This window comes from Stenotrophomonas sp. YJH_SMC_64 (genome assembly GCF_059371375.1).
Map to the genome: position 1 here is coordinate 54359 of NZ_JCAFUN010000013.1, position 115343 is coordinate 169701.

94 protein-coding genes, 3 tRNA genes and 1 pseudogene (2 of these 98 running past the window's edge) are annotated in these 115343 nt (G+C 66.0%); 33 read left to right on the forward strand and 65 right to left on the reverse strand.

Annotated features, from left to right (window positions below; translation table 11 throughout):
* Window positions 1–916: the 3' portion of a PepSY-associated TM helix domain-containing protein gene (locus AC5P9L_RS15040; RefSeq protein WP_005414066.1), read on the forward strand. It extends 644 nt beyond the left edge of the window; the window shows 916 of its 1560 coding nt (coding positions 645–1560); its start codon lies off the left edge, out of view; it ends in the stop codon at window positions 914–916.
* Between the two features lie 129 nt (window positions 917–1045).
* Here the strand turns inward: AC5P9L_RS15040 and AC5P9L_RS15045 are convergent, their stop codons facing one another.
* The gene (locus tag AC5P9L_RS15045) at window positions 1046–1438 is read right to left on the reverse strand and encodes a VOC family protein (protein ID WP_005410442.1); all 393 of its coding nucleotides are present in this window, start codon (window positions 1436–1438) and stop codon (window positions 1046–1048) included.
* A 90-nt stretch (window positions 1439–1528) separates the two neighbouring features.
* On the reverse strand, window positions 1529–2719 hold the full coding sequence (locus tag AC5P9L_RS15050) for a glycoside hydrolase family 18 protein (RefSeq protein WP_005410443.1): 1191 nt from the start codon (window positions 2717–2719) through the stop codon (window positions 1529–1531).
* A 216-nt stretch (window positions 2720–2935) separates the two neighbouring features.
* Between AC5P9L_RS15050 and AC5P9L_RS15055 the strand changes: the two genes are divergently transcribed.
* Window positions 2936–3922, forward strand: a complete 987-nt coding sequence (locus tag AC5P9L_RS15055) for a tetratricopeptide repeat protein (RefSeq protein ID WP_231098213.1) — start codon at window positions 2936–2938, stop codon at window positions 3920–3922.
* Between the two features lie 127 nt (window positions 3923–4049).
* Here AC5P9L_RS15055 and pnp read toward each other — a convergent pair whose 3' ends face one another.
* The 27 genes from pnp to AC5P9L_RS15190 all read right to left on the reverse strand — a co-directional run bounded on the left by pnp (window position 4050) and on the right by AC5P9L_RS15190 (window position 31994).
* Entirely contained in the window at window positions 4050–6158 is a 2109-nt protein-coding gene (gene pnp / locus AC5P9L_RS15060; RefSeq protein ID WP_005410444.1) for a polyribonucleotide nucleotidyltransferase, read from the reverse strand.
* A gap of 151 nt (window positions 6159–6309) precedes the next feature.
* Window positions 6310–6570: a 30S ribosomal protein S15 gene (gene rpsO, locus AC5P9L_RS15065; protein ID WP_005410445.1), complete on the reverse strand. Its 261-nt coding sequence runs from the start codon at window positions 6568–6570 to the stop codon at window positions 6310–6312.
* A 172-nt stretch (window positions 6571–6742) separates the two neighbouring features.
* On the reverse strand, window positions 6743–7651 hold the full coding sequence (gene truB, locus AC5P9L_RS15070; protein WP_005410446.1) for a tRNA pseudouridine(55) synthase TruB: 909 nt from the start codon (window positions 7649–7651) through the stop codon (window positions 6743–6745).
* Window positions 7652–7758: 107 nt separating this feature from the next.
* On the reverse strand, window positions 7759–8142 hold the full coding sequence (gene rbfA / locus AC5P9L_RS15075; protein ID WP_005410447.1) for a 30S ribosome-binding factor RbfA: 384 nt from the start codon (window positions 8140–8142) through the stop codon (window positions 7759–7761).
* A gap of 132 nt (window positions 8143–8274) precedes the next feature.
* On the reverse strand, window positions 8275–10920 hold the full coding sequence (infB, locus tag AC5P9L_RS15080) for a translation initiation factor IF-2 (RefSeq protein WP_012480878.1): 2646 nt from the start codon (window positions 10918–10920) through the stop codon (window positions 8275–8277).
* A 92-nt stretch (window positions 10921–11012) separates the two neighbouring features.
* Entirely contained in the window at window positions 11013–12524 is a 1512-nt protein-coding gene (gene nusA, locus AC5P9L_RS15085) for a transcription termination factor NusA (protein WP_005410449.1), read from the reverse strand.
* Between the two features lie 4 nt (window positions 12525–12528).
* Window positions 12529–13119: a ribosome maturation factor RimP gene (gene rimP, locus AC5P9L_RS15090; RefSeq protein WP_262101878.1), complete on the reverse strand. Its 591-nt coding sequence runs from the start codon at window positions 13117–13119 to the stop codon at window positions 12529–12531.
* 366 nt (window positions 13120–13485) lie between these two features.
* Window positions 13486–13562, reverse strand: a tRNA-Met gene (locus AC5P9L_RS15095).
* Window positions 13563–13644: 82 nt separating this feature from the next.
* Window positions 13645–13721: transfer RNA gene (locus AC5P9L_RS15100), tRNA-Met, on the reverse strand.
* A 129-nt stretch (window positions 13722–13850) separates the two neighbouring features.
* A complete protein-coding gene (gene nuoN, locus AC5P9L_RS15105) occupies window positions 13851–15311 on the reverse strand; it encodes an NADH-quinone oxidoreductase subunit NuoN (RefSeq protein ID WP_005410451.1) in 1461 nt (486 codons plus the stop codon).
* Window positions 15312–15326: 15 nt separating this feature from the next.
* Complete coding sequence (locus AC5P9L_RS15110; RefSeq protein ID WP_262101877.1) at window positions 15327–16835, reverse strand: NADH-quinone oxidoreductase subunit M; 1509 nt, start codon at window positions 16833–16835, stop codon at window positions 15327–15329.
* A 23-nt stretch (window positions 16836–16858) separates the two neighbouring features.
* Window positions 16859–19018, reverse strand: coding sequence for an NADH-quinone oxidoreductase subunit L (nuoL, locus tag AC5P9L_RS15115; RefSeq protein ID WP_005414069.1), 2160 nt, complete (start codon window positions 19016–19018; stop codon window positions 16859–16861).
* A 7-nt stretch (window positions 19019–19025) separates the two neighbouring features.
* Window positions 19026–19331 carry an NADH-quinone oxidoreductase subunit NuoK gene (nuoK, locus tag AC5P9L_RS15120; RefSeq protein ID WP_005410454.1) on the reverse strand — a complete coding sequence of 102 codons (306 nt, stop codon included), beginning with the start codon at window positions 19329–19331 and terminating at the stop codon, window positions 19026–19028.
* A complete protein-coding gene (locus AC5P9L_RS15125; protein WP_010486441.1) occupies window positions 19328–19984 on the reverse strand; it encodes an NADH-quinone oxidoreductase subunit J in 657 nt (218 codons plus the stop codon). The genes nuoK and AC5P9L_RS15125 overlap by 4 nt, the downstream gene beginning before the upstream one ends.
* Window positions 19985–19993: 9 nt before the next feature.
* Entirely contained in the window at window positions 19994–20482 is a 489-nt protein-coding gene (gene nuoI, locus AC5P9L_RS15130; protein WP_279915531.1) for an NADH-quinone oxidoreductase subunit NuoI, read from the reverse strand.
* Between the two features lie 4 nt (window positions 20483–20486).
* Window positions 20487–21581: an NADH-quinone oxidoreductase subunit NuoH gene (gene nuoH, locus AC5P9L_RS15135; protein WP_005410457.1), complete on the reverse strand. Its 1095-nt coding sequence runs from the start codon at window positions 21579–21581 to the stop codon at window positions 20487–20489.
* Window positions 21578–23812 carry an NADH-quinone oxidoreductase subunit NuoG gene (nuoG, locus tag AC5P9L_RS15140; RefSeq protein WP_262101876.1) on the reverse strand — a complete coding sequence of 745 codons (2235 nt, stop codon included), beginning with the start codon at window positions 23810–23812 and terminating at the stop codon, window positions 21578–21580. The genes nuoH and nuoG overlap by 4 nt, the downstream gene beginning before the upstream one ends.
* Complete coding sequence (nuoF, locus tag AC5P9L_RS15145) at window positions 23809–25149, reverse strand: NADH-quinone oxidoreductase subunit NuoF (RefSeq protein WP_010486436.1); 1341 nt, start codon at window positions 25147–25149, stop codon at window positions 23809–23811. The genes nuoG and nuoF overlap by 4 nt, the downstream gene beginning before the upstream one ends.
* Before the next feature lie 4 nt (window positions 25150–25153).
* Entirely contained in the window at window positions 25154–25681 is a 528-nt protein-coding gene (nuoE, locus tag AC5P9L_RS15150; protein ID WP_005410460.1) for an NADH-quinone oxidoreductase subunit NuoE, read from the reverse strand.
* A 97-nt stretch (window positions 25682–25778) separates the two neighbouring features.
* Window positions 25779–27086: an NADH-quinone oxidoreductase subunit D gene (locus AC5P9L_RS15155; protein ID WP_014037950.1), complete on the reverse strand. Its 1308-nt coding sequence runs from the start codon at window positions 27084–27086 to the stop codon at window positions 25779–25781.
* Window positions 27083–27832: an NADH-quinone oxidoreductase subunit C gene (locus tag AC5P9L_RS15160; protein ID WP_005410462.1), complete on the reverse strand. Its 750-nt coding sequence runs from the start codon at window positions 27830–27832 to the stop codon at window positions 27083–27085. The genes AC5P9L_RS15155 and AC5P9L_RS15160 overlap by 4 nt, the downstream gene beginning before the upstream one ends.
* A gap of 33 nt (window positions 27833–27865) precedes the next feature.
* Complete coding sequence (locus tag AC5P9L_RS15165) at window positions 27866–28420, reverse strand: NuoB/complex I 20 kDa subunit family protein (protein ID WP_005410463.1); 555 nt, start codon at window positions 28418–28420, stop codon at window positions 27866–27868.
* Complete coding sequence (locus tag AC5P9L_RS15170; RefSeq protein WP_005414075.1) at window positions 28411–28767, reverse strand: NADH-quinone oxidoreductase subunit A; 357 nt, start codon at window positions 28765–28767, stop codon at window positions 28411–28413. Before AC5P9L_RS15170 ends, AC5P9L_RS15165 begins: the two co-directional genes overlap by 10 nt.
* A gap of 111 nt (window positions 28768–28878) precedes the next feature.
* Window positions 28879–28963 (reverse strand) — tRNA-Leu (locus AC5P9L_RS15175).
* A gap of 51 nt (window positions 28964–29014) precedes the next feature.
* Window positions 29015–29452, reverse strand: coding sequence for a preprotein translocase subunit SecG (secG, locus tag AC5P9L_RS15180; RefSeq protein WP_049459174.1), 438 nt, complete (start codon window positions 29450–29452; stop codon window positions 29015–29017).
* 31 nt (window positions 29453–29483) lie between these two features.
* Window positions 29484–30239, reverse strand: a complete 756-nt coding sequence (tpiA, locus tag AC5P9L_RS15185; protein ID WP_495230650.1) for a triose-phosphate isomerase — start codon at window positions 30237–30239, stop codon at window positions 29484–29486.
* A gap of 777 nt (window positions 30240–31016) precedes the next feature.
* Window positions 31017–31994 (reverse strand): isopenicillin N synthase family dioxygenase, encoded by a 978-nt coding sequence (locus tag AC5P9L_RS15190; protein WP_005410467.1) that lies wholly within the window; start codon window positions 31992–31994, stop codon window positions 31017–31019.
* Between the two features lie 153 nt (window positions 31995–32147).
* On the opposite strand from AC5P9L_RS15190, the gene AC5P9L_RS15195 reads away from it, so the two are divergent.
* From AC5P9L_RS15195 to galE, 4 genes are all read left to right on the forward strand, one after another.
* Window positions 32148–34028, forward strand: a complete 1881-nt coding sequence (locus AC5P9L_RS15195) for a DUF3413 domain-containing protein (RefSeq protein ID WP_111189607.1) — start codon at window positions 32148–32150, stop codon at window positions 34026–34028.
* 18 nt (window positions 34029–34046) lie between these two features.
* Window positions 34047–35192, forward strand: coding sequence for a glycosyltransferase family 4 protein (locus AC5P9L_RS15200; RefSeq protein WP_076739728.1), 1146 nt, complete (start codon window positions 34047–34049; stop codon window positions 35190–35192).
* Complete coding sequence (locus AC5P9L_RS15205) at window positions 35185–36042, forward strand: polysaccharide deacetylase family protein (protein WP_005410470.1); 858 nt, start codon at window positions 35185–35187, stop codon at window positions 36040–36042. The genes AC5P9L_RS15200 and AC5P9L_RS15205 overlap by 8 nt, the downstream gene beginning before the upstream one ends.
* 67 nt (window positions 36043–36109) lie before the next feature.
* Entirely contained in the window at window positions 36110–37150 is a 1041-nt protein-coding gene (gene galE / locus AC5P9L_RS15210) for a UDP-glucose 4-epimerase GalE (protein WP_099479367.1), read from the forward strand.
* Between the two features lie 168 nt (window positions 37151–37318).
* Here the strand turns inward: galE and glmM are convergent, their stop codons facing one another.
* From glmM to trpB, 5 genes are all read right to left on the reverse strand, one after another.
* Window positions 37319–38680 carry a phosphoglucosamine mutase gene (glmM, locus tag AC5P9L_RS15215; RefSeq protein WP_005414080.1) on the reverse strand — a complete coding sequence of 454 codons (1362 nt, stop codon included), beginning with the start codon at window positions 38678–38680 and terminating at the stop codon, window positions 37319–37321.
* Complete coding sequence (gene accD / locus AC5P9L_RS15220; protein ID WP_005410473.1) at window positions 38680–39555, reverse strand: acetyl-CoA carboxylase, carboxyltransferase subunit beta; 876 nt, start codon at window positions 39553–39555, stop codon at window positions 38680–38682. Before accD ends, glmM begins: the two co-directional genes overlap by 1 nt.
* A gap of 395 nt (window positions 39556–39950) precedes the next feature.
* Complete coding sequence (gene trpA, locus AC5P9L_RS15225) at window positions 39951–40760, reverse strand: tryptophan synthase subunit alpha (RefSeq protein WP_024958316.1); 810 nt, start codon at window positions 40758–40760, stop codon at window positions 39951–39953.
* 1 nt (window position 40761) lies between these two features.
* Window positions 40762–41442, reverse strand: a complete 681-nt coding sequence (locus AC5P9L_RS15230) for a hypothetical protein (RefSeq protein ID WP_062606181.1) — start codon at window positions 41440–41442, stop codon at window positions 40762–40764.
* The gene (gene trpB, locus AC5P9L_RS15235; protein WP_005410476.1) at window positions 41439–42656 is read right to left on the reverse strand and encodes a tryptophan synthase subunit beta; all 1218 of its coding nucleotides are present in this window, start codon (window positions 42654–42656) and stop codon (window positions 41439–41441) included. Before trpB ends, AC5P9L_RS15230 begins: the two co-directional genes overlap by 4 nt.
* 96 nt (window positions 42657–42752) lie before the next feature.
* On the opposite strand from trpB, the gene AC5P9L_RS15240 reads away from it, so the two are divergent.
* On the forward strand, window positions 42753–43640 hold the full coding sequence (locus tag AC5P9L_RS15240; protein WP_114618695.1) for a LysR family transcriptional regulator: 888 nt from the start codon (window positions 42753–42755) through the stop codon (window positions 43638–43640).
* A 47-nt stretch (window positions 43641–43687) separates the two neighbouring features.
* Here AC5P9L_RS15240 and AC5P9L_RS15245 read toward each other — a convergent pair.
* From AC5P9L_RS15245 to prmB, 10 genes and pseudogenes are all read right to left on the reverse strand, one after another.
* Window positions 43688–43897, reverse strand: a pseudogene (locus tag AC5P9L_RS15245) (peptidoglycan-binding protein); the annotation flags it as partial.
* 4 nt (window positions 43898–43901) lie between these two features.
* The gene (locus tag AC5P9L_RS15250; protein WP_262101875.1) at window positions 43902–44567 is read right to left on the reverse strand and encodes a hypothetical protein; all 666 of its coding nucleotides are present in this window, start codon (window positions 44565–44567) and stop codon (window positions 43902–43904) included.
* A 279-nt stretch (window positions 44568–44846) separates the two neighbouring features.
* Entirely contained in the window at window positions 44847–45503 is a 657-nt protein-coding gene (locus AC5P9L_RS15255; protein WP_005410480.1) for a phosphoribosylanthranilate isomerase, read from the reverse strand.
* Entirely contained in the window at window positions 45500–46270 is a 771-nt protein-coding gene (truA, locus tag AC5P9L_RS15260; protein WP_012480891.1) for a tRNA pseudouridine(38-40) synthase TruA, read from the reverse strand. The genes AC5P9L_RS15255 and truA overlap by 4 nt, the downstream gene beginning before the upstream one ends.
* Window positions 46271–46302: 32 nt before the next feature.
* On the reverse strand, window positions 46303–46665 hold the full coding sequence (locus tag AC5P9L_RS15265; RefSeq protein WP_005410482.1) for a VOC family protein: 363 nt from the start codon (window positions 46663–46665) through the stop codon (window positions 46303–46305).
* Window positions 46666–46691: 26 nt separating this feature from the next.
* Entirely contained in the window at window positions 46692–48752 is a 2061-nt protein-coding gene (locus AC5P9L_RS15270) for a FimV/HubP family polar landmark protein (RefSeq protein WP_262101874.1), read from the reverse strand.
* Between the two features lie 150 nt (window positions 48753–48902).
* On the reverse strand, window positions 48903–49931 hold the full coding sequence (locus AC5P9L_RS15275) for an aspartate-semialdehyde dehydrogenase (protein ID WP_005410484.1): 1029 nt from the start codon (window positions 49929–49931) through the stop codon (window positions 48903–48905).
* Window positions 49932–50024: 93 nt separating this feature from the next.
* Entirely contained in the window at window positions 50025–51062 is a 1038-nt protein-coding gene (locus AC5P9L_RS15280) for a 2-hydroxyacid dehydrogenase (protein ID WP_032966934.1), read from the reverse strand.
* Window positions 51055–52158, reverse strand: coding sequence for a chorismate synthase (gene aroC / locus AC5P9L_RS15285; protein WP_133050378.1), 1104 nt, complete (start codon window positions 52156–52158; stop codon window positions 51055–51057). Before aroC ends, AC5P9L_RS15280 begins: the two co-directional genes overlap by 8 nt.
* Window positions 52155–53084 (reverse strand): 50S ribosomal protein L3 N(5)-glutamine methyltransferase, encoded by a 930-nt coding sequence (gene prmB / locus AC5P9L_RS15290; protein ID WP_010483043.1) that lies wholly within the window; start codon window positions 53082–53084, stop codon window positions 52155–52157. Before prmB ends, aroC begins: the two co-directional genes overlap by 4 nt.
* Before the next feature lie 123 nt (window positions 53085–53207).
* Between prmB and AC5P9L_RS15295 the strand changes: the two genes are divergently transcribed.
* Both AC5P9L_RS15295 and asd read left to right on the forward strand, forming a co-directional pair.
* A complete protein-coding gene (locus AC5P9L_RS15295) occupies window positions 53208–53858 on the forward strand; it encodes an SCO family protein (RefSeq protein WP_171968565.1) in 651 nt (216 codons plus the stop codon).
* Complete coding sequence (gene asd, locus AC5P9L_RS15300; RefSeq protein ID WP_005410489.1) at window positions 53855–54697, forward strand: archaetidylserine decarboxylase; 843 nt, start codon at window positions 53855–53857, stop codon at window positions 54695–54697. The genes AC5P9L_RS15295 and asd overlap by 4 nt, the downstream gene beginning before the upstream one ends.
* A gap of 91 nt (window positions 54698–54788) precedes the next feature.
* Here asd and AC5P9L_RS15305 read toward each other — a convergent pair whose 3' ends face one another.
* Window positions 54789–55136: a ribonuclease E inhibitor RraB gene (locus tag AC5P9L_RS15305; RefSeq protein ID WP_005410490.1), complete on the reverse strand. Its 348-nt coding sequence runs from the start codon at window positions 55134–55136 to the stop codon at window positions 54789–54791.
* Between the two features lie 20 nt (window positions 55137–55156).
* Window positions 55157–56761: a transglycosylase SLT domain-containing protein gene (locus AC5P9L_RS15310; RefSeq protein WP_164171010.1), complete on the reverse strand. Its 1605-nt coding sequence runs from the start codon at window positions 56759–56761 to the stop codon at window positions 55157–55159.
* A 122-nt stretch (window positions 56762–56883) separates the two neighbouring features.
* Here AC5P9L_RS15310 and AC5P9L_RS15315 point away from each other — a divergent pair, with 122 nt between their 5' ends.
* Window positions 56884–58389 (forward strand): helicase HerA-like domain-containing protein, encoded by a 1506-nt coding sequence (locus tag AC5P9L_RS15315; protein ID WP_279915533.1) that lies wholly within the window; start codon window positions 56884–56886, stop codon window positions 58387–58389.
* Between the two features lie 79 nt (window positions 58390–58468).
* Window positions 58469–58975, forward strand: coding sequence for a transcription elongation factor GreB (gene greB / locus AC5P9L_RS15320; protein ID WP_279915534.1), 507 nt, complete (start codon window positions 58469–58471; stop codon window positions 58973–58975).
* Window positions 58976–59132: 157 nt separating this feature from the next.
* Here the strand turns inward: greB and AC5P9L_RS15325 are convergent, their stop codons facing one another.
* A complete protein-coding gene (locus tag AC5P9L_RS15325; RefSeq protein WP_279915535.1) occupies window positions 59133–59969 on the reverse strand; it encodes a DUF3025 domain-containing protein in 837 nt (278 codons plus the stop codon).
* Window positions 59966–61327: a 30S ribosomal protein S12 methylthiotransferase RimO gene (gene rimO / locus AC5P9L_RS15330; RefSeq protein WP_049436796.1), complete on the reverse strand. Its 1362-nt coding sequence runs from the start codon at window positions 61325–61327 to the stop codon at window positions 59966–59968. Before rimO ends, AC5P9L_RS15325 begins: the two co-directional genes overlap by 4 nt.
* A gap of 204 nt (window positions 61328–61531) precedes the next feature.
* Between rimO and AC5P9L_RS15335 the strand changes: the two genes are divergently transcribed.
* The 3 genes from AC5P9L_RS15335 to AC5P9L_RS15345 are packed head-to-tail and all read left to right on the forward strand — an operon-like array spanning window position 61532 to window position 62805.
* Window positions 61532–62203 (forward strand): dienelactone hydrolase family protein, encoded by a 672-nt coding sequence (locus AC5P9L_RS15335; RefSeq protein ID WP_279915538.1) that lies wholly within the window; start codon window positions 61532–61534, stop codon window positions 62201–62203.
* Window positions 62200–62622 carry an HIT domain-containing protein gene (locus AC5P9L_RS15340; RefSeq protein ID WP_005410497.1) on the forward strand — a complete coding sequence of 141 codons (423 nt, stop codon included), beginning with the start codon at window positions 62200–62202 and terminating at the stop codon, window positions 62620–62622. Before AC5P9L_RS15335 ends, AC5P9L_RS15340 begins: the two co-directional genes overlap by 4 nt.
* Window positions 62623–62637: 15 nt before the next feature.
* The gene (locus AC5P9L_RS15345) at window positions 62638–62805 is read left to right on the forward strand and encodes a LiaI-LiaF-like domain-containing protein (RefSeq protein ID WP_005410498.1); all 168 of its coding nucleotides are present in this window, start codon (window positions 62638–62640) and stop codon (window positions 62803–62805) included.
* 106 nt (window positions 62806–62911) lie between these two features.
* Here the strand turns inward: AC5P9L_RS15345 and dcd are convergent, their stop codons facing one another.
* The gene (gene dcd / locus AC5P9L_RS15350) at window positions 62912–63484 is read right to left on the reverse strand and encodes a dCTP deaminase (protein WP_005410499.1); all 573 of its coding nucleotides are present in this window, start codon (window positions 63482–63484) and stop codon (window positions 62912–62914) included.
* Between the two features lie 78 nt (window positions 63485–63562).
* On the reverse strand, window positions 63563–64417 hold the full coding sequence (gene apbC / locus AC5P9L_RS15355; protein ID WP_005414099.1) for an iron-sulfur cluster carrier protein ApbC: 855 nt from the start codon (window positions 64415–64417) through the stop codon (window positions 63563–63565).
* A 213-nt stretch (window positions 64418–64630) separates the two neighbouring features.
* On the opposite strand from apbC, the gene AC5P9L_RS15360 reads away from it, so the two are divergent.
* The 5 genes from AC5P9L_RS15360 (at window position 64631) to AC5P9L_RS15380 (ending at window position 78648) form a co-directional block, all read left to right on the forward strand.
* Window positions 64631–67438 carry a TonB-dependent receptor plug domain-containing protein gene (locus AC5P9L_RS15360; RefSeq protein ID WP_049451980.1) on the forward strand — a complete coding sequence of 936 codons (2808 nt, stop codon included), beginning with the start codon at window positions 64631–64633 and terminating at the stop codon, window positions 67436–67438.
* 361 nt (window positions 67439–67799) lie between these two features.
* Window positions 67800–70622 carry a TonB-dependent receptor domain-containing protein gene (locus AC5P9L_RS15365; RefSeq protein WP_005410502.1) on the forward strand — a complete coding sequence of 941 codons (2823 nt, stop codon included), beginning with the start codon at window positions 67800–67802 and terminating at the stop codon, window positions 70620–70622.
* Window positions 70623–71024: 402 nt separating this feature from the next.
* Window positions 71025–74111, forward strand: a complete 3087-nt coding sequence (locus AC5P9L_RS15370) for a TonB-dependent receptor (RefSeq protein ID WP_005414103.1) — start codon at window positions 71025–71027, stop codon at window positions 74109–74111.
* Between the two features lie 202 nt (window positions 74112–74313).
* Window positions 74314–76416, forward strand: coding sequence for a M13 family metallopeptidase (locus AC5P9L_RS15375; RefSeq protein ID WP_005414104.1), 2103 nt, complete (start codon window positions 74314–74316; stop codon window positions 76414–76416).
* Window positions 76417–76638: 222 nt separating this feature from the next.
* Window positions 76639–78648, forward strand: a complete 2010-nt coding sequence (locus AC5P9L_RS15380; RefSeq protein ID WP_495230654.1) for a M13 family metallopeptidase — start codon at window positions 76639–76641, stop codon at window positions 78646–78648.
* Window positions 78649–78778: 130 nt separating this feature from the next.
* On the opposite strand, the gene AC5P9L_RS15385 is transcribed toward AC5P9L_RS15380, so the two are convergent.
* Window positions 78779–81802, reverse strand: a complete 3024-nt coding sequence (locus tag AC5P9L_RS15385) for a TonB-dependent receptor (protein ID WP_005410506.1) — start codon at window positions 81800–81802, stop codon at window positions 78779–78781.
* A gap of 316 nt (window positions 81803–82118) precedes the next feature.
* On the opposite strand from AC5P9L_RS15385, the gene AC5P9L_RS15390 reads away from it, so the two are divergent.
* Both AC5P9L_RS15390 and AC5P9L_RS15395 read left to right on the forward strand, forming a co-directional pair.
* Complete coding sequence (locus AC5P9L_RS15390) at window positions 82119–82613, forward strand: VOC family protein (RefSeq protein ID WP_323162990.1); 495 nt, start codon at window positions 82119–82121, stop codon at window positions 82611–82613.
* 76 nt (window positions 82614–82689) lie between these two features.
* Complete coding sequence (locus tag AC5P9L_RS15395) at window positions 82690–84273, forward strand: phytoene desaturase family protein (protein ID WP_043034752.1); 1584 nt, start codon at window positions 82690–82692, stop codon at window positions 84271–84273.
* Between the two features lie 49 nt (window positions 84274–84322).
* Here AC5P9L_RS15395 and AC5P9L_RS15400 read toward each other — a convergent pair whose 3' ends face one another.
* From AC5P9L_RS15400 to AC5P9L_RS15430, 7 genes are all read right to left on the reverse strand, one after another.
* Window positions 84323–84997, reverse strand: coding sequence for a rhomboid family intramembrane serine protease (locus AC5P9L_RS15400; RefSeq protein ID WP_005410509.1), 675 nt, complete (start codon window positions 84995–84997; stop codon window positions 84323–84325).
* A 93-nt stretch (window positions 84998–85090) separates the two neighbouring features.
* Window positions 85091–85429, reverse strand: coding sequence for an MGMT family protein (locus tag AC5P9L_RS15405; protein ID WP_224119427.1), 339 nt, complete (start codon window positions 85427–85429; stop codon window positions 85091–85093).
* Entirely contained in the window at window positions 85426–86346 is a 921-nt protein-coding gene (locus AC5P9L_RS15410) for a DMT family transporter (protein ID WP_099527667.1), read from the reverse strand. Before AC5P9L_RS15410 ends, AC5P9L_RS15405 begins: the two co-directional genes overlap by 4 nt.
* A gap of 118 nt (window positions 86347–86464) precedes the next feature.
* The gene (gorA, locus tag AC5P9L_RS15415) at window positions 86465–87823 is read right to left on the reverse strand and encodes a glutathione-disulfide reductase (RefSeq protein WP_005410512.1); all 1359 of its coding nucleotides are present in this window, start codon (window positions 87821–87823) and stop codon (window positions 86465–86467) included.
* Window positions 87820–89070, reverse strand: coding sequence for an NAD(P)/FAD-dependent oxidoreductase (locus tag AC5P9L_RS15420; protein ID WP_279915739.1), 1251 nt, complete (start codon window positions 89068–89070; stop codon window positions 87820–87822). The genes gorA and AC5P9L_RS15420 overlap by 4 nt, the downstream gene beginning before the upstream one ends.
* Before the next feature lie 3 nt (window positions 89071–89073).
* Window positions 89074–90318, reverse strand: coding sequence for a DUF418 domain-containing protein (locus AC5P9L_RS15425; RefSeq protein ID WP_005410514.1), 1245 nt, complete (start codon window positions 90316–90318; stop codon window positions 89074–89076).
* A gap of 99 nt (window positions 90319–90417) precedes the next feature.
* Window positions 90418–90900 (reverse strand): FKBP-type peptidyl-prolyl cis-trans isomerase, encoded by a 483-nt coding sequence (locus AC5P9L_RS15430; protein ID WP_012480915.1) that lies wholly within the window; start codon window positions 90898–90900, stop codon window positions 90418–90420.
* Window positions 90901–90973: 73 nt separating this feature from the next.
* Between AC5P9L_RS15430 and AC5P9L_RS15435 the strand changes: the two genes are divergently transcribed.
* Together AC5P9L_RS15435 and AC5P9L_RS15440 are read left to right on the forward strand one after the other, a co-directional pair.
* Window positions 90974–91552, forward strand: coding sequence for a C40 family peptidase (locus AC5P9L_RS15435; RefSeq protein WP_012480916.1), 579 nt, complete (start codon window positions 90974–90976; stop codon window positions 91550–91552).
* Window positions 91553–91683: 131 nt separating this feature from the next.
* Window positions 91684–92457, forward strand: a complete 774-nt coding sequence (locus tag AC5P9L_RS15440) for a C40 family peptidase (RefSeq protein WP_005410517.1) — start codon at window positions 91684–91686, stop codon at window positions 92455–92457.
* Window positions 92458–92672: 215 nt separating this feature from the next.
* Here the strand turns inward: AC5P9L_RS15440 and AC5P9L_RS15445 are convergent, their stop codons facing one another.
* Complete coding sequence (locus tag AC5P9L_RS15445) at window positions 92673–94007, reverse strand: dicarboxylate/amino acid:cation symporter (protein WP_005410518.1); 1335 nt, start codon at window positions 94005–94007, stop codon at window positions 92673–92675.
* 153 nt (window positions 94008–94160) lie between these two features.
* Here AC5P9L_RS15445 and AC5P9L_RS15450 point away from each other — a divergent pair, with 153 nt between their 5' ends.
* The 5 genes from AC5P9L_RS15450 to AC5P9L_RS15470 all read left to right on the forward strand — a co-directional run bounded on the left by AC5P9L_RS15450 (window position 94161) and on the right by AC5P9L_RS15470 (window position 99401).
* Entirely contained in the window at window positions 94161–95867 is a 1707-nt protein-coding gene (locus AC5P9L_RS15450) for an alkaline phosphatase (RefSeq protein ID WP_062606158.1), read from the forward strand.
* Window positions 95864–96409 carry a WG repeat-containing protein gene (locus AC5P9L_RS15455; RefSeq protein ID WP_062606151.1) on the forward strand — a complete coding sequence of 182 codons (546 nt, stop codon included), beginning with the start codon at window positions 95864–95866 and terminating at the stop codon, window positions 96407–96409. Before AC5P9L_RS15450 ends, AC5P9L_RS15455 begins: the two co-directional genes overlap by 4 nt.
* A 540-nt stretch (window positions 96410–96949) precedes the next feature.
* Complete coding sequence (tilS, locus tag AC5P9L_RS15460) at window positions 96950–98236, forward strand: tRNA lysidine(34) synthetase TilS (RefSeq protein ID WP_172711823.1); 1287 nt, start codon at window positions 96950–96952, stop codon at window positions 98234–98236.
* 36 nt (window positions 98237–98272) lie between these two features.
* A complete protein-coding gene (locus tag AC5P9L_RS15465; protein WP_005410522.1) occupies window positions 98273–98533 on the forward strand; it encodes an exodeoxyribonuclease VII small subunit in 261 nt (86 codons plus the stop codon).
* A complete protein-coding gene (locus tag AC5P9L_RS15470; protein WP_005410523.1) occupies window positions 98523–99401 on the forward strand; it encodes a polyprenyl synthetase family protein in 879 nt (292 codons plus the stop codon). Before AC5P9L_RS15465 ends, AC5P9L_RS15470 begins: the two co-directional genes overlap by 11 nt.
* A gap of 81 nt (window positions 99402–99482) precedes the next feature.
* Here AC5P9L_RS15470 and AC5P9L_RS15475 read toward each other — a convergent pair whose 3' ends face one another.
* Both AC5P9L_RS15475 and pmbA read right to left on the reverse strand, forming a co-directional pair.
* Window positions 99483–99857, reverse strand: a complete 375-nt coding sequence (locus AC5P9L_RS15475) for a DUF4870 domain-containing protein (RefSeq protein WP_005410524.1) — start codon at window positions 99855–99857, stop codon at window positions 99483–99485.
* Window positions 99858–99944: 87 nt separating this feature from the next.
* Window positions 99945–101312: a metalloprotease PmbA gene (gene pmbA, locus AC5P9L_RS15480; RefSeq protein WP_227415684.1), complete on the reverse strand. Its 1368-nt coding sequence runs from the start codon at window positions 101310–101312 to the stop codon at window positions 99945–99947.
* A gap of 68 nt (window positions 101313–101380) precedes the next feature.
* Between pmbA and yjgA the strand changes: the two genes are divergently transcribed.
* Complete coding sequence (gene yjgA, locus AC5P9L_RS15485) at window positions 101381–101968, forward strand: ribosome biogenesis factor YjgA (protein WP_005410526.1); 588 nt, start codon at window positions 101381–101383, stop codon at window positions 101966–101968.
* A gap of 41 nt (window positions 101969–102009) precedes the next feature.
* Here the strand turns inward: yjgA and tldD are convergent, their stop codons facing one another.
* From tldD to AC5P9L_RS15505, 4 genes are read right to left on the reverse strand one after another with little or no spacing between them, the layout of a single operon-like run.
* On the reverse strand, window positions 102010–103455 hold the full coding sequence (tldD, locus tag AC5P9L_RS15490) for a metalloprotease TldD (RefSeq protein WP_279915934.1): 1446 nt from the start codon (window positions 103453–103455) through the stop codon (window positions 102010–102012).
* 60 nt (window positions 103456–103515) lie between these two features.
* A complete protein-coding gene (locus AC5P9L_RS15495; RefSeq protein ID WP_012480924.1) occupies window positions 103516–107370 on the reverse strand; it encodes a YhdP family protein in 3855 nt (1284 codons plus the stop codon).
* Between the two features lie 30 nt (window positions 107371–107400).
* Entirely contained in the window at window positions 107401–108888 is a 1488-nt protein-coding gene (gene rng / locus AC5P9L_RS15500; RefSeq protein WP_005410529.1) for a ribonuclease G, read from the reverse strand.
* Window positions 108881–109489, reverse strand: coding sequence for a Maf family nucleotide pyrophosphatase (locus AC5P9L_RS15505; protein WP_032966937.1), 609 nt, complete (start codon window positions 109487–109489; stop codon window positions 108881–108883). The genes rng and AC5P9L_RS15505 overlap by 8 nt, the downstream gene beginning before the upstream one ends.
* Before the next feature lie 131 nt (window positions 109490–109620).
* Between AC5P9L_RS15505 and AC5P9L_RS15510 the strand changes: the two genes are divergently transcribed.
* The 4 genes from AC5P9L_RS15510 to AC5P9L_RS15525 form a co-directional block, all read left to right on the forward strand.
* Window positions 109621–110358: an SIMPL domain-containing protein gene (locus AC5P9L_RS15510; RefSeq protein ID WP_005410531.1), complete on the forward strand. Its 738-nt coding sequence runs from the start codon at window positions 109621–109623 to the stop codon at window positions 110356–110358.
* A 213-nt stretch (window positions 110359–110571) separates the two neighbouring features.
* Entirely contained in the window at window positions 110572–111222 is a 651-nt protein-coding gene (locus AC5P9L_RS15515; RefSeq protein WP_241889362.1) for an energy transducer TonB, read from the forward strand.
* Window positions 111223–111418: 196 nt separating this feature from the next.
* Complete coding sequence (locus AC5P9L_RS15520) at window positions 111419–114253, forward strand: TonB-dependent receptor (protein WP_043034741.1); 2835 nt, start codon at window positions 111419–111421, stop codon at window positions 114251–114253.
* A 130-nt stretch (window positions 114254–114383) separates the two neighbouring features.
* Window positions 114384–115343: the 5' portion of a basic amino acid/polyamine antiporter gene (locus AC5P9L_RS15525; protein WP_088436169.1), read on the forward strand. 462 nt of this gene lie beyond the right edge of the window; only the first 960 of its 1422 coding nucleotides appear in the window; the start codon lies at window positions 114384–114386; its stop codon lies beyond the right edge, outside the window.

The following is a 115343-nucleotide window of genomic DNA, read 5'->3' on the forward strand; positions in this document are numbered from 1 at the left end:
GCTCAACCCGTTGATCTACGACGGCAAGGCGCTGCAGGCGGTGCCGACGGCGATGGACACCGCGCCCGTGCGCGATGCCAGTGGCATTCCGGCACCGCCGGGCAGCCTGCGCGTGCTGCATGCGCGCGCGCTTGAAGTCGCCCGCGCACAGGGCGTGGCCAACTTCGAACCGGCCTACCTGAAGCTGGCCAATGCCGGCGATGCCAATGCCACCATCGAGATCACCGGCGAATCCACCGGCACGCTCGGCCCGCTTGGCGCGGTGGCGCTGGACGTGGCCACCGGCGACGTTCTGGCCTCGCAGCTGCCGGGCCAGCGCGACGCCAACCACGCCACGCTCAGCGCCGCCTACGCGCTGCACTTCGGCGAATTCGGCAACGGCGTGGTGGTCTGGCTGTACTTCCTGCTCGGCCTTGGCGGTGCGTTCCTGTTCTATTCGGGCAACCTGCTGTGGATCGAGTCGCGGCGCAAGCGTCGCCAGCCGCAGCAGCCGCGCGCCGGGGTGAACATGGCGCGGGCCACGGTCGGCGTGTGCATCGGCCTGTGCGTGGCGATCTCGGTCGCGTTCGTCACCGCGCTGGTGCTGGAGCGGCTGGCGCCGACAGCGGTCGATCGCGGCATCCGCTGGGCCTGCTTCGGCAGTTGGGCGGCCTGTGCGCTGTGGGCCGCGCTGCGACGCCCGGCGCAGGCCGCACGCGAGTTGCTGTGGGCGGCGGCGATCAGTACCGCGCTGGTACCGGTGCTGCACGGCGCACTCAATGGTGACTGGCTGTGGCGCGCCGCCGCGCGTGGCCACTGGCCGCTGTTCTGGGTCGACGCCATCGCGCTGGCCATGGCCTTCGGCTTTGCCCGCCTGGCAGTGGCCAGCCAGCGCCGCGCCCGCAACGGCGATCCCAACAGCGTCTGGGCCAACTGAACCTTCGCCCGGCATGCCCCGGCGCTACCTGCCATTGCGCGCAACGCCCCCTGTAGCGTCGAGCTTGCTCGACAGCTGTTGATTTCGCGCCAAGCACCGTCGAGCAAGCTCGACGCTACCCGAGCAGGATCATGCCTCGCCGGGGTAACGACTCACTTCGATCAGGTTGCCATCCGGGTCGCGGAAATACACCGATTCGATCGGCCCCAGCGCACCGGTGCGCGCAACCGGCCCCTCCTCCACTGCAACGGACTGCGCCTGCAGGTGGGACAGCACATCGACTGTCGCCATGCGCGTGACCAGGCACAGGTCGGCACTGCCCGGCGTGGGCCGCAGCGCATGCGGCTGCAGCGGGGCACTGGCCGCATGCAGATTGATCTTCTGCTGGCCGAACTGCAACGCGGTACGACCCGCGCCGAAGCGCACGACCTGCATGCCGAGCACGCGCTGGTAGAAATCACAGCTGCGGTCGATGTCGGCGACGGTGAGGACCAGGTGGTCCAGGCGTTCAAGATGGATCATGCCCGCAGCGTAACGCTGCGGGCGTGGCCATGCTGTGCGGGGTTGGGCCAATGGCGTTGCGGCATTGCGCCGGGCATCGCCTGATGCAGCTCAATCGCCGATGCGCGCCTTCTGCCACGGGCCCAGCATGGCGTTGAGCAGGCTGGCCTGTTCGTCGTCGCCGGTCAGCTCCCACATGAACACCCCGGCCAGGCCCTGCTCGCGGGCGAACTGCGCACGCAGGCCGATCGAGCGCGGGTCTTCATAGCTGATGAAGATCTTCTGCCCGGCGTTGTACAGCCACGGGCTCTGCGCCTGCGGCTGCCAGTGTTTCGTCCAACCCGGCTGATCGAGATAGCGCGCCTTGATCACCCGCCAGTCGCCGGCATCGGCCGGCGCACTGTAGGACTGGTACAGACCATCCGCTGCATCGCCGGTGACCTTGAAGCCGCGCCCGTAGAACGGTACGCCCAGCACCAGCTTCTCGGCCGGCACGCCGTGCTCGCGGTAGTACTGCACCGCGCCGGCCACGTTGTTCCAGCGCCGCAGCTCCGGGGCCAGCGGATCGGCCGGCACTTCATGCAGCGGCGCATTGAAGGTCGACACCGCCGAGAAACCGGTGCCCATGTCGTAGCTCATCAGGTTGATGAAATCGAACACCTTGGCCAACGCCGGCAGGTCGTAGCTCGCTGCTGGATCGTAGGGGCCATCGGTCTGCAGGCGACCGGCGGCCAGCGCGGCGGTCAGCAGCATCGGCTGTCGCTCCTTGCGCCCGTGCGCGTCGAGTGCCACGCGGAACGCCTGCGCGAGCCGGGTCAGGTTGGCGCGATCCTGCGGGCGGTGCGCCAGCTCCTTCGGTCCGCCACTGACCGGGAACTCCCAGTCGATGTCCACGCCATCGAAGCTGCCGGCATGGCGGTCGAAGAACAGCGCCATGCACGAGTCGACCAACCGCTTGCGGCTGGCCTCGGTCAGCGCTGCATCGGAGAATCCACCTGCGCCCCATCCGCCAATTGAGATCAGCGTGCGCAGATGCGGGTGCGCCTTCTTCAGCTCGGCCAGCGCAGCAAAATTCTTCGGCGCTTCGGCGCCGACCGTGCAGCGGCCGTCCTCGATGGTGGAGAACGCGTAGAACAGGTGGGTGAGGCGCTCGGCCGGAATGCTCGACACCGGGTAGCGCGCGGCCGAGCCGCCGGGGTAGTAGGCACCGAAGATCGGCGGCTGTGCGGGCGCGGCATGCAAGGCAATGGGCAGGGCGCCGGCAATCAGCACGGCAAGGACGGCCACGGTCTGGCGGAACATGGGATCTCCCGGTTCGAAGGCGCAGCCACGTTAGCAAACGGATGGGGCTGTGGGACGGTTGTCGCGGCATGTCGTCCAGTGGACAGGCACGCCGCATCCCTTGACGACATCGGGGCAGACATGCGATTGCCGTCATGCACTGCAGCAGGACACACACCGACGCCGGTCTCCCATGCATCGGCTAAGGTAGCCGCGGACCTCCAACCGTGCATGGACATGAGCACCGACCACAACGACATTGACGACGGCGACCTGCTGGACGACGAAATCCTCGACGAACACCAGGCACTGGAGGCACGCGCCTACGCCGTCTTCCGCGAGGGCGACCTGCAGCAGGCAGTGGCGCTGTTCGGCGAGCTGATCGCACTCGCTCCCGAAGTGCCGTATCTGCATTACATGCGCGGATTGGCGCACAAATACCTGCGCGACTGGGCTGCCTCGCTGCAGGACAACCGGCAATCAGAACAGCTGCGCGGCGAGTTCGATGAAGCCACCGCGTGGAATGCCGGTATCGCCGCCACCGGCGCCGGTGACTGGGCCGAAGCGCGCCACCAATGGGCCCGCTGTGGCATCACCCTGCCCGAGGGCGAAGGTCCGATCGAGGGCAACTTCGGCGTGGCCTGTGTGCGCTTGGCACCGTGGTCCGATGCCGAAGTGGTGTATATGAGCCGCATTGATCCGGTGCGTGCACGCATCGACAACGTACCGCTGCCCGAAAGCGGCTTCCGCTTCGGCGACATCGTGCTGCACGACGGCGCATCAACCGGCCATCGCACCTACGGCGAGCGCCAGGTGCCGGTGTTCAACGCGATGCAGCGCCTGCAGGCATCGGACATGACGACCTTCACCGTGTTCGTGCAGTGTGATTCGGCCGATGACATCGCTGCCCTGGAGGCCATCACGCTGCCAGGCATCGGCATGGTCGAGGACTGGACGGCCACCGTGCGCCGGCTGTGCCGCCGCTGCAGCTACGGCACGCCGCACCAGCATGGTGATGAGGCGCTAGATGAAGACCAATGGAGACGCGAACGTGACCTCGGCGTGGCCGCACAGGGCCGGGCTGCGGTGGAAAAGCTCATGGCGGTGTGGGTCGCTGCAGCCCCCAGCCGGGTGCTGGAGGCCATCGAACAGCGCGAGCACCCGATGAGCGCCCCGGAGCCAGGCCAGGTCTGGTGGCTGGGGGAGGACGAAGAAGGCGCGTAAGTGCAAGGACCAACGGTCCTCATCCACAGGATTCCAGGCAAAGAAAAAGCGGGCCGAAGCCCGCTTTTTCATTTGCGAAAGCGTGAGGACCAACGGTCCTCACCCACCGCACAATCAGCAATACCGATTACTCGGCGCTGGCGGCGTCGCCTTCTTCCACGGCCTTCATCGACAGGCGGATACGGCCCTGCTTGTCGACTTCCAGCACCTTGACCTTGACCACATCGCCTTCCTTCAGCACGTCGCCGACCTTCTCGACGCGATCGCTGGAGATCTGCGACACGTGGACCAGACCGTCCTTGCCCGGCAGGATGGTGACGAACGCACCGAAGTCCATGATCTTGGCGACCTTGCCTTCATAGATGCGGCCCGGTTCGACGTCCGAGGTGATCTGCTCGATGCGGGCCTTGGCGGCCTGCGCAGCGATGGCGTTGACCGAAGCGATGACGATGGTGCCGTCGTCCTGGATGTCGATCTGGGTGCCGGTTTCCTTGGTGATGGCCTGGATGGTCGAACCACCCTTGCCGATCACTTCGCGGATCTTGTCCGGGTGGATCTTGATGGTCAGCAGGCGCGGCGCGTAGTCCGACAGCTCTTCACGCGGAGCGGTCAGGCCGTGGGCCATTTCGCCCAGGATGTGCAGACGGCCAGCCTTGGCCTGCTGCAGGGCCTGCTTCATGATCTCTTCGGTGATGCCTTCGATCTTGATGTCCATCTGCAGGGCGGAAATGCCCTCAGCGGTACCGGCGACCTTGAAGTCCATGTCGCCCAGGTGATCTTCGTCACCCAGGATGTCGGACAGGACGACGAAGCGCTCGCCTTCCTTGACCAGGCCCATGGCGATACCGGCCACCGGAGCCTTCACCGGCACGCCGGCGTCCATCAGGGCCAGCGACGAGCCGCAGACCGAGGCCATCGACGAGGAACCGTTCGACTCGGTGATTTCCGAGACGACGCGGATGGTGTACGGGAAGGCTTCCAGCGACGGCATGACAGCCAGCACGCCGCGCTTGGCCAGGCGACCGTGGCCGATTTCGCGGCGCTTCGGGCCCATCATGCGGCCGCACTCACCCACCGAGAACGGGGGGAAGTTGTAGTGGAACAGGAAGTTTTCCTTGTACTCACCGGCAACGGCGTCGATGACCTGGCCGTCACGGGCGGTGCCCAGGGTGATGGTCACGATGGCCTGGGTTTCGCCACGGGTGAACAGCGAGGAACCGTGGGTACGCGGCAGCACGCCGGTCTTCACGGCGATCGGGCGGACGGTGTCCAGCGCACGGCCGTCGATACGGACCTTGGTGTCCAGCACCGAGTCACGCATGGTGCGGTATTCCAGCTCGCCGAATTCCTTCGACAGCTCGGCCGGGTTCCAGCCTTCAGCGGCCACGCGGCCAGCCAGGGTTTCGAACACGTCCTTCTTGATTGCCGAGATGGCGTCGCGGCGCTGCAGCTTGTCACGCACCTGGAAGGCTTCGCCCAGGCGCGGGCCGATGGCTTCCTTCAGGGCGGAGATCAGCGCGTCGTTCTTGGCCGGGGCTTCCCAGGTCGACGGCTTGGTGCCGGCTTCGACGGTCAGCTCGTTGATCGCGTTGATGACCTTCTGCATCTCGCGGTGACCGAAGGTCACGGCGCCCAGCATCACTTCTTCGGACAGCAGCGCGGCTTCGGATTCAACCATCAGCACGGCGTTGGAGGTACCGGCGACGACCAGTTCCAGCTGCGAGTCAGCCAGTTCGCTGACGGTCGGGTTCAGGATGTACTCGCCGTTCTTGTAACCGACCTTGGCAGCGCCGATCGGACCCATGAACGGGGTGCCGGCCAGGGCCAGGGCAGCCGAGGCACCGATCAGGGCCGGGATGTCGCCGTCCACGTCCGGGTTCAACGACATGACCGTGGCGATGATCTGCACTTCGTTCTTGTAGTCTTCCGGGAACAGCGGACGGATCGGACGGTCGATCAGACGCGAGATCAGGGTTTCCTTCTCGGTCGCACGGCCTTCACGCTTGAAGAAACCACCCGGGATACGGCCGCCGGCGTAGAACTTTTCCTGATAATCGACGGTCAGCGGGAAGAAGTCCTGGCCTTCGCGCGCGCTCTTGGCGGCGACGGCGGTGACCAGCAGTACGGTGTCGTCCATCTTGACGATGACGGCGCCGCTGGCCTGACGGGCAACTTCGCCGGTCTCAAGCGTGACGGTGTGCTTGCCGTACTGGAAGGTTTTGGTGATTTTTGCCACGGAGGGTGTCCTTGGGGATGCTGTCTGCGAATTTGGACCGTCGGCGACCCTTGCCGCCAGCGGGTGGCCGGATCGTTCCGGCCTGAATCGGGGATTGCGGTACTACAAAACAAAACCGCGGCGCATCGCTGCGCCGCGGGGGATTCGTTGCTTAGCGACGCAGGCCAAGCTTCTCGATCAGGGCCTTGTAGCGCTCGACGTCCTTCTTCTTCAGGTAGTCGAGCAGGCTGCGACGGCGGTTGACCATCTGCAGCAGGCCGCGGCGGCTGTGGTGGTCCTTCTTGTGGGTCTTGAAGTGGCCGGTCAGCAGTTCGATGCGGGCGGTCAGCAGCGCAACCTGGACTTCCGGGGAGCCGGTGTCAGCCGAGCTGCGCTTGTTGTCTTCAATGACCTTCTGGGTGTCGATCGACATTTCTTTTTCTCTGTGATGCGTGGCCGGCAGGAACGCGCTTCGCGCACCGCCAGGCTCGCCGTGGACTACGAGGATGAAACCTGCGCCAGGCAGGCTGCCGGAAAACGGCCGCGAAATTGTAACGGTCGGGGGCTTCCGGGACAAGGACCGGGGCTGAACCGCCCGGGCCCGGTCAGAGGTTGAAACGACGCTGCGGGGCCAGCAGGCCGCTTTCGTCGACCTGGCCCAGGCCCTGGACAGCGTCGTCCGGACCAAACACCGCCACCAGGCCACGCGGCCAGGACAGATCGCGCTGGCGCTGGCCGACGCAGAAGCGGTGGGCCTGGTCGGCATCCAGGTCGACCCGCGGGTACTCGGCCAGGCCGGCCGCCAGCGGCAGCAGCAGCGCGTCCATGCCCGCCTCGTCACCCGCCTCGACCATCGCCCGCAACTGGTCCAGGGTGACCATCACCGGCTCACGGAACGGCTCGACCCAGAGCCGACGCAGTGCGCTGATGTGGGCACCACAGCCCAGCGCCTCGCCCAGGTCGCGGGCCAGGCTGCGGATGTAGGTGCCGGAGCCGCAGGTCACGCGCAGCCGCAACCGTTCCGGCTGCTGCTCCAGCACCTCGATGGCGTGTACCTGCACCTCGCGTTCGGGCGCTTCGATGACATCGCCGCGGCGGGCCTTCACATACAGCGGCTCACCGCCCTGCTTCAGCGCCGAATAGATCGGGGCACGCTGGCGGATGTTGCCGGTCAGCGCCGCCAGTGCGGCCTGCAGCGCTTCGGCACTGATGGCCGGCACCGGGCGCTGCAGCAGCACCTGGCCTTCGGCATCGTCGGTATCGGTGGTCTGGCCCAGCACGATCTCGGCGTCGTAGGCCTTGGCCGAGCCGAGCAGCAGGCCGGCGATCTTGGTTGCCTCGCCGAAGCACAGCGGCAGCAGGCCGGTGGCCAGCGGGTCAAGGCTGCCGGTGTGCCCCCCTTTCTCGGCGCGGAACAGGCGGCGGGCTACCTGCAGGGCGGCGTTGGAACTCATGCCGGTCGACTTGTCGAGCAGCAGGATGCCATCCAGGCGGCGGAACTGAATTCGGGTCATGGCAGAATTTTGTAGGGTCGAGCTATGCTCGACTGCCGCAGCGCGGTCTGCATCAGACATCGCGCAGCCGGAATGCAACAACGCCGGGCATGCCCGGCGCCACGCGGTTATTCTTCGTCGCTCTCGCGACGCTTCTCCGCGGCCAGCGTATCGGGCAGGTCGCGCAGGATGTTGTCGATGTGCTCACCACGGTCGACCGAGTCGTCGTAGTGGAAATGCAGCTCCGGCACGTGGCGCAGCTTCATCGCGCGTGCCAGGTCCATGCGCAGGCGGTAGCCCAGCTCCTTCAGGCCGGCCACGGCTTCGGCCGAACGTTCCGGCATCAGCGCGGTGACGAACACCTTGGCATGGGCCATGTCGCGGGTGATTTCCACGTCGGACACGCTCACCGAGGGCAACCCGTGCTCGCGCACGGCGTTGTGCACCAGGGTGCCGAGTTCACGGCGCAGCTGGGCGGAGACACGGTCGGTTCGATGGAAAGTCTTGGGCACGAGGAGCTCTTGGTTCAGTTGTCGCCCGACCAACGGTCGGGCGCTACCTTTAATTCGATTGTCGCCCGACCAACGGTCGGGCGCTACAGGTCCATGGTGGGGCCCGACCGTTGGTCGGGCCACCTTGCAGCATTACAGGGTGCGCGGCACTTCGATACGCTCGAAGCACTCGATCTGGTCACCTGGCTTGACGTCGTTGTAGGCCTTCACCGCGATACCGCACTCGGTACCGTTGCGGACTTCCTCGACGTTCTCCTTGAAGCGACGCAGCGATTCCAGCTCGCCCTCGAAGATCACCACGCTGTCGCGCAGCACGCGGATCGGCTTGTTGCGCCTGACCACGCCCTCGATGACCATCGAGCCGGCAACGGCGCCCAGCTTGGAGCTGCGGAACACGTCGCGGACCTCGGCGATACCGATGATCTCTTCGCGGATCTCCACGCCCAGCAGACCGGAGGCCACCTGCTTCACCTGATCGATCACGTCATAGATGATCGAGAAGTAGCGCAGGTCCACGCCGTTGGATTCGATGATGCGACGGGCCGAAGCATCCGCACGCACGTTGAAGCCGATGACGGTGGCCTTCGAAGCGGCCGCCGAGTTGGCGTCCGATTCGGTGATGCCGCCCACGCCGGAGTGGATCACGTTGATGCGGATGTCTTCGTTGGACAGCGCCACCAGCGCCTGGCTGAGGGCCTGCACCGAACCCTGCACGTCGGCCTTGATGACCAGGTTGAGGACCTGCTGGCCCTCGCCCTTGCCCAGGGTCGCCATGATGTCTTCCATGCGGCTGCCGGCGGTGGCGACCAGGCGCGATTCACGGCGCTTGGTCTCACGCTGCTGGGCAACGTCCTTGGCCAGGCGCTCGTCCTCGACCACCACGAAGTCGTCACCGGCTTCCGGCACGCCGGACAGGCCCAGGACCTGCACCGGGATGGACGGGCCGGCGAATTCCGGCTGCTTGCCGGTTTCGTCGAACAGCGCACGCACGCGGCCGTACTGGATGCCGCACACCAGGTAGTCGCCCTTCTTCAGGCGGCCCTGCTGCACCAGCACGGTAGCGACCGGGCCGCGGCCCTTGTCCAGCGACGATTCGATCACCACGCCCGAGGCGCGGCCTTCGTCGACGGCCTTCAGTTCCAGCAGTTCGGCCTGGATCGAGATGGCGTCCAGCAGGTCGTCGATGCCCAGGCCGGTCTTGGCCGAGATCTCCACCATCTGGGTGTCACCACCGAAATCTTCGGCCACGACCTGCTCGGACAGCAGTTCGTTCTTGACCCGCATCGGGTCGGCGTCGGACTTGTCGATCTTGTTGATCGCCACGATCAGCGGCACACCCGCCGAACGGGCGTGCTGGATCGCTTCCTTGGTCTGCGGCATGACGCCGTCATCGGCGGCCACGACCAGCACCACGATATCGGTCAGCTTGGCGCCGCGGGCACGCATCGAGGTGAAGGCAGCATGGCCCGGGGTATCCAGGAAGCTGATCACGCCCTTCGGCGTATCCACGTGGTAGGCACCGATGTGCTGGGTGATGCCGCCGGCTTCGCCGGTGGCGACCTTGGTGCGGCGGATGTAATCCAGCAGCGAGGTCTTGCCGTGGTCGACGTGGCCCATGATGGTGACCACCGGCGGACGCTGGGTGGCTTCGCCCTGGTTTTCACCGGTCGAGGCCAGCAGTGCGTCCTCGGCGTCGTTGTCGTTGGCACGGATCGCCTTGTGGCCGAGTTCTTCGGTCACCAGCGCGGCGGTGTCGTGGTCGATGGACTGGGTGATGGTGGCCATCACGCCCATCTTGAACAGCGCCTTGACCACCTCGCCGCCCTTCAGCGCGAGCTTCTGCGCCAGGTCGGCCACGGTGATCGTGTCGCCGATCGCCACTTCACGCACCACCGGTGCGGTCGGACGCTCGAAGGCGTGCGGGCCGGCATTGTTGCCACCGCGCGACATGTCGCGACGGCCACCGGCCTGGTTACGGCCGCCCGGCCGACCACGGGTGTTGCTGTTGTTGCTGTTGCCACGACGCGCACGGTCGGCAGCCGACAGGTGCATCTGGCCGGCGAAACGGTCGCCCGGGCCACGCTCGTTGCGCGGCGCGCTGCGGTTGTTGCGGTCGTCGTTGCGCGGCGGCGGCGGCGCACTGCGCGGCGCAGCCGGAGCGGCGGCCGGCGTGCGCGGCGGACGCGGCGCGGTTTCATCGATCGGAGCGCGCTTGGGCTTGGCGGCCGCCAGTGCCTCGGCAGCCTTGGCGGCGGCCGCAGCTTCCTCGGCAGCCTTCTTCTCGGCCTCTGCGCGTTCCTTGGCCGCAATCTCTTCCTCACGGGCACGGACGATGGCTTCGTCGCGCAGACGATCCTTCTCGGCCAGGGCCTGCTGTTCGGCGAGGTTGCGGGCGCGCGACTCTTCCAGCTTGCGCAGGATGTCGGCGCGCTCTTCGTCCGGCGTCATGGCGCGCGCACCATCCTTGACGTAGGTGCGCTTCTGGCGCACCTCGACATTCACGGTCGTCTTGCTGCGACCGGAATTGACCGTCACTTCCTGCTGCTTCCGGCGGTTGAGCGTGATCTTCTTTGCAGACTGATCGCTCTCTTCCGGGGCCTGCTCGGGCTTGCCGTGCGAACGACGAAGGAAGCCCAGGAGCTTCACCTTCTCGGAGCTGGTCACGACCTGGTCGGGACCGCTGAACTTCATGCCGGCACCGGCCAGCTGTTCCAGCAGTTTTTCGACCGGCGTGTTGACCAGTTCGGCAAGCTTGCGGATGGTGGTTTGCTGCGACATTCGGATCCTATGATCTTGTGGGCGCCCCCCCGCATCTGGAGGTGGCGCGGATTCTACGCCCTGAGCGGCTCAGGGCCCTGTTCATTGCCGGCTCATTCGCCGCGTTCCAGTCGGGCGATCTCTTCGGCACGGGCGGCCAGGATCAGCGCAGCGGCGCGCGCCTGATCCAGTCCTTCGATGCCGAAGTCCATGACCTCGTCGGCGGCCAGGTCGGACAGGTCCTCGCTGGTACGCACGCCGTGGCCGGCCAGCGCATATGCGGTGGCTTCGTCCATGCCCTTCAGGGACAGCAGGTCCTGCGCCGGCTGGCCGTCTTCAAGGCCTTCTTCGACTGCCAGGGCCTCATTGAGCAGCGCATCGCGGGCACGAGCGCGCAGCTCTTCGACGATGTCTTCGTCGAAACCTTCCACGGCCAGCAGTTCGCCGACCGGGACATACGCGATTTCCTCGACGGTGCCGAAGCCTTCGCTGACCAGGATGCCGGCGATTTCCTCGTCCACTTCCAGCTTGTCCATGAACAGCTGGCGGGCCGAAGCCTGCTCGGCCTCCGACTTGGCGGTGACCTGGTCCTGGGTCATCACGTTGAGCTGCCAGCCGGTCAGGCGGCTGGCCAGGCGCACGTTCTGGCCGCCCTTGCCGATCGCCTGGGCCAGGCGGTCTTCGGCAACGGCCAGGTCCATCGAGTGCTTGTCTTCATCGACGATGATCGACTGCACTTCGGCCGGCGCCATCGCGTTGATGACGAAGTTGGCCGGGTTGTCGTTCCACAGCACGATGTCCACGCGCTCGCCATTGAGCTCGTTGGACACGGCCTGCACGCGCGAACCGCGCATGCCGATGCAGGCACCGATCGGATCGGTGCGCTGGTCGTGGGCGAGCACGGCGATCTTGGCGCGGTCGCCCGGATCACGGGCGCAGGCCTTGATTTCCACCAGGCCCTGGCCGACTTCCGGCACTTCCAGCTTGAACAGCTCGATCATGAATTCCGGGGCGGCGCGGCTGATGAACAGCTGCGGGCCACGGGGTTCCGAACGGACTTCGGCCAGGTAGCCGCGCACGCGGTCACCAGCGCGCAGCACGTCGCGCGGAATGCCCTTGTCCTTCGGAATGAAGCCTTCGGCATTGCCACCGAGGTCGACATAGATGTTGCCGCGCTCGGCGCGCTTGACCACACCGGTGATCAGTTCGCCGACGCGATCCTTCCACGCATCCACGACCTGCTGGCGCTCGGCTTCACGCACGCGCTGGACGATGACCTGCTTGGCGGCCTGGGCGGCGATGCGGCCGAAGTCCGGGTTCTCGATCTGCTCTTCGATGTAGTCGCCGACGTCCACGCCTTCGGCTTCGTCGACGGCGTCCATCAGGCGGATCTGGCGGTCCGGCGATTCCATGACCACGTCGTCGGCCACCACTTCCCAGCGGCGGAAGGTTTCGTAGCTGCCATCCTTGTGGTCGATGACCACGCGGGTCAGCACTTCCTCGTCGGGATAGCGCTTCTTCGCTGCCGAGGCCAGGGCGGCCTCGATGGCATCGAAGATCACTTCACGCGGCACGCCCTTCTCGTTGGCGACCGCGTCGACTACCAGCAACAGTTCCTTGCTCATTGGCTCACTCCGCGCGCGGCTTCTTTGCCGCCGGCTCGTTGGAAGAAGAATTCGTGTTCGGCTTCGGACGCTTCGGCGCCGGACCGGTCGGCTTGCTCGGGGCCAGCCCCAGCGCCACCCAGTCGGGCATGATCCGTGCCTTGTCGATGTTGTCGGCCGACACCACCACTTCGGTCTTGTCGACGATGAAGGTGATGGTGCCTGCGGCCTCGTCGGTTGCCTCGATACGGCCCTGCAGGCGACGACGGTTGTCCTGCGGCAGCTTCAGCGTGACCTTGGCCGATTCGCCCTGGTGGCGAGCGAACTGCTCCAGGTTGAACAGCGGGCGATCCACGCCCGGCGAGGACACTTCCAGCGTGTAATTGCCGCTGATGGGGTCTTCGACGTCCAGCTGCGCCGACACTTCGCGGCTGACCCGCTCACAGTCGTCGACATTGATGATGCGCTCGGGCTGTTCAGCCAGCGGCACGTCGATGTAAAGGCGCAGGGTCGCACCGCCGGGGGCCGGCAGATACTCAACGCCCAGCAGCTCCATGCCCAGCGACACAACGGTCGGGGCGAGCAGATTCGCGATGTCGGTTGCCTTGTCGCTCACAGCCTGCCTTGATCTCTTGGTTGGGTGCCGGCCTTGGCCGGCGTGAAAACATGACGCCCCGGAAACGACAAAGGGCCCGCTGGGCCCCTTTTCCGGAAAGACTCCGGTGACTGGATTCCGGTTGCAACCTGCAGTGCCTGCCGGTTGCGGCCCTCCTTCCGGGTCCGGACTCCCGCCGGGAGGCCGCCTTCAGGGGTACTGCTAGGCCGCTGATGATAGCGGCTGCACCGCGCTGGTGCAAGGTGCGGACCTGGGGTCAGCTCCCTTTCCCGCGGAAAAGGGAGCTGACCCCGATCACGCAGAAACGACGCAGCCACCCAAAGAAAAACGCCTTCGAAGCAGGACTTCGAAGGCGATCTCTTTACTTGGTAGCGGGGGCAGGATTTGAACCTGCGACCTTCGGGTTATGAGCCCGACGAGCTGCCAGACTGCTCCACCCCGCATCAGAAGCGGAATTATGAGCGTTGGCTCCAAAAAATGCAAGCTTTCCCTCATTCATCAAACCGGTTGGCGCCGATCTGAAGTTGGTAGCGGGGGCAGGATTTGAACCTGCGACCTTCGGGTTATGAGCCCGACGAGCTGCCAGACTGCTCCACCCCGCACCGGAAGTGTTTGAACTGCTGCCCTGCTCTCTTTCGAGGAGGACTACCGCAACGATGTTCTGGCTGAACCGCTGCAGTGACAACTCAGGCTGCGCATATTACACGAATCGCGCAGCTTTGTGTCAACTTTTATGCAAGATGCGCAAATGCCTGCTGGCACCAGACCATGATCGGGTTCCAGGCCAGGCCCAGCGCCAGCAGCGCCAGCGCGTTCACGCCCAGCACCAGGCCCAGCACGCGGTCGTTGCTGCGCGGCATGGCCTCGCCCACCGGCTCATCGAAGTACATGACCTTGATGACGCGCAGGTAGTAGAAGCAGCCGACCACGGCACACAGCACGCCGAGGATGGCCAGCCACAGCAGGCCCCCGTTGACGGCCGCGCCCAGCACCGCCAGCTTGGTCCAGAAGCCCAGGAACGGCGGAATGCCGGCCAGCGACGCCATGATGCACAGCACCAGGCCGGCCATCCACGGGTTGCGGGCATTGAGGCCCTTGAAGTCCTCGATGTTCTCGGCTTCGAAACCGGCACGCGACAGCGCGATGATCGCGCCGAACGCGGCGGTGGACATGATGGCGTAGGCCAGTGCGTAGAACAGCGCGGCGGCATAGCCCTGCGCGCCACCACCGGCGATGCCCATCAGCAGGAAGCCGATGTGCGAGACGGTGGAGAACGCCAGCATGCGCTTGAGGTTGCTCTGCGCGATGGCCATCAGGTTGCCGATGACCAGCGAGACCGCGGCCAGGCCGGCGATCAGCAGCTGCAGTTCAGTCGACAGCGGACCCACGCCCATTTCCAGCAGGCGGTAGGCCATGCCGAAGGCGGCCAGCTTCGGCGCCGAGCTGATGAACAGTGCGATCGGTGCCGGGGCACCCTGGTACACGTCCGGCAGCCACATGTGGAACGGTGCGGCGCCCAGCTTGAAGGCGACGCCGGCGATCATGAACACCGCACCGGTGATCAGCAGCACGCGCTCTTCCGAGTGCGGGATGGCGTCACGGATGACGTCCAGGTGCAGGCTGCCGGTGGCGCCGTAGATCAGCGACATGCCGTACAGCAGCAGGCCCGAGGCCAGCGAACCCAGCACGATGTACTTCATCGCCGCTTCCGAGGCCAGACCGTTCTCACGGTTGCTGGCAACCAGTGCGTAGGAGCACAGCGCCAGCAGTTCCAGGCCCAGGTAGACCATCAGCAGGCTGCCGGCCGAGACCAGGATCATCATGCCGGCGGTGCCGAACAGGATCAGCACCGGGATCTCGCCCTGGAACAGGTTGCGGTCACGCAGGTAGCGCCAGCCGTAGACCAGGGTCAGGCCGCTGAGCAGCACGATCCCGGTCTTCATCACGTCCGCGGCGGTATCGCGCACGAACATGCCATGGAAGACCTCGCCCTGCCCGCCCACGCCGGTGGCCAGCATGAACAGCACCACGGCCAGCGCAGCGAGCGAGAACAGGTGGGTGACGATCTTGTTCCGGTTGCTGACGAACAGGTCGAGGATCATCAGGGCGAAGGCGCTGCCGATCAGCACCAGCTCGGGAGCGAGCGGTGGCAGGTCAGCGGCGGTCAATGGCAGCAGCGGCGAGGTGGTCATCATCAAATCCTGGAATTACAGCAGCTTGCTGGATGCGATCTGCATCGCCAGCTTCGCGATCGAGGGCTCCATCAGGTCGGTCAGCGGCTTGGGGTAGATGCCCAGGGCCAGCACGCCGATGGCGAACACGCCCAGCACCAGCCATTCGCGGCCGTTGATGTCCTTCAGTTCGGCCACGTGGCTGTTGGCCACTTCGCCGAAGAAGATGCGCTTGTACAGCCACAGGGTGTAGGCGGCGCCGATGATCAGGGTGGTGGCCGCGCCCAGTGCGATCCACGGATTACGCTGGAAGGCCGACAGGATGACCATGAACTCGCCGACGAAACCGCTGGTGCCCGGCAGGCCCGCATTGGCCATGAAGAACAGCATGGCGAAGGTGGCGAACCACGGCATCACGTTGACCACGCCGCCGTAATCGGCGATGCGGCGGCTGTGCATGCGGTCGTACAGCACGCCGACACAGGAGAACATCGCACCGGACACGAAGCCGTGCGAGATCATCTGCACCATGGCGCCCTGCAGACCCAGGCGGGCAGCATCGGCGTTGCCGGCTTCACGCACCAGCCACAGGGCGATGAAGGTGCCCAGGGTGACGAAGCCCATGTGCGCGATCGACGAATAGGCGATCAGCTTCTTCATGTCGTCCTGCACCAGGGCGACCAGGCCGACGTAGATCACCGCGATCAGCGACAGCGCGATCACCAGCCAGGCCCATTCCTGCGACGCGTCCGGGACGATCGGCAGGTTGAAGCGCAGGAAGCCGTAGCCACCGATCTTCAGGGCGATGGCGGCCAGGATCACCGAACCGGCGGTCGGCGCTTCCACGTGGGCGTCCGGCAGCCAGGTGTGGACCGGGAACATCGGCACCTTGACCGCGAAGGCGATCAGGAAGGCGAAGAAGATCCAGGTCTGTTCCTTGGCCGACAGCGGCAGCGCGTACAGGTCGGCCAGCTGGAAGCTGCCGCCCTTCATGTACAGGTAGATCAGCGCCACCAGCATCAGCACCGAGCCGAGGAAGGTGTACAGGAAGAACTTCAGTGCTGCATAGATGCGGCGCGGGCCACCCCAGACACCGATGATCAGGAACATCGGGATCAGCATGGCTTCGAAGAACACGTAGAACAGCATCGCGTCCGTCGCGGCGAAGATGCCGACGGTGACGCCTTCCAGGATCAGGAAGGCCGCCACGTACTGGTTGACGCGCTTGTCGATGGCGCTCCAGGCGCCGATCAGGGCAAGCACGCTGACCAGGGTGGTCAGCAGGATCAGCGCCACGGCAATGCCGTCCACGCCCAGGTTGTAGCCGATCCTGTACGCCGGGATCCAGGCATGGGTCTCGACGAACTGCAGGCCGTCGATGCCCGCGTTGTAGCCGCTCAGCAGCGAGAGGCTTGCAACGAAGGTGAGCACCGCGACGCCCAGCGACGCCCAGCGGGCAGTCTGTGCATCACGGATCGCAAGGATCAGGGCGCCACCGATGATCGGCAGCCAGATGAGGACACTGAGTAGAGGCCAGTTCGACACGTCTTCTTATTCCGTACAGGTCATCAACGCAGGTAATGCATCAGCACGCCCAGCAGGGCAATCAGGCCGATGATCATCGCGAAGGCGTAGTGATAGAGGAAACCGGATTGGGTACGACGCAGCACGCCGGCTGCAACGTCCACAACACGTGCCGAGAGATTGACCACGCCGTCGACGATATTGCTGTCGATCCAGCGCGAGACCTTGCCCAGCTTGACGCTGCCACCGGCAAAGCCATCGATCCACAGCTTGTCGAAGCCGTACTTGTTTTCCAGCACCGAAACGATCGGGGCGAAGGTCTTGCGTGCCTTGCCCGAGAGGTCCGGCTTCCACAGGTAGAACAGCGCAGCCAGCAGGAAGCCCGCCAGGGTCAGCCAGAACGGCGGCAGCATCATGCCGTGCAGCGCGAACGCCACCGGGCCATGGAACTCTTCACCCAGGAACGCGACGGTGTTCTTGGCCGGATCGTAGAAGTCGACGATGCCGGTGAAGAACGTCTGTGCCTGGCCCTTGATCGCCTCGTGCGCATGGTTGCCGGCCCAGTCGGTGCCGTGCAGCATCGGACCGATGCTGAAGAAACCGATGGCGATCGACGGGATGGCCAGCAGGATCAGCGGCAGGGTCACCACCCACGGGGTTTCATGCGGTTCATGCGGACCGTGGCCATGGCCGTGGTCGTCATGGGCATCGCCATGGTGGGCATCGGCGGCGTGGTGATCGTCATGGCCGTGGCCATGATCGTCGTGCGCGTCGCGGAAACGCTCCTTGCCGTGGAAGGTCATGAACAGCAGGCGGAAGCTGTAGAAGCTGGTCACCAGCACGCCACCCAGCACCGCCCAGTAGCCATAGGTGGCCACCCAGCTGTTCTGCATGTGGGCGTGGATCTCGGCCGCCTCGATGATCGTGTCCTTCGAGTAGAAGCCGGAGAAGAACGGCGTACCAACCAGGGCCAGCGTACCGATCCACATGGTGATGAAGGTGATCGGCATGTACTTGCGCAGGCCGCCCATCTTGCGCATGTCCTGCTCGTGGTGCATCGCGATGATGACCGAGCCGGCGCCCAGGAACAGCAGGGCCTTGAAGAAGGCGTGGGTCATCAGGTGGAACACGGCGGCCGAGTAGGCCGACACGCCCAGGGCGACGGTCATGTAGCCCAGCTGCGACAGCGTGGAGTACGCGACGACGCGCTTGATGTCGTTCTGCACGATGCCGATCAGGCCGGTGAAGAACGCGGTGGTGGCACCGATGAACAGCACGAAGTTCAGCGCCGTCTGCGACAGCTCGAACAGCGGCGACATGCGGGTGACCATGAAGATACCGGCGGTCACCATCGTCGCGGCGTGGATCAGTGCCGAGATCGGGGTCGGGCCTTCCATCGAGTCCGGCAGCCACACGTGCAGCGGGACCTGGGCCGACTTGCCCATGGCGCCGATGAACAGGCAGATGCAGATGACGGTGGCGATCGACCAGATCACCGGCTCGTTCAGCAGCTGCATGCCCAGGATCGTGCCGTCCCAGATCTGCAGCTGGGCGCGCGGGTCAGCCAGCATGCCGGCCTGCGAGAACACCTGCGAATAGTCCAGGGTGCCGAACACCCACAGCACGCCGGCGATGCCCAGCAGGAAGCCGAAGTCACCGACGCGGTTGACCAGGAACGCCTTCATGTTGGCGAAGATCGCGGTCGGGCGCTTGAACCAGAAGCCGATCAGCAGGTACGACACCAGGCCCACCGCTTCCCAGCCGAAGAACAGCTGCAGGAAGTTGTTGCTCATCACCAGGGTGAGCATCGAGAAGGTGAACAGCGAGATGTAGCTGAAGAACCGCTGGTAGCCCGGGTCGTCCTGCATGTAGCCGATCGTGTAGATGTGGACCAGCAGCGACACGAAGGTCACCACCACCATCATCATCGCGGTCAGCTTGTCGACCATGAAGCCGACGTGCGCCGAATACTGGCCGACTTCGAAGAACGTGTAGATGTTCTGGTTGAAAGGCTGCGCGCCGCCCCACATCAGCTGGTAGAACGTGTACATCGACAGGCCGCAGGCTACCGCGACGCCGAGGATGGTGATGGTCTGCGCGCCGAAGCGCTTGACCTGGCGACCGAACAGGCCGGCGATGATGCTGCCGAACAGCGGTGCAAGCACCACTGCGATCAACAGACTCTTGGAGAGAGTGATTTCCATCTGTGGATCAGCCCTTCAACGAATCGACTTCGCCGACATTGATCGTGCGGCGGGTACGGAACAGGGTCACCAGGATCGCCAGGCCGATGGCGGCTTCCGCGGCGGCGACGGTCAGGATGAAGAACACGAACAGCTGGCCGGACGGATCGCCCAGCTGACGCGAGAAGCCGACGAAATTGATGTTCACCGACAGCAGCATCAGCTCGATCGACATCAGCAGGACGATGACGTTCTTCCGGTTGAGGAAGATGCCGGCCAGGCTGATGGCGAACAGCACCGCGCCAAGCGCAAGCATGTGGCCAAGGGTAATCACGGCTGGGTCTCCTCGCCGGTGGCCGGCTTGCTGTTGCTGTGCACGACCGGTGCTTCGGCGCCCATCTTGACCATGCGCAGGCGCTGGCCGGCCTTGACCATGGTCTGCTCACCCGGGTTCTGGCTCTTCACGCCGGTACGGCGACGCAGGGTCAGCATCACGGCGGCGACCACGGCCACGGTCAGGATGACGGCGGCGAACTCGAACGGCAGCAGGTATTCGGTGAACAGCGTGCGCGCCAGCCAGGTGACGTTGGAGCTGTCGGCAGCGACCGCAGCGGCGTTGTCGGCCGGGAACGGAGTGACCGCCCTGCCCTTCACGCCGATCAGGATCAGCATCTGCACCAGCATCGCCACTGCCACGATCAGGCCGACCGGCAGGTAGCGCACCCAGCCCTCACGCATCTTGGTGGGATCGATGTCCAGCATCATCACCACGAACAGGAACAGCACCATCACCGCGCCGACGTAGACCAGCACCAGCGCCACGCCGAGGAACTCGGCGCCCACCAGCAGCCACACGCAGGCAATGGAGAAGAAGGTCAGCACCAGGCACAGCACTGCATGCACCGGGTTGCGCACGCTGATCACCGCACCGGCCGAAACCGTTGCCGCGATGGCGAACACCCAGAAAGCGATATTTACCCAATCCATCTCTCGACCTCAGCGGTAAGCGGCATCGGCGGCACGACGCTCGGCGATCTCGTTTTCGAGACGATCGCCAAGGGCCAGCAGCTGCGGCTTGGTAACGATGTTTTCGCCACGGTTCTCGAAGTGGTACTCGAGGATGTGGGTTTCGACGATCGAGTCCACCGGGCAGCTTTCTTCGCAGAAGCCGCAGAAGATGCACTTGAACAGGTCGATGTCGTAGCGGGTGGTGCGGCGGGTGCCGTCCTTGCGCTTGGCCGAGTCGATGGTGATGGCCAGGGCCGGGCACACCGCTTCGCACAGCTTGCAGGCAATGCAGCGCTCTTCGCCGTTGGGGTAACGGCGCAGCGCGTGCAGGCCACGGAAGCGCGGCGACTGCGGGAACTTCTCCATCGGGTACATCATCGTGTACTTCGGCTTGAAGCTGTACTTCAGCGTCAGCCAGAGGCCCGCCAGCAGTTCGAGCAGCAGCAGGCTCTTGAAGTAATGGGTAATCCTGTTCATCACTTTAGACGCCCTTTTGAATCACGCCGAAGAACACCATGACGGCGGTAACCGCGATCCACAGAATGGCCAGCGGGATGAAGACCTTCCAGCCCAGGCGCATGATCTGGTCGTAGCGGAAGCGCGGGAAGCTGGCACGGAACCAGATGTAGGCACTGGCGAAGAAGAACACCTTGACGAACAGCCACGGTGCACCGCCCTTCCAGATCCAGTCGACCAGCGGCGAGACATCGCCGAAGTTGACCCAGCCCTGGACCGGGCTCAGCCAGCCGCCGAGGAAGAAGATCGAGATCAGGAAGCTGATCAGGATCATGTTCGCGTATTCGGCCAGGAAGAACAGCGCGAAGGCACCGCCGGAGTATTCGACCATGTGGCCGGCGACGATTTCCGATTCGCCTTCCACCACGTCGAACGGCGCGCGGTTGGTTTCAGCCACGCCCGACACCCAGTAGATGACGAACAGCGGGAACAGCGGCAGCAGGAACCAGTCGAAGAAGCCGGAGCTGCCGGCCTGCGCCATCACGATATTGCTCAGGTTCAGGCTGCCAGCGGCGATCATCACGCCGACCAGGGCGAAGCCCATGGCGATTTCGTAGCTGATCATCTGCGCCGAGGCGCGCATGGCACCCAGGAACGCGTACTTCGAGTTGGACGCCCAACCGGCCAGGATGATGCCGTAGATGCCCAGCGAGGTCATCGCCAGCAGGTACAGCAGGCCGGCGTTGGCATTGGACAGCACGATCTGCGAATCGAAGGGGACCACCGACCAGGCTGCGAAGGCCGGGGCCAGGGTGATCAGCGGTGCCAGCAGGTAGATCGCCTTGTTGGCGCTGCTCGGCTGGACCACTTCCTTGAACAGCAGCTTGAAGACGTCGGCGAAGGCCTGGAAGATGCCCATGCCCACGTACATCGGGCCGTGGCGGACGTGCATCCAGCCGATCAGCTTGCGTTCCCAGACCACGTAGAAGGCCACCGAGATGATCACCGGAACGGTGATCACCAGGATCTTCAGGATGATCCAGATCAGCGCGCCGATGTCACCGAGGCCCAGCAGCCACTGGTGCAGCGGGTCGACCGCGTTCAACAGCAATTCGTTCATGCAGCCACCACCGTTACGCGAGCGGCACCCAGCGGCGCGGTCGCGCCGTGGCCCGATTCAATCCAGACCGAACCCGCAGCGACGCGGGCGTCGACCACCACCGGCAGGGTGGCCTTGCCGGCATCGGTGCCGACCTTGGCCATCTGCCCTTCCTGCAGCTGCAGGCGTGCGGCATCTTCAGCGTTCAGCACGATGCGCGGGGCGTTGTTGAGCGGATGCGACTGCAGTGCCGGGGCGCGACGGACCACCGCATCGGTGCGGTAGATCGCGGCGGTCGAAGCCACTTCCAGGCCTTCGCCGGCAATCACCGGCTGCGCCGAAGCGGCAACGGCGACCGCCACCGGGGCCAGGCTGGCACGCAGGCCGGCCAGGTCGGTGAAGTCGAAACCGGCCAGCGCCATGTCGCCGCCCAGTGCGCGCAGCACGCGCCAGCCTTCACGGGCCTCGCCCGGCAGCTTGCCGCCGGCACGGGCCGACTGCTCGCGACCATCGAGGTTGGTCAGGGTGGCGTCGATTTCCGGCAGCGCACCGACCGGCAGGATGACGTCGGCGACGTCGCGGGTCGAGGCACAGGCGAACTGGCTGAAGGCCACCACCTGGGCACCGGCCAGCGCCTTGCGCGCGGCAGGTGCATCGGCGAAATCCAGGCCCGGCTCCAGGCCGTACACCACGTAGGCCTGGCGCGGCTGCGCCAGCATCGCGGCGACGTCCTTGCCGGCCGGCAGCACGCCAGCGCGGGTCAGGCCCACGGCGTTGGCGCCCTGCGGGATGCGGCACAGCTTGGCACCGGTGGCGGCGGCGAAGTCACGCGCGGCGGCGCGGATGGCGGCAGCCTGCGGGTGGTTCTCGGCGATGCCACCAACGATCAGCACGGTGTTGTTGCCGCCCTGCACGGCCGAACGCAGCTCGGCGTTGGCCAGCGCGTCGACGAACTTCGACGGTGCAACGATCTGCTTGCCGGCAATGCTGAAGGCGAAGTCGAAGTCCACCGGATTGACGACGTGGATCTTCGCGCCCTTGGTGGTCTGCGCCTTGCGCAGGCGGGCGTGGAGCAGCGGCAGTTCGTGGCGGATGTTGCTGCCCAGAACGACGATGCGGTCGGCGCCTTCGATCTCGGCCAGCGGCAGGCCGAACACTTCGGCGGTTGCGGCGTCGGAGAAATCGCGGTTGTTGATGCGGTGGTCGATGTTGCTCGAGCCCAGGCCCTTGGCCAGGCGGGCCAGCAGCGCGCCCTCCTCGTTCGAGGTGGACGGGTGCACCAGCACGCCCAGGTTGTCGCCCTGGTTGGCCTTGAGGATCTCGACGGCCGCGGCCAGGCCTTCGGCCCAGCTCACTTCCTTCCACTCGCCATTGACCTTGCGCAGCGGCTTGACCGCACGGTCTTCGCTGTACAGGCCCTGGTGCGAGTAGCGGTCACGGTCGGACAGCCAGCACTCGTTCACCGCTTCGTTGTCGCGCGGCACGGTGCGCAGCACTTCGCCGCGACGCACGTGCAGGAACAGGTTCGAACCCATCGCGTCGTGGTAGCCCAGCGACTCGCGCGCGGTCAGTTCCCACGGGCGGGCGCGGAACTGGAACACCTTGTTGGTCAGTGCGCCGACCGGGCAGACGTCGACGACGTTGCCGGACAGTTCGGTGGTCAGCGGCTTGCCGTCGAAGGTACCGATCTGCAGGTTCTCACCGCGGTACATGCCACCCAGTTCGTAGGTACCGGCGACGTCGGCGGTGAAGCGGACGCAGCGGGTGCACTGGATGCAGCGGGTCATCTCGGTGGCGACCAGCGGGCCCATGTCCTCGTCCGGCACCACGCGCTTGCGCTCGTTGAAGCGGCTGACCGAACGGCCATAGCCCAGCGACACGTCCTGCAGCTCGCACTCGCCGCCCTGATCGCAGATCGGGCAGTCGAGGGGGTGGTTGATGAGCAGGAACTCCATCACCGAGCGCTGGAACTTCAGTGCCTTCTCGCTGCGGGTGGCGACCTTCATGCCATCCATCACCGGAGTGGCGCAGGCCGGCGCCGGCTTCGGCGACTTTTCCACGTCCACCAGGCACATGCGGCAGTTGGCGGCGATCGGCAGCTTCTCGTGGTAGCAGAAGCGCGGAATCGAAATGCCGGCCTTGTCGGCCGCCTGGATGATCATCGAACCCTTGGGCACGACCAGCGACTTGCCATCGATTTCGATGGTCACGTGATCCGGTGGCACGTTCGGGTTTACGGGTTGCGCGCTCATGCGGCGGCTGCCTCCACCTTCTTGCCGTCAACCATCGAATGACCGTTGACGATGTAGTACTCGAATTCGTCCCAGAACTGGCGCAGGAAGCCCTGGATGGGCCATGCAGCCGCTTCACCGAACGCACAGATGGTGTGGCCTTCGATCTGGCCGGCCACCGCCTTCAGCTGGTGCAGGTCTTCCATCGTGGCCTTGCCGGCGACGATGCGCTCCAGCACGCGGTGCATCCAGCCGGTGCCTTCACGGCACGGGGTGCACTGGCCGCAGGATTCCTTGTGGAAGAACTGGCTGATGCGGCAGGCGAACTTGACGCAGCAGACGCTGTCGTCGAGCACCACGATCGCACCCGAACCCAGGCCGGAGCCCAGCGCACGGATGGTGTCGTAGTCCATCGGCAGGTCCTTCAGCTCGGCCGCGGTCAGCACCGGCATCGACACGCCGCCCGGGATCGCGCCCTTCAGCGTGCGGCCCGGACGCAGGCCACCGGCCATTTCCAGCAGGTCGTGGAATTTGGTGCCGAGCGGCACTTCGAAGTTGCCGCCATTCTGCACGCAGCCGGACACCGAGAAGCACTTCGGACCGCCGTTGGCGGTCAGGCTCAGGCCCTTGAACCACTCCGGACCGTTGCGGATGATCGCCGGCACCGAACCATAGGTTTCGGTGTTGTTGATCGTCGACGGCTTGCCATACAGGCCGAAATTGGCCGGGAACGGCGGCTTGTAGCGCGGCTGGCCCTTCTTGCCCTCCAGCGATTCCATCAGCGCGGTTTCTTCGCCGCAGATGTACGCGCCGGCGCCCAGCGCGCCGTAGATGTCGATGTCCACGCCGCTGCCGAGGATGTTCTTGCCCAGCCAGCCGTTCGCATAGGCGTCGGCCAGGGCCTGCTCGAAGTGCTCGAACGGCTCGTGGTGGAACTCACCGCGCAGGTAGTTGTAACCCACGGTCGAACCGGTGGCGTAGCAGGCGATCGCCATGCCTTCCACCACCGAATGCGGGTTGTAGCGCAGGATGTCGCGGTCCTTGCAGGTGCCCGGCTCGGATTCGTCCGAGTTGCAGAGGATGTACTTCTGCATGTTGCCCTTCGGCATGAAGGACCACTTCAGGCCGGTCGGGAAGCCTGCGCCACCGCGGCCGCGCAGGCCCGAGGCCTTGACCATCTCGATGACCTGCTCCGGCGGGATCTTCTCTTCGAGGATCTTGCGCAGGGCGGCGTAGCCACCGGTCTTCAGGTAGCTTTCGTACGACCACGGGGTGTCGTAATGCAGGGTGGTATAGACCACCTGGTGCGGCAGCGGCGCGGGGCCGACCGGACCCTTGGATTCGTGGTGATGTGCCATGCCCTTACTCCAGCCCGTCCAGCAGCTCGTCGACCTTTTCCAGGGTCAGACGCTCATGGTAGTGACCGTTGATGACCATCATCGGCGCGCCACCGCAGCCGGCCAGGCACTCTTCCTCGCGCTTGAGGTAGACGCGGCCGTCCGGGGTCGATTCACCGTGCTTGATGCCCAGCTTCTTCTCGCAGTGGCGGACGATGTCCTCGGCGCCATTGAGCCAGCAGCTGATGTTGGTGCAGATGGCCACGTTGTTGCGGCCGACCTTCTCGGTCTCGAACATCGAGTAGAAGCTGGCGACCTCGTAGGCCCACACCGGCGGCAGGTCCAGGTACTTGGCCACGCCGGCGATCAGCTCGTCGGTCAGCCAGCCCTGGTTCTGCTCCTGGGCCGCATGCAGGCCCTGCAGCACGGCAGAGCGCTTGCGGTCCGGCGGGAACTTGGACAGCCAGTGATCGATGTGAGCGCGGGTCTTGTCGCTCAGCACCACCATCGGGTCGACGTCGCGCGCCGCCTCGAAATTACCTGTCGCCTTCATCGGCCGACCTCAGCGAAATGCATAACGTGAAATTCCAGAAACTGCGGCGCCGGCTTGCGCCGGCTGCCTGCAGCGGGCGTTGGCGTGGCGGACGGCATTACCGGTCAACCTCGCCGAACACCAGGTCGTAGGTACCGATCATCGCCACCACGTCGGCCAGCATGTGGCCGCGCACGATCGAATCGATCGAGGACAGGTGGGCGAAGCCCGGCGCACGCAGGTGCACGCGGAACGGCTTGTTGGCGCCATCGGAGACCAGGTAGCAGCCGAATTCGCCCTTCGGGGCTTCCACCGCCGAGTAGGTCTCGCCGGCCGGCACGCAGTAGCCTTCGCTGAACAGCTTGAAGTGGTGGATCAGCGCTTCCATGTCGTCCTTCATGTCCTCGCGCTTGGGCGGAGCGACCTTGAAGTTCTTCACCATCACCGGGCCCGGGTTGGCCTTCAGCCACGCCACGCACTGCTTGATGATGCGGTTGGACTCGCGCATTTCGGCAACGCGGACCAGGTAGCGGTCGTAGCAGTCGCCTTCCTTGCCCAGCGGGATGTCGAAATCGACGGCATCGTACTTGGCGTACGGGCGCTTCTTGCGCAGGTCCCAGGCGACGCCCGAGCCACGCAGCATCACGCCGGTCATGCCCCACTGGTGCGCCAGTTCCGGCGTCACCACGCCGATGCCGACGGTACGCTGCTTCCAGATACGGTTGTCGGTCAGCAGGGTTTCGTATTCGTCGATGCGCTTGGGGAACTCGACGGTGAAGTTCTCCAGGAAGTCCAGCAGCGAGCCCTCGCGCGAAGCATTGAGCTGCTTCAGCGCCTTGCCCTTGTGCCAGCGCGACTCCTTGTACTTCGGCATGTGGTCCGGCAGGTCGCGGTAGACACCGCCCGGACGGTAGTACGCCGCGTGCATGCGTGCGCCGGAGACTGCTTCATAGCAGTCCATCAGCTCTTCGCGCTCGCGGAAGGCGTACAGCATCACCGCCATCGCACCCAGGTCGAGCGCGTTGGAGCCCAGCCACATCAGGTGGTTGAGGATGCGGGTGATCTCGTCGTACATGGTGCGGATGTACTGCGCACGCTCCGGCGCCTCGATGCCCATCAGGGTCTCGATCGCGCGCACGTAGGCGTGCTCGTTGCACATCATCGACACGTAATCCAGTCGATCCATGTAGCCGATCGACTGGTTGAACGGCTTGGACTCGGCCAGCTTTTCGGTACCACGGTGCAGCAGACCCACGTGCGGGTCGGCGCGCATGATGGTTTCACCGTCCATTTCCAGGATCAGGCGCAGCACACCGTGAGCGGCCGGATGCTGCGGGCCGAAGTTCATGGTGTAGTTGCGGATTTCCTGCCGGCTTTCGGCGGCGTTGCTGGCGAATGCTTCGCCGGCCTGGTGTACGTGGCTCACTTCACTGCCTCCTGCGCGCGCTCACCTTCTGCGGTCTGCAGACGGGCGTCGTCGCGGATCACGCGCGGCACGCCGACACGCGGCTCCACCGAGGTGACCGGTTCGTAGATCACGCGCTTCTTTTCTTCGTCGTAGCGGACTTCGACATTGCCGATCAGCGGGAAGTCCTTGCGGAACGGATGGCCGACGAAACCGTAGTCGGTCAGGATCCGGCGCAGGTCCGGGTGGCCTTCGAAGATCACGCCGTACAGGTCGAACGCTTCGCGCTCGAACCAGTTCAGGCCCGGCCAGATGCCGGTCAGCGAGGACACCACCGGCAGTGCTTCGTCAGGCGCGAAGCAGCGCAGGTGCATCATCAGGTTGTGCTGGTACGAGCGCAGCTGGGCGACCACGGCGAAACGCTGGGTCGGCATGTGCTGCGGGCGGGCACCGTCGGCACCGTTTTCCTCGGTGGGGAACTCACCCCACGCGAAACGGCCCTGGGCCTTGCCTTCGACGCCACGGCTGAAGCCCTGCGAGGACACGTCGGCGGTGTCCCATTCGTCGGAGCCATAACCCAGGTAATCGACGCCGCAGAGATCCACGGCCTGCTCGAAACCAAACTCGTCACGCAGCGCCAGGGCGGTGGCGTGCCACTCGGCGGCAGGCACTTCCAGCGTCACTTCGCCGCGGGGTTCGACCACGATGACCTTCGCACCAGCGAAACGTGCGGAGAGTCGGTCGATGAAGGATGCTTGCTCTGCCATGGGGGCTTGGCGCGCTCTTGTCAGGTGAAGGGGTCAGCGGGCGATGGTCTGTGTACGCCAGATCTTCTTCTGCAGCTGCAGGATCCCGTACACCAGCGCCTCGGCGGTCGGCGGGCAACCCGGGACGTAGACGTCCACCGGCACCACGCGATCACAGCCGCGCACGACAGAATAGGAGTAGTGGTAATAGCCGCCACCATTGGCGCAGCTACCCATCGAGATGACCCACTTCGGGTCCGGCATCTGGTCGTAGACCTTGCGCAGCGCCGGGGCCATCTTGTTGACCAGGGTACCGGCCACGATCATCACGTCGGACTGGCGCGGCGACGGGCGGAACACCACGCCGTAGCGGTCAAGGTCCAGGCGCGCGGCGCCGGCGTGCATCATCTCGACCGCGCAGCAGGCCAGACCGAAGGTCATCGGCCACATCGAGCCGGTGCGCGCCCAGTTCAGCAGTGCATCGACGCTGGTGGTGACGAAGCCCTTTTCCAGCAGCGGGTTGTCGCCTTCCGGCCGCAGGATGTCATCAACCCGGCCTTCCGGCGTGGGGTTGTTCATGAGGCCATCGAGAGTCTGAATCACTCCCATTCCAGCGCTCCCTTCTTCCAGACGTAAATGAAACCGAGGAACAGCATGCCGACGAACAGGCCCATGGTGACGAGCGAACGCGCGCCCAGCTCCATGAAGACCTGGGTCCACGGCACGATGAAGATGATTTCCAGGTCGAAGACGATGAACTGGATCGCGATCAGGTAGTAGCGCACGTCGAACTTCATGCGCGCGTCTTCGAAGGCCTCGAAGCCGCACTCGTACGGCGACAGCTTTTCCAGATCGGGGCGGCGGGGACCGAGGAATCGACCAACCAGCATCAGCGTAATGCCGATACCGGTGGCAACGATCAGAAACAGCAGAGACGGCAAATATTCGGCCAGCACAGCGATTCTCTCTTGCCTCTGCCGCTGCGCCTGCAGGCGCTTTGGCATGGGGGAGTGGACGGGAATCTACCTGGCGCCTTGCGCGCCAGGCGAACCCGCTTTACTTACAAATGGTGCCCAAGAGGGGACTCGAACCCCTACGACCTAAGTCGCTACCACCTCAAGGTAGTGCGTCTACCAATTCCGCCACCTGGGCAAACGATCACATCAGACTATCTTCCCGATGCGCCGCGTATTGTAACCGGCTTCAGTGTTTCTGGGAGCCTTCCGAAGGCTTTTCTTCACCAGAAACCGAAGATTCCGCCTGAGCCGGCACATTCGCGGCCGGAACCGGGGCGGCCGGGACCGCATCAGCCTTCGGAACGGCCGGCAATTCGCCTGCCGGAGCCGCCGGAGCGACCGCCGTCGGGGCGGACATCAAGCCCAGATCCTGGTCGGCCGCCGGACGGCTGCCATGACCGGCATACCAGGCCATGAAGAGGCTGATTCCGAAGAACACGACGGCCAGCCACTTGGTCGACTTGGACAGGAAGTTCGAGGCGCCACGCGCACCGAACACCGTACCCGAGGCGCCGGCACCAAAGCCCGAACCCGCCGCCGCACCCGAGCCACGCTGCATCAGGATCAGCGCGATCATGGCCACAGCGACCAGCACGTAGACGACATTGAGGATCAACATCAGCATTGGAAACCGCCCTCGGACAATACTTCTAGGATTAGTTCGCGGCCGCCGCCCTTGCGATGGCCAGGAAGTCCGCGGCCACCAGGGAGGCGCCGCCGACCAGCCCACCATCGACATCCGGCTGCGCGAACAGTTCCCCGGCATTGTCGGGCTTCACGCTACCGCCGTAAACAATGGGCAGTGAATCAGCGATTCTAGCATCGATACGCGCGACTTCGCCACGGATGAACGCGTGCACCTGCTGTGCCTGCTCCTTGGTGGCGGTACGGCCGGTACCGATGGCCCAGACCGGCTCATAGGCGACCACAGCCTGGGCGAAACCGGCCGCGCCGACCAGCTCCAGCACCGGTGCCAGCTGGCTGGCGATGACCGCTTCGGTCTGCCCGGCCTCGCGCTGTTCCAGGGTCTCGCCCACGCACAGCACCGGCACCAGGCCGGCGTGCTGGGCGGCGGCGAACTTGCGCGCGACCAGCTCGCTGCTCTCATGGTGGTACTGGCGGCGCTCGGAATGGCCGACCAGGCCATAGCGGGCCCCGACCTCGACCAGCATGACCGCGCAGACCTCGCCGGTGTAGGCGCCCTTCTCGTTGCTGCTCACGTCCTGCGCGCCAAAGGCCAGGCCGGTCTCGCCGAAGTCCTCGACCAGTTCGCCCAGGTACGGCAGCGGCGGCAGGATCACCACGTCCACCCCCTCCAGCGGCAGCCCGGCAGCCACCTGCCCCAGCAGTTCATTGGCGAATTGACGGCTGCCATGCAGCTTCCAGTTTCCGGCGACGATCTTGCGGCGCATGAGCGGGTGGCTCCTGTGTGAAGTCAGCCGGTCATGATACCCGCTGCGGCAAAAATCCGTTTCCTTGTAAGCGGTTACATGGATTTTCAGCCAACGGCGCAGCCCCTCGTGGCGGGGGGCGGGGGGCGGGGTTTGGTTGCTCGCGGAGAGCCAGGCTAGATCCAGGGCTTGGCCGGGCGGGTGGGACTGCGCAGGGGACGCTGCAAGTACGTCCATGTAAGCTCGATCGCCGCATCCATGCGGCTCACGCCCCTGCGCAGCCCCACCCACCCGGCCTCTGACACAGTCCGGCGGCTCCGCCCGCCACGGAAAGAAAAAAGAAGAGCAGGAGCAAAGGCAAAAGCTGCATTCCGGGTTGCTGCCGGCTGGACCAACCCCTACCCCACTTCGATCCGACAGATCTCATCCACGCAAGGCGTGGATCTACCGTGTCGACCAAGGTCGACACCCACCAACCGTCACCGGGAAACTGTCGAAGGCGGGGAGGTGTGGGTTGGCAGGACCGTTGGCGCCATGGATGGCGCCATCGAGCCCCCAGGGGTGAGGGCGCTTTGCTTGCGAAGCACTGCTTCGCAAGCGCCCGAACGCACAGCCGCCAGCGGCTGGGCCGGTCTGGGGGTTCACGGCGTGTCCTGCCAACCCACACCGCCCCGCCCAACACGCAGAAACCCAGAGCCGCTTTGGCTTTGGACTTGCCGGCCAGCGGCCGGCACTACCGCGGGTGCAGGGTGCAACCCTGCAAAGACAAAGGCCGCCTTTCGGCGGCCTCACTTTTCTTTACTTCAGCTTGATCTCGCGCAGGCGCTCCTCGAGGAAGCCGTGGGCGGTGATCGGCTCCGGGTACCGGCTCGGGTTCTCCGGGGTGATGCACGAGGGCAGCACGTCGATCAGGAAATCCGGGTTCGGGTGCAGGAAGAACGGCACCGAGTAACGCGGCTGGCGGGCCAGCTCGCCCGGGGGGTTGACCACGCGATGGATCGTCGACGGGTACACATGGTTGGTCAGGCGCTGCAGCATGTCGCCGATGTTGACCACGATGGTGTCCGCGTCCGAGGTGAACGGCACCCACTCGCCCTCATGCGACTGCACCTCCAGGCCCGCGGCGCTGGCGCCGACCAGCAGGGTGATGAAGTTGATGTCGCCATGCGCGCCGGCACGCACGTTCGGGATGTCGTCGGTGGTGATCGGCGGGTAGTGGATCGGGCGCAGGATCGAGTTGCCGAAGTTGGTCTTGTCGGCGAAGAAGTCTTCCGGCAGGCCGATGTGCAGGGCCAGCGCGGACAGCACGCGCGAACCCAGGTTGTCCAGCGCCTGGTACAGGCCGTAGCCGCGCTCACGGAAGCCCTCGACCTCGGTCGGCCACAGGTTCGGTGCCATCACGTCGCGGTACTTGGAGTCGTCGGCGATTTCACGACCGATGTGCCAGAACTCCTTCAGGTCGAAGTGCTTGGAGCCCTTGGCGGTTTCCACGCCGAAGGGAGTATAGCCGCGGGCGCCGCCGCTGCCGGCCACGTGGTACTTGCGCTTGACCTCTTCCGGCAGGGCGAAGAAGGCCTTGAAGGCATCGTAGGCCGCGTCGATGTCGGCCTGCGGAATGCCGTGGTTGCGGATGCCCGCGAATCCCCATTGGCGGTAGGCCGCGCCCAGCTCGGCCACGAAGGCCTCGCGGTCGCTGTCGAAACGGGTGATGTCGAGGGTGGGGATCTGGCTCACAGCAATTCCTGGCTTGTCATTGGGTCTGGGGGGCCTGCGCATTCATGGCCCGCCTGAACATTGTGACAGATCACCCGGCGGACGCTACTCGATCCTCGGAAACAAATCGATACAATGCGCGACCTGCGCACAATTTAACGAATCCATCACGTTGGCAGCGCAAGCCCCGACCGCGCCTCCCCGACCCGACGCACCATGCCCGACGCCCCAGCCGCCATCGCCCTTCCCTCTGCGGGCCCTGCCCTTCGCTGGCGCCGGCTTGCGTGGTGGTCCCTGTTCGTCCTGGGCAATGCGCTGCTGGCGACGATGATCACCCTCGGCAACGTGCCGCTTTACGACAACCCGGGCGGCCACCAGGGCCTGGCCTATCTCGCGATTGCCCTGCCCGGGCACCTGCTCGCCTTCGGCGCGCTGGCCGGCGCGCTGCCACTGCTGCTGGGCCTGTGGCCGCGCAGCGCGCGCACGCTGAGCATCAGTGCGGTACTGCTGCAGGGCTTGTGGTTGTGCCTGCTGCTGGTCGACGCCAAGGTGTTCACCCTGTACCGCTTCCACCTCAATGCCATGGTCCTGAACATGGTGTTCGGCGGCGCCCTGCAGGACCAGGTTGCGTTGTCGTGGAAGACCTGGGTACAGGTCGGCCTGCTGGTGGCGGCCATTTTCACCGCCGAGGGCATCCTGGCCTGGGCGTGCTGGAAGCTGCTGCCGGCCGCGCCCCGCCGGCGCAGGGTGCTGCAGGCCTGGGCGGTGGTCGCCCTGCTGATGGCGAGCGGCCAGGTGGCCACCGTCTACTACGACGCACGCGGCGACCGTGACGTGATTGCCCAGTGGAACTACCTGCCCTGGGCCCAGCCGATCACCGCCAAGAGCTTCATGCGCAGGCTGGGCGTGGTCAGTGAACAGCAGGTCGGCCTGCCCGATCCTCGCCATGCGCAGCTGCTGTATCCGCTGCAGCCACTGCGCTGCCAGAGCCCACAGCGGCCCAATGTACTGATGGTCGTGCTGGAATCGCTGCGCCACGATGCGCTTACCCCGCAGACCATGCCGAACACCTCGGCACTGGCGGCCTCCGCTCGTGTCTACGACCGCCATTTCAGCACGGGCAACGCCACCCGCTATGGCCTGTTCGGCCTGCTCTACGGCCTGCCGGGCGGCTACTGGCAAAGCATGCTTGACGAACAGCGCGGCTCACAGCTGTTCAAGGTGCTGGGCCAGCAGGGGTACGACCTGCATCTGTACGGCAGCGCGCCGATGTACAGCCCGGAATTCGACCGCACTGCATTTGCGGACGTCCGCGACCAGCTGCACCAGGGCCCGCCCGGCCTGGGTTCGGAAGGCCGTGACAGCAGCATCGTAGCCTCGCTTCAGAAGGACATCCGTGCAAGCCAGGCAGCGCACACGCCGTGGTTCGGCTTCGTCTTCCTCGATTCCACCCATGCGCCCTACCACATGCCCGCAGGCTACCCGCCGCTGGCGACCCCGATGGCGCAGGAAATCGACTTCCTCAGGTTCGGTCCGGACCACGACCCGGCCCCGGAACTGAACCGTTACCGGACCGCCGTGCATTACGCCGACAGCCTCGTCGGCACCCTGCTGGACGATCTGCGCGCGCAGGGCCTGGATCAGAACACCATCGTCCTGGTCACCGGCGACCACGCCGAGGAGTTCAACGACCTGAAGCTGAACTACTGGGGCCACAACGGCAACTTCTCCGACTACCAGCTGCAGGTACCGTTCGTGCTGCACTGGCCCGGCCAGGCCAGCGGCCATGAGACACGCACCAGTTCACATGAGGACTGGGTGCCGACGTTGATGCGCCACGCCCTGGGCTGCGAGAACGCACTGAGCGACTTCAGCACCGGCCAGGATCTGCTGGCCGAACCCGCAGGCGAGCGCGCACTGGTGGTGGAAAGCTGGTCACAACGCGCCGTCCGCCATGGCAATGGCATCTACGTGTTCGACAAGTTCGGCAATGCGACGGCGCTTGACCTGCATTACCGCCCGCTGCCGCGCCAGGCCCCGGATGCCGGCGCCGTCCGTACCGCATGGGAAGCGCTGACCCGCTTCCGCAACCGCTGACCACAGAGGATGGATTCCATGAAACGCTCGCTGCGGATCCTGCATACCGAAGCTGCCCGGGGAATGGGCGGCCAGGAGATCTACATCTTCCGCCACATGCAGGTGATGCGTGCGCGCGGGCACCAGGTGTCGCTGCTGTGCCAGCCCGATGCCCGCCTGGCCCAGCTCGCGCGCGACGATGGCTTCACTGTGCATACTCTGCGCATGGGCGGCCTGGCACGGCTGCTGCGCGGCATCTGGTCGGTGTCACGCCTGGTACGCCGCGAGCGCTACGACGTGGTCAACACCACCAGCCGCCGCGACGCACTGATCGCCGCGGCCGGCGCACGCCTGGGCGGCACGCCACTGGTGGTGCGCTCGCGCCACCTGATGAGTCCGGTCAATTCGTTGCTGACCTATACCGGTCTTCCGCACCGGATCATCACCGTCAGCGATTTCGTCAAGCGGCTGCTGGTCGACCGCGGCATTGCCGCCGAGCGCATCGGCATCGTGCCCCCCATGGCGACGCCGCCGCGCTGGGGCATGACCGAGCAGGGCGATCCCTGGGAGAACCTGCAGGCCACCCGCGCACAGGTCCGCGCCGAACTCGGTTTCGCCGAGCGCGACATCGTGGTCGGCTGCGTGGCCGTGCTGCGCGAGCCCAAGGGCCATGCCGAGCTGCTGCGCGCCATGGCGCCACTATGCAAGACCAATCCCGACCTGCACCTGGCCGTGGTCGGCGACGGCGAGCCGGTCATGGGCCGCCTGCAGGCCCTGCGCAGCGAACTCGGGCTGGAGCGCCAGGTGCACCTGCTCGGCTTCCGCAGCGACGCACACCGGCTGATGGCCGGTTTCGACATCTTCGCCCTGGCCACCCACAAGGAAGCCTCGGGGACCGTGTTCCTCGAGGCGGCGCAGGCGGCACTGCCGATCGTCTCGCATCGCGTTGGCGGCGTGCCTGAAATGCTGGTGGAAGGCAGCAACGCCATCCTCACCCGGCTGGGTGATGACGCCGCCCTCACTGGTGCGTTGCGGCTGCTGGTGGATGATCAGGAACGTCGCCGGCAGATGGGCCGCGCCGGTTGGGACTGGATCCGCAGCGCCAAGCAGTTCAGCGCGGCCGGCCACGGAGAGGCCACTGAAAACTACTACCTCCAATGGTTGAAGGAGCTGGGTCATGGCTAACGCCAGAACCGTACCGGTGCTGATGCACCACCATGTCAGCAACTCGCCGGGAATGATCACCGTATCCCCGGAGAACTTCGAGAGCCAGATCGCCTGGCTCGCACGGACCGGCTGGACCTCGCTGACGCTGGACCAGTACGCCGGCTTTCTCGCCGGGAAGCCGGTGCCGCGCAAATCGATCGTGATCACGTTCGACGACGGCTACCTGGACAACTGGGTCTACGCCCATCCGATCCTGCAGAAATACGGCATGCATGCGGTGGTCTTCGTGGTCACCGGCTGGATGCACGAAGGTCCGATCCGCCCGCATGCAGGCATCGAAGGCGCCGAGCTGCCGGCCACGCCGGAACATCGCGCCTGCGAGGACCTGATCTACAAGCAGGGCCGCAGCGACGAAGTGATGATGCGCTGGAGCGAAGCGCGTGCGGCAATCGAAGCCGGCACGTTCGAGGTCCACTGCCATACCCACAGCCACACCCGTTGGCTCAAGCGCGATGACCTGGACCGTGCGCAGCGCCGCGAAGGCATCAGCGGCGACCTGGCCATGGCGAAGCAGACGCTGCTGGAGAAGCTCGGCGAAGTCTCCGATACGCTGTGCTGGCCCTATGGTGACTTCGACGATGACTACATCGAAGTGGCACGCGAACAGGGCTTCCGCTACCTGCACACCACCCATCCCTTCGGCCGCAACGTGATTGGCGGCGATCCGGAGCGGATCTATCGCTTCGCGATCCGCAACCGGCCGGCCAGCTGGCTGCGCAAGCGCATCGCATGGAGCTACAACCCGTTGATCGCGCCGATCTTCAACGGCTTCAAGGCGCGGCAGAAGAAGATGGTGCCTGGCCCGTAGGAGGCCACGTTCATCTTGATCGCGGCAGCACCCGTTTTCGAATGGACTCAAAGGAACAGTGAAGGCAATGAACGTACTGGTGACCGGCGGTGCTGGCTACATCGGCTCGCATGCATGCGTGGAGCTGCAGCAGCAGGGGCACGGCGTGGTCATCGTGGACTCGCTGTGCAACAGCGACGCCAGCGTGGTCGAGCGCATCGGACGGATCACCGGCACGGCACCGGTGTTTGTGCAGGCTGACATCCGGGACCGGCCGCGCATGGCCGCCTTGATGCAGGAGCACGCGATCGATGCCGTACTGCACTTCGCAGCGCTCAAGTCCGTGGGCGAATCCCAGAAGATTCCACTGCAGTATTTCGACAGCAACATCAGCGGTTCGATTGCCCTGCTCGGTGCCATGCAGGATGCAGGCGTGCAGTTGCTGGTCTTCAGCTCTTCGGCAACGGTGTACGGCAACCAGGACCACTGCCCGGTGGCCGAGACCGCTTCAACCTGTGCGATGACGCCCTATGGGCGCACCAAGCTGGTGGTCGAGCAGCTGCTTGCCGACCTGGCGGCAACGGGCCAGGACCTGCATATCGCGACGCTGCGCTACTTCAACCCGGTCGGCGCCCACGCCAGCGCGCTGATCGGCGAGCTGCCGCATGGCACGCCGAGCAACCTGATGCCCTACATCGCGCAGGTCGCAGCCGGGCTGCTGCCGGAGGTCCAGGTCTTCGGGGACGACTATCCGACCCATGATGGTACCGGCGTGCGCGACTACATCCATGTGCAGGACGTCGCCAGCGCCCACGTACTGGCCCTGCAGTTCCTTCGCGACCAGCGGCGCAGCATCACCCTCAACCTTGGCACCGGCCAGGGCCACAGCGTGCTGGAACTGATCCAGGCCTTCGAGCTCACCACCGGCGTAAGGGTTCCGTTCCGCATCGTACCGCGGCGCGATGGCGACATCGCGGTCAGCTTCGCCGATGCCTCGCTGGCGCTGCGCGAGCTGGGCTGGAAGGCGCGTCACGATCTCACCGACATGTGCCGGGACACCTGGAAGTGGCAGCGGGCGATGTCACGCACCGCACACGGTGCAATGCCAGAGCACCTGCCCGCGCGCTGATGCGGGCAGGACCCAGCGGTCGGAAACGCCCGTACACGACGCGTCACAAGGTGCGCAGCCGCAGCTGAACGCGATCGCGGGCCGCGCACGGTTGAGTCCCCCTCCCAGAAAAAAACATGGCCGCAAACGCGGCCATGTCGGGTGCAACACGCGGTATTGCCACGCTGCTCAGGCAGCGGCTTCGCGCACCGCAGCGGACAAGCGATCGAGTGTCTCCTGCATCAGCGTGGCGTCATCGGCTTCGACGGTAACCCGCACCACCGGCTCGGTACCCGACGGGCGCAGGAACGCGCGACCGCGGCCGGCCACCGACTGCTGCGCGGCCGCCAGCGCGGCCTGCACACTGTCGGCCTGCACCGTGGCCTTGGCCGAGACATTGCCCAACCGCACGTTGACCGTTTTCTGCGGCACCCGCTCCAAACCCTTCAGCGCCTGGCGCAGGGTCTGGCCGCCGTTGCGCAGTGCCACCAGTACCTGCAGGGCACTGACAATACCGTCGCCGGTGGTCGCCCGGTCCAGGCACAGCAGGTGGCCTGAGGCCTCACCGCCAAGCACGCCCCCGCCTTCGACCAGCGCCTGGTGCACGTATCGATCACCAACGTTGCTGCGCACGAACGGGATCTGCAGATCGGCGAAAGCTCTCTCCACGCCGTAGTTGCTCATCAGCGTGCCGACCACCGGGCCGCGCAGGCGGCCTTCGTCCTTCCAGGCGCGGGCCAGGATGTACAGCAGGTCATCGCCGTCGACCGGGTTGCCCTGGTCGTCGGCCATCAGCACACGGTCGCCATCACCATCGAAGGCGATGCCGAGATCGGCGCGGGTCTCGCGGACCTTGGCCGCCAGGTTGTCGATATGGGTGGAACCCACACCGGCGTTGATGTTGACGCCGTTGGGCTCGGCACCGATGCCGATCACCTCGGCGCCCAGTTCGCGGAACAGCAGCGGTGCGATCTGGTAGGTGGCGCCGTGTGCGCAATCCAGCACCAGGCGCACGCCACGCAGGTCGAACGCGCGCGGCACGCTGGCCTTGCAGAACTCGATGTAGCGGCCGACCGCTTCGCGCGCGCGCGACGCCTTGCCCAGCTTCTCCGATTCGGCGGTGGTGAACGGAACGTCCAGCGCCGCTTCCAGGGCCAGTTCGGTGGCGTCGTCGAGCTTCTCGCCCTGGGCGGAGAAGAACTTGATGCCGTTGTCGTAATGCGGGTTGTGCGAAGCGCTGATGACGATGCCGGCGTCCACGCCCAGCGTACGGGTCAGGAATGCCACGGCCGGGGTCGGCATCGGGCCGAGCAGCTGCACGTCGGCACCGGCGGCCACCAGCCCGGCTTCCAGCGCCGCTTCGAACATGTAGCCGGAAATGCGGGTGTCCTTGCCGATCACCACGATCGGCCGGCGCCCGTCCTGGCCGCGCTGGGCGACCAGGACACGGCCCAGGGCGTTGCCCAGGCGCAGCACGAAGTCGGCCGAGATCACGCCTTGGCCGACCCGCCCACGGATGCCGTCAGTTCCGAAGTACTTGCGGGCACCCATCAAGCCACCTCCGGCGCCGGCTGGCGACCCAGCATTGCCAGCAGATCGGACAGACGGTCGCGCATCTCGCGACGGTCACAGATCTGGTCGATGGCACCGTGCTCCAGCAGGAACTCCGAACGCTGGAAGCCTTCCGGCAGCTTCTCGCGCACGGTCTGCTCGATCACGCGCGGACCCGCAAAGCCGATCAGTGCCTGCGGCTCGGCGATATTGATGTCGCCCAGCATCGCGAACGAGGCCGACACGCCACCGGTGGTCGGGTGGGTCAGCACCGAGATGTACGGCAGGCCCGCTTCACGCAGCTTGCCCAGTGCGGCCGAGGTCTTGGCCATCTGCATCAGCGAGAACAGGCCTTCCTGCATGCGCGCGCCGCCGCTCTGCGAGAAGCACACGTACGGGGCACCGATCTCCACTGCGGTTTCGGCGGCCAGCGCGAAACGCTCACCCACCACCGAGCCCATCGAGCCGCCCATGAAGGCGAAGTCGAACGACGATGCGACCAGCGCACGGCCCTTGAGCAGGCCGCGCATGGCGATCAGCGCGTCGTACTCACCCGTGTTCTTCTGCGCGATCTTGATGCGCTCGCTGTACTTCTTCTGGTCCTTGAACTTGAGCAGGTCGGTCGGGCCCAGGCGCGCACCGATCTCGGTGGTGCTGTCGGCGTCGAACAGGGCGGCCAGGCGCGCACGCGCGCGGATCGCCATGTGGTGGCCGCACTTCGGGCAGACCTCCAGGTTCTCTTCCAGTTCCGGACGGTACAACGCGCTGCCGCAGTTGCTGCACTTTTCCCACAGGCCCTCGGGGACACTGCGCTTCTTGCTGGGGGTGTTGTCGGTGCGGATGCCGGACGGCATCAACTTGCTGAGCCAACTCATGCGGGAGGACACTTCCGTTCAGGGCGGCCCGAGGGCCGCAAAGGCGGACAGTCTAGCTCCGCTTTCCCTGCCCGTGCACCCCCTTGCCGGCCACGGAGCCGCCGGAAAAAACCATGCTGGGACGTACGTTTAGGTGCTGGGTCATGCCGGCCGCTGGCCGGCAGCCCCTACGTGCAGACCCATGGGTAGTGCCGGCCGCTGGCCGGCAGCCCCTACGTGCAGACCCATGGGTAGTGCCGGCCGCTGGCCGGCAGCCCCCACGTGCAGACCCATGGGTAGTGCCGGCCGCTGGCCGGCAGCCCCTTACGTGCAGACCCAGGGGTAGTGCCGGCCGCTGGCCGGCAGCACTTGCATGTGGCCGTCAGGAAGATGCCGGCCGGCGGCCGGCACGACCGTTACGCGTCCAGCGCCTGCCGCAGCGGGGCCAGGAAAGCTCCAGCGCGCTGCGCGGCCTCTTCAGCCGAGCCCGCTTCGGCCAGCACCGCCACCAGTGCACTGCCAACCACCACGCCATCGGCCTGGCGCGCCATCGCCGCCGCACTGGCGGCGTCCTTGATGCCGAAGCCAGCAACCACCGGCACTGAAGCGCGCGCGCGCAGGGCCTGCAGGCGGGCACTGGCGGCATCGCTGTCCAGGCGTTCGGACGCGCCGGTGACACCGGCAAAGCTGACGTAGTAGAGATAGCCACGGGCCAGCGCCAGCAGCTTGTCGGCCCGCGCTTCGCTGGTGGTCGGCGACGCCAGCAGGACCAGTGCCAGGCCGGCTGCATCGAAGGCCTGCTGCGCTTCACCCGCTTCTTCCGGCGGCAGGTCGACCAGCAGTACGCCGTCCACGCCTGCGTCGACGGCGGCCTTAGCGAAGGCCGCGTAGCCATGGATCTCCACCGGGTTGAGGTAGCCCATCAGCACCACCGGGGTCTGCGCGTCGCGCTCGCGGAACTGCGCCACGGCCTGCAGGACGTAGCGGCTGCCAGCCCCCCGTGCCAGCGCGCGCTCGGAGCTGCGCTGGATGGTCGGGCCATCGGCCATCGGGTCGGAGAACGGCACGCCCAGCTCGATCACATCGGCACCGGCATCGACCAGCGCGTGCATGACCGGCACCGTGGCCTCCAGCGAGGGATCACCGGCGGTGACGAAGGGGATAAGTGCCTTGCGCTGCTGCTCGCGCAGGCGCTGGAAACAGGCATCGAGTCGGGATACGGGCATCTCAGGCACATCCTTCAATCAGTTCAATCGCATCGCTGGTCCCCCAGTACATCCGGGTGACCTTCCCTTCATAGAGTTCCAGGCGGATGCCCAGGTCCGAGCCCGGGTCCTGCCAGGTGAGGTACTCGCCCTGGTCGCCGTCATAGGCATGCGGACTGGACACCGGCGGATTCGGAAACTGCGCCATGGCCTGTGCGCGGGTCATGCCGACGCGCAGGCCAAACGGACCGGGCTGCTCAACCGGCAGCTCCGGGTCGTCACCCGGCTTCAGATCGAAACGCACCACGCGCTCGTCATCGGTCATCATCGACACGCCGGCCGGCAGCGCCTTGCCATCGTAGTACTCGCAGTCGCCTTCGAAGAACTCCTTCGCGCCCTGCGCTTTCCAGGGACCCAGGGCCTTCAGGTCACTCATGTGCTGGCCGACCAGCACCTCGCCGGCATGATCCAGCGCCACCGAGGCCACTGCAGGCACGTCGTCGCTGTCCGCGCCTTGCGCAGACGGTGGATCGACGATCGGCGTACGCGCCATCGGGTCGAGGTCATCATTGGCGGCCGGCTGCTGGGCCGGCTGCGTGGTGGCCTTGGCGGCCGGTGCCAGCACCGGCGGTTCCGGCGGCTGGCACGCGGCCAGGCCCAACGCCAGCAGAAGCACGCCGCTGTTGCGCAGCAGCGCGCTCACAGGACCAGCCCTTCGCGCGCGGCGATGGTGTGCACGTCCTTGTCACCGCGGCCGGATAGATTGCAGAGGACGATCTGGTCACGCGGTCGCTCACGCGCCAGCTTGATCGCCTGCGCCAACGCATGGCTGGACTCCAGTGCCGGCAGGATGCCTTCGGTATGCGCCAGCAGATGGAAAGCCTGCAGCGCTTCCTCGTCGGTGATGCCGAGGTACCGTGCGCGACCGGTATCGGCCAGGAATGCGTGCTCCGGGCCGACGCCCGGATAGTCCAGGCCGGCTGATACCGAGTGGGTCTCGATGATCTGGCCGTCGTCGTCGCACAGCACATAGGTGCGGTTGCCGTGCAGCACACCCGGGCGACCGGCAGCGATCGAAGCGGCGTGACGGCCGGTGTTGATGCCGTCACCGGCGGCTTCGGCGCCGACGATCTCGACCTGGCGGTCGTTGAGGAAGGCATGGAACAGGCCGATGGCATTGCTGCCGCCGCCCACGCAGGCGGTGATCGCATCGGGCAGGCGGCCGTATTCGGCCAGCATCTGCTCACGCGCTTCGCGGCCGACGATGGCGTTGAAGTCACGGACCATGCGCGGATACGGATCCGGACCGGCGACCGTACCGATGATGTAGAAGGTGTCCTGCACGTTGGTCACCCAGTCGCGCATGGCTTCGTTGAGTGCGTCCTTCAGGGTGGCCGAGCCGGAAGTGACCGGCACCACCGTCGCGCCCAGCAGCTTCATGCGGTAAACATTGATCTTCTGCCGCTCGATGTCGGTGGCGCCCATGTACACCACGCATTCCAGGCCCAGCCGCGCGGCAACCGTGGCACTGGCCACGCCATGCTGGCCGGCACCGGTCTCGGCAATGATGCGCTTCTTGCCCATCCGCGCGGCCAGCAAGGCCTGGCCGATGGTGTTGTTGATCTTGTGCGCGCCGGTGTGGTTCAGGTCCTCGCGCTTGAGCAGGATCTGCGCGCCACCGACGTGATCGCTCAGGCGCTGGGCGTGATAGATCGGGCTCGGCCGGCCCACGTAGTGCGCCAGATCGCGGTCATAGGCCAGCTGGAATGCGGGATCCTGGCGCGCCTGGTCATAGGCCTGGGCCAGTTCCTGCAGCGGGCCGACCAGGGTTTCGGCAACGAAACTGCCGCCATAGCGGCCGAAGTGGCCCTGGGCATCCGGGAAGGCGTGATAGTCGGCAATGGGGGAGGCAGACATGGATACGACCGGTGGTTCAGACAGGTGGATACTCTAGCGCACGGGTCATGACCGGAAAATGGATATTATCTGGCGCATATCGTCAGGAAATCTCACATGAGCCGTTCCCTGCTGCCTCCCCTCAATGCGCTGCGCGCGTTCGAAGCGACGGCCCGCCTTGGCGGCGTTGGGCGCGCCGCGCAGGACCTGCACGTCACCCACGGCGCGGTCAGTCGGCAGTTGAAGCTGCTGGAGGATCACCTTGGCCTGGCGTTGTTCCAGCGGGCCGGCCGTGGCCTGCGCCTGACCGCTGCGGGCACGCGGCTGCAGGCAGCATGCAGCGAGGCCTTCAGCGGCATCGAAGACTGCGTGCGCGAACTGCGGCGGCCGACAGCAGCCCCGGCGCTGGTACTGGGCTGCAGTGGCAGCGTGCTGGCGCGCTGGATGATTCCACGACTGCCAGCATTGCAGGCTGCCCTGTCCGGCGTGCGCCTGCAGTGGTCGGCACTGGATGGCAGTTTCACCGAAGCGCAGGCGGCGCTGGACGCGGTGCTGCTGCTGGCGCAGGGCCCGTGGCCACGAGGCTGGCAGGTACGCGAGCTGGCGTCGGAACGGGTCGGCGTGGTGGTGGCGCCATCGCATCCGGCCGCGCAGCGCCTGCGGCATGCACCGCCGTCGGCGCTGCTGCAGGAGACGCTGCTGCACACCAGCTCACGGCCGCAGGCATGGCCGGCATGGGCACAGGCGCACGATCTGGACGTGTCGAAGCTGCAGCTGGGCACCGCCTTCGAGCACCTGTACTACCTGCTGGAAGCCGCAGTAGCCGGGCTGGGCCCGGCGATCGCACCGGAACCGCTGGTGGCCGAAGACCTGGCCGCAGGCCGGCTGGTCGCACCGTGGGGATTTACCGCCACCGGCGGCTTCTGGGTGCTGGCGCGGCCGGATGGCCCGGCCGATGCACGGGTGGACGCCCTGGCCGACTGGGCAGCAGCACAGCTGCGATGAGACAAGGCTCCGGGTGGCGTTCGCCCCCGAAGTCGGCAACACAAGCCTCAGCGACCGCCCATCGCGACCCGCTGCTGCTCCTCATGCACCCGCTGCTGGTGCGGCGGATCTGCCAGCAGCTTGGCACTGGTCTGCTCCAGCGGCGGTGGCGCCTGAGCCAGATCGATGGCGGTGCGGAAGCCCGGCGTAGTGCCCATCACGAACGCCTTGCCATCCTGCGCCGTGATGCTCTGCAGCTTGTCGGCCGCATCGATACCGTAATTACATTCCGTTGGAAAACACGTCGAGCACGTCCGCACTGACCCAGCCCTGCGCGCAGTTCCCGGCGTAATGTCCCGGCGCCGCCACATGGCAGGCCTCGCCCCCCGTGTTCGCCAGGCCAGTGATCGGCCTGTCGCCATAGGTGTCACACAACGTGTTGCCCTTGCACTTGCCGACCGTTGCTGCGGGAACCGCCACGACGTAATAGAACAGCGGATTCTGTCCGGTACGCCCGATGCCCTGCACGCAGACCAGCTGCCCCTTCGACAGCTTTGCGGTCACGCTGGCCTTGCTGCCGGTGGATGGCACCGCATTCAACGTCTCCACGCCCTTGGCGTCGGCTACGCCCGCGAAGAAGCCCTGGTCGCCACAGTCCGGCGACAGTTCGACATCGTAGAAATCACCGCTGTCCACATCTCCGGCCGTGCAGCCGCTGCCCGTACTGGCGTTGCTGCATTTCACGCCACTGGCCTGGATCAGCGCCGCCAGGCCGTCGGCAGCCGGTGCTGTGGCGGGTGCGCCTGCCGGTGTGGCAGCGGCCGGTGCCGATGCAGTCGGGGCGGACGAGTCACCGCCCGCACACGCGCCCAATGCAAGCAGCAGGCCGGGCATGATCGTCAGGCGGGCCAGGTGGATACGGTGGGAAGAGAGATGGCGCATATCCATTGCGTCCTCGTTCGAAAGCCAAGGCGTATCTCAGGGGTGCGGCCAGCGACACGCACACCGCATCGCACCCAGCCAGGTCAGGCCGGGCCCATTGTGTCCGATCAGATGCTCGGGAGTGTCGACTTCCTGGCGCTGGATCCTGAATTACCCGAAAGTGGGATGCTCACCGCATTCAGTAGACGTCCGCCTTCATGGCACGGCACGCGACAGGCAGAACACAGACCCGGCGGAATGCACCGTCGGCGATGACGTTCCGGGCGCGCCCTCAGGGGGCGCGGATCACTCCAGGACCGTGCAGTCCGCGCGGCGCACTTCCTCGACGAAGGTGCGCATCCTGTAGCCGTCCTTGATGCCCGGCTCCAGTTCGATGCCGCTGGACACGTCCACGCCCCAGGGAAGCGTGGCCAGCACAGCGTCGTAGACGTTTTCCGGGTTCAGGCCACCGGCCAGCAGGAACGGCCGGTGCAGGCCGGTCGGGATACGGCCCCAGTCGAAGGCCACGCCGGTACCGCCGCCGCCGCCGGGAGCGTGGCTGTCGAACAGGAACCCCGCCGCGCTCGGGTAACGCAGCTGCAACGTGCGCGCATTGACCTCTTCCCGCCCCCCCATGGCGATCGCCTTCAGGTAGGGCATGTTGAAGCTGCGGCAGAAGCTCTCGTCTTCCTCGCCGTGGAACTGCAGCAGGGTTGGCCGCACCGTGCGCAGCACCTCGCGCACCTCTTCCTTGCTGTTGTTGCGGAACAGGGCCACCACATCGACCATCGGCGCGATCGCCTGGCGCATCGCGCGTGCTTCGGCAGGAGCAACCCTGCGGCTGCTCTCGCGGGCAAAGATGAAACCCACTGCGTCCACGCCCAGCTCACCGGCCAGGCGGACATCGCCGGCACGGGTCATGCCACAGAACTTGATGCGCGTGCGGTAGTAGGAGCGGCTCATAGCGTGACCTCGGCGGGCAGATGCCAGTTGTCGGGGTACAGGGGCCCAAGGAACACCAGGCCCTGCGGCGGTGCGGTGGGACCGGCTACGGTGCGATCGCGCCCGGCCAGCAGTTCGGCGATCCATTCCACCGGTTTTTCACCGCTGCCCACCAGGATCAACGAACCGACGATATTGCGGACCATGTGATGAAGGAATGCATTGCCCTGCACGGCCACTTCAATCACTTCGCCCTGGCGGCTGACCTGCAGTGATTGCAGCTCACGCCGCGCATGCAGCGCCTGGCACTGCACGGAGCGGAACGCGCTGAAGTCATTTTCGCCGATCAGGGCCTGGCCGGCGGCGTGCATCAGCGTCTCGTCCAGCGCCCGGCGCTCCCAGCTGAGGGTCTGCCGGTCCAGCGCCGGCCGCACCTCGCGGTTGAGCAGGCGGTAACGGTAGCGGCGCGCGCGTGCCGAGAAGCGGGCGTGGAAATCGTCGGCCACCGGCACGCACCAGCGCACCGCGATCGAGCGCGGCAGGCGGGTGGTGGTGCCCAGCATCCAGGCGCGCGGGTCGCGCACCACGTCGGTATCGAAATGGACGACCTGGCACTGGCCATGCACGCCGGCATCGGTGCGGCCGGCGCAGACCACCTGCAGCGGCGTATCGGCCACCGACGACAGGGCCTGCTCAAGGCTGGCCTGCACGCTGGGACCGCCCTCGCCCAGGTTCTGCCAGCCCCTGAAATCGCTGCCGTCGTATTCGACGCCAAGCGCGTAACGCATGTGCTACCTCGATATTGCGTATGGGGCGGCTCTCAGGCCGGATCGCGTTCGGACCAGACCGCCAGTTCGTTGCCACCGGGCTCGACGAACTGGAAGCGGCTGCCACCGGGGAAGGAAAACACCGGGCGCACGATCTCGCCGCCGGCGTCGCGCACGGCGGCCTCGACCGGTGCCAGTGCGTCGGCATACAGCACCAGCAGCGGTGCACCGCTGTCGCTGGCCCGCTGCGGCTGGCCGCGGAAGAAGCCGCCCTGCAGGCGGCCATCGTCGAACGCCGTGTAGTCGCTGCCGTAATCGACGAACGACCAGCCGAACACCTTCTCGAAGAAGGCGCGGCTTGCGGCCGGGTCGCTGGAAGCGAATTCAACGTAGTCGATGCGACGCTCGCGGCTCATGGCAGGGCCCTTGTCGGCAGGTTCGGTCACGGCAGGCGGGCCAGCAGTTCGCGGGCCTGGGCCTGGCTGTGCAGGTCACCGCCTTCGGCGACTTCCAGCAACAGGGTGCGCGCAGTCTGCGCGTCGCCCAGATCGAGGTAGGCAATGGCCAGTTCCAGGCGCTCCTGGCCGGCACGCGGCGACCAGCCCGCGTCGCCGGCGGGCGCGGCCGCGCTCGGCGCGATATCGTCGGAATGAGAAGCGTCGACGCTGCCGTGGTCGATGCTGTCGATGGCCTCGGGATGTACGGTATCCGCCGGAGCCTCGTTCTCATGCGCGTCAGCCGGCAGATCGAACACTCCGCGGAACTGAGGCTGCTGTTCGGCATGCAGTGCGTAGTCCGGCACCGCCACTTCGGCCGGCGCCTGCGGTACAACGCGTTCGTCCTGCAGCGGCTCGGCGACGACAACCTCGTCGCCGGTGGTTGCGGAATCGTCCCAGCGCGGCAGATCGGTCACCGCTTCGGGCAATGCCACCGCGTCCTCGTCGCGCAGTGTCTCGGCCTGCCATTCGGCCCGCACCGCGTGCTCGGCGACGGGTTCGGCGACCACCACTTCGTGTACTTCGGTTTCGGTCGCCCAGGCAGGCATCGCCGGTTCCTGGCGACCATTGTCGGCAACAGCCGACGACCACGAGGACTGCTCGGCCAGCGTATCCAGCGCCGCACCTGCCGGCACCGCAGCGGCCAGGCCGGCGGCATCGTCTTCCTCACGCAGCGGCGGCAGCGGCGACGGCTTGCGACGACGCAGCAGCCAGGCCGCGCCCGCCGCCAACAGCAGCACCGGCAGCCCCAGCCAGTACCACGGCGTTGCCGCATCACGGGAACCCGGCGCCTGTGCCAGGCGCTGCTGCGCGGCAGCCAGGTCGTTGTCCTTCATCGCGATCAACGACTGCTGCTGCTCCTTCAGCTTCTCCAGATCGGCCACGCGCTGCTTCAGTTCACCGATCTCGGCATCGCGGGTGGCGATGTCCTCACGCGCCTGGCGCAGTTGTTCATTGCCCAGCATGTCACCCTCGCTGCCGGCAGCGGTGCCGGTGGTTGTGCCCGCATGCGCGGCGTCGGACGCCAGCGCCGGAGCGATCTCAAGTCGTGCCCCGTTGGCGGCAGCCGGGGAAGAAGCGTTCGCGGTTGCCGCCTTGGCGGCCGGCGCGACCGCACCCGCCGGTTGCGGCACGGTACGCGCCTGCCGCCATTGCGCAGCGTGCTCGCGCACCAGCGCGGTGGCCTCGGCGGCATCGACAGCGGCAAGCGCATCGCTGCCCGGCACGCGCAGCACCGCGCCCTGCTTGAGCAGATTGACGTTGCCACGGATGAAGGCTTCGGGATTGGCGCGCAGCAGGGCGATCATCGCGCGGTCGCGGCTGACCTGGTTGCCACGCGCCACCGCGCTGGCGATCTGCGACAGGGTCTGACCGCGCTGTACGGTGACGCTGCCATCGGCCGCCGGTGCAGCGACCGGCGCGGAGGCCGCACGCGGGCGTGCCGGTGCAGGCGCCACCGCAGGTGGCGGCGTAGTGGGCGCCTCTGCCGCTGGCACCGTTGCCGAAGCCGGTGCAGGTTCGCGCACGATGGTATTGGAGAGCGTGCCTGCCGGCGCGACGATCTCCGGCTCGGCCACGGCCAGCGCGCTGGACGGCGCGTCGACCAGCGCGGAGTACTCGCGCACCAGGCGGCCCTGGCCCCAGTCAGCTTCGATCAGGAAGCTCAGCGATGGCGTCTCCACCGGGGCCTGCGAGGTGACGCGCACCACCGCCCTGCCCTGCGCATTGCGGGTCAGCTCGAACTGCAGCTCGCTGACCAGCCCGGTCGGCCGTTGCAGGCCGACGCGTTCGAAGGTGACCGGCGAGGCCAGCGCCACGCGCAGGTTTTCCAGTTCGGACGGGTCCGCCGACACCACCGGGATTTCGGCCAGCAATGGCTGCCCCGGCTTGGACAGGACACGGATGTCTCCCAGGCCCAATGCGAGTGCCGAACTGCTGGCCAGGGCCAGCAGCGCGGTGGAAAGATAGAGGAGCGGGCGCTTTGCGCCCCTGGCCCGTTTATTCATGGGCGACACTATAAAGCGTGCGGACCGGGGTCCGCACCCACCGGAAAGACCCTTGAGGTAGTGCCGGCCGCTGGCCGGCATGCACTCCGGCACAAGGATCACGGCAATGCCGGCCAGCGGCCGGCACTACCGGTGAGGCAACCGCTGTGATCAGCGCTGCTCGGCGGCGACCAGCTCGGCCAGCTGCACGGCATTCAACGCCGCGCCCTTGCGCACGTTGTCCGACACGATCCACAGGTTCAGGCCGCGCGGGTGCGAGAGGTCCTCGCGGATGCGGCCGACGTACACCGCGTCCGTGCCCGAGGCGTGGGTGACCGGGGTTGGGTAACCACCGGCTTCGTGACGATCCACCACTTCGATGCCCGGCGACTGCTCCAGCAGCGCGCGCGCTTCGGCGACGGTGACCTTGTCGCGGGTCTCGATCGCCACCGACTCGGAGTGGCCGTAGAACACCGGCACGCGCACCGCAGTCGGGTTCACCAGGATGCTGTCGTCGCCGAGGATCTTGCGGGTTTCCCAGATCAGCTTCATTTCTTCCTTGGTGAAGCCATTGTCCTGGAAGTCGTCGATGTGCGGGATCAGGTTGAAGGCGATCTGCACCGGGAAGCGCTGCGGATCGATTTCCTGGAAGCTCAGCAGCTGGCCGGTCTGCTTGCCCAGTTCCTCGGTAGCCGAACGGCCGCCGCCGGACACCGACTGGTAGGTGGAGACGTTGATACGCTCGATGCCGTACTTGCGGTGCAGTGGCGCCAGCGCCACCAGCATCTGCATGGTCGAGCAGTTCGGGTTGGCGATGATGCCGCGCGGACGGTTGGCCACCTGTTCCGGATTGACCTCGGACACCACCAGCGGCACGTCATCGTCGTAACGGAAGGCCGAAGAGTTGTCGATCACCACCGCACCGGCAGCGGCGAACTTCGGTGCGTATTCCTTGGACACGCTGCCACCGGCCGAGAACAGCGCGATCTCGACACCGCTCGGATCAAAGGTGGCCAGGTCCTGCACCTTGACCTTCTGGCCGTTGAATTCGATCTCGCCGCCGGCCGAACGCTCGGAAGCCAGGACGCTCAGGGTACCGACCGGGAAACCACGCTCGGCCAGGATCGACAACATGGTCTCGCCGACCGCACCGGTGGCACCGACGACGGCAACGTGGAAACTGCGCTGTGCATTGCTCATGGGGGAAAACTCTCACGAAAACGGGAATGGGGAAGAAACACGCACGACAGCTGGGTTCGGGGAACCTCCTCAGGCGGGGCGCGCGGAGGTTCCCTATCGTTTCCCGGTTTTTTTGCCCAGCGTCACGCGCGCAGCCATTGCCGCGTCAGCGTTGATCGCGCTCGGCATGCACGAGGGTGCGCCATCCAGGCCGAGCCCGGCAACCAGATTATCGACGGCCAGCTGTACCATCGCCGTGCGCGTGGCCAGCGAGGCACTGCCGATGTGCGGCGTGAGCACGACATTGCGCAGCGCCAGCAGCTCCGGACGCACCGTCGGCTCGCCCTCGTAGACATCCAGGCCGGCAGCGGCCAGACGGCCTCGGGCAAGCGCGTCGGCCAACGCCAGTTCGTCGACAATGCCGCCGCGGGCGATGTTCACCAGGGTGGCTGAGGGCCTCATCTTCGCCAGCGCAGCCGCATCGATGATGTGATGCGAGGCCGGCGTGTAGGGCAGCACGGTGACCAGGTGGTCGGACTGCGCCAGCAGCGTGTCCAGGTCCACGTAGGTCGCGCCGAGCGCAGCCTCGGTCTCGGCCGGAAGGCGCGAACGGTTGTGGTACAGCACCTTCATGCCGAAACCATGCGCGCCGCGGCGGGCGATGCCCTGGCCGATGCGGCCCATGCCGAGGATGCCCAGCGTGCTGCCATGGATGTCTGCGCCGAGCATGGTCTGGAACGACCATTGCTGCCACTGGCCTTCGCGCAGCCAGCGCTCGGATTCGGTGATCCGGCGCGCGGTCGCCATCAACAGGGCGAAACCGAGATCGGCGGTGGTTTCGGTCAGGACGTCCGGCGTGTTGCTGGCGAGGATGCCGGCTGCGCTGAGCGCATCGACATCCAGGTTGTTGTAGCCGACGCCGACATTGGCGATCACCTGAAGCTGCGCGGCATCGGCCACCTGGGCCGCACCGATGCGCTCGTTGAGGGTGATGATCGCGCCGTCGACGCCGGCCAGCTGTTCGGCGATCTGGTCGGGCGACCAGGCGGTGACCACATCGGTGCTGCGCAGCTGCACGCGATCGCGCAGCGGCGCGATGGCCGCGTCGATCAGCGGCTGGCTCACCCACACGGTCGGCCGCGTGTCAGCCATCGATCTGCCCGGGAATGCGCGGGGTGATCGTGCCGACATCGCCGCACTGCGCGCGATGGCGCAGCGCCTGGTCCATCAGCACCATCGCCACCATCGCCTCGGCGATCGGGGTGGCACGGATGCCGACGCAGGGATCATGGCGGCCGGTGGTGACCACCTCGACCACATTGCCGGCCGTGTCCAGCGACGGGCCCGGCAGGCGCAAGCTGGAAGTCGGCTTCAACGCGATCGAGGCGACCACCGGCTGGCCAGTGGAAATGCCACCGAGGATGCCGCCGGCATGGTTGCTGGCGAAGCCCTGCGGGGTCAGCAGGTCGCGATGTTCGGTGCCCTTCTGTGCGGCGCTGGCGAAACCGTCGCCGATCTCCACGCCCTTCACCGCGTTGATGCTCATCAGCGCGGCGGCCAGTTCGCCATCAAGCTTGCCGTAGATCGGCTCGCCCCAGCCCGGCGGTACGTTGTCGGCCACCACGTCCACGCGCGCACCGACCGAATCACCGGACTTGCGCAGCGCATCCATGTACGCCTCCAGCTCCGGCACCTGTGCGGCGTGCGGCCAGAAGAACGGGTTGTCCTCCACCGCCGACCAGTCGAAACCGCCCGGGGTGATGTCGCCCAGCTGCGACAGGTAGCCGCGCACGGTCACGCCGAAGCGTTCGGCCAACCACTTCTTGGCAACCACGCCGGCAGCCACGCGCATGGTGGTCTCGCGCGCCGAGGAACGGCCACCACCGCGCGGGTCGCGGATGCCGTACTTGTGCCAGTAGCTGTAGTCGGCATGACCCGGCCGGAACTGCTGGCCGATGTTCGCGTAATCCTTGCTGCGCTGGTCGGTGTTGCGGATCAGCAGGGCGATCGGCGTGCCGGTGGTCAGGCCCTCGTACACGCCGGACAGGATCTCGACCTCATCGGCCTCGCGGCGCGCCGAGGTGTGCCGGCTCTTGCCGGTAGCGCGACGCTGCAGGTCGTGGGCGAATTCGGCCGCGTCCAGCGCCAGCCCCGGCGGGCAGCCATCGATCACGCAGCCGATGGCCGGCCCGTGCGACTCGCCGAACGTGGTGACGGTGAACAGCTTGCCGAACGAATTGGAACTCACGGGCGCTGCGCCGCCAGTTCGGTGATGCGCGCGCTGTGCGCGATCAGCTCTCGGCATTCGACCGCGAAGATGCCCATCTGGCCGACCTTGAATTCGATCCAGGCGAAATCGACTTCCGGCAGCAGCTTGACCAGATGCTGCTCGGATTCGCCCACTTCGCAGATCAGCAGGCCGTCCTCGCTCAGGTGCAGCGGGGCGTCACGCAGAATCTTCAACACCAGGTCCAGGCCATCGTCACCGGCACGCAGGCCCATCTCCGGCTCGTAGGAGTATTCCTGCGGCAGGGCATCGGTCTCGTCGTTGGTGACGTACGGGGGGTTGGTGACGATCAGGTCGTAGTGGCGGCCGGTCAGGCCGTTGAACAGGTCCGACTTGAGCAGGGTGACGTTGTGCGCCTGCAGGCGCTCCTTGTTTTCTTCGGCAAGCGACAATGCATCGTCGCTCAGGTCGACGCCGTCCACTTCCCAGTTCGGGTAGTAGTGACCCATGGCAATGGCGATGCAGCCCGAGCCGGTGCACAGGTCCAGCGCACGGCTGACATCGCGGCCGGCCAGCCACGGCTCGAAGCCGCATTCGATCAGTTCGGCGATCGGCGAGCGCGGCACCAGGGCGCGCTTGTCGCTCTTGAAGCTCAGGCCGGCGAACCAGGCCTCACCGGTCAGGTAGGCGGCCGGGATGCGTTCGTCGATGCGACGCTGAAACAGCTCCAGCACGCGCAGCTTCTCGGCCTGCAGCAGGCGCGCCTGGCCATAGGCCGGGCCGAGGTCGTGCGGCAGGTGCAGGCTGTGCAGCACCAGCTGGGTGGCCTCGTCCAGCGCATTGTCGTAGCTGTGCCCGAAGGTCAGTCCGGCTTCGTTGAAACGGCTGGTGCCGTAGCGGATCAGATCGATGATCGTGTGGAGTTCGGCGGCCGTTTCAGCGGTCATGGCGGTACTGCGGGCAAAGTGGCCCCCGATTATAGGGGCTGGCGCCCGTGGCGGCATCCGTTGCGGCGGAAACGATTCGGGCCACAGCCGGTATGATGGGGCCCACTTCGCGCGGGAGCCCCCATGTTCAATCGCAACGCCGGCATCATCCTGCTGATCGCCCTGGCGGCGGGTCTCGGCCTGCTGGCCGCCCAGCAGCTGTTCGCGCCGAAGCCACCGGCCAATGCCCCGGCCACCGAAGCGATCACGCTGTACCCGCAGCCGCGCGAACTGCCCGACTTCAACCTGGCCCAGTCCGACGGCACCCGCCTGATCCCGGGCGAACTGAAGGGCCACTGGACCCTGGTATTCCTGGGCTTCACCTTCTGCCCGGACGTCTGCCCGACCAACCTGGCCGAGCTGGCCGGCGCACAGAACCAGTGGGAAGCCCTGCCCGACAGCCTGCGCCCACGCGTGTTGTTCATCTCGGTCGACCCCGACCGCGACAGCGCCACCCGCCTCGGCGAGTACGTGCACGGCTTCCACAAGGACACCCTGGCCGCCACCGCTGACGTTCCCTCGCTGGAGCGCTTCGCCACCTCGTTGGGCTTCGTGTTCCAGAAGGTACCGGGCAAGCATTTCGACGAGAACCCCGAGGATTACACCGTCGAGCATTCGGCCAGCCTGGCCGTGCTCGACCCGCAGGGCCGCCTTGCCGGCCTGGTACGCCCCCCGTTCAACGCGCCGGCCATTGCCCGCGACCTGCAGAAGCTGACCGAGAAAACCGCCCCATGAGCCTCACCACCGCCCTGACGTACGCCCTGCCACACCGCCTGCTGTCCTCGATGGCGCGTTCGCTGGCGTACTCGGACGATCCGCGCGTATCGCGCTGGCTGATCGACACGGTCACCCGCAAGTTCAACGTCAACCTGGACGAAGCGGCCAACCCGGACCCGCGCAGCTATGCGACCTTCAACCAGTTCTTCACCCGTGCGCTGAAGCCGGGCGCGCGCGTGGCTGACGCCGATCCGCGCAGCCTGGTGATGCCGGCCGACGGCCGCATCAGCCAGCTGGGGAAGATCGAGGCCGGCCGCATCTTCCAGGCCAAGGGCCAGTCATTCACCGCTGCCGAACTGCTGGGCAGTGACGAGGACGCCAAGCCATACAACGATGGCCTCTACGCCACGGTGTACCTGTCGCCGCGCGATTACCACCGCGTGCACATGCCGTGGACCGGCACCCTGCGTGAGACCGTGCACGTGCCGGGGCGCCTGTTCAGCGTTGGTCCGGCGGCAGTGAACGGCGTACCGCGCCTGTTCGCCCGCAACGAGCGCCTGGTCTGCCACTTCGACACCAGCTTCGGGCCGATGGTCAGCGTGATGGTCGGTGCGCTGCTGGTGTCCGGGGTGGAAACCGTGTGGAGCGGCGAGGAGATTCCGCACTATGGCGACCGCATCACCCGCAAGGACTACCGCGGCCAGGGCATCAGGCTGGAGCGCTTTGCCGAGATGGCGCGCTTCAACTACGGCTCCACCGTGATCGTGCTGCTGCCGCCAGGCGTGGCTGACTTCGCCCCGCAGTTGGGCGCTGAAAGCCCGGTGCAGCTGGGCCAGGCGCTGGCGAAGCTGCGCTGAGGCTTCGGTAGTGCCGGCCGCTGGCCGGCATCTCCGCTGATCCAACGCGTCGAGCATTGCCGGCCAGCGGCCGGCACTACCGGTACGCGCGTTACTGCAGGGACGGGGCCGGACCGACGTCCATGCCGTCGTAGTCTTCCACGCCCTTCTCCGCGGCCAGCGCTGCGAATTCCTGGTTGCGGCGGTCAAGCGAGGCTTCGTCGTGGATCTCGACGCGCTCCACATGCAGCACGTGGAACGGCGCGTCGCCCTCTTCCGGATCCTGTTCGAACAATTCCACGAAGGTGTAACCCTGCGCCTGCAGGTGCTGCGCCAGTGCCTGCAACGGCTCGGCAGTGGAGTGCACGAAGAAGTACCCCCACAGCAACGGGCCGGTGATGTCCCAGTCGGTGTTTTCGCGGAGGTTGGCGAACAGGTTGCGGGTGTCTTCGAGGTCCATGCGGATTCCAGGGTAGGGGATTACTTGTCGCAGCCCTGCAGCTTCAGCGTCTGGCCGTGGCGCAGGCTGTAGGCCGGGGCCTTCAGGCCGTTGGCACGGGCCAGGGTGGGCACGTCGCACTGGAACTTGGCCGCGATGGCGCCCAGGGTTTCACCCCGGCCCACCTTGTGGCTGCGCACCGGCTTCGGGCGCGCCGCCGGGCGCGGCGTGGCCACCGGAGCGACCGGCGTGGTCGGCACGCTGGTGGACGCGGCCGCATCGGCCACCGGCACCACGCCGCCCACGGCCACGCTCCCGGTGTAGCTGGTCGCGGTCGGGCGCTTGATTGCTGCGTTCAGATCGGCGGTGATCAGCGTCCGGGCCAGGTCGGCACGCGGGCCACTGACGCAGTTGCGCTGGTACAGGCCGGCGATGCGGGTGGTGGCATTGATCAGCGTGCCGGCCGGGATCCAGCCATCGGCCTCATAGCGCGGGTTGAGGTTGCGCAGCGCGCGCATGTAGCCATCGCGGGTGCCGTGGCTGCCCAGGCAGATGGTCAGTTCGTAGATGGTGGTCGACTTGGCCAGGCGCAGCGTGGCCGGTTGCGCGCTGATCTTCGGGAACTCCACGCCGTATTGCTGCGGGTGCAGGAAGATCCAGGCCGCGGCGATCACCATCGGCACGTAGTCCTTGGTCTCGCCGGGGAACTGGTTGTAGACGCTGTCGGTCCAGAAGCTCTGCCCGGCGCTCTGCTTGAACACGCGCGCGGCGCGGCCTTCGCCACCATTATAGGCGGCCACCGACATTTCCACGTTGTTGTTCAGTTCGCGCAGGCGTTCGTTGAGGTAGCTGGCGCTGGCTTCGGCGGCGCTGCGCGCGTCAAAGCGGGTGTCGAAGCCGGTGCCGTCCGGGCCGAGGCCGAAGCGGCGGCCGGTGGCCGGCATGAACTGCATCAGGCCCGCCGCGCCGGCGCGCGAGGAGGCATGCACGCGGCCGTTGGATTCCTTGGCCATGATGCCGAACAGCAGCGCTTCGGGCAGGCCACGCTTCTCCCACTCCGGCCACATCACCGCACGCAGGTTCTGGTAGTTCTCGTAGCTGGTCAGCAACGCCGGGCGCATGTCGGTCAGCCAGCGGCGGATGCCGGCCTGCACCGCCGGGTTGTATTCGACCATGCTGTCGAAGGCGTGCCGCTTGTCGTTCAGCAGCGCGGCAGCGCGCGCGGCCTCCGGCACGTCCGCGGTGAGCGGGCCGATGTGGTCGGGGTCGGCTTCCAGGCGGTCACCGCCCTCGTCGGTCACCTCATTGCTGGCGGCCGCGTCGGCGTCGTGCTTGAGCAGGCGCTTGTAGCTGGCCAGCAGGGTGCCCATCTGGCAGCCCTTCTGCTTCACGCAGTCGTTGAGGACATCTTCCATGTCCTCCAGCGCGGCGTCGGCTTCGTTGCTGCCCTTGGGGTCGGCATTGGCGACCAGCAGCAGCGCATCGCTGTAACGCTTCTCGGCGACGGTCATGCGCTGCTGCAGCGCATCCACCTTCACCTTGTCCCGGGCCGAAACCCGCTGCGCATGGGCGTCGGGCGCCAGGGAAACCAGGCCGGCCAGGGCCAGCAGCGGCCAACCGCGGGAAATCAGGACAGGAACGGGCATTGATGGCACTGTGTGCGAAACAGGCAGGCAGAGTAGCGGCGCCGCCAAGGTCCGGGCAAGCCGACCTTCGGACCGTCACCGCCGGCGGTTAACATTGGGCTATTCACCACAAGGGCTGGACCATGGATCCGATTCTGCTCGGCAAAGGCATCACCGACGATGTGGCCGTCACCCTGCTGCCGAGACTCGGCAACCGCCACGGCCTGGTGGCCGGCGCCACCGGTACCGGCAAGACCGTGACCCTGATGACCCTGGCCGAGGGCTTCTCGCGGCTGGGCGTGCCGGTGTTCCTGGCCGATGTGAAGGGCGATGTGTCCGGCCTGGCGGTGCCCGGCACCGGCGCCGAGAACCTGCTCAAGCGCGCCGCCGAGATCGGCGTGGCCGACTACGCACCGGCCGCCAGCCCGACCATTTTCTGGGACCTGTACGGCAAGCTCGGCCACCCGGTGCGCACCACGGTCAGCGAGATGGGCCCGACCCTGCTGGCGCGCATCCTCGAGTTGAACGACACCCAGTCCGGCGTGCTCGACATCGTGTTCAAGCTGGCCGACGACCGTGGCCTGCTGCTGCTGGACATGGACGACCTGCGCGCGCTGCTCGGCCTGGTGGCCGAGGAGCGCAAGGACATCTCCACCGAGTACGGCCTGGTCAGCGCGCAGTCCATCGCTGCGATCCAGCGGTCGGTGCTGCGCCTGGCGCAGGATGGCGGCGAGAACTTCTTCGGTGAGCCGGCCCTGGAACTGGCCGACATCATGCGGGTCAATCACGACGGCCGCGGCATGATCGGCATCCTTGCCGCCGACCAGCTGGTGCTCAAGCCGAAGCTGTATTCCACCTTCCTGTTGTGGCTGCTGTCGGAGCTGTTCGAGCAGCTGCCGGAGGTGGGCGACCTGGACAAGCCGAAGCTGGTCTTCATCTTCGACGAAGCGCACCTGCTGTTCGACGATGCACCCCCGTCGCTGGTGCAGCGCATCGAGCAGGTGGTGCGCCTGATCCGCTCCAAGGGCGTGGGCGTGTACTTCTGCTCGCAGTTCCCTGATGACGTACCGGGCAACATCCTCGGCCAGCTCGGCAACCGCGTGCAGCATGCGCTGCGTGCATTCACCCCGCGCGACCAGAAGGCAGTGAAGACTGCTGCCGAGACCTTCGTGCCGAACCCGAAGCTGGACGTGGCCAAGGTGCTCAGCCAGCTCGGTACCGGCGAAGCGCTGGTGTCCACGCTGCAGGACAAGGGTGTGCCGATGCCGGTGCAGCAGACGATGATCGCGCCGCCGCGCTGCCGGATGGGGCCGATCACCGACGCCGAGCGTGCCCAGGTGCGTGCCGGCAGCCCGGTCGGCAGCCGCTACGACACCGCGATCAACCGTGAATCGGCCGCCGAACTGCTGGCCCAGCGTGCGCAGAAGACCGTCGAACAGGCGCAGGCACCGGCCGCGCGTAGTCGCGAGCAGGACGAAGCGCAGGAAGGCGGTTTCGGCCAGGCAATCAAGGACGCGATCTTCGGCACCAAGCGCCGCCAGGGCATGATCGAAACCATGGCCAAGCAGACCACGCGCACCGTCGGCACCAAGCTGGGCAACCAGATCGTGCGTGGCATCCTGGGTGGCATCTTCGGCGGCAAGCGCTGATCCGCCACTACTGGGGTCGGATCCCTTTCCTGCGGAAAGGATCCGACCCCATCGTTCCCCTGAAAAGAAGTCGCACCACATGTCGCGTTGGCGTCCCCCTGCAGAAAAGAGTACCGCCCTGATCACCGCCTCCGGCCACGCCCGGCTGAAGGCCGAGCTGGATGACCTATGGCGTGTGCGCCGCCCCGAGGTGGTGAAGGCACTGGCCGCGGCCGCTGCGGAAGGCGACCGTTCGGAAAACGCCGAGTACACCTATCGCAAGAAGCAGCTGGGCGAGATCGACCGTCGTGTGCGCTACCTGACCAAGCGGTTGGAATCGCTACGCGTGGTTGATACCACGCCGACCGATCCGCTGGCGGTGTTCTTCGGCGCATGGGTGGAACTGGAGAACGTGGACAGTGGCGACACCAGCCGCTATCGCATTGTCGGCCCGGATGAGACCGACGCAGGCCTGGGCTGGATCAGCATCGATTCGCCGCTGGCGCGTGCGCTGCTGAAGAAGCGGCTGGATGATGAATTTTCGGTGGAACTGCCCGGCGGCCAGTTCACCTTCGCGGTGATCAGCGTGGAATACGAACCGCTGTAGCGTCGACTGTCAGTCGACTACCGCGCCAAGCGCGGCACAAACCTCCGCAGCCGGACGGTAAGCGCACCGCGCTCCTCATCGCGGTTGATGACTCGCCGAAGCCACCTGTCGGGCGTTCACGGCCTCGGAACGAAGAGCAGTCGACTGACAGTCGACTCTACATAGCCCTGTGCAACGGCGGCGGGTACTGGCGGCCGGCCCGCAGCGGGCGGAAGTACGCGGCATCTGCATAGAAGGCGGCATCCTGTCCCTGGTGCCAGCCCGGGATTCCCGCCAGCGGCAGCGGACGCAACTGCAGGGGATCGGCCACTGCCCTGCCCTCGGCGATGGCCGCGGTCACTGCGTCAACGCAGGCATCATCGACTTCACCGTGCACCACCACGCACTTGCCGACCAGCAGGCGCCCCGGTAGCAGCGCCTGCTCCATCAGCGCGTGCCCGAATATCGCAGCGATAGCGATGTCACCACTCTGCCAGCGCGCAGGCTCGAACAACGCCGGCCAATCATGCACGTCCCATGCGGCCAACACGTCCTCATCGCGCACACGCACGATCACACCGGTTTCGTCGAACTGGGTCAGCGCGGCCTGCGCGCGATTGCGCTGGCCCGGCGGCATGGATGCGATATGCCTGCACTGCTGCACATTGAGCACCTGCTTGAGCTGCGGGTAACGGGCCCACACCAGTGCATTGAACAGGTCATGCCAGTTGTCGGCGCGGGTGGCGATGCGCCCCTGTGCGATGCGGGCTTCGTAGTGCAGGCCGTCGGCCAGCAGCGCGGCATCCTGCTCGACCAGGTGCTTGCCGGGCAGCGCGAGGCGTGCCTCGAGCGCTGCAATGGACGGCCACTCAGGGCTGGCCAGCAGGTCATGGACGTCGCGCAACCCGGCAAACACCGGGTGCGCGAACACCTGCGGATCGACCGCCGCACGCGGCGGCGGCACGAAGCGGCGCACACCGCTGCCGTCACCGGCGGCGGTCGTCGCTGCGGTCACAGCATCTTGAGATCGAATGCCGGGCGGGTAGCGGCCGGCAGCGCATCACCGTACAGGTCGTGCTCATCGCTCTCGGTGATTTCCACGTCGACGAACTCACCCACGCGCAGCGGCACCTGGTCGGCATTCTGGATGTGCACCAGGCCGTCGATCTCCGGCGCATCGGCCTTGGAACGGGCCACGGCGATGTCACCTTCGATGGCATCGACCAGGCACTGCTGCACGGTACCGATCTTGGCTTCTAGGCGTGCGGCGGAAATCTGCGCCTGCTTCTCCATGAAACGGGCCAGGCGTTCCTGCTTCACTTCTTCCGGCACGGCATCGGGCAAGTCATTGGCGGTGGCGCCCTCGACCGGCGAGTAGGCGAACGCACCGACGCGATCCAGCTGTGCCTCGTCCAGGAACGACAGCAGTTCTTCGAACTCGGCCTCGGTCTCGCCCGGGAAGCCGACGATGAAAGTCGAACGCACGGTGATGTCCGGCGCGATGCGGCGCCAGTTCTGCACACGCTCCAGGGTCTTTTCGACCGCACCGGGGCGCTTCATCAGGCGCAGGATGCGCGGGCTGGCGTGCTGGAACGGGATGTCCAGGTACGGCAGGATGCGGTTCTCGGCCATCAGCGGCACCACCTCGTCCACATGCGGATATGGGTAGACGTAGTGCATGCGCACCCACGCATCCAGCTCGGACAGGCCTTCGCACAGCGCCTTCAGGCGGGTCTGGTAGGCCTTGTCGCGCCACATCTTCTCGGCGTACTTCACGTCCACGCCGTAGGCCGAGGTGTCCTGCGAAACCACCAGCAGCTCGCGCACGCCACCACGCACCAGGCGCTCGGCTTCACGCAGCACTTCATCCACCGGGCGCGAGACCAGCTTGCCGCGCATCGACGGAATGATGCAGAAGCTGCACTTATGGTTGCAGCCTTCGGAGATCTTCAGGTAGGCATAGTGGCGCGGGGTCAGCTTGATGCCGTAGTCCGGCACCAGGTCCACGAACGGATCGTGCTTGGGCGGTAGTGCTTCATGCACCGCTTCCATCACGCTCTGGTAGTCCTGCGGGCCGGACACCGCCAGCACGTTCGGATACGCCTCGCGGATCTGCTCCGGGCGCTTGCCCAGGCAGCCGGTGACGATGACCTTGCCGTTCTGGTTCATCGCCTCGCCAATCGCGTCCAGCGACTCGGTCACCGCCGAATCGATGAAGCCGCAGGTGTTGACCACCACCACGTCAGCCGAATCGTAGGACGGGACGATGTCGTAACCTTCCGAACGGAGCTGGGTAAGGATGCGCTCGGAATCGACAAGGGCCTTCGGGCAGCCAAGGCTGACGAAGCCGACTTTGGGGTTCAGCTGGGACATGGAATCGCGGGACTCTGGGGGCCTGGGCCCCTGCCGGCGTGGCAGGGGGTCCTGGGGGCCGGGGCCTGAAAGGGCGCCAGTATACCGGGGTTGGCGGCCGGGCTCTGAACGGCCAGCCGCCCGATCGCGCACAGCCGCTGACACCGCGCTAACCCTCGCAGCACCGACAATGCAGTCCTGTCCCTGCAACGAGAGTAGATGACGATGGCCGAGTGGATCACCCTGGATACGCACCACGGCGCGGTACGGGCCTGGCAGGCACTCCCCGAGGGCGCCGCGCGAGGCGGGCTGGTGGTGGTGCAGGAAATCTTCGGCGCCAACCCGCACATCCGCAGCGTGGCCGAGCGCTTCGCCGCCGCGGGCTATGCGGTGCTGGCACCGTCGTTCTTTGACCTGGTCGATGGCCCCGATGCCGACCCGGATGCCCTGCCCTACGACGCCGACGGCGTGAAGCAGGGCCTGGAACGGGTCAGCGCGCTGGGCATGGAGAAGGCGCTGGAAGTGGTTCGCGCGGCAGCCACCCGGCTGGCCCCCTACGGCAAGGTCGGCACCGTCGGCTACTGCTGGGGCGGTACGGTAGCGACGCTGTCCGCAGTGCGCCTGGGCCTGCCCTCTGTCAGCTACTACGGTGCGCGCAACGTCCAGTTCCTCGATGAGACACCGAAGGCGCCGGTGATCTTCCACTTCGGCGCCCAGGACCGCAGCATCCCGCCGGAAGCGGTCCAGGCCCATCGCGAGAAGCTGCCGCAGATGGCCACCTTCGTCTATCCGGCCGACCACGCCTTCAACCGGGAGGTCGGACATGCGTATGATCCAGACAGCGCCGCCCTGGCGCTGCAACGCACCCTGGACTTCTTCTCGGAGCATCTTGGATGAGCGAATTCGAACTCGATTCACGCCTGGCCACCGATAGCGTGCTGGTGGCCGAAGGACCGTTGTCGCAAGTGCGGCTGATGAACGACGAACGATTCCCGTGGCTGGTACTGGTACCGCGCCTGGCCGGGGTCACCGAGTGGATCGAGCTGGACGGCGAGCAGCAGGACAAGCTGCGCACCGAGCTCAACCGCGCCTGCAAGGCCCTGAAGGGCGCCGACGGGGTGGAGAAGATCAACATCGGCGCGTTGGGCAACATCGTGCGCCAGCTGCACTTCCACGTGATCGGCCGCCATGACGGTGATCCGGCCTGGCCGGGCCCGGTCTGGGGCAGCGGTCCCGCGCACCGCTACGAAGCGGCCGCACTGGACCAGCATGTCGCCTACTGGAAGGAACGGCTAGGATATCCGGCCCACACCTGAGCCTTCGCCGACCCGATGCGATTCAACCTCGTTGCCGCCATCCTGCTGATCCTGATCGGCCTGTTCATGCTCGCCAGCAACCTCGGCTGGACGCACCTGAACCTGTCCAAGCTGCTGCTGACCTGGTGGCCGGTGGCGCTGGTGGGTGTCGGGATCGCGATGCTGTTCGGGCGCGGAAAATAACGAAGGCGGCGCATTGCGCCGCCCTCGTTCATGCAGAGCCGAGCCATGCTCGGCTGCCCCGCCTTGAAGCCGAGCATGGCTCGGCTTCACAAACCGCCTGCAATCTTCAGGTCCGCGGCAGGGTCACACCGGTCTGGCCCTGGTACTTGCCGCCACGATCGCGGTACGACGTCTCGCAGATGTCATCAGCCGCGGCCTGGAAGAACAGCATCTGTGCAACGCCTTCGTTGGCGTAGATGCGCGCCGGCAGCGGCGTGGTGTTGCTGAATTCCAGGGTGACGTGGCCTTCCCATTCCGGCTCCAGCGGCGTCACGTTGACGATGATGCCGCAGCGCGCATAGGTGCTCTTGCCCAGGCACACCACCAGGGTGTCGCGGGGGATGCGGAAGTACTCGACGGTACGCGCCAGGGCGAAGCTGTTCGGCGGAATGATGCACTCGTCGGCGGTGATGTCGACGAAGCTGCCCGAGTCGAAATGCTTGGGATCGACGATGGTCGAGTTGATGTTGGTGAACACCTTGAACTCGCGCGAGCAGCGCACGTCGTAGCCATAGCTGGACGTGCCGTAGCTGACGATGCGCTCGCCGTTGGCCTGCTTGACCTGCCCGGCCTCGAACGGCTCGATCATGCCGTGCTGCTCGGACATGCGGCGGATCCAACGGTCACTCTTGATGCTCATGCTTTGTCCTGGGGGATACGAGGGGCGCGAGGATTCTAGCAGGGGGCCGGGCATCGCCGACGGCCCCGGCCGAGGTGCTTACAGCAGCGAAGACAGGATCGGAATCGACGCCCGCGGGCGCTTGCCCACTTCCTCGATCAGGCGCTGCGCGGCATGGCGGTAGGCCTGCGCCGGCACCGAATCGGGCTGCGCCACGGTGATCGGGGTACCGCTATCGCCCTGCTCGCGGATGCCGATCTGCAGCGGCAGCGATCCCAGCAGCGGCACGCCGTACTGCGCGGCCATGCGCTCGCCACCGCCCTCGCCGAACAGATGCTCGACATGCCCGCAGTTGCTGCAGGTGTGCACGGCCATGTTCTCGACAATGCCCAGCACCGGCACCTCGACCTTCTCGAACATCTTCAGCGCCTTCTTCGCATCCAGCGTGGCGATGTCCTGCGGCGTGGTGACGATCACCGCACCGGCCAGCGGGATCTTCTGGGTCAGGGTCAGCTGGATGTCGCCGGTGCCCGGCGGCAGGTCGATCAGCAGGAAATCCAGGTCATCCCACAGCGTGTCGTTGAACAGCTGGGTCATTGCCGAGGTGGCCATCGGACCGCGCCAGATCATCGGCGTGTCCTCTTCGATCAGGTAACCGATCGACATCGTGTCCACGCCGAACGCGCGCAGGGGCTCGATGCTCTTGTTGTCGGGACTTTCCGGCCGCCCGGACAAGCCCAGCATGGCGGGCACGCTGGGGCCGTAGATGTCCGCGTCCAGCACACCGACACGTGCGCCCAGCTGCTGCAGCGCCACGGCCAGATTGACCGCGGTGGTCGACTTGCCCACGCCGCCCTTGCCGGAGCCGACCGCGATGACATTGCGGATGCGGGCATGTGGCGTCAGTCCCTTCTGGACCTGGCTGGCATGGGGGCGGCGGGGGGAACTGTTCACAACGGGCACCAGCTGTATCAGGGGGAATAACCCAACATCATACAAGCTGGACGTAGCCTGACTGAAATTCAGGATTGCTACAGATTCGTGCACAGATTGTTAAGTTCATGTTACGTTCCTGAAGCACTGTTTTGGGCTGCGGAGCTGGTTTCCAGCGCGCACGATGGCGCATGCGCAGTGCCGATTTTTGTTTTTGCTCTCTATTGGAACTACATGAAATACGCAAGCAACACCGCACGTCGCAACACGCTCGCCGTCGCCCTGATTTCCGCCCTGATGGCCGCCGCCCCGGCAATGGCCCAGGACAAGGCGACCAACCTGGACAAGATCACCGTCACCGGTTCGCTGATCCCGCAGACCCAGGTTGAAACCCAGACCCCGGTGATGTCCATCACCGCCGAAGACATCCAGACCCGCGGCTTCAGCAGCGTTGCTGAAGTGCTGCAGCAGTCCTCGCTGACCACCGGCGGCCTGCAGGGTGGCCAGACCTCGGGTTCGTTCACCCAGGGCGCCGAAGCAGCCGGCATGTTCGGCCTGAACCCGGGTTACACCAAGTACCTGATCAACGGCCGCCCGATGCTCTCGTATCCGGCGCTGTACAACGGTAGCGACACCTTCAACAACATCAGCGGCATTCCGATCGACATCGTCGAGCGCATCGAAGTGCTGCCCGGTGGCCAGTCCTCGCTGTACGGCTCGGACGCGATCGCCGGTGTGGTCAACATCATCCTGAAGGAGCGCATGGACGGCGGTACGATGACCGTCCGTGGCGGCACCTACACCGAAGGCGGCGGCAGCAATATCCGCTTCAGCGCAGCCAAGGGCTTCAACGCGTTCGACGACCGCTTCCACGCGCTGGTCAACGTGCAGATCGAGAACGGCAGCCCGATCTGGGGCTACCAGCGTGACATCACCAAGCAGAACAACCCGGTCGGCTACACCGCGCAGGTGCCGTCGAACGACTTCGCCGTCATCACCAATGCAGACAACAAGCTGCTGATGATGGACCCGAGCCGCTGCGCCAACGTGGCGGGCCTGTACGACGGCACCACCGTCGTCGGCAAGCGCGCGTCGGGCGAGTCCTGCGGTTCGGTGTACAGCGCCGGCTACAAGACCCTGAAGAACGGCAAGAACAGCGGCCAGTTCTACTCGTCGATGACCTTCGACGTGAACGACAACTTCCAGCTGTTCGCCGACGTGCTGTACAGCAAGGAAAAGACCGAGTTCACCTCCGGCTCCAGCGCCCTGTGGTGGGGCACGAAGTCGGTCATGGGTGGCTTCTACGACCAGGGCGCAGGCAAGGTCGTGAACCTGCAGCGCGCCTTCGCGCCGGAGGAGATCGGCGCGGGCGACTACAACAACATCCTGAACTCCGATGAGAGCCGCGCCTACCAGGTCACCCTGGGCGGCAAGGGCATGGTCGGCGACTGGGATTACAGCGCCAGCTTCACCCGTGGCGAGTACCGCCTGGACCAGAACCGCTTCGTGCGCTGGAAGGACAAGATCGAGGACTTCTTCGGCCAGACCGTGCTGGGCCCGCGCCTGGGCACCTACACCGACCCGAAGGACCCGACCGCCACGTTCGGCATCTACAACCCGAACTACGCTGCCTTCTACTCGCCGATCACCCCGGACCAGTTCGCCAGCTTCACCGGCTACGGCACCCACCGCAGCAAGACCTGGCAGAACCTGGGTCGCGTGCAGGTGACCAACGGCTCGCTGTTCAGCCTGCCGGGCGGTGACGCCGGCCTGGCCGTCGTGCTGGAAGGTGGCAGCGAAGGTTGGGACTACTCGCCGGACCAGGCCTTCGTCGACGGCAACGTGTGGGGCACCACCGCCGTCGCGGGCGCCGGCCACCGCAGCAACTACGCGGTCACCAGCGAACTGCGCATGCCGCTGCTGGAGAAGCTGACCGTCAGCGCCTCTGGCCGCTATGACGCGTTCAAGATCGCAGACAAGACCGTCGACAAGGCCACCTACAGCATCGGTCTGGAATTCCGCCCGATCGAGAGCCTGCTGCTGCGCGGCAAGTACGGCACCGCCTTCCGTGCACCGACCCTGTCCGATGCCTTCCAGGGCATGAGCGGCTCGTACTCGTCCGGCCAGAACGACTACTACCGTTGCAGCCAGCTGGGCTACGGCCTGCGCGACGAGAAGTGCGCGTTCTACAAGAACACCTCGGTGTACAGCGAAAAGTCCGGCAACCCGGACCTGAAGCCGATCACCGCCGACGTGTGGAGCGCAGGCGTGGTGTGGGCCCCGGTGAGCAACTTCTCGCTGTCGGCCGACTACTACAACTGGAAGATCAAGAACGAGGTCAAGACCCTCAGCACCGACCAGCTGCTGCTGGCCGAGTACCAGTGCCACAACGGCCTGCCGAACAACACCTCGGCCAGCTGCCAGAACGTCACCGACTGGGTGTCGCGCGATGCCGGCGGCAACCTGACCCGCGTGTACACGCCGAAGCTCAACGTCGCCAGCCAGAACCTGGAAGCGGTGACGGTGGCGGCCAAGTACCAGCAGGATATCGGTCGCTTCGGCTCGCTGATGTTCTCCGGCAACTACACGAACATGCTGAAGCGTGAAGTGCAGCCGATGCCGGGCGCCGCCAAGCTCGACCTGCTGAGCGATCCGTACAACATGTGGTACTACGACAACTTCGCCAAGGTCCGTGGCGATCTGTCGGTGGCCTGGAACATCGCCAAGTTCACCACCACCGTGTACGCCAACTACGTCGGCAGCACCCCGAACTACCTGGCCTACACCGGCCGCAGCTACGGCTATGTCCACTCTTCCGGTGCCAAGGCCGGCAAGTGGGGTTCGTACACCACGTACAACCTGAGCATGAACTACCAGGCACAGGACGATCTGGTCCTGTCGCTGATGGTCAACAACGTGTTCAACAAGCTGCCGGAAGGCCAGCGCTACAACTACCCGGGCAACGAATCGACCCCGTTCAATGACGGCTTCTACAGCGTCTACGGCCGCCAGATCTCGGCCCAGGTCAAGTACAACTTCTGATCCCGTCGTTTCCCGGACTTCGTGTCTGGACCAGGCCCCGCTTCGGCGGGGCCTTTTTTTTCCTTCTATGCGGCATGGGGAAAGCCCGCGACGTATCGATTGTTAATGTCAGTTGAATTTATCAAATATTCATTTTCCCTGCTTTCCGATAATCCGGAAAAGGGCAGAAATGCCTGTGGAGAAGGGGCTTTTCACCAAGCGCGCAACCGTCCGTCACCGACCGTTACAGAACTGCGCAAGGCACGTTAAGCGTGTGTTACGTTGAGGCCACGCCGCTAAACCGCATAGGCAAAGCAGCTGAACAGAATCGAAATCCCAGGAAAGGGATACACGCGTCATCACGATCACACGGAGTAATCGCATGTCTCGTCGTCGCTTCGCATTCTCGCACCACCCGCTCACCCACGCCGTCGCCTGCGGCTTGTTGCTGGCCGGCAGCAGCGCCACCGTACTCGCCCAGGACAGCAGCAAGGCCGCGACCAACCTCGACCGGGTCACGGTCACCGGCTCGCTGATCCCGCAGACGCAGATCGAAAACCAGACGCCGGTGCTGACCATCAGCGCCGAGGCGATTCAGGCGCGCGGTTTCTCCAGCGTTGCCGAAGTGTTGCAGCAGTCCTCGTTGACCACCGGCGGCCTGCAAGGCGGCCAGACCTCGGCATCCTTCACCCAGGGTGCTGAAGCGGCTGGCATGTTCGGCTTGAACCCGGGCTACACCAAGTACCTGATCAATGGCCGCCCGATGCTCTCGTATCCGGCGCTGTACAACGGCAGCGACGCGTTCAACAACATCAGCGGCATCCCCATCGACATCGTCGACCGCATCGAGGTGCTGCCCGGTGGCCAGTCATCCCTGTACGGTTCGGACGCGATCGCCGGCGTGGTCAACATCATCCTCAAGGAACGCATGGACGGCGGCACACTGAACGTGCGCGGCGGCGCCTATTCCGATGGCGGTGGCGCCAGCTTCCGCGTGAGCGGCGCCAATGGCTTCAACAGCAAGGACGATCGCTTCCGCGCCCTGGTCAATGTGCAGTATGAAAAGACCAACCCGATCTGGGGTTACCAGCGCGACATCACCAAGCAGAACAATCCGCATGGCTACACGCGCCAGCTGCCCTCGAACGACTTCCTGGTCTTCGACGCGGATACCAATGATTTCCTGATGATGGATCCGAACAACTGCGCCGGCGTTTCCGGCCAGTTCGGCGGCACCACCATCCTCGGTACGCGCCGCGCTGGACAATCCTGCGGCTCCGCGTTCGGTGCGGGTTACAAGACGATCAAGAACAGCAAGGAAAGCAGCCAGTTCTATTCGTCGCTGACCTACGATGTGAATGACAACCTGCAGCTGTTCGGCGATGTCCTCTACAGCTACGAAACCGTCAAGTACAACACCGGTGCCGGCTACAACTACTGGGGCACGGATATCAGCATGGGTCCGTTCTTCGATCAGTCCAGTGGTCGCTATCTGGGGCTGCAACGCGTGTTCGCACCCGAAGACATCGGCGGCATTGGCTACCGCGACATCATGAATACCGACCGCAGCAAGTCCTATCAGGTCACGCTCGGTGCACGCGGCGCGATCGGCAGCAACTGGGACTACGAGGCCAGCGTCACCCGCGGCGAGTACAAGCTCAACGAGCGTGGCTATGCACGCTGGAACGACCCGATCAACAACTGGTTTGCCGACAACGTGCTGGGACCGGTGCTGGGCCAGACCGACGACGGCTACAACATCTACAACCCGAACTGGGGCGCTTTCTATTCCCAGCTGCCGCAAGGGGCCTTCCAGAGCTTCACCGGCTTCACCACCAGCCGCAGCCGCACCTGGCAGACCCAGACCCGCGCGCAGATCACCAACAGCTCGCTGTTCAAGCTGCCCGGTGGCGACGCCGGCTTTGCCGCCGTGGTTGAAGGCGGCAGTGAAGGGTGGAACTACACGCCGGACGTGCGCCTGACCGACGGCACGGTGTTCGGTACCACCTCGGTGGCGGGCAACGGCCATCGCAGCAACTACGCTGTCACCAGCGAACTGCGTCTGCCGTTGCATGACATGCTGACGGTCACCGCTTCCGGCCGCTACGACAACTTCAAGATCGCCGGCCATACCGTAGACAAGCCCACCTACAGCATCGGCCTCGAGTTCCGCCCCTTCGAAAGCCTGCTGGTCCGCGGCAAGTACGGCACGGCGTTCCGCGCCCCGTCCCTGCCCGATGCCTTCCAGGGCAAGAGCGGCTACTACGCCAATGGGTCCAAGGATTACTACCGCTGTGGCCAGCTCGGGTTCGATCCGTCCAACACGGTCGACTGCCGCTACGGCAGCGTGTCGGTGTTCGGCACCCAGTCGGGCAATCCGGAGCTGAAGCCGATTACCGCCGATGTGTGGAACGCGGGCCTGGTGTGGGCGCCGATCAACAACCTGTCGGTGTCCCTGGACTACTACAACTGGAAGATCAAGAACGAGGTCAACACCCTCAGCTCCGACCAGTTGCTGCTGGCCGAGTACTACTGCCGCAACGGCCTGACCAACACCGCCGGCGCCACCTGCGAGGAAGTGGCCAACTGGGTCACCCGTGATGCCACCGGCGCGCTGGAGGAGATCTACACGCCGAAGCTGAACGTGGCACGGCAGAACCTCGAGGCGGTCACTGCCAGCTTCAAGTACGTACAGGACATCGGTCGCTTCGGTTCGCTGCAGTTCTCCAGCAACTACACCAACATGCTCAAGCGTGAACTGCAGCCGCAGCTCAACGACCCGTTCCTGGATCTGCTGGGCAACCCGTACGCAATGTGGGTGTACGACTCCTACGCCAAGGTCCGGGCTGACGGCTCGATCGGCTGGGCGATCGACAAGTTCACCACCACGCTGTACTTCAATTACATCGGCCGCACGCCGAACTACCTGTCCTACCTGGGCCGTGGCTATGACTATGTCGATCCGACGTCCGGCTACAAGGCTGGCAAGTGGGGCTCTTACACGACGTACAACCTGAGCGTGAACTACCGCGCGATGGACAACCTGACGTTCTCGCTGATGGTCAACAACCTGTTCAACAAGGTGCCGGACAACCAGCAGCACTCCTACGCGGGCAACATCGACGTGCCGTACAACAACTCCCTGTACAACGCCTACGGACGGGCGATCTACGTCCAGGCCCAGTACGACTTCGGCAGGAAGTAAGCGCAGCCAAGCGCACATGGAAGCAGAAGCCCCGCTCCGGCGGGGCTTCTTTTTTCCTGCGTGGGTCTTCCACCGCATCTCTCCGGATGCTGCGCGTCGGTGACCATCCTTGATCGTTCGCGGCCGGATTCAGGAATGTCAGAAAAATGACAATTCCACCTCATGCGGCGATCGCGCCGCCCATCACACGACAATTATTTTAGATGCACTTTCCCGTAACTTAGCTTCATTATGGCGAATTTTACCAACCCAAGGCTTTTCCAAGTCTTTTCACTCAAAAAATTTCATTCAGGATTCATTGCATTTTTGTTCACGAGGCATTTATAAATGAGGCACGCCGTTTGTGACCGCGTTCCTGTTTGGCCACGAGGCGCACCCACTACACCCCCGGAGAGAGTCCTGATGCAAACGAAGTTCTGGCGCCGCGCGGCGCTGGCTACCGCCCTGTCTGGTTGCCTTTTCTCGATCGCCCACGCTCAGTCCGTGACCGGTTACATCTACGGCCAGGCGCCGGCCGGCGCGGGTTCGAGCGTGGTTGTCCGCAACCTGGGGACCGGCGCCACGCGCACCCTGCCGGTTGATGCCAATGGTCGTTACCGCGTGTCCGACCTGCCCAACGGCCGCTACTCGGTGGAACTGCGCCGTGACGGCGCCACGGTCACGACACAGAATGACGTGGCGGTCAACATCGCCTCCGGCACCGAGGTTTCCTTCGCCGGCGGCAAGGCGACTGATCTGGACGGCATCGTGGTGCGCGCCGCGTCGATGGCATCGATCGACGTTTCGCAGGTCGATACCCGGACCGTCTTCAGCTACGAAGACCTGCGCAGCCTTCCGCTGCCGCGCGACATCACTGCTGTTGCCCTGCTGGCACCCGGTGCGATCGCCAGCAACAGCTACAGCGGCGTACCCAGCTTCGGCGGTTCTGCTGCGTCGGAGAATGCCTATTACATCAACGGCTTTGCGGTAACCAACCCGCTGACCAGCATCGGCTCGACCACACTGCCCTTTGAGGCCATCGCCCAGGAACAGGTCCTCACCGGCGGCTATGGCGCGGACTTTGGGCGCTCCACCGGTGGCGTGGTCAACATCGTGACCCGTCGCGGCACCAACGAATGGAAGGCCGGTGCGTACGAGATCTGGAGCCCGGAATCGCTGCGCGCATCTCCGCGCAACATGTATTACGCCAACACCGGCCACTTCACCGCCAATGATCCGCGCGGCGCGGCTTACCAGACCGATGGCAAGCTGTATCAGTACCGCAACAAGAACAACTCCTGGCAGAACACCACCGGTGCCTATGTCGGCGGCCCGATCGTCCAGGACAAGCTGTTCTTCTTCGTCAACGGCGAGTTCACCAAGACTGACGGCACCAGCGCCCGCTACGCGACCAACACCAGCCCGGCCAACCTGACCCGCGGTTGGAACGAGTACACCTATGAATATCCGCGCTGGACGGCGAAGATCGACTGGAACATCACCGACAACCACGTCATCGAGCTGACAGGTGTGTCTGACGTTACCAAGTACGACGCCGAGTACTACTCGTTCGACTACAACAAGTTCACACATGGCGACGTGCAGACCGGCGGCATCAGCACCAAGGAAGACTCCAAACTCTACATCGGCAAGTACACCGGCTACCTGACCGACAACCTGACCCTGTCGGCGCTGTACGGTCGCCAGAAGATCGAACACTCGCAGGGCCTGTACAACTACGACGCAAGCTGCCCGTACATCAGTGCCGGAACCACTGCACGCGTGCCGGGCCTGAACTACAGCGGCTGCCAGAGCACGACCTCGCTGGTCAACGCCGACGGCGCCTTCGACGAGACCAAGGGCGGGCGTATCGACCTGACCTGGCGTCTGGGCAACCATGAACTCCGCTTCGGCTTCGACCGCCAGGATGCAGAGTCGCTGACCGGCACCGAGTATCCCGGCGGCTACGGCTGGATCTATCGTCGCTCCACCAACCCGAACACCCCGATCGATGCATCGCACGGCGTGAGCTCGGCAGCTTCCGGTGGCGGCCTGGGCGCACAGGGCTACTACGTCTATCGCCTGTACAGCACCAAGCTGGCACAGCCGAAGACCGAGCAGGCCTCGCAGTACATCGAAGACCGCTGGCAGGTTTCGGACAACGTTTTGCTATCGCTGGGTCTGCGCAACGAACAGTTCACCAACTACACCGGCACGGGCGAGAAGTATGCGAGCCAGAAGACGCAGCTGGCACCGCGTCTGGGCGTGGCCTGGGACGTTCATGGCGACTCGTCGCTGAAGTTGTTCGCCAATGCCGGTCGCTACCACCTGGCCATGCCGAACAACGTGGCAGTGCGTGCAGCCTCCGGCTCGCTCAACACCAACGAGTACTTCACCTACACCGGCGTCGATCCGACCACCGGTGCACCGACGGGGCTCAATTCCATTCCGGTCGATGCCTCGAAGGGGTACCTGTGCCCGGGCACCAACGCTGTCGCCAGCAACCTGGAATGCGGCAGTGCGCCGAATCCGCGCACCTTGGCCGCAGTGGACATGAAGTCGCACTACCAGGACGAGTACATCATTGGCATGGAGCAGCAGCTTGCGGCTGATACCGTCTGGGGCGCGAAGTTCACCTACCGCGAACTGAAGAGCGCGATCGACGACACCTGCACCCCCGCGCTGGGCGGCGCATGCTTCCTGTTCAACCCCGGCGTGGGCAACACCTTCTGGGAAGAACAGGCCGATGGCAGCTACGAGAAGGTGCACTATTCGGCAGCTGACCTTGGCCTGCCCAAGCTCAAGCGCAAGTACTACGCGCTGGACCTGTTCCTGGAGAAGCGTACGGACAACTGGTACGGCAAGGTCATGTACACCTTCAGCCGCAACTACGGCAATACCGAAGGCCAGCTGAACTCCGACCTGGATACCGGTACCGGTGGCCAGGAAGATGTGTCGGTCACCCAGGACTGGGATCTGCCGCAGCTGATGCAGGGCGCCAATGGGCTGCTGCCGAACCACCGTGGCCATGTGCTCAAGGCGTTCGGCTACATGAAGCTGACCCCCGAGTGGCGCGTGGGTGGCAGCCTGACCGTTGCCGAAGGTCGTCCGAACAACTGCACCAGCATGTACCCGACCCCAGACAAGGGCCTCTACGATGGCTCCTACTATTGGTACTGCGGCCTGCCGGGCAGCGGCACCACACCGGGCACGGCCGGTTACGTGCCGCCGTCGGCGGACTACGGTTCGTCGCCGCGCGGTTCGCACGGCAAGGCGCCGTGGCAGTTCAACCTGGGGCTGAATGTCGCGTACACGCCGGATTGGGCGAAGGGCCTGACCCTGCAGGCCGATGTGATCAACCTGCTGAATCGCCAGGTGGCTGGCAGCACGTACTCGCGTTACGCCGCCTCGCCGTACCGCGGCGCAGCGGACTACAACCCGGAGTACGGTCGTGACCTGAACTACTCGACCCCGCGCTACTTCCGCTTCACTGCCCGATACGATTTCTGATCATCCGGCAGCATCGTTGACCCCGAGGGCCCGTGCGATCCGCACGGGCCCTTCTTTTTTCCTTTCGTGGCGCGTCGCCGTCCGCCCCTTGCGCCCGGCCATGACCTTCGACACCCTTGCAGGGCAGGCCGGCGGCGTATCGTTCGGCCCACGGCCGTCCCTGCGGCCCTTCCCTGACTCACTCGGCCTGGAGGCCATCAAAGTGACCCGTACTCCCAAGATCGTGCTGCTGACCCTGGCCGTTTCGGCCGCGCTGGTTGGCTGCGGCAAGAACGAAACCCCGGCCAAGGACGCCACCGCCTCCACGCCGGCTGCCGCCGAAGCCACCCAGTACACCCTGGACGAGAGCAAGCTGCCGGCCTACAACGCCTTCCAGCCCAGCGACCTCGATACCAGCAAGGACGCCTGCGGCGCCTTCGGCGACTACGTGAACAGCAAGTGGCTGGCCGCCAATGAAATCCCGGGCGACCGCACCAGCTGGGGCGCGTTCACCATCCTCGACGAGCGTTCGGTGGCCGTGCAGCACCAGCTGGCCGAACAGGTCGCGCAGGTGAAGACCCCGAACCACATCGAGAAGATCGTCGGTGACCTGTGGGCCACCGGCATGGACGAGGCCAAGATCAACGCCCAGGGCATCGAGCCGCTGAAGGCCGACCTGACCGCGATCGATGGCCTGCAGGACAAGGCGGCCATCGCTAATTACCTGCGCTCCAGCGCCGCCAAGGGTGACAACGTTCTGTTCGGCTTCGGCGCCGAAGCCGACTTCAAGAACTCGGCCGTGAACATGGCCTACGCCAGCCAGGGCGGCCTGGGCCTGCCGGACAGCACCTACTACACCGATGCCAAGAACGCCGACAAGCTGAAGGCCTACCAGGCGCACGTCGCCAAGGTGCTGGAGCTGTCCGGCGTCGCTGCTGCCGACGCTGCCAAGCAGGCCGAGGACGTGGTCAAGTTCGAGACCCGCCTGGCCAAGGCGTCCAAGTCGCGCGTCGAACTGTCGCGCAACGTCGAGCTGTACTACAACCCGGTCACCGTGGCCGACGCGGACAAGCTGACCCCGAACTTCAGCTGGACCGAGTTCTTCAAGTCGCAGGGCGTGGCCGCACCGGAGAAGTTCTCGCTGGCCATGCCGGCCTTCCATGAGGAAGTGAGCAAGGCGCTGGGCGACACCGATCCGTCGGTGTGGCGTGCCTACCTGCGCTTCCACACCGTGGACAGCGCCTCGCCGTACCTGGCCGATGCCTTCGTGCAGGAGAACTACGAGTTCTACGGCAAGACCCTCAACGGCCAGAAGGAGCAGAAGCCGCGCTGGAAGCGTGTGCTGGGCACCATCGAGAATGACGCCGGTGAAGCCTTCGGCCAGCTGTACGTGAAGGTGGCCTTCTCGCCGGAAGCCAAGGCGAAGATGGAAGAACTGGTGAAGAACCTGGCCGCCTCGCTGAAGGACCGCATCCAGGGCCTGAGCTGGATGAGCGATGAAACCAAGGCCAAGGCCATCGCCAAGTGGGAAACCTTCACCCCGAAGATCGGCTACCCGGACAAGTGGCGTGACTGGTCGGGCCTGCAGACCCAGCGCGACAGCTTCCTGGGCAACGTGCGCGCGGCCAACGAATTCAACTACAAGTTCAACCTGTCGAAGATCGGCAAGCCGGTGGACAAGACCGAGTGGGGCATGACCCCGCAGACGGTCAACGCCTACTACAACCCGCTGCAGAACGAGATCGTGTTCCCGGCCGCCATCCTGCAGCCGCCGTTCTTCGATCCGAAGGCCGACGACGCACTGAACTACGGCGGCATCGGCGCGGTGATCGGCCACGAAATGACCCACGGTTACGACGACCAGGGCGCACGTTTCGGGCCGACCGGCAACATGGAAGACTGGTGGACCGCCGCTGACAAGAAGAACTTCGAAGGCCTGACCGGCAAGCTGGTCAAGCAGTTCGACCAGTACAAGGTCGACGGCCAGGCGGTGAACGGCCACCTGACCCTGGGTGAGAACATCGCCGACCTGGGCGGCCTGGCCACTGCTTACGATGCCCTGCAGAAGGCCAGCGCCGGCAAGGAAGACCCGAAGGTGGACGGCTTCACCCGCGACCAGCGCTTCTTCTTCAACTGGGCCACCGTGTGGCGCACCAAGTACACCCCGGAGAACGCCAAGGTCCGCCTGGCGACCGACCCGCACGCCCCGGCGCAGTTCCGCGCCATGGGTGCGCCGTCGAACCTGCCGACCTTCGCCGCCGCGTTCCAGTGCAAGGCCGGTTCGCCGATGGCCCGCAGCGGCGACCAGCAGGTGGTGATCTGGTAAGCCACGGCTGACGCCGCGGCAGACCTGCAGAGGCCCGGGAATTCCCGGGCCTTTGTTTTTCCGGGGTGTTTTTCATCCACGCATGGTGTGGATCCAATGATCTCGGCGCTCCCCGCTAGCGGCCGCCCCTGGTCGGCGAAAGCAGCGTGATGCGTGCATGCCGCGTCGATGCGCGGCTTGCTATAGTGCGCGCGCCCTCAATCCATCACGGATTCGTTCCACATGCCCAATTTCCGTCCGCTTGCCATCGCCCTGGGCATCAGCCTGGCGACCCTGGTCCCGACCCATGATGCGTTCGCCGCCGCCAAGAAGAAGGCCGCGCGCGCCCCGGCCTTCAGCGCCCAGTGCAGCGACTTCTATGACGCCACCAACGCAGGCTGGCTGAAGGCCAACCCCGTGCCACAGACCGGTGCCACCACCGCGCTGGGCCAGCTGGTCGACCGCAGCCGCCAGCAGCAGCGTGAACTGCTCGACGCAGCGATGAAGGCGCCGCAGGGCAACGTGCAGAAACTGCTGGGCGACTTCTGGGCCAGCGGCCTGGACGAAGCCGCCGTGGAAGCCGACGGATCCAATCCGATCGCCCCGCTGCTGACCCGCATCAACGCCATCAAGAAGGCCAAGGATGTGCCGGCCTCGATCGCCGCGCTGCACCAGGTCGGCATCCCGGTGGCCTTCAACTTCGGCCCGGACGTGGACCTGAAGGCGCTGGACCGCCACATCGGTTACTTCATGCAGGGCGGCATGGGCCTGCCGGACCCGGCGTTCTATACCCGCACCGACGCCGACACCGTTGCGCTGATGGGCCGCTACCGCAATTACGTCAAGCAGATCCTGGCACTGACCGGCACTCCGGCCGCCAAGCTGGATGCCGAGTCGCAATCGGTGATCGCACTGGAAACCGAACTGGCGCGCAACGCGCAGTCGCTGGCCGGCATCAACAATCCGTTCAACAACTACGCGCCGATCTCCACCAAGGAGCTCAACAGCCGCTACCGCAACCTGCAGCTGGATGCCTTCCTGAAGGCCCAGGGCGTGGACGACGATCTGGTCTCGCTGGCCGACCCGGGCCTGTTCAAGCAGCTCGATGGCATGGTCACCAAGCTCAAGCCGGACCAGTGGAAGGCCTACCTGCGCTGGCGCGTGGGCGACTCGATGGCGCCCTACCTGTCCAAGGCCTACCGCGACGCCGAATTCGAATTCCGCGGCCGCGTGCTGCGTGGCGAAACCCTGCCGCCGCAGCGCTGGGAAGACGTGCTGGAGGCGATCAACGTGGCCGCCGGCCCGATGCTCGGTCGCGAATACGCCGCCCGTTACCTGTCGGCCGAAGACCGTCGCCAGGCGGCGTGGATCGTCGACAAGGTGCGCGAAGTACAGATCGAAGCGGTCAAGAACAGCAGCTGGATGAGTGCCGAAGCCAAGACCGAAGCGCAGGCCAAGCTGGCCGCGCTGAAGATCGAGATCGGCACCCCGTTGCGCGACCTGGACTACAGCGTGCAGCCGATGGGCCGCGGCTCGTTCGGCGGCAACATGCTGATCGCGTCGACCTGGCGCCATCGCGAGGAAATGAAGCGCATCGGCAAGGGCAACGCCGACCGCCGCTGGGACGTGCTGCCGCAGCAGCCGTCGCTGGCCTACGATCTGGCGCAGAACCGCCTGATCGTCACCGCTGCGATCCTGCAGGGGCCGGTGTTCAACGCCAAGGCCGACGCTGCCGACAAGTTCGGCAGCTTCGGTGGCCTGGTCGGCCACGAGCTGACCCGCGCGATCGATGCCAAGGGCGCGCTGGTCGACGCCAAGGGCGAACTGCGCAGCTGGTGGACCCCGGCCGACAAGACCGCCTGGACCCTGCTCGGCAACCGCGTCGCCGCGCAGTACAGCGCGTACGACTTCCCGGGCGTGAAGGGTGCCAAGGTCAACGGCACGCTCACCCAGGAAGAGAACCTGGCCGATATCGCCGGCCTGGAACTGGCGTGGGCCGCGTACACCGCGCAGGAGCCGAAGGCCAAGCCGGCACAGCAACAGAGCTTCTTCCGCGCATGGTCGGCGTTGTGGGCGCAGCAGCTGTCGCCGAACGAGGCCGTGCGTCGCCTGACCGCCGACATCCGTGCACCGGGCCTGTGGCGCAGCAACGGCACGCTGGCCAACCTGCCGGCGTTCGGTGCCACCTTCAGCTGCAAGGCCGGCCAGCCGATGCAGCGCAGCGAAGCCGAGCAGATCAAGGTCTGGCGCTGAGCCAACTGCTGCAACTGGTAATGCAGAGGGCGCCTTCGGGCGCCCTTTTTTCGCTTGGCGACCCAAAAAAGGGACCCCGGCATGGCCGGGGTCCAGGTCGTTTTCTGGAGAGATCGATCAGGTGCCGCGATCAGAAGTCGTAGGACGCACTGACACGAACCGAACGAGGCGCGCTGAAGTAGGTACCCATGCCGTAGGTGTTGGACACCGTGTAGGGGCCATCTTCATAGACCGCGTCAGACTGCACCGCGCGACGCTGGTTCAGCACATTGAAAACATCCAGGCTGAAAGCCAGCTTGTGATCGGCAAACGAAGGGCGATACATCACGCCCAGATCCAGGCGGGTCGTCCAGGGCTGCCGGCCGGCGTCACCCGGACGCGACGGCTTGCCACCGCAATAGTGATAGGCCGCGTCGTAGCCCAGCGGATCACTCTCATCGGTGCCGTAGTAGCCCAGGCAGCTCTTCGGCGCCCCCGACATGATCCGCAGGGTGGCCGACGCCGACCACTCGTCGTTGAACATATAGGCGCCATAGCCCTTCAGCTGGTGACGGCGGTCGTTCGCCAGATAGCCACCGGCGTATTCCATCAGTGCTGCGGCATCCCAGTCCTGGGTCTTGGAGACGTCATCCTGGCCGATATCCGACTTCACCTGGCCTTCGGTATTGCCGAAGCTGCGCGACCAGGTGTAATCCAGACGTCCGTACCACTTGTCGCTCAGCGGGTGCTCGATGAACAGATCGACGGCGATGTAGTCACGCTTGGCCTTCTTGTTGCCGTAACCCCAGTCGGCGGAGCTCATCTGCACCGGCGTGTAACCCGAGCCATCCGCGTGTCGGATCATGAAGGTGTTGGTCTTGCCCGGATTGAAGATCACACAGCCCGGGACATCGAGATTGCTGTCGTCGACGCCCATCGCGGCAAGCTTGTCGTGGATGCGATCGGAGTCACAGGTATCGTCGATGGCCGTCTGCAGGCGACGATAGGTGAACTTGGCACCGGAGCTCCAGCGCTCGCCCAGCGTCTTCTCGAAGCCAAGGATCAGCTCGTCCTGGTACTGCGACTTCAGGTCGGTCGGCGCAATCGACAACGGATCAGGGGTCTGGCCATATTCATTGTTGGCTGACACCGGGCCCGGGCCCAGAGCGGTCAACCCGGTCGGGTTGCCGTTGGCATCAATTCCGCTATAGGTGAAGTACTCGCGGGTGAACGTCGAGGCGGAAGCACCACGAATGGCAACGCTGTTGGGCAACGCCAGGTAGTAGCGGCCCAGGTTGGCGAACACCTTGAGCGACGAATCGCCAAACACATCCCAGCTCGCGCCCAGGCGCGGCGCCCACTGGTCACCGCTGTCGACGTAAGGCTTGGCCGCACTGTTGTAGTTGGTGAACTTGTCATTGCGGATGCCGAGGGTCACCAACCAGTTCGGCGTGACCTGCCAGCGGTCCTCCAGATAGTAGGCCTTCTGCTTGACCGACATGCTGGTGGTCGTGGAGAAGATGTACTTCTGCACGAAGTAGCCATTGCCGCCCGGCGGGGTGATATCAAAGCCCGGATTCGGCGACGAGGCCGGATCAACACGACCATAGATCCAGGCATACCCCGGCCCGGTCATCGCCTGACCTTCGTTATGCCCCTGGAAGTACATGTTATCGATACCACCGGTCAGCTCGTGGTTGCCGATGCGGTACTGCAGGTCTACACGCAGGCCTCGGGTCTTGCTGCCCGCATCTGACGACTTGGTATAGAGCGCCGACTGGTCGTTGCGGATGGGGCGGCCACCGGTAATGGACGGATCCTGATTGCCCGGGCTGCTGAGATAGGGGTTGGCCGTATCCAGCGGATTCGACTCCAGATTGCTCTCCTTGCTGCGACCCCAAACCGCACTCAGGGTCAGGTCATCGTTCAGGTAGCCGGTGTACTTGAAGATGTCAAAGTCGTCCTTGAGCTTCGTGGTGTTCGGGAACGTGCCGGTGCGATCACCTTCGGCCAGGTCCTCGTAGTCGAACGATCGGTAGTAGCCACCGTTGCGATCGGTGTTCTGCACGCGGGTGTATTCCAGCGTGTTGCTATCGTTGATGTTCCAGTCGATCTTTCCATAGAACTTCGGCGCATCAATGGTGTAGTGGTTGCGCACCTGCTGCGTTGCTGCAGAGCTGTTCGTGGACACACCTTCGGTGCGGTCCTTTTCCGCAGCCAAGTGAATGAACAGACGATCCTCGATCAGCGGGCCACTGGCATAGCCACTGTAGGTGGTACGCGTGGCGACATCGTCCTTGCGGTAGCGATAGAGCGAACCAGGCAACGAGTCATCGGTGTAGCTGTATCCATCTGGCAGCTGGCGATTGGGATAGATGACAGTGGCCGCAGAAGCCGACAGCGAGTCCGGGGCCCAGGTGGCCTGCACGCCGAAATGCCATTCATTGGTGCCGCGCTTGCCGAGCTGGTTGATCACACCACCGGTGGAGCGCCCGTATCCCGCTCCGTAGCCGCCCATGAACGTTTCCTGCTGGTCGATCGACCCATAGGGCAGGCTGATACCACCCAGGTTGCTGAGCGGATTGTTGGCCAGGAAGCCATTCAGATAGTAGGCATTCTCAGTAACACTGGAACCACCGAAAGACAGCACCGAACGCGAGCCATTGCTGAACGCGCCACTGCCTGCGACAACACCTGGCGCCAGCAATGCGATGGCTTCGGCGCTACGCCCCAGTGGCAACACATCCAGTTGCTCGGACGTAATGACCGACTTGGACACCGTATTGGTGACATCGATCTTCGGCACATTCGCCGCGACGACGTTCACGGCCTCCAGCGTGGTGGCGGCACTGCTGCCACCGGCAAACGACACCTCGGTGCCAACGCCGACCTTCAGCAGAACATTCTCGCGCTGATCGACGGTCTGGCCATCACGCTGCTGGATGATGGTGTACTTGCCCACCGGCAACGAGCCGAGGTTGTAGCGGCCATTGCTGTCGACGGTCGCCGAGCGTTTCAGGCCCGTATCGCTCTGCACGACGATGGTCGTGCCGGCAGGCGCACTGCCGTACAACGAACCGGTCGTGCTCTGCGCGGCTGCGGCGCCGATGAAAGAAGTCAGGACGACCGCCAAGGCGGTACGCTTCAACCTTGCGACGTGCTTGCTGCTGGTCATGGAGTTTCCTTGATTCGGTGAAGATCAGGCTGCAGTTGCAGAATTGCTGCACGGAAGCGACAGCCCCATGTAGCTGAACCAAATATTAATTTCATCAATTCTTAATTTGCAATGGCAGCTGAACAAAAATAACCAATTGAAATTGAAGGAAAAGTTTTGATACAAACATGAACTTTGTTCAAGTTTTGTTTATTAATCAGCCGCTTGCAGCCCGCTCCTCCCGTTTCCGCCCCCAGTCTCCGGTCACCGTGATACCCATCCCGGCTTAACACCCGGCGTGCTATCGCTGCGGCCTCGTCCATCGCGGAGCCCCGACATGGCACACAAGAACACCATCTGTGTCTGGTACGACAACGGCGCGCTCGAGGCCGCCACCTTCTATGCCAGCCTCCTGCCCGACAGCGCGGTCACCGCCGTGCATCACGCGCCGGGCGACTACCCGGATGGCAAGGAAGGCAACGTGCTGACCGTCGAATTCACCGTCTGCGGCGTTCCCTGCGTCGGCCTCAACGGCGGCAGCGCGTTCAAGCACAGCGAAGCGTTCTCCTTCCAGATCCAGACCGAGGACCAGGCCGAGACCGACCGTCTGTGGAATGCGATCGTCGGCAACGGTGGCCAGGAGAGCCAATGCGGCTGGTGCAAGGATCGCTGGGGCATCTCCTGGCAGATCAGCCCGCGCATGCTCATCGAAGCAGCGACCAGCAAGGACAAGGCACTGGCCAAGCGCGCATTCAACGCGATGATGCCGATGAAGAAGATCGACATCGCCACCATCCAGGCCGCAATAAAAAAAGGGGACGGAGGGGATTAAGTCGTTTCTGCCCATCGCTGCCGACCCAGTGCGCATTGCGACTTAATCCCCTCCGTCCCCTTTTTTTGAGGTGCTGATGTCCTGGGATGCAATCATCATCGGTGGTGGCCACAACGGCCTGGTCTGTGCGGCCTATCTGGCGAAGGCCGGAAAGAAGGTGCTGGTCCTTGAACGGCGCGGCGTGCTCGGCGGAGCGGCGGTCACCGAGGAGTTCCATCCCGGCTTCCGCAACTCGGTGGCGTCGTACACGGTGTCGCTGTTGCAACCGAAGGTGATCGAAGACCTGCAACTGCATGCGCATGGGCTGCGCATTGTCACGCGCCCGGCCAACAACTTCCTGCCATTGCCCGACGACCGCTACCTGTTGTCGGCACCTGGCCGCACCCAGGCCGAAGTCGCTGGATTCTCCGCTCGGGATGCACAGCGCCTGCCAGCGTACGAAGCACGCCTGGAGATCTTCGCCGATGTACTGCGCGCGTGGGCTCTCCGCGCGCCACCGGACATCGGCGTCGCCGGCGGCTGGCGCGGCCTGCCCGCACTTTGGCAGATGGGGAAGCTCGGCCGCGAACTGGCGGCGCTGGATGCACCGCTGCGGCAGGAGCTGCTGGACCTGTTCACGCTGTCGGCGGCGGAATACCTGGACCGCTGGTTCGAGAGCGAGCCGATCAAGGCGCTGTTCGGCTTCGATGGCATCGTCGGCAACTATGCCAGTCCATACACACCGGGCAGCGCCTACGTGTTGCTGCATCACGTGTTCGGCCAGTGCAATGGCGTGAAGGGTGCATGGGGCCATGCGATGGGTGGCATGGGCGCGATCAGCCAGGCCATCGCCAGCGCCGCGCGCGAGGCCGGGGCCGAGCTGCGCGTGGATGCCGGCGTGCGACGGGTACTGACCGAACAGGGCCGCACCGTGGGGGTGGAACTGGCCAACGGCGAAACCCTGCGTGCACGCGCGGTGGTCGCCAACGTCAATCCGAAGCTGCTGTACGAACAGCTGCTGGAGCCGGCGCAGGTACCGGCTGCCACACGCGAACGCATGACGAACTGGCGCTGCGGTTCCGGCACCTTCCGGATGAACGTGGCGCTGTCGCGGCTGCCGGAGTTCCGCGCCCTGCCCGGTCCGGGCGATCACCTCAGCGCCGGCATCATCATGGCACCCAGCCTGGACTACATGGATCGCGCCTGGCTGGATGCGCGCCGCGACGGTTGGTCGCGCGAACCGATCGTGGAAATGCTGATACCCAGTACGCTGGACGATTCACTCGCACCGCCCGGGCAGCATGTGGCCAGCCTGTTCTGCCAGCACGTGGCGCCGGTACTTCCTGATGGGCGTCACTGGGATGACCACCGCGACACGGTAGCCGACCTGATGATCGCTACCGTTGAACGCTATGCGCCCGGCTTCGCTGACAGCGTGCTCGGTCGTCAGGTGCTGTCCCCGCTCGATCTGGAACGCACCTTCGGCCTGGTCGGCGGCGACATCTTCCACGGCGCACTGAGCGCCAACCAGTTGTTCTCGGCGCGGCCGATGGTCGGCCAGGCCGGCTATCGCGGCGCCCTTCCCGGCCTGTATCTGTGCGGGTCGGGTACCCATCCCGGCGGTGGTGTTACCGGTGCACCGGGGCACAATGCGGCGCAGGTGGTGCTGCGGGACCTGTAGCGGTGTGCCGACCAACGGTCGGCACCTGGGCGTCAAGTGATCCTTCGGATCATTTGACGCTGCGCAGATGGTTCGGGCGCTTCGGTGGGCCGGGCGGGCGGCGCTTGTTGAACGGCGGCTGCCCGCGCCAGTAACGGATCAGCAACCAGCCGAACAGCATGCCGCCCAGGTGCGCGAAATGGGCCACGCCCGGCTGCCAGCCGGTCATGCCCAGCACCAGTTCGCCCACGCCGAACAGGATCACGAAGGTCCGCGCCTTCATCGGGATCGGCGGGAACAGCAGCATCACCCGCTGGTTGGGGAACAGCATGCCGTAGGCCAGCAGCAGGCCAAACACGCCACCGGAGGCGCCCAGCACCGTCGCCGGGTTTTCCAGCAGCGTGCCCACCAGCAGCTGGCAGACGCCTGCACCAGCCACGCACACCAGGTAATACAGCAGGAAGCGCTTCTCGCCCCAGGTCTGCTCCAGCGGCGCGCCGAACATGAAGACCGCCAGCATGTTGAAGAACAGGTGGCCGAAGCTGCCATGCAGGAAGCCATAGGTCAGCAGCTGCCACGGCTGGAAGTTGCCGCCCGGCGAGAACGCATCGAAGCCCTGCTGCAGCGGTTGCAGCATGAACGGCTCGAAGGTCTGCATGCCGAGCAGGAACGGCTGCTGCAGCAGGAACAGGATCGCATTGGCGATCAGCAGGGCCTTGGTGACGGTTGGCAGTCGCGGGAACATGGGAGTACCGGCATGGAACGGCCTCCATCATAGCCGCAGCACCGTGTCTTGTTGGCGGCCCTCAGGTCCGGCCTGTTCAGTCGCCAGCGGTGCTCAGCCCGGGCCCCACACAGCGGCATCCAGTGCCGCTGCCGGATCAGCCGCCGGCATCCGCACCCGGCCGTTCTCCACCACCACGCCCTCCGCGCGCAACCGCTGTGACTGCTCGCGCCATCCGGCCGACCCTTCTTCCATGGCAATTCGCCCATCCGAGCGCAGCACGCGGTGCCAGGGCAGGTCCGGGTCGTCGTTCTGGCCCAGGATGCGCGCGGTCAGGCGTGCACGCCCGGGCAGGCCCGCGCGCATCGCCACCTGGCCGTAGCCCATCACCTGGCCCACGGGGATCGCGCGGATCACCGCCAGGATGCGCGCACGCGCCTGCTCCGGTGTCAGCGCCGCAGGCGGGTCACCAACAGTACGCCGATCAGTACCAGCACGGTGCCGGCGATCTGCGCCGGCCCCATCGGTTCGTCGAGCAGCCATAGGCTCATCACGATGGTGGAAACAGGGCCCAGCATACCGACCTGCGCGGCCAGCGACGAACCCACGCGCTGCACCGCCAGCATGATCGCCAGCACCGGCAGCACCGTGCACACGGTGGCATTGACCAGCGACAGCCATTGCACTGGCGCCGGTGCCTGCCACAGCAACGGCAGCGGATGGCTCACCGCGAAATGCAGCAGCACCAGCACGCTGGCCACGCAGCTGGCATAGGCGGTCAACCGCACCGCGCCGATGCGTGCGACCACCTGCCCACTGCCGAACAGGTACAGCGCGTAGCTGAGCGCACTGCCCAGTACCAGCAGGCTGCCGACGATGATCTGCCCGCCCTCGCGCTGCAGATCGTGGCCGAAGGCGAGCAGCACGCCCAGATAGCTCAGCACCAGCGCGCCGATCTGCCACCGACCGGGCCGCTGGCGCGCCAGCAGCACGTTGATCAGCAGCACCAGGGTCGGGTTCAAGTAAAGAATCAGGCGCTCAAGGGTCACGCTGATGTACTGCAGGCCCTGGAAGTCGAGCAGACTGGACAGGTAGTAGCCGGTGAAGCCCAGCCACAACACGCGGGCACGGTCGGCCCAGGTCAGCGGCTCTGCCCGGCGCGCGGCCCACAGTGCCATCAGTACGAACAGCGGTAGCGCCATCAGCATGCGCAGGGCGAGCAGCGTGGTGGCATCCACGCCGTGACGCAGGCCGAGCTTGACGATGATGGCCTTGCCGGAGGCGGCGATGGCGCCAATCGCGGCCAGGCCGATGCCTCCCAGCGCGATGCGTGGGGAAGCGGTGGCGATACGGGAAGCGGGGCTGGACATCAGGACGACGGCGGGCCGCACGGGGCGATCAGGGAAGGCGCAAGGGCGTCCATTGTCGCATGGGTGCGCCTGGTGACCTGGAGAGCCGGGCCTGCGCTCGGCTCTAAAACCGTCCAGCTCAGCGCATCAGCACCACTTCCTCGGCCGAGGTCGGGTGGATCGCCACGGTGTCGTCGAACTGGGCCTTGGTCGCGCCCATCTTCACCGCCACCGCAAAGCCCTGCAGGATCTCGTCGGCCGCTTCGCCCAGCAGGTGGATGCCCACCACCCGTTCTTCCGGACCGGCACAGACCATCTTGAACAGGCTGCGCTGGGTGCCATTGGCCAGCCCCTGCAGCATCGGACGGAAACGGCTGTGGTACACGCTCACCTGATCGAACCGCGCGCGCGCCTCTTCTTCGCTCATGCCCACCGCGCCCAGCGGTGGATGCGAGAACACCACGCTGGCCACGTTCTCGTAATCCATCTTCGACTGCGGGCGGCCACCGAACAGGCGGTCCATCAGCCGCCGCGAAGCGGCCACCGCCACCGGGGTCAGGCCGACCTTGCCAGCGATGTCGCCCACCGCGTGCACGCTCGGCACACACGTGGTCTGCCATTCGTCCACCTGCACCTGCTGGTGTTCGCCGATACCGATGCCGAGCGCTTCCAGGCCCAGATCGCGGCTGTTGCCACGGCGGCCGGTGGCAAAGAACACCGCGTCGAACACGCTGTCGAGCGGGCCATCATGGCCGAATGCACGTACGCGTTCGCCATCGCGCTGCAGTTCGCGCAGGCGATAGCCGAAATGGATGCGCACGCCCTGCTGCTTCAGGTTCTCGGCCAGCTGATCGGTCAGCTCGTAATCGAAGCGATCCAGCAGCCGCTGGCCACGCACCAGCAGGCTCACCTTGCTGCCCAGTGCCTGCAGCAGGCCGGCCAGCTCCACCGCGATGTAACCGCCACCGATGATCGCCACCTCGGCCGGTGCCGCGCGCAGATCGAAGAAATCATCGGAGACTAGGCCCAGTTCGGCACCGGGGATGTCAGGCCGCAGCGGGTGCGCGCCGGTGGCGATCAGGATGTGTTCAGCGCTGTAACGCACGCCATCGCTGCAGGCCACGGTATGCGCATCGAGCAGATGACCGCGCGCCGGAATGCGCACCACGCCGGTTTCGTCCAGGCGCTTGTGGTAGCTGGTGTGGATGTTGCTGATGTAGGCCTGGCGATGGATCACCAGCTCCTTCCACGACAATGCCGGGCGTGCCTTGACATCGAAACCCATCGCACTGGCCAGGCCGATGCGCTCGTGCAGGTCGGCCGCCAGCCACATGGCCTTCTTCGGCACGCAGCCGACGTTGACGCAGGTCCCGCCCAGTTCACCAGGCTCCAGCAGCGCCACGCGCTTGCCGTGCTGCGCGGCGCGGATCGCGCCAGCCAGGCCGGCGGAACCACCGCCAAGGACGATCAGGTCGTAATCATAGGGTGCAGTGCTCATCGGAATCGCTCGGGTCGGTAAGGGGCAGGATCGATCGCTGGCGTGCGGCCGCAGACGAGATCGGCGATCAGCTGGCCGGTGCCGGCGCTCATGCTGATGCCGAGCATGCCATGCCCCGCTGCAAGCCAGACGTGAGGATGCGCGGGCGCGCGGCCGATCAACGGCACGTCGTCCACGCTCATGGGGCGCCACCCGCACCACTGCTCCTGCAGCTGCACACCACGTGGCGCGCGCAGGTAGTGGTCGGCGGCCTGCTGCAAGGCCTGCAGGCGGGTCGTGCGCAGCTGCGGATCGGCACCGGCGAACTCCATGGTGCCGCCCAGCCGCAGCGCTTCGCGCCACGCGATCACGAACACGGAATGGTCCTTCAGCACGACTGGACGCTGCGGCACCTGCGCCGGTCGTGACCAGGTCAGCGAGTAGCCCTTGCCGGGTTGGATCGGCACGCGCAGATCCAGTTGCCGCGCCCAGCGCGGTGACCACGGCCCGGTCGCCAGCACCAGCTCGCGCGCCAGCAGCATGCGTTCACCGACACGCACGCGCACACCCTGCGCATCGGCGCTGAAATCCTCCACGTCCGACTGCTCTTCGATCACCACGCCCTGTGCGCGCAGCACGCGCGCCAGTTCGGCGGTGTAGCGGTCCGGACGCAGCTGGGCATCGCCGGGGAAGTGGATCGCACCGGCAAGGCGATCATGGAACGCCGGATTGTCGCGCGCGTAGTCGGTGCCATCGATGCGCGCCGAGGCAATGCCCTGTGCGTTCAGCGCCTCACACTCGGCAGCGTGGTGATCGAAATTGCGGGCGTCACCGAACACATAGTCCAGACCGCGCGCCTCGAACTCGCAGTCCAGCGCATGCGTCTGCACCCACTGCGCCAGGCGCAGCCGTGAATCATTCAACAATGCGCCGCGTGCCCGCGTGGCGTGCAGCCAGTCGCGTGCGTTGCAGCGCGCCCCGAACTGCAGCAGCCAGCGCCACAATGCTGGGTCCAGGCGTGTACTCACGTACAGCGGCGCACGCGGATCGAGCATCCAGCGCAGCGCGCGCAACGGCACGCCGGGCGCTGCCAGCGGTGGCGCGTGGCTGGGGGTGATGGTGCCGCAGTTGCCATGCGAGGTCGCGCCGCCGACACGCCCACGGTCGATCACGCGTACCTGCCGGCCCTGTGCACGCAGCGCGAGTGCGGCAGCCAGTCCAATGGCACCGGCGCCGACCACGATCACATCCTCGCGCGCGCCCTGCATCGATCAGCCCTGGCCGGCCTCGCGCCGCATCGGCGGCCACTGCCGATAGGTCATCGCGCGCCACAGCCATTCCATCGGCCCAAAGCGGAAGCGGCGCAGCCATACGTGCGAGATGCCCACCTGCACGGTGAACAACAGCAGCGCGAACATCAACTGCACGCTGCGTGGCATCGTTTCGAACGCGCCCAGGCCGTAGTGGTAGAACAGCCAAGTGCACAGCAGCGACTGGCCGAGGTAATGGGTCAACGCCATGCGCCCGACCGGCGCCAGCCAGCCCAGCCGCGCGCGCCAGTGTACGATCCAGGCCAGGTAACCCAGGCACATCGGCAGGCCGCCGATCGTCACCAGCGCCATCGCCGCCGTAACCGGCAGATCGTAAGCGCCCGGCGCCAGATACGGCTTCCAGGCAACACCCAGCAGCGTGACCAGCAGGCCGAAGGGCAGCGCCCCCCAACGCAACACCGCATACAGCCGCGGGAAGCGATCCGGCGTGGCCAGCGCGCCGCTGCCGGCAAACCAGCTGCCGATCAGGAACATGCCCAGCACTTCCGGGCCGGTGATCAGCATCGCCCCCATCGACGTGCCGAACTCGCTCAGCCGCTGCGCATTGGCCTGCATCCAGCTGCCCTGCCCGTACACCAGGCGCTGCAGATCGATGCTCTGCTGCGCGTCGGTGAGCATCTTCCGCACGTCCTCCGCCGAAGCCATCGACACCATCGCGCCGACCAGCAGCATCATCGCCACACCGCCGAGATAGACCGTTACACCCATCCACGGCAGCCAGCTGCGCGGCGCCTCGCGGCAGGCCAGCAACGGCAACGAGACCAACGCGTACATCACCAGGATGTCGCCGGACCAGACCAGCAGCGCGTGGCACAGGCCGATCAGCAGCAGGCCAGCGCTGCGGCGCAGGTAGAACGGGGTGAAGTCACGCCCGGCCGCCTCGGCGCGCTGCGCCATCACCGCGAAGCCGGCGCCGAAGAGCAACGAGAACAGGGTGAAGAACTTCCCCTGCACGAATACGTAGACAAAGGCATCGGCCCAGTAGTCGATACCCTGCCAATGCACGTCGATGCCGGTGAAGGCCAGGTCCAGCGGTCCGCTGAAGGCCTCGATGTTCATCAGCAGGATGCCCAGCAGCGCAGCACCGCGCAGCACGTCCAGCACGGCGATGCGTTCGCCGGAAGCCACCGGCTGCAGGGAAGGAGAAGCGGCGTTCACGGGGCGTCCGTCGGGCAGGTCCGCCATTATGCCGCCGGCCCGCGTGCCATGGATGGCCGCGCCGTGTTCCAGAAACGCAATGGCCCGCCGAAGCGGGCCGTTGCTGCCATCATGATCGCGCTGCGATCAGTGGTGGTGACCGCCGTCGCCGTGGACGTGGCCGTGGTCGATCTCTTCCTTGCCGGCTTCGCGCACATCGACGATTTCCACGTCGAAGTGCAGGTCCTTGCCAGCCATCGGATGGTTCAGGTCGACGTCGACGACGCTCATGCCGACCTTCTGCACGGTCACCGCACGCGGGCCGAAGTTGGTCTGCAGCACGACCTGCTGGCCCGGAGCCAGCTTGGTGTTGCCGAAATGCTTCTTCGGCACGCGCTGGGACAGGCCCTCGCGGCGCTCGCCGTAGGCATCGGCTGCGTTGACGTCAACGCTGAAGGTCGCGCCGGCTTCCTTGTCCATCATGGCGTTTTCCAGGCCCGGGATGATGTTGCCGTGGCCGATCAGGATCGCCAGCGGCTCGCCGCGGTCCTTGGACGATTCGATCGGCTCCTGGCCGACTTCGGAAACGGTGTAGTGGAAGCGGACAACGCGGTCTTTTTCGATCTTCATGCGCAACTCTGTCTGGATCTGCCGGAGGCAGGCGGGTTGGGGCGGGTTGTCGCCCGGCGGGGACGCCGCCATCATGACGGCCAATCCCAAGGTGGCGCATTATCCGGAGAACATGCACATCACGCCAGTTTCGTCCGGCCTGCGCCGGCTCCTCGCCCCGGCCCTGCTGCTGGCCCTGCCCGTGCTGATGACCGCCTGCGGCGGCGGCAAGGCCACCCGCCCCGCTCCGCCCCCGCCGACCGCGAACTGGCCGAAGACCGTGCCGGACAACCCCGAGGCGGCCAACTCGGTGCTGATGCGTGCCATCAGCCTGGTCGGCACCCCCTACCGCTATGGCGGCAACACCCCGGATTCCGGCTTCGACTGCAGCGGCCTGGTGGCCTATGTCTATCGCGAGATGCTGGACCTGAAACTGCCGCGTACCTCGCGCGACCTGGCGGCGGTACAGGGTCCGAAGATCGATCCGCAGCGCCTGGCCACCGGCGACCTGGTGTTCTTCGGCAGCCGCGGCAGCGTCACCCATGTCGGTATCTATGTCGGTGAAGGGCGTTTCGTGCATGCGCCGAGCACCGGCGGCACCGTGCGCCTCGACTCGATCAGCGGTCCCTACTGGAAGGACCACTACACAGGGGCGAAACGCGTCCTTCGCTAAAATGAACAGGCGATATGTTCAAAACTGTGACGAACATCACCATGCAACTAACGAATTACTAACGGAATTTTTAACTTATCCGCGCTTTTACAGGGCATGATGCCCCATCGTTTTTTTCCTGTGACCGACGCGTGACGACTGACGACCTGAAAAGCGAAGGCCAGACTTCCGTATCTTCACGTAGTGCCCGCCCGCTGTTGCTTGGCCTGGCACTGTGTCTGACCAGCCTTCCGGCCTGGTCGCAGACTGCTCCGAACCGTTCCGATGTGAGCCCGGCCCCGGTGGCCGAGAGCACCGCCCGACCGGCCGCCAAGGCCGAGGCTGCCGCTCCGCAACGCAGCCGCGTCGACGCCGCCGCCAGCGCTACCCTGGCCGCCCTGCTGCCTCACCTGGCCGCCAACGACACCATTCCGCTGATGGACCGCTCGGCCGTGGTGGCCGGTGACCTCAGCCGCCTCCTCGCCAACTACGACACCAGCAGCGCTGCCAATGGCAGCGTTGTCGGCACCGCGGCCGACAATGGCAAGGTGCAGTCGCTGCTGCGTCGCGCGATGACCCTGCTGGGCACCCCATACCGTTGGGGCGGCAGCAACCCGGACAGCGGCTTCGACTGCAGTGGTCTGGTCGGCTACGTGTTCCGCTCGGCCCTGGGCATTGAGCTGCCGCGCGTCTCGCGCGAAATGGCACACGACGACAACGCCGAACTGATCAACGACCGCACCGCGCTGGCCGCCGGTGACCTGGTGTTCTTCGGCCGCAAGGGCCGCGTCGATCACGTCGGCATCTATGTGGGTGATGGCCGCTTCCTGCACGCACCGAGCTCGGGCAAGGACGTGCGCGTGGACACCCTGCTCAGCGGCTACTGGGGCAACAAGTTCATGCAGGCCCGCCGGGTCGATCTCTGATCTGACACCACGCCGCCTGACACGAGAAAGCCGCTGCCCTGCAGCGGCTTTTTTGTTAGGCCCGCGCAATGGTGGGTAGCTGCCGATCTTGGTCGGCACCGCCTCCATCCACGCGTGGCGTGGATCTACCAGGCCCGGCTTGACCGCCACCGCGCCAGCCAGCTCCCAGACAAAAAGCCCGCCGTTCAGGGCGGGCCTTTCATCTCCACGCAACCTCAGCCGCGTGGCGGCGTCGGATCGGGGTCGTCCACACCCACATTGCTGGACGGATTGTCATACACCGCCTGGTCGAGCAGCCCGGTTTCCTTGGCCACGATCACCGGCACCAGCATCTGGCCGGTCACGTTCGTCATCGTGCGCATCATGTCGAGGATGCGGTCGATGGCATACAGGTAGCCGATCGTCTCCAACGGCAGGTTGGCCGCGCTCAGCACCACCGTAGCCATGATCACCGCGGTACCCGGAACACCGGCCGTACCGAAGCTGCCCAGCACCGAGGCAATCAGCACCACCACGTACTGTTCAGGGGTCAGCGGCACACCGCTGTACTGCGCGATGAACACCGCGCACAGCGCCGGGTAGATGGCACCGCAGCCGTCCATCTTGATGCTGGCGCCCAGCGGCACCGCAAACGAACCGTAGTCCTTGTTCACGCCCAGGTTGTGGGTGATCGAACGCAGTGCCACCGGCATCGCCGCGAAGCTGGAAGAGCTGACGAACGCAACCTGCATGCCCGGCGCCGCACCACGGAAGAACTTCAGCGGGTTCAGTCCGTGCGCCAACAGCAGTGCGCTGTAGACCACCACGATGTGCAGGGCGCAGGCCACGTACAGGGCCAGCACGAAATGCCCCAGCGGCAGCAGCTTCTCGAACCCGTAGCTGCCGACCAGACCGGCGATCAGGCCAAAGGTGCCGATCGGGGTGACTTCCAGCACGAAGCGGGTCACCTGGATCATGATGTCGCTCATCTGGCCGACCAGCTTGCGCGCCTCGGTCACCTTCTCGCCGAGCTTGACGATGGCGAAGCCGACCAGGCCAGCGAAGAAGATCACCGGCAGGATCGAGCCACGGCCGGCGGCCAGCACGGTTTCGCCGGCCGCGTTGACCTTGGTGCCGATACCAGACAGCGCATAGAAGACATTGGCCGGTACCACGTCCAGCAGCACCTGCACCACGCTGGGCACTTCGCGCGGCACGTAATTGCTGGCCATCGTCAGCTGCAGGCCACCGGCGCCGGGCTGCAGCACGGTGCCCACGCCCAGTCCGACGCACACCGCCAACGCAGCAGTGATCACGAACCACAGGAAGGTGCGGCCACTGAGCGCGGCAACCGACTTCTGGCCGTGCAGCGAGGAGATCGCATTGATGACCGCGAAGAACACCAGCGGCACGGCGATCATCTTGATCAGGGTGACGTACAGCTCGCCAAGCGGGCCGAACCACGTTTCCGCGGCCGGGCCGAGCGCCCAGCCGGCCAGCGCGCCGAGCACGAAGCCACCGACCACGCGCTGCCAGAATGGAATCCGCAGCCAGGCAGAGACCAGCTTCATAGGCAATCCAGAGGGAAGGAAGGGATGCTGGCACGATAGCCCATCAACGGCTGGGGAACGACCGCCCGACCGGCAAATCAGTGTGTCATCGGCGTGCCTTGCGAGGGCGGGCATAATGAACGTCCCGTTACAGTTTGTGAGATCCCAGCGTCCATGCGCCGTTCCGTCTCCCTGTTGGCCGCCTGCGCCACCACCCTGCTGCTGGGCGCCTGCGCCAGCACCCCCCCCGCCACTGCCCCGGCCAGCCTCAAGGTCGCCGTCGACCCCGTCGCCCACCCGGCCGGCGAGACCCCGCAGTGGTGGTACCGCAGTGGCGCCGCCCAGGCCGCCGCCAACGGTGCGATGTCCGGCAAGGCCAAGAACGTCATCCTGTTCCTCGGCGACGGCATGAGCCTGACCACCGTGGCCGCCTCGCGCATCTACGAGGGCCAGCAGAAGGGTGGCTCCGGTGAAGAGAACCTGTTGTCCTGGGAGCGCTTCCCGGCCACGGCATTCAGCAAGACCTACAACACCGATTCGCAGACGCCCGATTCGGCCGGCACCATGACCGCCATCACCACCGGCGTGAAGACCCACATGGGTGCGATCGGCGTCAGCGCCGGCAGCCGCACCGACTGTGCCGACAGCCTGTCCAAGGGCCTGCTGACCTGGCTGCAGCTGGCCGACAGCGCCGGTCTGGCTACCGGCGTGGTCTCCACCGCGCGCCTGACCCATGCCACCCCGGCCGCCACCTACGCGCACTCGCCCGAGCGCAACTGGGAAAACGACACCGACCTGACCGAAGCGGCCAAGGCGGCCGGCTGCAAGGACATCGCCCAGCAGCTGCTGTCGACCTCACGCTATGGTCGCGGCCCCCTGGTCGCCCTCGGTGGCGGCCGCGGTGAATTCACCACCGTGGAAGAGCGCGATCCGGAATACGACGACAAGGTCGGCCAGCGCCTGGATGGCCGCAGCCTGGTGCAGGAATGGCAGCAGGCGCACCCGCAGGGTGCCTACGTGTGGAACAGCAAGCAGCTGGCCGCCGCCGCCAACGCACCGGCCATCCTCGGCCTGTTCGAGCCGGACCACATGCGCTACGAGTACGAGCGCCCGCAGGATCCGGGCGGCGAGCCGAGCCTGGCCGAACTGACTGCCGCAGCGATCAAGAATCTGTCGAAGCACCAGGAAGGCTACGTGCTGATGATCGAAGGCGCGCGCATCGATCACGCCAACCACAGCGGCAATGCCTACCGTGCACTGACCGAGACCGTGGCCCTGTCCGACGCAGTGCGCGTGGCCAACGAACTGACCTCCGCCGACGACACCCTGATCATCGTCACCGCCGACCACTCGCACACGCTGAATTTCGTCGGCTACCCGGCACGTGGCAACCCGATCCTGGGCAAGGTCAAGGACAAGGGCGGCGAAGACGGCGCCGGCAAGCTGGACTACGCCCTGGACGGCACCGGCCAGCCGTACACCACGCTGAGCTACGCCAACGGCCCGGGCCATACCGGCAGCAGCAACCAGCAGCCGGCCGGCCCGAAGCGTTACCCGCACAACCCGAGCAGCTTCGAACCGGCCAACGGCCGCCCGAACCTGCGCGAGGTCGACACCGAGCATCCGGACTACATGCAGGAAGCGCTGGTGCCGATGAAGTCCGAATCGCACGGTGGCGAGGACGTCGGCATCTGGGCACGCGGCCCGGGCAGCAAGGCGATCCGCGGCACGCTGGAACAGAACGCGATCTATCACATGATCGTGCAGGCCACCCCGGCCCTGCGCGAGCGCCTGTGCCAGGCCGGCACCTGCGATGACAAGGGCGTGCCGGTGCAGCTGCCGGCACCGACCGCGTTCGAGCGCAAGGCCGAGGCCAAGTGATCGCACGGGAGGCCCGCCCTGACGCTGCCAGCGGCCGCTTCGCGCGGTCGCTGGCCCTGCTTGGCATGCTGGTCAGCGCCACTGCAGCGGCACAGGCACCGGCATGCAAGCTGCTGACCGACGAACACGGGTTGTGGCCACTGCCCAACTGCGAGGTGATCGATCACCGGCCGAAGATCAGTGCCGACACGCTGAAGGCCCTGAATTACGACGACCACGGCCTGGCAGTGGTGTACGCCGACCAGGGTTTCCACTACGTCGACCGCAAGGGCCGCAGCCTGCCGGTGCTGACCTGGGACAACGGCCCGGAAACGCCGCAGGAAGGCCTGCTGCGCGCCCGCGTAGGCAACCGCGTGGGTTACTTCGACCTGACGTTCCGCCAGGTGGTGCCCGGCACCTTCGATTTCGCATGGCCGTTCCAGGACGGCGTGGCCGAGGTCTGCAATGGTTGCCGTCGTGGTACGCCGGATGCCGATGGCCACACGCCGATGGAAGGCGGAGAGTGGTTCCGCATCGACCGTTCGGGTCGTCGGGTGAAGTAGGGTTTTCGGCAGGGCTGCCCCCTGCACCTGCAGACGCCAAAGCAAGATCAAAAGCGGCTCTGGTTTTCTGTGAGTTGGGTGGGGCGGTGTGGGTGGGCAGGACACGCCGTAAACCCATCCCTGGGGGCTCGATGGCGCCATCCATGGCGCCAACGGTCCTGCCCACCCACACCGCCCCACCCCCGACAGTTTTCCGGTGACGGTTGGACCATCCACGCTTTGCGTGGATCGTATCTGTCAGATATCGAATTGAATCCGGGGTCAGATCCGTTTTCCGCAGGAAAACGGATCTGACCCCATGAGCAACCCGACAGTTCGCAGGAAACTGTCGAAGGCGGGGTGGGTCCGGTTGCGGGAGTGTCCGCGGCATGGATGCCGCGGCCAAGCCCCCAGGGACGGGTTTACGGCGTCTCCCGCAACCGGACCCACCCCGCCAACCTTCAGGAAACCAGCTTCTGCCGTTGCTGTTGCTGTTGCTCTGGCTCGTAGCGGGTGCAGGGCGCAGCCCTGCCAAGTAAACCCCACCCTATACTTGCCACCGTGACTGCCTTCCCTGCCCTCGTTCCGCTGGATGCGCCGCTGCTGGTGGGCTACAGCGGTGGCGTCGACTCCACCGTGCTGCTGCACTGGCTGTGGCGCTGCGCGCAGACTTCCGGCACCGCCCTGCGCGCGGTGCACGTGCATCACGGCCTGCAACCCGATGCGGATGACTGGGTGCTGCACTGCCGGCAGCAATGCGACGCCTGGGGCATTGAGCTGGCCGTGCACCGCGTGCAGGTCGAGAACGGCACAGGCCTGGGCACCGAAGGTGCCGCGCGACAGGCACGACGCGCCGCGTTCGCGGCTGAGCTGCGCGAAGGCGAAACGCTGGCGCTGGCGCAGCACCAGGACGACCAGGCCGAGACCTTCCTGTTGCGCGCCCTGCGCGCTTCTGGCGTCGATGGCCTGGCGGCGATGTCCACGCACAGCCGCCTTGGCGAACATCCCTTCTGGCGCCCGCTGCTGGCGGTACCACGCAGTGCACTGCTCGACTACGCGCGCCAGCACGTGCTGCGCTGGATCGAAGACCCCAGCAACGCGGAAGACCACGCCGATCGCAACTTCCTGCGCCTGCAGGTGTTGCCGTTGCTGCGCCAGCGCTGGCCGCATGCGGCTGCAGCATTGGCGGGCAGCGCGACGCATTGCCGGCAGACCCGCGAACTGCTGGACGAGGAAGACGCCGAGCTGATCGCGCATCTGGAAGTGGCACCGCGCGTGCTGTCACTGGAACTGCTGCGCCAGATGTCGCCGCGCCGCGCAGCACGCGTGCTGCGCGCGTGGGTGCTGGGCCATGATGCGGCACCGTTGCCGGCCTCGGTGTTGCAGCAGGCGCTGGAGGAGCTATTGCCGGCCGACACCGACCGCCAGGCGCGTGTGCGCTGGCAGCAGCACGTGATCCAGCAATGGCGCGACCACGCCTATCTGCTGCCGGCCCGGCTGCCCTCGCTGCCCCTCGACTGGCAGGCCGAGTGGGATGGCCGTGCACCGCTGCCATTGCCCGACGGTGGCCAGCTGAGCCTGCTGGGCGCCGGCGCTTTCGAACAGCCACTGCAGGTCCGTGCACGCGTGGGCGGCGAGCGCATCCTGCTGCAGGGTCGCCAGCATTCGCACGCGCTGAAGGACTGCCTGCAGCGCGAGCACCTCGCCCCCTGGCGACGCGCGCAGCTGCCGTTGATCTTCGATGGCCCGCAGTTGCTGGCCGCCGCCGACGTGGTCATCGCCGCGCCCTTGCAGGCCTGGTTGCAGGCCAACGAGGCACAGCTGCGGTGGCGTCCCGGCGGCTGGTGAATTGACCCCCGCGCGCGGCCCGTCCACACTTGCCGCATGGCCAAGAAGTCCCCCGAAAACGCCTCCCCCGTCGCCCAGTTCGAGCAGTCGCTCGAATCGCTGGAGCAGCTGGTGGAACAGATGGAAACCGGCGAGCTGAGCCTGGAAGCTTCGCTCAGTGCTTACGAGCGTGGTGTCGGTCTGTACCGCCAGTGCCAGCAGGCGCTGGAGCAGGCCGAACTGCGCGTGCGCCTGCTCAGTGATCCGGCGCAGCCGGAAGCCTCCGAGCCCTTCGACCCGCCCAGCCATGACGGCTGAGGTTCTGTTCGCGCGCTGGCGCGACCGTATCGAAAGCCAGCTCGATGCCGCCCTGCCCTCGCCTGCCGAGGCGCCGCAGCGCCTGCACCAGGCCATGCGCTATTCGGTGCTGGGTGGCGGCAAGCGCATGCGGCCCCTGCTGGTCTACGCCAGTGGTCACCTGTTCGGTGCGCAGCCGGAAAGCCTGGATGCGGCGGCCATGTCCGTCGAGCTGATCCATGCCTATTCGCTGGTGCATGACGACCTTCCGGCGATGGATGACGACGCCCTGCGTCGCGGCAAGCCCACCACCCACATCGCCTTCGACGAAGCCACCGCGATCCTTGCTGGCGACGCCCTGCAGACCCGCGCCTTCGGCCTGCTGGCCGATGCGCCGCTGCCGGCCACGTTGCGCGTGGCCTGCCTGCAGACCCTGGCCCACGCCTCAGGCGCGTCCGGCATGTGTGGCGGCCAGGCGCTGGACATCGATGCCACCGGCCAGCAGCAGACGCTGGCGGCGCTGACCCGCATGCACGCGCTGAAGACCGGCGCGCTGATCCGCGCGGCAGTGCGCATGGGCGCGCTGTGTGGCCAGGCCCACGAACCGCAGTTGGCCCAGCTCGACAGTTTCGCCGATGCACTCGGCCTGGCCTTCCAGGTCCGCGATGACATCCTCGATGTCGAAGCCAGTTCCGAACAGCTGGGCAAGACTGCCGGCAAGGACCAGGCGCAGGACAAGAGCACCTTCCCCGCCCTGCTTGGCATGGACGGCGCAAAGGCCCAGCTGCACGAGCTCGCAGCGCGCATGCAGTCGATCCTGGCCGGGTATGGCGAGGAAGCCGACGCGCTGCGCGCGCTGGCGACGCTGGCGGTGGAACGCGATCACTGATCGCTGCACGCGGCCCGGCATTCCCCGCACACGAAAACGCCCGGCAGTGCCGGGCGTTTTCAGTTCCGCGTGCGGACGATCTTACTTGATCAGGCGCAGCGCGAACGGGTAGCGGTAGGCTTCGCCGTTGTTGGCCTTGACCGCAGCGATGATGCTGAACACCAGGCTGATGATGCCGACGATCGGGGCCAGGAACACGCCGATGATCACGATGGTGAGGATCATGCTGATGACCATGGCGATGGTCACGGTGATCTGGAAGTTCAGGGCTTCCTTGGCCTGGTCGGTCACGAAGGCCTTGCCAGCATCGTCCTTGTTGATCAGCCAGATGATCAGCGCGCCGATGAAGCCGGTGAAGATGCCCAGCAGGTGCGCGGCCAGGGCCATGGTGCGCTGGTCGGCCGGAACGTCGGCGGTGGCCGGTGGCGGCGGCGGGACGTTATCGAATTCACTCACGACAAAACTCCTTTTCATTGGGTGGTCTTGACCAACCAGCACCCAGCTGATTGCGTCAGGCGGGCATAGCTTACGCCATCGACGGCATCAATCATTACCTGCGATGGTCATCCGCCCCAACAGGATCGAACCGGTCCGGATGTGCGAACGGGGATCGACGTCGCTGCCAACCGCCTCGATGCTGCTGAACATCTCGCGCAGGTTGCCGGCGATGGTGATGCCGTCCACCGGGTACTGGATCTCGCCGTTCTCGACCCGGAAGCCACCCGCGCCACGCGAATAGTCGCCGGTCACGCCGTTCACGCCCTGCCCCATCAGCTCGGTCACCAGCAGGCCATCGCCCATCTGCCGCGCGATGTCCTGCAGCGGGCCGGCATTGGCCGCCAACTGCAGGTTGTGCACGCCACCGGCGTTGGCGGTGGTCTGCAGGCCCAGCTTGCGTGCCGAGTAGCTGCCCAGCACATAGCGCTGCAGCACGCCGTCGCGGACGAGAGCCGAGGCCCGGGTGGCCACGCCGTCGCCGTCGAAGGCGGCCGAGCGCAGGCCACGGCGCAGGTGCGGCAGCTCCTCGATCTGCATCCAGTCCGGGAACAGCTGCTGGCCAACGCTGTCCAGCAGGAAGCTGGCCTGGCGATACAGAGCACCGCCGGACACCGCCGACAGCAGGTGCCCGACCAGGCTGCGCGCCACTTCCGGGGCGAACAGCACCGGCATGCTGCCGGTGGCCAGCGATCGTGGCTGCAGGCGGGCGACAGTACGCTCGGCGGCACGACGTCCGACCATGCCGACGTCCTCCAGGTCCTCGCGAGCCAGCGCACTGGTGTACCAGCCGTCACGCTGCATGCCATCGCCCTGCCCGGCGATCAGCGCACAACCGACCGAATGGTGGGTGCCGCGCTCACGGCCGATGAAACCATGCGAATTGGCATAGACCGACAGGCTCTGCATGCTCGACACCGAGGCGCCGTCGGAATTGCGGATCTGCGCATCGGCCTCACGGCCTGCGGCTTCGCAAGCCAGGGCCAGGTCCACCGCCTCGTCGGCCTGCAGCGCCCACGGGTGCCAGCCGTCCAGGTCCGGGAAGTGGGTGGCCATCAGGGCCGCCTCGGCCAGGCCGGCGGCCGCGTCATCTTCGGTATGCCGGGCGATGGCGCAGGCCTGCTCGACCGTGGCCGCCAGGCTGGCCTCGTTCAGGTCGCCGGTGCTGGCGCTGCCCTTGCGTTGGCCGAAATACACAGTGACGGCGATGCCGCGGTCGCGGGTGGACTGCACGGTTTCGACCTCGCCGAGGCGAACATTCACCTCCAGCCCGCGGTCTTCGCTGCAGCTGACTTCAGCCTGGCTGGCGCCCAGCGCGCGGGCGCGGTCGAGCAGCTGCTGGGAGAGGTCGGCCAGCCGTTCCAGCCGGGCCGGGCTGTCGTCGCCGACGGCGGCTTCAGGGGCGATCACGTTCAATGCTTTATCCTGTACGGGTTGGGCCCGGTATCACGCCGGGCGACTTTTTTTGAAATCAGGTATGGACGATGCGCGGACGCGACGAAGAAACCGGTGAATTCCACGACAAGAGCCGCAGCCAGAACCGGCGCGACGCGCTCGACGTCCTGGCCCTGGGCGAAAAACTGGTGTCGCTGACACCGGCCCAGCTGGCGCGCCTGCCGATCCCGGAAGACCTGCTGCCGCACATCGCCGAGTGCAAGCGCATCACCGCGCACATCGCCCACAAGCGCCAGCTGGCGTTCCTGGCCAAGCACATGCGCCGCGAAGAAGAAGCCACGCTGGATGCGATCCGCGATGCGCTGGATGCCAACAGCGAAACCGGCCGCCGCGAAGTGGCGATGATGCACCGCGTGGAAGACTGGCGCGAGCGCCTGCTGGCCGAAGGTGACAAGGCGCTGGCCGCTCTGCTGGACGATTACCCGCAGGCCGACCGCCAGCAGCTGCGCACGCTGGTGCGCAATGCGCAGGCCGAGAAGGCGAAGAACAAGCCGCCGCGTGCCTATCGCGAGATCTACCAGGTGCTGCGCGCACTGATGCTGCCGGCGGCGCTCGGCCTGAAGGCCAGCGCCGAAGACGCTGGCCACGTCGAGACCGACGAGGCCGACGAGGACTGAGTCCGCGCCGGAGCGGGCGGTGGCGCTGGCCATCGCCCGGCTCAGGCCTGGGTACCGCCGACGGTGATGCCCTCGATCAACAGCGACGGCTGGCCGACACCCACCGGCACGCTCTGCCCGTCCTTGCCACAGATACCCACGCCCTCGTCCAGGGCCAGGTCGTTGCCGACCATCCGCACCTTCTGCATGGTTTCCGGACCGTTGCCGATCAGGGTCGCCCCCTTCACCGGCGCGGTGATGCGGCCATCCTCGATCAGGTAGGCCTCGGTGGCCGAGAACACGTACTTGCCGCTGGTGATGTCGACCTGGCCGCCGCCGAAGTTCACTGCATACAGGCCCTTCTTCACCGAGCGGATCATTTCCTGCGGGTCGTGCTGGCCGGCGCGCATGTAGGTATTGGTCATGCGCGGCATGGTCAGGTGCGCGAACGATTCGCGACGCCCGTTGCCGGTCGGTGCCATGCCCATCAGGCGTGCGTTGAGGCTGTCCTGCATGTAGCCGACCAGGATGCCGTCCTCGATCAGCGTGGTGCACTGGCTCGGGTGGCCTTCGTCGTCGATGTTGAGCGAACCGCGACGCCCGTCCAGGGTTCCATCGTCGACGATGGTCACGCCCGGTGCCGCCACGCGTTCGCCGATGCGGCCGGCGTACACGCTGGTGCCTTTGCGGTTGAAGTCGCCTTCCAGGCCGTGGCCGACCGCTTCATGCAGCAGCACGCCGGGCCAGCCAGGTCCCAGTACCACCGGCATCACGCCGGCCGGCGCCGGCACGGCGTCCAGGTTCACCAGCGCCTGGCGCAGGGCCTCGCGCGCAAACGCTTCCGGGCGGCCATCAGCGAACAGTTCCCCGTAGCCATAGCGGCCACCGCCACCGGCATAGCCGGACTCGCGGCGGCCGTTGTGTTCGACGATCACCTGCACGTTCAGGCGCACCAGCGGGCGCACGTCAGCGCCCAGCACGCCGTCGCTGCGCGCGATGAGCACCGTGTCCACGCCGCCGGACAGGCTCACCATCACCTGCTTCACGCGCGGGTCGGCGGCACGCAGGTAGCCGTCCAGGCGCTTCAGCACCTCGACCTTTGCCTCGTTGCCGAAGCCATCGATGGGATCCAGCGCCGGATACAGCGCGCGTGAATTACCGCGCAGCAGCGAGCGCCCGGACTGCGCGCCACCCTCGCGCGAAATCGCACGCGCCGACTGCGCCGCGGCCAGCAGCGCGTCGGCATGGATGTCGTCGGAGTAGGCGAATCCGGTCTTCTCGCCGGACATCGCCCGTACGCCCACGCCTTGCTCGATGGAATGGGCGCCGTCCTTGACGATGCCGTCTTCCACGCTCCAGCTCTCGCGGCGGGCGTGCTGGAAATAGAGGTCGCCGAAGTCCACACCGGGGCCGAGCAGCTGGCCGAAGGTGCGCTCCAGGCCATCGGTATCCAGCCCGCCGGGGCGCAGCAGGCGATCTTGGGCAAGCGTCAGGGCGATATCAGTCATGGTTCTCGATCTGGGGGTGCTGGGGCGCTCAGGCAAGCCCCGTGAACAGGAGGTCCACGCTCAGCGTGAGCGTGGCAGGTCGGTAACGGGCGGCGGAACGGCCGGGGCCGGGCGCGGCGCGGGCGCTGGCGGGGTCTTGTCGCGGCTGCGTTCGATCACTTCCACCTTCGGCTCCTTCCATGGACCGGTCACCTTGTAGGTGCGGGCGCCGATCTCGCCGAGCGGTTTGGACAGTACCGCATTGGTGGCCGCGCCGAGCGCCGCGCCCACCGGGCCACCGGCCACCGCGCCGACCACCGTCAGCAGGTTGCCGGCGCGCGGGTTGACATCGATGGTCTGGTCGAACCGCTGGTTGCGCAGGTCGGCCTGGCCGCGGATGGTGATGTTCGCCGCCGGGCCCTCGATCAGTACCTTGTCGGTGCGGGCCATGCCCTGCCCGAACTGCACGCTGCCGTCGACCTGGTTGAACGCGAAGCCCTTGGAGAAGAAGTCGCGGAAGTCGAACATCAGGCGCCGCGGCAGCTGGGTCACGCTGAGCAGGCCCAGCACACGGCCAGCGCCCGGCTCCAGCTCCAGCAGCTGGCCATTACGCGCGTGCAGATCAAGGCTGCCCTGCAGATTGGCCAGCTGGAAGTCCGACGGCCCCCCGCTCCAGGAGGCCTGCAGCTGCGCCTGGCCAGAGCCGCCACGCAGCTGGCCGCCGTAGTCGAGGTTCTGCATCAGGGCGCCCAGGTCCTCGCTGCGCACCTGCGCGGTCAGCTCGGTGCGGGCACCACCGGTGCGACCCAGCCAGCGACCGCTGATGTCGATCTCCTGATCGGGCGCGCGGAAGCGCAGCTCGTCCACGTTCAGGCCATTGGCCAGCGGCCGCGTACGCAGCACCGCCTGGCCCAGCACCACCTTGCCGAACTTCAGGTCGGCAATGTCCAGCGCGAACGGCGGCAGCTTGGCCGGGTCCATGTCGTTGGCGCCGGCCTGCACCCGGGCTGGCGCGGCCGCGCCCGGCGCCGGCGGCAGCGACTGCCAGTGCACACGGTCGAGTCGGCCACTGATGGTGCCTCCTTCGGCGTTGGGTACGGTCAGGCGACCGGCCAGCGAAGGTCCATCCAGGCGCACGTCCAGCGCCTGCGGTCCCGGCTGCAGCTGCAACCGGGTCTGCTCGAAGACGCCGCCGATCAGCATCAGCTTGCCGACCTGCACGTCCACTGCACGCAGCGGCATGCCGTCATCGTCGTTGCCACCACGGGCCAGACTGATCCACTCCAGCGCATCCAGAGTCGGGCTGCGGCCATTGACGGACAGTCCGCTGGGCGGCGGCTCGCGATCGGCATGGTCGCTGCCCAGGGTGACCTGCACACCGGTGCGGTTGTTGTGGCTGCGCGCGGCCAGGGCCAGACGCTGGCCAAAGGCCACATCGATGCGACCAGCGCCCATCGGCAGCTGCGCGGCCACCGTGGTCGCCAGCGGCTCGGTGGCCGGCTTGTCCAGCGGTGCCGGCAAGTCCAGGCGGGTTCCCACCAGATCCGAACTCAGGCGCAGTTCGCTGGGCGGTGCGGGCGCTCCCGGTGCGACTTTGGGCAGGTTGACCGCGATGGTCCAGGGCGAGTTACCCGCGATATAGGGCTTGAGCCACGCCATTTCCGGGGCGCGGTCAATCAGCACACCGGCGTCGAGGTTGGCCGTCAGCTGGGACTCGAACGCCAGCCTGCTGTCGTGCACGTAGCCGCCGGCACGCAGGCTCAAGCGGCCGTCCTGACCGAGGTGGCGCACCGCCAGTTCCTCGGCACCGAAGCCACCATTGCTGTAGCGCGCCTGCCCATGCATGTTGTCGAAGGCCAGCTGGAAGCGCTTGTCCACCAGCTTCACACCATTGAGGTCGACCGTGCCCTGCAGGTGACCGCCGCCTTCATCGTGGTGCAGCGGCTGCAGCAGGTCGAAGGTCACATGCGCCGGGCCCGCAGCCGTGAGGTTGTCCAGGGTGTCGCCATAGTCCTTGTGCAATGGGCTCTGCCGCAGCATTGCCAGCAGTCTGCCGGCCTCGCTCTGCGCATCGGCACGCACGTACAGCGGCTGCTGCCCGAAGTCCTGGATGCCCGCCTCGAATCTCTGCACCGCTACACCGGCCAGGTCCCCTCGCCCATGCATGTCGAAGCCGGGGCCGATGAAGGCGATATCGGCGTCGACCTGGCGCATCAGCGGCCAGTCGTGCTGGAAGCGGATGTCGCCGTTGGTGATATGGCCGGTGGCCTCGAAACGACCATCGTTGTTGTCGAACGGCCAATCGTCCAGGTCACCGCTGACCAGGCCGATGCCATTGCGCACCTGGCCGCCGGCCAGCGCCATGTCCAGCCAGTCGGTGGCGCCCTTGCTCATCTTGGAGTGGATCCAGAAGCGCTTGGCCGCCGTCATCGGCACATCGTCCAGCTTGGCCGCCAACTGCAGCCAGGGCCGCGTGCCGTCGCCCTGGAACCAGACACCACCGCGCACATCGGCCGCGTAGTCGGTGCCTTCCACGCGCATCGCCGCAGTGCCGATACGCCAGCCACCGCCCTCGTCACGCCAGCCCACGATCTGTCCAGCCAGGTGCAGGTCGTGCCGCACGCCGAAGCCGGTGGGCCAATCGAACTGCAGCTGCCGTTGCGGTTGCAGCTGCAGGCTGAAGCCATCGGCGTCGCCCTCGAAATGTCCCCCCAGGCCGCGTAGACCCGGAGAATTGCCAACGCTGGCAAAGCCCAGCGACTGCAGCTCGCCCTGTGCCCGCAACGGGCCATCACGTTCGCCGGCCAGTTGCAGCTCTCGCACATCCAGCTGCGGTTTGGACAGGAACAACCAATGGCGCAGGCCTGGCTCGAGGCGATCACTCAGCGCCAGCGCACGCAGCGCCGTACCGGCCTGTACTTCGCCGGAACTCACCCGCAGCTGCCTGCCAACCTGCAACTGCAGGCCATCGAGCTGTTGTTCGCCGTCTTCGGTCTTCAAACGAAGGCGCGGTACCTGCAGCGCCCAACCATCGGCCTGGCGCTGCCAGCGCAGGCGCGCCTGCAAGCGCTGCAGCTGCAACCGCGGCGTTGCCACGTCGGGCATCGGTGCACCGTCGACGCGCACGTCACGCAGGTCCGAATCGGTGGTCAGCGCCACCGGCGCGAAGTCGCGCAGGGTCAGCCACAGGTTCAGCTCACCCTTGCCTTCGCGCAGGCGCACGCCACCAGCTGCCAGCAACGGCGACCAGGCATGGAAATCAACAGGATCGGCACCCAGCCAGGCCTGCCCGTTGCCGCGCGCGCGGTCCACGTCCAGCACTGCGGTCAGCGGCAGGGCATCGGTCTGCGCCCAGGCACGCACGCCCACACGCAGGCGGTCGCCATTGACGCGCAGGCGCAGATCGATACGCGGCAGGGTGGTATCGATACCCAGTCCCGGTGCATGCACACCCAGGCGGCCATCGATCACCTGCAGCTCGCCCAGCCGGCGCAGCGCGTCCAGCGGGTCACCGCCCGTGTCTGACTTCGGCAGGCCACGCACCGACCAGCGGCCGTCCTTGCCCTGCTGCAGGTCCAGTGCCAGGCCACGCAGGCGCAGCTCGGTCAGCGAGCGACCAGGCAGCATCCCGCTGTACATTGACACCAGCACTTCGGCCTCGCCGATGGCCAGGCCCTGACCGGCGCCGATGCGCAGGCCCTTCAGCTGCAGCAGCGGACCACGCCGGGTCCAGGCCGTCTGCAGCTGGTCGAAATGCACCGGCTGGCCGGCACGCTCACTCAGCCAGGCGGCAATCCTGTCGGGGTGACGCTCGGCCAGCGGCAGCAGCTGGCTGAGGGTACCCACCAGCAGTGCCAGCCCGACCAGGCCTACCGCGCAGGCGGCAATGAAATGACGGCGGATCCTTCGCAGTCGCAGGCGCGGCGGCGCGCTCATCGGCCACCGCCGGCCTGCGGCCGGCGAGGATCAGAGCAGAACGACATCGAATTGCTCCTGCAGGTACTGCTCGTCCGCCTGGAAGCGGATGCTCTTGCCGAGGAATTCCTCCAGCTCGGCCACCGCCGAGGATTCCTCGTCGGTGATGCGCGCGACCACCTTGGTCGAGGCGATCACCAGCAGGCGTGCGGCATCGAACTGGCGCACGGCACGGGTGATCTCGCGGAAGATCTCGTAGGTCACCGTTTCGGTGGTCTTGATGCTGCCACGGCCACTGCACTGCGGGCACGTTTCCGACAGCTGGCGCTCCAGGCTTTCCACCGTGCGCTTGCGCGTCATCTCCACCAGCCCCAGCGGAGAGAAGTCGTACACCGTGGTCTTGGCATGGTCGCGGGCCAGCGCCTTTTCCAGGGTGCGCAGCACCTGGCGGCGATGCTCGGCATCGTCCATGTCGATGAAGTCGATGATGATGATGCCGCCCAGGTTGCGCAGGCGCAGCTGGCGGGCCACCGCCTGTGCCGCTTCCAGGTTGGTGCGGAACACCGTCTCTTCCAGGTTGCGCTGGCCGAGGAACGAACCGGTATTGACGTCGATGGTGGTCATCGCCTCGGTCTGGTCGATCACCAGGTAACCACCGGATTTCAGCGGCACCTGCTTGTCCAGCGCACGGCCGATCTCGTCCTCCACCCCGAACATGTCGAAGATCGGGCGATCGCCTGAATACAGTTCCAGCTTCTCGGCCAGCACCGGCATGTACTTGGCCACGAACGCCTGCAGCTGCGCGAAGGTTTCCTTCGAGTCCACCTTCACCTTGTCCACGTCCTTGCGGATCAGGTCGCGCACCGAACGCAGCGGCAGGCTCAGGTCTTCATAGATGTTGCTGCACGAGGCCGCTTCGCGGCCGCGGCGCTCGACCACGTTCCAGACCCGCGACAGGTAAGCGATGTCCTCGGCGATGGCCTCGGCCGGCTGGCCCTCGGCATTGGTACGCACGATGTAGCCGTAGCCGCCATGCTGCGCAGACAGCTCGGTCACCAAGGCCTTCAGGCGGGCGCGCTCGGCTTCATCCTCGATGCGCGCGGACACCCCCACCACCTTGGATTGCGGCAGCAGCACCATGTAGCGCGACGGGATGCTGATCTGGGTGGTCAGGCGTGCGCCCTTGGTGCCGATCGGGTCCTTCACCACCTGCACCACGATGTCCTGGCCGTCACGCAGCAGCTCGACGATGGGCACGCTGGCCGGCGGCGGAAGGGTCGTGTTCTCGGTGTCTGCACTGGCCACCGGGGCCGGGCGCACCACGTCGTTGGCGTGCAGGAACGCGGCGCGCTCCAGGCCTACCTCGACGAACGCGGCCTGCATGCCGGGCATGACCCGCTGCACCTTGCCCTTGTAGATGTTGCCGACCACACCCCGGCGCCAACCGCGCTCGATGTGCAGTTCCTGCAGCATGCCGTTCTCGATCACCGCGACCCGGGTCTCGCGCGGGGTCACATTGACCAGGATTTCCTCAGACATCGGCAGCCTCCCTGGCGGCATCGGCAGTGGGGGCCGGCACGCCACAGCGCGCCAGCAGACGATCGGTATGCAGCAATGGCAGCCCCATGACGCCGGAGTAGCTGCCGGAAAGATGTTCGATCCAGCGCTCGGCCCCGCCCTGGATGGCGTAGGCCCCGGCCTTGTCCAACGGCTCGCCGGTGGCGACATAGGCGGCGATGTCGGCGGCGGCGATCGGGGCGAAGGTCACTTCGGAAATGACCAGTTCGCTGTCCAGCCCGTCGGCGCCGACCACCACCACCGCAGTCATCACCTGGTGGGTGCGCCCGGCCAGGCGCGCCAGCATCGCGCGTGCGCCGGCGGCGTCGGCCGGCTTGCCGAAGACCTCGCCGTCCAGCACCACTTCGGTGTCCGAGCCAAGCACCCGCGCCTGCGGATCATCGGCCAGCACCCGGGCCAGGCCGGCGCGCGCCTTGTCGGCGGCGACCCGGCACACATACTGTTCGGCGCTTTCAGCGGGCGCGCGCTGCTCGACGACCTCCAGGTCCAGGGCCTGGAAGGGGCGTCCGAGTCGGGCCAGCAACTGGTTGCGTCGGGGGGAGCGGGAAGCAAGATAGAGCATCGGCACAGCATAACCTGAGGCCGCCACCTGAATCGTCGGCAACCCGTCCCGGAACGCGTTCAACCCCGAACGGGCTCACAGCGCGTTCATCGCTACGACACCACCCTCAACGGCACAACAAGGAGTTCTCCATGCGCCTGACCGCCACCCCGCTGCTGCTTGCCCTGTCCCTCGCCCTTGGAACCTCGATGACTGCCCATGCCGCCCCGTCGTCGCCGTCGATCGCCGCCGCGGCCGAAGGCACGCTGCTGAACATCTCGGCCAATGCCGAAGCCACCCGCGTACCGGACGTGGCCACCCTGTCGGCCGGCGTGGTCACCCAGGCCGCCGATGGCAACAGCGCCATGCGCCAGAACGCCCAGCAGATGGACAAGGTGCTCGCCGCGATCAAGGCCGCCGGCATCGCCGAGCGCGACGTGCAGACCAGCGGCGTCAGCCTCAACCCGCAATACCGCTATGCCGACAACGAAGCGCCGAAGATCACCGGCTACCAGGCCAGCAACACGGTCAGCCTGAAGGTCCGTGACATCGCCAAGCTCGGCAAGGTGCTGGACGCGCTGGCCGCTCAGGGCGCCAACCAGATCAACGGCCCCAGCTTCGAGATCGACCAGCCGGAACCGGTCTATGACGAAGCGCGCCTGGCCGCGCTGAAGAAGGCCCAGGCCCGCGCCCAGACCTATGCCAAGTCGCTCGGCCTTCAGGTGCGCCGCATCGTCAGCATCTCCGAGAATGCCGGGGGTGGTTACCGCCCGATGCCGATGATGCGGACCATGGCCGCCGGCGCGGCGATGGATAAGGCCACGCCGGTCGCCCCGGGCGAATCCACTGTGTCGGTCAATCTGGACGTGGTGTTCGAGCTGGGTCGCTGATCCCATCCGTTCCGGTAGACGGAGGCGGGTCCCGCAGGGGCCCGCCTTTTTCATGGGCCAGGGCGGCTGGCTGAAGGCCAGCCCAACGATCCTGCCCCTGCCTCTAGGCAGTGGCCGGGGCCTGGCGCTAATGATTGGCTGCCAGCCGCGTGCGGCAACCCCGCCACGGGCCCTGGTGCGTTGAGGACTTCGTCACTGGCATGGAGGTGGACCATGGTTCGTACGTATCCCGTTGCATCCCCGCACTTCGACCCCGCCCGCGTTGCCGCCTGGAGCGCGGCCATCGCCCTGCACCTGCTCGCGTTCCTGTTGCTGCTGATCCCGGCGACCTACCAGGCCGTGCAGGTCCCGCGTGACAAGACCACGGTCAGGCTGATCGAGAAGATCCCGCCAACGCCGCCCCCACCGGTGCTGCAGGAACCGAAGGAAGTTGCCCGGGTCGTGCCGAAACCGCAGGCACAGCCGGCGACACCGCCACTGCCGGCCCCAACCGCGACCGTGGAGGAAACGCAGGGCATCACGCTGCCGGCCGCCGAACCGGCCCCGCCGCAACTCGCGCCGAGCGTCGACACCCATGCACCGCTGGCCGGCGCCCAGCTGCAATACCGCAGTGCCCCGCCACCGGCCTATCCGGTCGCCGCACTGCGCAACCATGAGCAGGGCACGGTGCTGCTGCGGGTGGAGGTCGACAGCAGCGGCCAGCCGGTCGCGGTCAGCATCGAGCGCAGCAGTGGCTCGCGCCACCTGGACCAGGCTGCACGCCAACAGGTGCTCAAGCGCTGGCGCTTTGAACCGGCCCAGCGTGATGGTGTAGCGGTACCGGCCATCGGTTTGGTGCCGGTGCAGTTCTCGTTGCCGGACTGACGACCCGGGCCGGTCCGACCGCCTGTCGGACCGGCCTTCGGGACCGAACTGCCAAACTCGGCAAAGTTCCAGTTCAAACGTTACGGATTAAGCAAAATTTCACGACTTCGTCACCCGTCGGAAACCTAGATTGGCCCGTCCCGGACACTCCGGAGACAGCCCTCAACGCTACGGTTTTCCAGTTAGGAGAGAAGCTGTGAAACACCTGATCCAACGGCCCGCCAGCCGCCGCCGCTGCACCCTGGCATCGTCCATCACCCACATCCTTACCGGCGGCACTCTGCTGCTGGTTGGCGCCGTGGCTTCCACCTCCGCCTTCGCGCAGGAGAAGGCCACCAACCTGGACCGCATCACGGTTACCGGTTCGAACATTCCGCGCACCAACACCGAAACACCGTCCCCGGTGCAGGTGGTGACCCGCCAGGAAATCGACCGCACCGGCAAGACCACGGTCGCCGAATACCTGCAGACACTGACCGCCGATGGTTCCGGCTCGATCCCGAAGACCTTCGGCAACGGCTTTGCCGGCGGTGGCGCCGGCATCTCCCTGCGCGGCCTGGGCGCGGGCTCGACCCTGGTCCTGTTGAACGGCCGCCGCATGGCCACCTACGGCCTGGCCGATGACGGCCAGAAGGTCTTCACCGACCTGAGCACCATCCCCCTCGACGCCGTTGAACGCGTGGAAGTGCTGAAGGACGGCGCCTCGGCGATCTATGGCTCCGATGCCATCGCCGGCGTGGTCAACATCATCCTGCGCAGTGATTTCCAGGGCGCGATCCTTCGCGGTTCCTACGGCCTGTCCGGCGACAGCGATGGCGACGCGAAGAAGGCGACCCTGACCGCCGGTACCGGCGATCTGGCCACCGACGGCTGGAATGCCTTCTTCAGCCTGGATGTCGCAAAGACCGACGCGATCAAGATCAGCGATCGCAAGAACCGCAAGTGGATCGGTACCGGCGATACCCGCCCGTGGGGCTATGGCAACAACGCCCAGTTCCTCGGCGGCGCTTTCCTCAGTGGAAAGACCCGCGGCGGTGTTGGTCCGAACGGTTCGGTGTACGACGATCGCAATGTGACCGAAGAGAATCCGGCCTTCCTGGTCGCTTTGCCCGGTTGTGCTGGTCTTACCACGATTCCGGGCCAGACAGAGGCATCCGCGCAGGCGCAGGGCTGCTTGTGGGATCCGAACCAGCTGTATCGCGATCTCACCCCGGAAGAGAAGTACGTCAACGTGTTTGGACGTGCCAGCTTCGCCTTTGGTGAAGGTGGTGAGATCTACACCGAAATCGGCTACTCAAAGAAGGAAACCACCTTCAGCAACACCCCGTCTGGCGTTTCAGGCGGCTGGGGCTATCCGGGTGGCCCGGTCAACGCCAACAGTGGCGACGGCGCTACGGTGCTGGGACCGAACCATCCAGATAATCCGATTCCGGGCCAGGCCTCGCGCCTGCGCTATTCGGCCTGGGATGTCGGTCCGCGTGTAACCAACAACACCAACGAGTTCACCCGCTTCCTGGTCGGCGTCAAGGGCAACTGGGGCGACTGGAGCTACGACACCGCGTATCTGCACTCCGGCACCGACCTGGTCAACAAGCGCACCGGCTTCCTCAACTACGACAATGTACGTTGTGCACTGGCCAACCCAAACTGCGCTGGTGGTGTTTGGCGCATCGGTGACAATGCCGGTATGAACTCGCAGGCCTTGTACGACTTCATTTCGCCGGATATCAGCGCACGTGCGAAGTCGAGCCTGGACATGTTCGACTTCACCGTGTCGCGCAGCCTGATGGACCTGAAGGGTGGCCCGCTGGGCCTGGCGCTGGGTACTGAATGGCGCAAGACCAGCAACAGCCTGACCCCGCAGACCTACACCGACCAGGGCCAGATCATCGGCCTGGGCTACTCGGCCTACGACGGCACCCAGAACGTGTACGCCGGTTACGTCGAGCTGTCCGCACCGGTGCTGGAAACCCTGGAACTGTCCGGTGCGGTGCGCTACGACAAGTACGAGAGCGGTGAAGGCAAGGCCACGCCGAAGATCGGCATCAAGTGGACGCCGGCCGATTGGATCGCACTGCGCGGCAGTTATGCGGAAGGCTTCCGTGCACCGAACCCCGCCGAGAACGGCGATGGTGGTCTGGCAGCATTCTCCAATGCGTCCGACCCCGTGCGTTGCCCGGGCGGCAATCCGGCACCAGGTGCAAACGACGACGACTGTGGCGCTCTGCCGGTCGCCATCATCACCCGCCCGAACAAGGACCTGAAACCGGAAGAGTCCAAGAGCTATTCGGTGGGTATCGTCCTGCAGCCCACGTCCACGACTTCGCTGACCATCGATGCCTGGCAGATCAAGCGCACCAACGAAATCGCCCAGGGCAGCACCTCCGAAGCCATTGCCGCCGGCAACGTGTTGCGTGACAACAACCTGCTAAATGGCGTACCCGGTACCGGCAGCATCCTGGCGGTCAACACGCAGTACATCAATGCCGCATCGACCCGGGTCCGGGGTATCGATACCGATATCCGCCAGACCTTCGATATCGGCCCAGGTCAGCTGGAGATGGACCTGCAGTGGAGCCATGTGCTCAAGTTCGAGCGCACCGATGCCGACGTGACTGTCGACTACGCCGGTACCCACGGCAACTGCGACGTGACCAACTGCATCGGCACGCCAAAGGACCGCATCAACTTCGGCACCACCTGGAGGCAGGGTCCGTGGAGCGTCAGCGGCGTTGCCAACTACATCTCGAAGATGGACAACAAGGACTTCCGTGGTCCGAACGGCTCCTACCTCTTCGCGTATGCAGACGGTACGGACGTCAAGAAGATCTCCTCGTTCACCACCTTCGACCTGTCGGGCCGCTGGAACATCACTGAAGCCTTCGAGCTGAACGCCTCGGTGCAGAACGTGTTCGATCGCATCGCGCCGCTGGATCCGTCCACCTACGGCGGTGTCAATTACAACCCGCTGCACTTCAGCGGCGCCATCGGCCGTTACTTCACTGTCGGCGCCAAGTACACCTTCAAGTAATACCGCTCAACGCACCACCGTCGAAGGCCCGGGCACCTGCCCGGGCCTTCGTCGTTGTGCGCCCCTTGCAGGCATGTTCACGGGCCCACCGCTACCGTGGGTCAGCGGCATCAGCGCCGCAGGGGACATCATGGCCGCGACATCACAACGCCTCGGGCTGCCCGCGTTGACCGCACTGGTGGTCGGCTCGATGGTCGGTGCCGGCATCTTTTCATTGCCGCAGAACGTGGCGCGCAGCGCCGGTCCGGCGGCGGCGCTGCTCGGCTGGGCGGTCAGCGGCGCCGGCATGCTGATGCTGGCCTTCGTGTTCCAGGCCCTGGCCAACCGCCGGCCGGATCTCGATACCGGCATCTACGCATACGCGCGCGAAGGCTTCGGCAACTACATCGGCTTCTCCGCCGCGTGGGGCTACTGGGTTGCCTCGGTGCTCGGCAACGCCAGCTTCTTCGTGCTGATCTTCAGTGGCCTCGGCCACTTCATGCCGGTCTTCGGTGAAGGCAATACCCCGGCCGCCGTGGCCGCTTCGTCGCTACTTCTCTGGACCGTGCACCTGCTGGTGCTGCGCGGCCTGCGCACCGCCGCCATCGTCAACGGCCTGGTGACGGTGGCCAAGCTGCTGCCTATCACGTTGTTCCTGATCCTGGCCGCCGGTGCCTTCCGCATGGATGTGTTCCGTGCCGATTTCCTTGGCGCGCCCGCACTCGGCGATCTCGGCCAGCAGCTGCGCGGCATGATGCTGGTGACCGTGTGGGTATTCATCGGCATCGAAGGCGCCAGCATCTACTCGCGGCGCGCGGCCCGTCGCGCCGATGTCGGCCGCGCCACGGTGATCGGCTTCCTCGGCGTCTGGCTGCTGCTGGTGCTGGTCAGCCTGCTGTCGATGGGCGTGCTGTCGCAGGCCGAACTGGCGGGGTTGCCCAATCCGTCGATGGCTTACGTGCTGCGCGCCATCGTCGGCGAGTGGGGCGCGACGGTGATCATCGTCGGCTCGATCATTTCGGTACTCGGCGCGCTGCTGGCCTGGGTGCTGCTGTGTGCCGAAGTGCTGTACGCCGCTGCAGGCGACGGCACCATGCCGGCCGTCCTGGGA

Bases quoted from the DNA above. Each gene is read 5' to 3' on its own strand.
- trpA (WP_024958316.1), bottom strand. From the start codon at position 40,760: ATGCCCGTATCCCGACTCGATGCCTGTTTCCAGCGCCTGCGCGAGCAG.
- AC5P9L_RS15395 (WP_043034752.1), top strand. From the start codon at position 82,690: ATGTCCTGGGATGCAATCATCATCGGTGGTGGCCACAACGGCCTGGTC.
- gorA (WP_005410512.1), bottom strand. From the start codon at position 87,823: ATGAGCACTGCACCCTATGATTACGACCTGATCGTCCTTGGCGGTGGT.
- tpiA (WP_495230650.1), bottom strand. From the start codon at position 30,239: ATGCGCCGCAAGATCGTCGCCGGAAACTGGAAGCTGCATGGCAGCCGT.
- AC5P9L_RS15160 (WP_005410462.1), bottom strand. From the start codon at position 27,832: ATGGCAGAGCAAGCATCCTTCATCGACCGACTCTCCGCACGTTTCGCT.
- dcd (WP_005410499.1), bottom strand. From the start codon at position 63,484: ATGAGCATCAAGAGTGACCGTTGGATCCGCCGCATGTCCGAGCAGCAC.
- AC5P9L_RS15510 (WP_005410531.1), top strand. From the start codon at position 109,621: ATGCGCCTGACCGCCACCCCGCTGCTGCTTGCCCTGTCCCTCGCCCTT.
- AC5P9L_RS15125 (WP_010486441.1), bottom strand. From the start codon at position 19,984: ATGGATTGGGTAAATATCGCTTTCTGGGTGTTCGCCATCGCGGCAACG.
- AC5P9L_RS15420 (WP_279915739.1), bottom strand. From the start codon at position 89,070: ATGCAGGGCGCGCGCGAGGATGTGATCGTGGTCGGCGCCGGTGCCATT.
- asd (WP_005410489.1), top strand. From the start codon at position 53,855: ATGAGCCTCACCACCGCCCTGACGTACGCCCTGCCACACCGCCTGCTG.
- AC5P9L_RS15385 (WP_005410506.1), bottom strand. From the start codon at position 81,802: ATGACCAGCAGCAAGCACGTCGCAAGGTTGAAGCGTACCGCCTTGGCG.
- truA (WP_012480891.1), bottom strand. From the start codon at position 46,270: ATGCGTTACGCGCTTGGCGTCGAATACGACGGCAGCGATTTCAGGGGC.
- AC5P9L_RS15270 (WP_262101874.1), bottom strand. From the start codon at position 48,752: ATGAATAAACGGGCCAGGGGCGCAAAGCGCCCGCTCCTCTATCTTTCC.
- AC5P9L_RS15310 (WP_164171010.1), bottom strand. From the start codon at position 56,761: ATGCCCGTTCCTGTCCTGATTTCCCGCGGTTGGCCGCTGCTGGCCCTG.
- rng (WP_005410529.1), bottom strand. From the start codon at position 108,888: ATGTCTGAGGAAATCCTGGTCAATGTGACCCCGCGCGAGACCCGGGTC.
- infB (WP_012480878.1), bottom strand. From the start codon at position 10,920: ATGTCGCAGCAAACCACCATCCGCAAGCTTGCCGAACTGGTCAACACG.
- AC5P9L_RS15165 (WP_005410463.1), bottom strand. From the start codon at position 28,420: ATGGGAGTGATTCAGACTCTCGATGGCCTCATGAACAACCCCACGCCG.
- nuoE (WP_005410460.1), bottom strand. From the start codon at position 25,681: ATGAAGGCGACAGGTAATTTCGAGGCGGCGCGCGACGTCGACCCGATG.
- AC5P9L_RS15425 (WP_005410514.1), bottom strand. From the start codon at position 90,318: ATGGCGGACCTGCCCGACGGACGCCCCGTGAACGCCGCTTCTCCTTCC.
- AC5P9L_RS15370 (WP_005414103.1), top strand. From the start codon at position 71,025: ATGCAAACGAAGTTCTGGCGCCGCGCGGCGCTGGCTACCGCCCTGTCT.
- tldD (WP_279915934.1), bottom strand. From the start codon at position 103,455: ATGACTGATATCGCCCTGACGCTTGCCCAAGATCGCCTGCTGCGCCCC.
- nusA (WP_005410449.1), bottom strand. From the start codon at position 12,524: ATGAGCAAGGAACTGTTGCTGGTAGTCGACGCGGTCGCCAACGAGAAG.
- yjgA (WP_005410526.1), top strand. From the start codon at position 101,381: ATGCGCGGACGCGACGAAGAAACCGGTGAATTCCACGACAAGAGCCGC.
- AC5P9L_RS15465 (WP_005410522.1), top strand. From the start codon at position 98,273: ATGGCCAAGAAGTCCCCCGAAAACGCCTCCCCCGTCGCCCAGTTCGAG.
- AC5P9L_RS15045 (WP_005410442.1), bottom strand. From the start codon at position 1,438: ATGATCCATCTTGAACGCCTGGACCACCTGGTCCTCACCGTCGCCGAC.
- AC5P9L_RS15505 (WP_032966937.1), bottom strand. From the start codon at position 109,489: ATGCTCTATCTTGCTTCCCGCTCCCCCCGACGCAACCAGTTGCTGGCC.
- AC5P9L_RS15470 (WP_005410523.1), top strand. From the start codon at position 98,523: ATGACGGCTGAGGTTCTGTTCGCGCGCTGGCGCGACCGTATCGAAAGC.
- AC5P9L_RS15380 (WP_495230654.1), top strand. From the start codon at position 76,639: ATGCCCAATTTCCGTCCGCTTGCCATCGCCCTGGGCATCAGCCTGGCG.
- AC5P9L_RS15255 (WP_005410480.1), bottom strand. From the start codon at position 45,503: ATGAGCCGCTCCTACTACCGCACGCGCATCAAGTTCTGTGGCATGACC.
- AC5P9L_RS15295 (WP_171968565.1), top strand. From the start codon at position 53,208: ATGTTCAATCGCAACGCCGGCATCATCCTGCTGATCGCCCTGGCGGCG.
- secG (WP_049459174.1), bottom strand. From the start codon at position 29,452: ATGCTGATGTTGATCCTCAATGTCGTCTACGTGCTGGTCGCTGTGGCC.
- AC5P9L_RS15340 (WP_005410497.1), top strand. From the start codon at position 62,200: ATGAGCGAATTCGAACTCGATTCACGCCTGGCCACCGATAGCGTGCTG.
- nuoF (WP_010486436.1), bottom strand. From the start codon at position 25,149: ATGGCACATCACCACGAATCCAAGGGTCCGGTCGGCCCCGCGCCGCTG.
- AC5P9L_RS15240 (WP_114618695.1), top strand. From the start codon at position 42,753: ATGAGCCGTTCCCTGCTGCCTCCCCTCAATGCGCTGCGCGCGTTCGAA.
- AC5P9L_RS15360 (WP_049451980.1), top strand. From the start codon at position 64,631: ATGAAATACGCAAGCAACACCGCACGTCGCAACACGCTCGCCGTCGCC.
- AC5P9L_RS15200 (WP_076739728.1), top strand. From the start codon at position 34,047: ATGAAACGCTCGCTGCGGATCCTGCATACCGAAGCTGCCCGGGGAATG.
- greB (WP_279915534.1), top strand. From the start codon at position 58,469: ATGTCGCGTTGGCGTCCCCCTGCAGAAAAGAGTACCGCCCTGATCACC.
- AC5P9L_RS15445 (WP_005410518.1), bottom strand. From the start codon at position 94,007: ATGAAGCTGGTCTCTGCCTGGCTGCGGATTCCATTCTGGCAGCGCGTG.
- AC5P9L_RS15390 (WP_323162990.1), top strand. From the start codon at position 82,119: ATGGCACACAAGAACACCATCTGTGTCTGGTACGACAACGGCGCGCTC.
- AC5P9L_RS15495 (WP_012480924.1), bottom strand. From the start codon at position 107,370: ATGAGCGCGCCGCCGCGCCTGCGACTGCGAAGGATCCGCCGTCATTTC.
- nuoL (WP_005414069.1), bottom strand. From the start codon at position 19,018: ATGGAAATCACTCTCTCCAAGAGTCTGTTGATCGCAGTGGTGCTTGCA.
- AC5P9L_RS15400 (WP_005410509.1), bottom strand. From the start codon at position 84,997: ATGTTCCCGCGACTGCCAACCGTCACCAAGGCCCTGCTGATCGCCAAT.
- nuoH (WP_005410457.1), bottom strand. From the start codon at position 21,581: ATGAACGAATTGCTGTTGAACGCGGTCGACCCGCTGCACCAGTGGCTG.
- AC5P9L_RS15280 (WP_032966934.1), bottom strand. From the start codon at position 51,062: ATGGCTGACACGCGGCCGACCGTGTGGGTGAGCCAGCCGCTGATCGAC.
- AC5P9L_RS15450 (WP_062606158.1), top strand. From the start codon at position 94,161: ATGCGCCGTTCCGTCTCCCTGTTGGCCGCCTGCGCCACCACCCTGCTG.
- nuoG (WP_262101876.1), bottom strand. From the start codon at position 23,812: ATGAGCGCGCAACCCGTAAACCCGAACGTGCCACCGGATCACGTGACC.
- AC5P9L_RS15055 (WP_231098213.1), top strand. From the start codon at position 2,936: ATGAGCACCGACCACAACGACATTGACGACGGCGACCTGCTGGACGAC.
- trpB (WP_005410476.1), bottom strand. From the start codon at position 42,656: ATGTCTGCCTCCCCCATTGCCGACTATCACGCCTTCCCGGATGCCCAG.
- AC5P9L_RS15190 (WP_005410467.1), bottom strand. From the start codon at position 31,994: ATGCGCAGGCCCCCCAGACCCAATGACAAGCCAGGAATTGCTGTGAGC.
- AC5P9L_RS15265 (WP_005410482.1), bottom strand. From the start codon at position 46,665: ATGAGCCGCGAGCGTCGCATCGACTACGTTGAATTCGCTTCCAGCGAC.
- AC5P9L_RS15345 (WP_005410498.1), top strand. From the start codon at position 62,638: ATGCGATTCAACCTCGTTGCCGCCATCCTGCTGATCCTGATCGGCCTG.
- prmB (WP_010483043.1), bottom strand. From the start codon at position 53,084: ATGACCGCTGAAACGGCCGCCGAACTCCACACGATCATCGATCTGATC.
- AC5P9L_RS15050 (WP_005410443.1), bottom strand. From the start codon at position 2,719: ATGTTCCGCCAGACCGTGGCCGTCCTTGCCGTGCTGATTGCCGGCGCC.
- AC5P9L_RS15515 (WP_241889362.1), top strand. From the start codon at position 110,572: ATGGTTCGTACGTATCCCGTTGCATCCCCGCACTTCGACCCCGCCCGC.
- galE (WP_099479367.1), top strand. From the start codon at position 36,110: ATGAACGTACTGGTGACCGGCGGTGCTGGCTACATCGGCTCGCATGCA.
- AC5P9L_RS15275 (WP_005410484.1), bottom strand. From the start codon at position 49,931: ATGAGCAATGCACAGCGCAGTTTCCACGTTGCCGTCGTCGGTGCCACC.
- AC5P9L_RS15435 (WP_012480916.1), top strand. From the start codon at position 90,974: ATGACGGCCAATCCCAAGGTGGCGCATTATCCGGAGAACATGCACATC.
- AC5P9L_RS15335 (WP_279915538.1), top strand. From the start codon at position 61,532: ATGGCCGAGTGGATCACCCTGGATACGCACCACGGCGCGGTACGGGCC.
- accD (WP_005410473.1), bottom strand. From the start codon at position 39,555: ATGAGTTGGCTCAGCAAGTTGATGCCGTCCGGCATCCGCACCGACAAC.
- nuoI (WP_279915531.1), bottom strand. From the start codon at position 20,482: ATGAACAGGATTACCCATTACTTCAAGAGCCTGCTGCTGCTCGAACTG.
- nuoN (WP_005410451.1), bottom strand. From the start codon at position 15,311: ATGACCACCTCGCCGCTGCTGCCATTGACCGCCGCTGACCTGCCACCG.
- AC5P9L_RS15195 (WP_111189607.1), top strand. From the start codon at position 32,148: ATGCCCGACGCCCCAGCCGCCATCGCCCTTCCCTCTGCGGGCCCTGCC.
- AC5P9L_RS15305 (WP_005410490.1), bottom strand. From the start codon at position 55,136: ATGGACCTCGAAGACACCCGCAACCTGTTCGCCAACCTCCGCGAAAAC.
- AC5P9L_RS15315 (WP_279915533.1), top strand. From the start codon at position 56,884: ATGGATCCGATTCTGCTCGGCAAAGGCATCACCGACGATGTGGCCGTC.
- AC5P9L_RS15250 (WP_262101875.1), bottom strand. From the start codon at position 44,567: ATGGATATGCGCCATCTCTCTTCCCACCGTATCCACCTGGCCCGCCTG.
- AC5P9L_RS15365 (WP_005410502.1), top strand. From the start codon at position 67,800: ATGTCTCGTCGTCGCTTCGCATTCTCGCACCACCCGCTCACCCACGCC.
- truB (WP_005410446.1), bottom strand. From the start codon at position 7,651: ATGACCCGAATTCAGTTCCGCCGCCTGGATGGCATCCTGCTGCTCGAC.
- AC5P9L_RS15205 (WP_005410470.1), top strand. From the start codon at position 35,185: ATGGCTAACGCCAGAACCGTACCGGTGCTGATGCACCACCATGTCAGC.
- AC5P9L_RS15410 (WP_099527667.1), bottom strand. From the start codon at position 86,346: ATGTCCAGCCCCGCTTCCCGTATCGCCACCGCTTCCCCACGCATCGCG.
- AC5P9L_RS15430 (WP_012480915.1), bottom strand. From the start codon at position 90,900: ATGAAGATCGAAAAAGACCGCGTTGTCCGCTTCCACTACACCGTTTCC.
- glmM (WP_005414080.1), bottom strand. From the start codon at position 38,680: ATGGGTGCCCGCAAGTACTTCGGAACTGACGGCATCCGTGGGCGGGTC.
- rpsO (WP_005410445.1), bottom strand. From the start codon at position 6,570: ATGTCGATCGACACCCAGAAGGTCATTGAAGACAACAAGCGCAGCTCG.
- rimO (WP_049436796.1), bottom strand. From the start codon at position 61,327: ATGTCCCAGCTGAACCCCAAAGTCGGCTTCGTCAGCCTTGGCTGCCCG.